Source organism: Cyanobium sp. NS01 (assembly GCF_014280235.1).
Lineage (GTDB): Bacteria > Cyanobacteriota > Cyanobacteriia > PCC-6307 > Cyanobiaceae > NIES-981.
The window spans coordinates 553153-665984 of the sequence record NZ_CP047940.1 but is presented as its reverse complement, the minus strand read 5'-3'; the positions used below and the strand labels follow the sequence as shown (position 1 = coordinate 665984).

The window sequence follows — 112832 nt, the reverse complement described above, 5'->3', positions numbered from 1 at the left end:
CACCGCCCGTGCCGTTCAGAGCACCCTGCAGCGCTACAAGGAGCTCCAGGACATCATTGCGATTCTTGGTCTAGACGAACTCTCGGAAGACGACCGTCGCACGGTGGATCGGGCCCGCAAGATCGAGAAGTTCCTCTCCCAGCCCTTCTTTGTGGCCGAAGTGTTCACCGGCATGCCCGGCCAGTACGTGAAGCTGGAAGAAACGATCAAGGGCTTCAACATGATCCTTGCTGGCGAGCTCGATGACCTGCCCGAGGCAGCCTTCTACCTGGTGGGCAACATCGATCAGGTGAAGGCCAAGGCTGAGAAGATCAAGGCGGATGCCAAGGGTTGATCCCGCTCCTTCAACCCTGAGGTTTTCATCATGTCCCTGACTCTCCGAGTTCTGGCGCCCGACCAGAGCGTTTTTGATGGCAGCGCCGAAGAGGTGATTCTGCCCAGCACCACAGGCCAGGTGGGCATCCTGCCCGGCCACGTCACCATGCTGGCGGCCCTGGACACAGGGGTGATGCGCCTGCGGGCGGGAGGCTCCTGGAGCTCGATCGCCCTGCTCGGTGGCTTTGCCGAAGTGGAAGCCGACGAGGTCACGGTGTTGGTGAACGGCGCCCAGTTGGGCGCCAGCATCGACGCCACCGCAGCCGAGGCTGAGTTCGAAGCGGCCCAGGCCGCCGCCGCCGGCTTTGAGGGCACAACTCCGAGCACGGAAAAGCTGAAAGCTCAGCAGGCCCTCGCCAAGGCCCGGGCCTGGCTCCAGGCCACCCGGGGCCAGTCCTGAGCCTCGGCGCTCAGCGAGGCTGAGGCCCCATGGAGTGATGGTTCCATGGGGCCGTCAAGCCACAGGCACCAGTTGGCGTGATCCCCCCGGCCATCAAAAAAGCGTCCCGACCGGGACGCTGATGACCTGACGGAGGCATCTGACGATGGTGACGGAAGCAGAAGAGCCGCCGCACCGCCTCAGGCGGTACCGCAGAAGGTGACATCGGGGAACTTGAGCTTGGCCTCATCAAGGCTCTTGCCCTTGCCCTCCTCCTGCCAGTAATTGATCACCTCGGTGGCCTTGTTGAGGATCTCAACACGCTCATTGTCTGTGATCCAGCTCTTGGCCTCGAGCTCGCTCTTGAGGGTTTCCCAGGCGTCTTCCCGGGGCCAGAAGAAATAGGCGGTGAGGGGGCTCGGCCCGCCGCCCACGATCTGATCGACCGCCAGGGCGACGTTGTCGGGAAGCCAGAGGATCTTCAGCAGGAAGCGGCCCTCATCGGCCTTGGGGGTGTATCCCGAGGGAACACCGTCCTCATCGATGGTGGCTGAGGCCAGGGCGGCGCTGCCACCACGCATCACCGGACGTCCCTGAGAGGCGGTGTCTTCAGTGGCGGTGGCCACCTCGGGCGCATCGCTCACGGCAGCGCCGGCGGCGCTTTCGGTGGCTGGCATGGTGTCGGCGCTCAAGGCAGAAAGTCAAACAACTAACCTATCAGCCGAGCTTCCGCAGCCCCCTGAGTCCTCGCGCTGTCCAGCTCTTCGACATCGACGGTGTGATCCGTGACGTGTCCGGCAGCTACCGCCGCGCCCTGGCCGAAACCGTGCAGCACTACGCCGGCTGGCGGCCGGATGCGACCACGATCGACGCCCTCAAGGGCGAGGGTCGCTGGAACAACGACTGGGATGCCTCCCTGGAGCTGCTGCGCCGCCACGGCCACACCCCCCTGCCCCAGCGGCAGGCCCTGGTGGAGGTGTTCAGCCGTCACTATTTCGGCGGCGACCCCCACGGAGATCCGGGCCTGTGGCAGGGGTTCATCGGCCAGGAGCCCTTGCTGGTGGACGCCTCCCTGTTCACGTGGCTCAGCCATGCCCAGGTGGCCTGGGGCTTCGTGAGCGGTGCCGAACCCCCCTCCGCCCGCTACGTGCTGGAGCAGCGGCTGGGCCTGGAGCAGCCTCCCCTGCTCGCCATGGGCGATGCTCCGGACAAACCCGATCCCACAGGCCTGCTGCGTCTGGCCGCCCAGCTGGCCGAAGCACCCCTGGGCCTGGCCTCCAGCCCACCGGTGCTCTACCTGGGCGACACCGTGGCGGACGTGCTCACCGTGGTGCGGGCCCGGCAGCAGCTGCCCGAGCAGCCCCTTCTCGCCCTCGGGGTGGCACCTCCCCACCTGCGCAGCGATCCAGCCGCACTCCGCCGCTACGAGGCTTCCCTGCTCCAGGCCGGGGCCGACGCCGTGATCCCCAGCACCCAGGCCCTGCCGGAGCGCCTGGAGCGCCTGCTGGCGTCGCTCAGCGCTCCATCGCGCTGAGGCTCTTGAGGGCTGTGGCCGTCAGCACCTCATGGCCCCGGCCGGTGACGGCCACGTCATCCTCGATGCGGATGCCGATGCCCTTCCAGCGCTCCGCGATGGCGGGCTGGCCCTCCGGCACGGCCAGCCGGTCGCTCACGTACAGCCCCGGCTCCACCGTGAGCACCATGCCCGGCTCCAGCTGCACCGGGTGCTCGCCGAGTCGGTAAGCCCCCACGTCATGGACGTCCAGGCCGAGCCAGTGCCCGGTGCGGTGCATGTACAGGTGCCGGAAGGCGCCCTGCTCGATGACGCCGTCGACGCTGCCGCTCAGCAGGCCCAGCTCGATCAGGCCCTCCACCAGCACGCGTACGGCGGTCATGTGGACGGCCTCGGCGGTGTGGCCCGGGGCCACGGCGGCCACTGCCGCCTCCTGGGCCGACAGCACCAGGGCATAGAGCTCGCGCTGTTCGGCGCTGAAGCGTCCGTTCACCGGGAAGGTGCGGGTGATGTCGCCGTTGTAGTAGTCGGCCAGGCTGCAGCCGGCATCGATCAGCAGCAGATCGCCGTCCCGCAGGAGAGCGCTGTTGGCGGTGTAGTGCAGCACGCAGGCGTTGTCGCCGCCCGCCACGATCGAGCCATAGGCGGGTCCCCGGGCCCCCTGCTCCAGGAAATGCTGCTCGATCACCGCCTGCACCTGCCGCTCATTCCGGCCGGGGCGGGCCACCTGCCGGGCCAGTTCATGGGCCTCTGCCGAGATACGGCCGGCCTCCCGCAGGCGCTCGAGTTCATCCTCCCCCTTGCGCAGCCTCAGGGCATGCAGCAGCGGGCAGGGGGCCACCAGGCCGAGGGCAGCGCCCCCCCGCCTCGGCGCCCGGTCCAGCTGCTGGCCCCAGGCCTGCAGCACCAGGGGCTCCACCGCCGGGTGGCGACCCACCCGGAAGGCAATGCCCTCGGCGCCCTCGAGGTAGTCGGCCAGTCGGGTCGGCAGCTCCGAGAGCGGATGGGCCGCCGAGGCCCCGAACTGGTCCACCGCGCCCTCGGTGCCCCAGCGCACGCCGGTCCACACTTCAGCGCTGGGCTGCTTGGGCTGCACGAACAGCACGAAGGGCGAGTCCGGGCGGTGGGGCAGGAACAAAGCCACCGCATCGGGTTCGTCGAAGCCGGTGAGATACCAGAAATCGCTGTTCTGCCGAAAGGGGTACTCGCAGTCGGCGTGGTGGGTCACCAGCGGGGCCGCCGGGATCACCGCCGCGGCACCGCCGAGCTGCTGCAGGAAGCGGGCGCGCCGCTCGGCATGAATCGACACATCGGGAAGAGCCGTTGCGGCCATGCTGACGAACCCTGCGCAGCGACCATGCTGACGGTCCGTGGGCGACAGCGGTGGCGCAGGCGGATTTAATGGAGCGATCCACCCCTTCGATGGCAACGGGCCTGCCCCCACCTGAATGAACGACCTGGTGGCTCTGGCCCTGCTGGTGCTGGTGGTGCTGGTGGGCTCGGCCCTCTGCTCCGGGGTGGAGGCCGCCCTGCTCACCGTGAACCCCCTGCGGGTGCACGAGCTGCAGGCGCGCAGCAGACCGGTGCGGGGCGCCCGACGCCTGGCCCAGCTGCGCCAGCGCCTCGGCCGCACCCTCTCGGTGCTGGTGATCGCCAACAACGGCTTCAACATCTTCGGCAGCCTGATGCTGGGGGGCTATGCCGCCCAGGTGTTCTCCCGGTACGGCGTGGAGGGCGTGGCCCTGCCCCTGTTCTCGGTGGGCCTGACGCTGCTGGTGATGTTGCTGGGGGAAATCCTGCCCAAGGCGCTGGGCAGCCGCATGGCCCTGCCGGTCGCCCTGGCCAGCGCCCCGGCCCTCTACCTGCTGGGCCGGCTGATGCTTCCCCTGGTGCTGCTGCTGGAGCTGGTCCTGCCGGCGATCACGGCGGAGAGCGAGATCAGCACGGATGAGGAGGAGATTCGCCTGCTCGCCAGACTCGGGTCCCAGAAGGGACAGATCGAAGCCGATGAGGCCGCGATGATCGCCAAGGTGTTTCAGCTCAACGACCTCACGGCCAGGGATCTGATGACCCCCAGGGTGGCCGCTCCCACCCTGCGCGGGGCGGCCACCCTCACCGAGGCCCGCGCGGAACTGCTGGCCACCAACGCCCCCTGGTGGGTGGTGCTCGGCGAGGAGGTGGATGAAATTCTCGGCGTGGCGAGCCGGGAACAGCTGCTCACGGCCCTGCTGCAGGGCCATGGCGAGCGCACGCCTGCCGACCTCAGCGAGGCGGTGGAGTACGTGCCGGAGATGATTCGCGCCGACCGCCTGCTCACCGGCTTTCGCCGCAACAGCGGCGGTGTGCGCGTGGTGGTGGATGAATTCGGCGGTTTCGTGGGGGTGATCGGCGCCGAGGCCGTGCTCGCCGTGCTGGCCGGCTGGTGGCGTCGCCCCCAGGGGAGTGCTGAGGCCTCGGCGCCATGAGCCCCACCCTTCCCGCCCAGCGGCAGCGGCCACCGGACTCCCCTGAGCGGGCAAGGCTGCTGCTGGACCAGTGGCGCCGATCGCTCAGCCTCAGTGGCCGCGAAGCGAGCGTGCTGCAGGGCCAGCTGGCCGCCCTCGACCGCCAGCTGCAGCGGCTGCGCCAGCGGCAACCGCGGCTGGCCGTCTACGGCCGGGTGGGCGTGGGGAAGTCGAGCCTGTTGAACGCGTTGCTGGGGCGCCAGGCCTTCGCCACCGACGTGGCCCACGGCTGCACGCGCCACCAGCAGGCGGCACTGTGGCCCCAGCCGCTGGCGGGCCTGACCGCTGCGGAACTGGTGGACACCCCAGGGCTCGACGAGATCGGAGCGCCCGCGCGGGCACGGCTGGCCCGCCGGGTGGCCCTGGGCTGCGATCTGGTGCTGATGGTGCTGGACGCCGATCTCAGCGCCATCGAGCGCCAGGCCCTGGACGTGCTGCTGGCCGCTGGAAAGCCCGTGCTGCTGGTGCTCAACAGGTGCGATTGCTGGCCCGCCGAGCAGCGCCAAGGCCTGCTGGAGAGCATCCGGCGGCGGCTGCCGCCCCAGGCGCGGCAGCTGGAGCTGGTGGCCGTGGCCGCGGCGCCGCGGCGGGCGCGGCTGCTGGCCGATGGGCGGGTGCGCAGCGAGCCCCTGGAGCCCTCCGTGGCCCCGCTGGAGCGGCTGCTGATCGCCCTGCTGGAGAGCCAGGGTGAGCTGCTGCTGGCCATCAACAGCCTCAGGGCCGCCGAGCGGTTCCACCGGGCTCTGCAGGCCGCGCGGCTGGGGCACAGCCGCCGGGCGGCCCAGGGGCTGATCGGCAGGTTCGCGGCCCTGAAGGCGGCGGGGGTGGCGGCCAATCCACTGGTGCTGCTCGATCTGGCCGGTGGCCTGGCCAGCGACACCGCCCTGGTGATGCAGCTCTGCCAGTTGTACGGCCTGCCGATGGAGGGGGCCCGGGCCCGGCAGCTGCTGACGCGGCTCAGTGGCCACAACGCCCTGCTGGGCGGCGCCCAGCTCGGCCTCCAGGCCCTGTTGGGGGGCCTGAAGCAGCTGTTGCTGGCGGCGGCGCCCCTGAGTGGCGGCCTGAGCCTTGCCCCTGCCGCGCCGGTGGCGGTGGCCCAGGCGGCCCTGGCGGTGCACACCACCCGCCGCACCGGCAGGCTGGCGGCGCTGGAACTGGTCCGGGCCGCCAGGGGCGGGGGCCGGCCTGGTTCGCTGCTGCGAAGGCTGGCCGCCAGTGACCCGGAGGTGCGCCTGTGGCTGGGCACCTGGCCGGAGCGCTCCCAGGCCGCCACGCCTGGGGATTCCAGCCCGCCCCCCTGGCAGGGCCTGCTGCCATGAGCCGGCCTGGCCTGAACGCTGGGGGCGACGCCATCGCCCTGTTCGGCACCAGTGCCGACCCCCCCACCCGGGGCCACCAGGCCCTGCTGGAGGGGCTGCTGCAGCACTTCCCACGGGTGGCCACCTGGGCCAGTGACAATCCGATGAAGCAGCATGGTGCCCCCTTGGCCCAGCGGGCCGCGCTGCTGGGGGCCCTGGTGCGGGGCCTCCATGAACCGCGGCTGGAGCAGCATCAGGAGCTGAGCAGTCCCTGGACGATCACCACCCTGGAGCGGGCCGCCGCCACCTGGCCTGGGGCTCAGCTGGTGTTTGTGGTTGGCAGTGACCTGGCCCCCCAGATCCCGCGCTGGAAAGAGGCGGAGAAGCTGCTGCAGCGCTGCCGGCTGGCAATCGTGCCGCGGGTGGGCTGGCCCGTGGCAGAGACCGATCTGCGCCCCCTGCACAGACTCGGCGCCCAGATTGAGGTGCTGCCTTTGGCGATTCCGGCCAGCGCCAGTTCGTCCCTGCGCCTCCAGCCGGATCGCGCCCAGGTGCCCGACAGCGTCTGGCCTGTGCTGCAGCAGCAGAATCTCTATGGCCATCCCCAGCCCTGATGCAGCTCGCCCTCGCCCAGCTCAATCCCCTCGTGGGAGATCTGCGGGGCAATGGCGAGCGCATCCTGCGGGCCTGCCGCGAAGCGGCCAGCGGCGGGGCTGAGCTGGTGCTCACCCCCGAGCTCTCGCTCTGGGGCTATCCGCCGCGGGACCTGCTGCTGCAAGGGTCGCGCCTGGCCAGCCAGGCCCGGGTGCTGGGGCAGCTGGCGGCAGACCTGGCTGCCCACTGCCCGGGGGTGGCTGTGCTGGTGGGCATCGCCGAGCCGAGTGGCAGCTCAGCCCTGCCCAGCCTGTTCAATGCCCTGGCCCTGGTGCAGGCGGGGAGCTGGCGGGTGGTGGCGCGCAAACAGCTGCTGCCCACCTACGACGTGTTCGATGAACAGCGCTACTTCCGCCCGGGGGCGGCGCCGGCCGTGCTGCAACTGAACGGCCAGGCTGGTCGCCTGCGGCTGGGGCTCACCATCTGCGAAGACCTGTGGGTCGAGGAGGAGCTCCAGGGTCACCGTCTGGCGGGACCGGATCCACTGGCGGCCCTGGAGCACCAGGAGCTCGACCTGCTGATCAACCTCTCGGCCTCCCCCTTCAACCCAGGCAAGGCCGCCCTGCGCCATGCCCTGGGGGCCCGGGCGGCCCGGCGGCTGGGCTGTCCGGTGGTGTACGTGAACCAGGTGGGAGGGAACGACGAGCTGGTCTTCGATGGGGCCAGCTTTGTGGTGGACCGGGCGGGGGCCGTGGTGTGTCAGCTGCCGAGCTGCCAGGAGGCCCTGGAGCCCTGGAACCCCCTGCACAGCACTGGCTTGGTCAGGGCTCTGCCTGAACCGATCGAGCAGCTGTTTCGGGCGCTGGTGCTGGGGGTGCGCGACTACGCGGCCAAGTGCGGCTTTGGGCGGGCGCTGCTCGGCCTCAGCGGCGGCATCGACTCCGCCCTGGTGGCGGTCCTGGCGGTGGCGGCCCTGGGGGGGGGCCAGGTGCGGGCCCTGTTGATGCCCTCCCCCTGGAGCTCCGAGGGTTCGCTGGCCGATGCTCTGGCCCTGGCCAGCCGCCTGGGCCTGGACACCGACACGGTGCCGATCGCCGAGCTGATGGGCGGCTTCGATGCAGCTCTGGCACCAGCCCTGGGGCAGGAGCCGGCGGGGCTGACAGCCGAGAATCTTCAGTCGCGCATCCGCGGCACCCTGCTGATGGCGGTGGCCAACCAGGACGGCCCGCTGCTGCTCTCCACGGGCAACAAATCCGAACTCGCCGTGGGCTACTGCACCCTCTACGGCGACATGAACGGGGGCCTGGCCGTGATCGGCGATCTCTACAAGAGCACCGTCTTTGCCCTGTGCGCCTGGCTCGACAGCCCGGAATCGTCCGCCTGCCGCGCGGCCCTGGGCTTGCCGGCCGAGGGGGAGCTGGTCGGGGCGGCCATCCGCCAGAAGCCCCCCAGCGCTGAACTGCGCCCCGACCAGCGCGACAGCGACTCGCTCCCCGACTACGGCCAGCTCGACCCCCTGCTCCAGGCCCTGGTGGAGGAGCACCGCAGCCCCGAGGAGCTGGTGGCCCAGGGCAGCGACCCCGCCCTGGCCGCCCGTGTGCATGGGCTGATGCAGCGGGCGGAGTTCAAGCGCCGCCAGGCGGCACCGGTGCTCAAAGTGAGCGGTCACGCCTTCGGCAGCGGCTGGCGGATGCCGATCGCCGCTGGCTGAGCCAGTCTGGGGACACGCCTACCGCGTCTGCATGGCTGCCCAGGCTTCGTCCCTTCCCCTCACAGCGCCGATGGCGAGCATCGGTGTGCCCACGGAAATCAAGCGCGACGAGCGGCGCGTGGCCCTCACCCCCGATGGGGTGCGGGAGCTGGTGGGCCAGGGCATGGAGGTGCGGGTGCAGCAGGGCGCCGGCCTCGGCGCCGGCATGGAGGATGCCGACTTCAGTGCCGCCGGCGCCCGGCTGGTGAGCTGCGAGGAGGCCTGGGCCGCCCACCTGGTGGTGAAGGTGAAGGAACCCCAGCCCGAGGAATTCGTCTACCTGCGCAGCGACCTGGTGCTGTTCACCTATCTGCACCTCGCCGCCTACCCGGCCGTGGGCCGGGCCCTGCTGGAGGCGGGCACCACCTCCGTGGCCTACGAGACGGTGCAGCTGGAAGACACCAGCCTGCCCCTGCTGGCGCCGATGAGCGAGATCGCCGGTCGGCTGGCGGCCCAGGTGGGCGCCCATCTGCTGGAGAAGCCCCACGGCGGCCGCGGCATCCTGATGGGCGGCTGCACCGGTGTGCGGCCGGCCCGGGTGGTGGTGCTGGGGGCCGGCACCGTGGGCTGGAACGCCGCTCGCATCGCCGCCGCCATGGACGCCGAAGTGTTCCTGCTTGACCGTTCGCCCCAGCGCCTGCGCCAGCTGGAGGCCGACCGCCGCGGCAGGCTGGTGAATCTGGTCAGCAGCCGCAGCCTGGTGGAGCGCCTGGTGCCCGGTGCCGACCTGGTGATCGGGGCTGTGCTCACCCCGGGGGGGCGGGCCCCCACCCTGGTGGACGAGGAGCTGGTGCAGCGGATGAAGCCGGGTTCGGTGATCGTGGATGTGGCCATCGACCAGGGGGGCTGCATCGCCACCAGCCGGGAGACCACCCACACCGAACCCGTGCATGCCGTGCACGGCGTGCAGCACTACGCCGTGGGCAACATGCCCGGGGCGGTGCCCTTCACCTCCACCGAGGCCCTGATGAGTGTCACCCTGCCCTACATCCTGGTGATGGCGGGCCGGGGGCTGGCGGAGGCCGTCACCGACCGGCCGGAGCTGCTCTCCGGGCTGAACACGGTGGATGGTGCGGTCTGCCATCCCGGCGTCGCCAGGGCCCTCGGCGTGTCGCCGCGACACCCGATGGCCTGTCTGCGCTGAGCGGCGAGCCCCCCGCATGCTGAATCCGAGCCGGATCCGGATCCTCGCAGTGGGCAAGCTGCGCAGGAGCTGGGTGCGGGATGGACTGGCGCACTATGCCAAGCGCCTGCCGGGTCTCACGATCGTGGAGCTCAAGGACAGCGATCCCCTGCGCGAGGCCGAGGCGATCCGCGCCCAGCTGCGGCGCGATGAGCAGCTGATCGCCCTCAGCGAGGAGGGCCAGGTCCTGCCGTCGCGCCAGCTCGCCGCTCAGCTGCTGCAGCGCGGCTCCCTCAGGCTGGCCTTCGCGATCGGCGGGGCCGATGGTCTGCACGCCCAGCTCAAGGCCGAGGCCAGCTGGCAGCTGAGCCTCTCAGCCCTCACCTTCCCCCATGAGCTGGCCCGGCTGCTGCTGGTGGAGCAGCTCTACAGGGCCCAGACCATCCTCCAGGGCGGGCCCTACCACCGGGAGTGAGGCCCCAGAGGTTCCCCCCCCCGGGTTGAGGGGCGGCAGGGGAGGGGCCGACTCAGGGCCGTGGGGCAGATCCCCTCCCGCAGGGCCAGCACCAGGCCGGCGGCCTCGCTGTAGCTGCGCGCCGGCAGCACCTCCAGCCCCAGGGCCGCCCCATCCACCTGCAGCACGCAGGGGTTCTCCACCGCGATCAGGGGCACACCGCGTTCGGCGCAGGCCAGCACCGCCGCTCCCCCCAGGGCACCGGCCGGAGCCACCACCGCTCCGATCTGCTCGGGCAGCAGCAGGCCCGGATTGGCCCAGGGCGGGCGGCCGTTGCAGAGCGGCACCAGGTCGGGGGCGCGGCTGAGGCCCACCAGCACACAGGGGAGAAAGGTGTGGCCGAGCTCTTCGGCGGCAGCCCTGGGGTCGAGGGCCGGGTCCAGGGGCAGGGCAGCCAAGGCGGGGGCATGGGCACAGGGCAGCCCCAGCTGATCGGTGAGCAGGTGGCTGATCACCGCCTCGGCACCGGCCAGGGCGTCGACGCCGGAGCCGCCCCGGTAGGCCGCCAGGGCCTCAGCATCGGCATCGTCCGGGAAGCGCGCCACCACGGCGATGGCCGTGGCTCCGGCGGCCCGCAGCCGTTCCGCCCCCAGTAGCAGCAGATCCGGCCGGCCCAGGCTGCCCCAGCTGGCCCCACTGGGGCCCCGCTCCAGGCGAACCTGCAGCGGCCCAGCGGTGCCCAGCACCGGGCCGATCGTGAGCCCCAGGGTGGCCCGACAGGCATCCACCACCTGGAGATGGCGCTGCAGCAGGGGCTGTTCAATGCCGTCGTCGAACAGGACCCCGAGCCGCTGGCTCCGCACCGGTCGCAGGGCCAGGCTGCCGCCAGCGAAGCGATCCAGGGCCGCCCCCTCCACATAGTGGATGCGGGGGTCCCGCCAATAGAGCGCCGCCCCGTTCATCACATTGGGATGGGTGATGAGACAGCCGCTGGCCACTGCCAGCAGTCGGGCGGCAGGCAGGGCATCGCCGGCATAGCCCCCGAGGGCGCAGCCGATGCCCGTGGGCACCACCAACAGGGTGGGCAGCGGTGGCGACAGCACCGCTTCAGGGGCGATCACGGCCGGCCGGACGGGCCGATCACCACAGCTTCAAGGGTGAGGCCATCGCCGCACACTCCAGTGATGGCCCAGCGCAGCGGCCGGCCGTGCAAGGCCAGGGCCGCCAGCACCTGGGGGAGCAGGGCCCCCGGACAGCGCTGCAACCGCAGCTCGACAGATCTGAGCTCAAGCGAGCCGGGGGTGAGGAACTCGGCGCTGGATGGGGCGCTCACTTCTGGTACTGGCCGAACTGGAGGTCGTACAGAGCGTCCTCCATGCAGGCCTTGAGGGTCAGGTCGCTGGTGGGGAAGGACACGCACAGCAGCGCATAGCCCTTCTCCTGCAGCTCCGGCTTCACCCCCATGGCGTCGGGCTGGCGCACCTGGCCCGAGCCGATCAGAGCCGCACAGGTGGTGCAGACCCCGGAACAGCAGGAACTGGGCAGGGGCACTCCGGCCAGCTCGGCCGCCGCCAGCACGGTCTGGTCGGCTCGGCAGGGGAAGGTGTGGCTGGTGCCGTCGATCTCAGCTGTGATCGTGAAAGTCTGGGGCGCGTCAGTCACGGAGGCGTCCGTCGTCGGGCTGGTGCTGTCCATCCTCCCAGCCGATCGGTCCGGAACCGAGATCCTGCCAGTGGCTTGGATGGGGTGCGAGGTATTCCGGTGGGGCGGTTCCGGCGGGAGCGCTGAGCACGAGGTCCAGGCTCAGGGAGCAGCGAAGGCTGTCGGGATCGCGGTTCGGCAGCACCGCATGATCGAGGCTGGCTGGGAACAGCAGCAGCAGGCCGGCGCGGGGAGCCACATCCACCCACGGCCGGGTCCAGGCCGAGGCCCGCAGGGGTCCGTCATGGCCCACGGCCATGCCCGGCACCAACTCATTGCCCGTGGTCGGCGCGAACAGGCGCAGGCTGCCCTGCTCGCCGCCGCCATCGCCGGTGAAGTAATAGACCGCGCTGAGATGGGCATTGGGGTGGTGGTGGCGGCCCACCACCTGGCCGAACTCGCTGAGCACCGGCCAGCAGCGCTGCACCTGCAGGGCCACCCGCTCTGGCGCGAAACCAAGTTGCTCCAGAAACTCTGCGGCATGGCCACACAGCTGTCGCACCAGGGGAGCAAAGGTGGCGTGGCGATGCAACTGCCACACCCCCTGCAGATCGCCGGTCCAGGCGCATCCGGGGTCAGGATTGCTGCAGGCCTCACCGCGCAGGGCCCGGAGATCCTGCAGCTGGATGGCCAGCTCAAGCGGATCAGGCCGTCGCTGCACCTCGGCGAGGGCCACCGGGAACAGCGGCCTGAGATGGAGCTCTGAACCTGGACAATCCAAGGGGAGGATTCAGCAGCTGAGGCCTGGCGGGCCTCAGGCCATGGCGGCAGAACCGCCCACAACCTCCAGGATCTCCTGGGTGATGGCAGCCTGGCGGGCCTTGTTGTAGTCCAGCGTCAGCGTTTTGGCGAGAGCCTTGGCGTTGTCGCTGGCATTGTTCATGGCCGTCATCCGACTGGCCAGTTCCGAGGCGGCCGCCTCCTGCAGGGAACGCAGCAACTGGTTCTGCATGTAGAGCGGCAGCAGGGCGTTCAGCAGCTGCTCCGGACTCTGGTCAAAGATGATGTCTGAAGGCAGAGCAGGGGCCACGTTGCTGGAGTTGCCGGCTTCCACCACCAGGCGACCTTCGCGGGTGGTGAGCCGGAAGATCTCATCCTCGGGGGTGGCGATGCCCTGGGGGTCCAGGGGCAGGAGTGTCTGGATGACAGGCCTGGAGCTCACCAGGTTGATGAACTTGGTGAAGATGATCTCCACGCGATCGGTGGAGGCGGAGAGGAATTCCGCCAGGATCTCATTGGAGATGGCCCTGGCCTCCTCCGCACTGGGCACCTGCTCAAGGCCTGTGAATGTGGCGCGGATGGTGTAGATGCTGGCGCGATTCTGGAAGTAGGTGATGGCCTTGCGGCCGATCAGCACCAGGTCCACCTTGAAGCCCTGGCCCACAAGCTCAGCGTGGCGCTGCTCTGTGCGCTTGATGATGTTGGCGTTGTAGCCGCCACAGAGACCACGATCACCCGTGACAGCGAGCAGGGTGATCTGATCGACCGGGCGGGACTCCAGCAGAGGAGCGTCCACATCTTCAAAGCCCATGCGCGACTGAAGGTTTTCCAGCACGCGAGCCAGGCGATCGGCAAAGGGGCGACTGCGCAGCACCTGATCCTGGGCGCGACGCACCTTGGCCGCAGCCACAAGGCGCATCGCCTCAGTGATCTTGCGGGTGTTCTTGACGGAGCTGATCCGGTCCCGGATTTCTTTGAGGTTGGCCATCGGTTCGTTCTCTCCTGCTCAGATCGAGGCGAGCATGGTGGACTTCACTTCAGCGATGGCCTCCTTGAGCATGGTTTCAGCTTCCTCGCTGAGCACCTTCTCGGTCTGCACTTTCGAGATGTAGTCAGGCTTGTTGGATTTCAGATACTCCCGCAGCTCACGGCAGAACTGGGCCACCGCATCGGCGGGAACCTCATCGATCAGGCCCTTGACGCCCGCATAGACAACGGCCACCTGCTCGGCAAGAATCAGGGGACTGAACTGGGGTTGCTTCAGGATTTCGCGAAGACGCTTGCCGCGTCCCAGCTGGGCCTGGGTTGCGGCATCGAGATCCGAGGCGAACTGCGAGAAGGCCGCCAGTTCATCGAACTGGGCCAGCTCCAGCTTCAGGGTGCCGGCGATCTTCTTGATCGCCTTGGTCTGGGCGGCACCACCCACCCTGCTCACCGAGATGCCCACATTGATGGCAGGCCGCAGGCCGGAGTTGAACAGGTCGGAGCTGAGGAACACCTGACCATCGGTGATCGAGATCACGTTGGTGGGGATGTAGGCCGACACGTCACCAGCCTGGGTTTCGATGATCGGCAGGGCCGTCATCGACCCCTTGCCCATGGCATCGGAGAGCTTGGCGGCACGCTCAAGCAGGCGGCTGTGGCAGTAGAAGACGTCGCCGGGATAGGCCTCCCGCCCGGGCGGACGACGCAGCAGCAAGGACATCTGGCGGTAGGCCTGGGCCTGCTTGGTGAGGTCGTCATAGATGACCAGGGTGGCCTTGCCCTTGTACATGAACGATTCAGCCAGGGCTGCGCCGGTGTAGGGGGCGAGGTACTGCAGGGCCGCCGATTCGGAGGCACTGGCCGCCACCACAATGGTGTAGTCGAGAGCGCCCTTTTCACGCAACACCTCCACCACGTTGGCCACCGAGGCGGCCTTCTGGCCCACCGCCACGTAGACGCAGACCACGTCTTCGCCACGCTGATTGATGATCGTGTCGATGGCGATGGCCGTCTTGCCGGTCTGCCGGTCACCAATGATCAGCTCCCGCTGTCCCCGGCCGATCGGGATCATGGCGTCGATGGCGGTGATACCCGTCTGCATCGGCTCGTGCACCGACTTGCGCTGAATGATGCCGGGCGCCATCGATTCGATCAGGCGCGTGTCGGTGGTGGCGATGTCGCCCTTGCCATCGATCGGCTGACCCAGGGAGTTCACCACCCGGCCGAGCATGGCATCGCCCACAGGCACGGAGGCGATCTTGCCGGTGGCCTTGACAGTGCTGCCCTCCTGGATGCCCCGGCCCTCACCCATCAGCACCACGCCGACGTTGTCGTCTTCGAGGTTGAGGGCGATCCCCTCGGTGCCGTCCTCGAATTCGACCAGTTCACCGGCCATGGCCTGCTGCAGGCCGTAGACACGGGCGATGCCGTCGCCGATCTGCAGCACGGTGCCGACGTTGCTGACGGCCACCGACTTGTCGTAGTCCTCAATCTGCTGCTTGAGGATGGCGCTGATCTCGTCAGGACGGATGGAAACCATGGGAGAAATCCCCGCAGGGGGAATGGAGGGAACTGGGGGGGGGGAGTGAAGGGAGCGGGAGGGGAGACTCCCGAAGCGCAGGTTCGGGGTTGTTAGCCGACCTTGGCCAGGGCCAGACCGAGGCGACGGACCTGGCCGGAGAGGCTGGCGTCTACCACCTGGGAGCCCACGCTGACGATGAAACCGCCGATCAGGGCGGGGTCGATCTGCAGATCAACCTCCACGGCCTCGGTGCCAGCCAGGCCTTGCACCTTGGCGGTGAGCTGCTGCTGCTGCTCCTCGCTCAGGGGCGTGGCTGAGGTGACGGTGGCCATGGCGATGTTGCGGAGCTCGCGGTAGAGCTCGAGAAAGCGCATCAGCACCGAATCAAGAGCAGCGATCCGCTGGCGATCAGCGAGAACCTTGAGCAGATTCTGGAGCGACGCGGCTGTCTGGTCCTGAAACAGGGCGTCAAGGGCAGCTTTCTTGGCCTCAGGCTCCAGCACCGGAGAGCCCATGGCCTCCCGCAGCTGGGGAGAGGACTTCCAGATGCCGAGCAGGTCACGGACCTGTTCGGCCACATCGTCAGTTTCCTGGCGAGCCTCGGTGACCTGAAGCAGGGCCTCGGCGTAGGGGCTGGCAAGACTGTTGAGCAGAGGCATCAGACGTTCCCCAGATTCTGGATGGACTGATCGATCAGACGGGCCTGGGCTGCAGCATCGAGCTTCCCAGAAAGGCTGGCGAGCACCTTGTCGATCGCCTGCCTGGCGGCTTCCCGGCGCAGGCCCTCGGTGACCCTTGCGGCCTCCGCATCGAGATCGGCCATGGCGCCCTGCTTGAGGCGGGCCATCTCATCGACGGTGCGGGCCTCGCTCTCAGCTCGGATGGCGGCGGCCCGGGCCTTGCCATCCACCCGGATCTGCTCGGCCTTCTGCTGGGCTGAGGCCAGGGCCGCCTGAGCCTCGGACAGACTGGCATTGGCCTGACTCAGGCGCTGCTCGGCATCGTCGAGATCGCTGAGGATGGCGGCCCTGCGGCGCTCCAGGATTCCGCCCAGAAAACTGGGAAGGAACTTCCAGAGGGCGGCGATCACGATCACCAGGTTGATGATGTTGGTCTCGAACAGATCGAGGTTCAGACCAAAGCTGCCGTGGCTGGCGAAAAGAGGGAACATGGGGATCATGGCGCTGGGGCCAGCAGACGGGAGACGATCAGATCGGCCAGGCCATCGGCCTCTCCGCTGAGGCGGACGAGGGCCTGATCCCGTTGGACATCGATCTGACGCCGGGCCTCTTCCCGCTGAGCGTTGGCCTCTGCGGACGCTGCAGCAAGCACAGAACGGTAGAGCTGATCCATTTCCTGCTCGGCTTCCACGATCAGCTTCTGGGCCTGCTGGCGGGCCTCCTTGAGCTGCTCGCGCAGGTCGCCCTCCAGCCGCTCCACCTGGGCCAGCTTCTGCTTGGCGTCGGCGCGACTGGTGCTGATGAAGCCCTCGCGCTCCTCAACGGCCCGGCCGACGGGACGGAAGAACAGCGAGTTGAGGATGAAGGTGAGGAGAACCACCTGCACAGCCATCAGCGGCAAGGTGGCGTCGAGGTCGAAGAGACCTCCCTCGGGTGCGCCTGCTTCGGCGAGCAGAAGCCAGCTGGTCATGGGAATCGATGCGCTGGAAGGATCGGGATGGAAAGGGGGGCCGAGCTGCCAGATGGCAGGGGCGTGATGCCCCCACCAACCGTCCACTCAGAAGCCGATCAACCAGCGAAGGGGTTGGCGAACAGCAACACCAGGGCGACCACGAGGCCGTAGATGGTGAGTGCCTCCATGAAGGCCAGCGAGAGCAGCAGGGTGCCGCGGATCTTGCCCTCGGCTTCGGGCTGGCGGGCGATGCCTTCAACGGCGCCGCCGGCAGCGGTGCCCTGACCGATGCCAGGGCCGATGGCGCCCAGGCCGACGGCCAGACCAGCGGCCACAACGGAAGCTGCGGAAGTGATGGAATCCATGGGGGAAGAAAAGATGGATGCGCTGGAACAGCGCTGAGTGGACGGAGGGATGAAAGTCTCCTGCGCCTGGGACGTTGCCTGGAGTTGGCAACGGGCCCGGTGGCTACCGGACCTGCGCGCAGTGAGTTTGCCAGACCGGCGGACCGGGCCAGCGGTGGAGCCTCAGTGGTGCTCCTCGTGGACCGCCTCACCGATGTAGTAAGCGGCAAGGGTGGCGAAAATCAGAGCCTGGATCGCGCTGGTGAACAGGCCCAGGAACATGGCCGGAAGTGGCACCAGCAGGGGCACAAGGAAAGCCAGCACGGCCACCACCAATTCATCGGCCAGGATATTGCCGAAAAGTCGGAAAGAGAGCGAAAGTGGCTTGGTGAAATCCTCAACGATCTTGAACGGGAGCATGATCGGCGTGGGCTCCACGTAATACTCGAAGTAACGCAGTCCTTTCCGACTCAGGCCAGCGTAGAAGTAAGCAAGCGATACCAACAGTGCCAGGGCAATGGTGGTGTTGATGTCGGCTGTCGGGGCGCCAAGCTCCCCACTGGGCAGGTGGATCAGCTTCCAGGGGACAAGCGCTCCACCCCAGTTGCTCACGAAGATGAACAGGAACAGCGTGCCGATGAAGGGCATCCAGTCTCGATAGGCCCGTTCACCGATCTGCTCCCGCGAGAGGTCGCGGATGTAATCCCACAGAAATTCGAGCAGGTTCTGGGTGCCGCGCGGGTCTCGCTCGAGCTTGCGGGTTCCGGCGATCACCAGAGCCAACAGGGCACCGATCACGACCCAGGAGCTCAGGAACACCTGGCCATGGATCTTGAAGTTGCCCAGCTGCCAGTAGAGGTGTTGACCCACCTCAAGCTCGGCGAAAGGAAGACTGGAGGGCAGCGCAAGCATCGGGAAGATCAGGGGAACGGGAAAGTCAGGCGTCGAGCACGGCCTGCAGGATCACTGCGGGCTTGTAGAGCAGGAACCCCAGGAAAGCAGGCAGCAGATCAAGCTGGGGCAGGCGGCAGGCTGCCAGCACGAGGAGAATGGGCACGAGCAGCTGGGCCTTGCCCATGCCGCGTCGCTCACCACCCAGCCGGCTGACGCTGCGCCCGAGCAGGCGCAGATAGAGCAGGGCCGCGGTAGCCCCCACCAGCACAGCGAACGCTGTGCTCCAGCTCAACAGCAGAGCGGTGACCAGAACGGCCATACCGCTGAGAACCAGGGTGAACTGCTGCAGCTTCCGTTGGAGCCGGTAGTACTCGGCCATGCCGTTGTCAGGCTCGGCAGCAGGGTCCACGTCCGCTGCCGGCTGGACGGCGTCGACCGGTCCTGTCACCTGATCAGCCAAGGGCTGCCCAGGCAGGCAAGGTGGAGAAACCGTCAACCGAGCCAACCCTAGAAGGCGCGCGGAATCTATCACGCAGCCCCAGAAGCCAGTGGCAGCAAGACCCGGGCGGCCAATAGCTCCCGGGCGGCGCACAGCCTGCGCTGGCTCGATGCGTCGATTGTGTCGTCAGTCGCGCTGGCTGTCGAGCTCTCAGCAGGCAGAGCGCCGATCGCCGTGCCCGGGGGGGCGGCCTCCAGGGCCTGCATCAGGGCCAGAGCCTCGCTGCTGAGGCTCAGGGGCATCAGATCCGGATCGAGCAGCTCCTTGGAGGGCCAGCCCCAGAGGCAGCGGTTGCGGATGCCGCCGGCCGCAAGCAGTGCACCATCGTGATCCCAGCCTCGCCGCTGCAGGGGCCCCCGGGAGAGAAAGAACTCGAAGTGGCTGATCTCAGGGTCCAGATCCTCCACCAGAGCCCAGCGCTCCCGGTCCGGCAGGGCCTGGGCCCTCTCCAGCAGCTCGCCGCCCAGCAACCGGGCCGGGTCCCAGACGCCCGGATTGGAAAAGCCGGCAAACGAGAGCTCCGCGCTCTGCACGAAGGCCATCAATCGCTCCAGGTTGTAGCTGGTCTCCTGGGGATGGAGGTACATGTCGGCGAAGTTGGCCTCGGCCGCGGTGTCGAGGGCCCAGCGCTGCTCGTGGTGCCGCCGCAGCCGGTTGGTCTCGGGCAGATCGGCGAAGAGCTGGCGCCCCAGCCGCATCCCCTCGCTGCCGCTACCCACCCCCAGACGGCCGAGGCTGCGCTGGATGCGGTGGACTTCCCACCGTCCCCCATCGGCATAGAGGAACAGGTGCAGGAGGCCGCCGGGCCTGAGCAGGCCCGCCAGGGCCTTCAGCCCGGCCTCCGGCTGACGCAGGTGATGGAGCACACCCACCGAGTTGATGTAGTCGAAGGGTCCCTCGCCGGCCAGGTCGAGCAGGCTGCGCTGCTCGATGCGCAGCTCCCCGACCTGCTGGGCAGCGCCGGAGCGGCGGGTGCGCTCCCGGGCCACGTCCAGGGCACCGGCACTGATGTCCACAGCCAGCACCGACGAGCCCGGGTTGAGATGGCAGAGGTAGTCGGTGCTCACCCCGGTGCCGCAGCCGGCGTCCAGGATCCGCCAGGCCCGCCTGCCTGAGGCGCCGGGGGGCGGCAGGGCACCGGTGGCCGCCACCCAGGCGCTGTCGACGCACCAGCGCCAGTTGTACCCAGGTGGAGGGCCGTCCTGGAGCGGGTCGGCGGGGTAGGGGAAGCGGTCGTAGAAGGCGCTCACCACAGGGGTGGCGGCATCAGTGGCGGACACGGCAGCAGGGCGATCTGGGGGCGAGCATTTCACGGCGGCCCCAGCCGAAGGGCCCACCGGGGGGACTGCGGGAGCTGCCGGGGCTGCAAACATTTGTTCAACAGCTCCCGTTGCTCCTGGCAACGAGCCGTAGGTTGGCGCGGCCCGGTTCGCTCTCGTCAATGACCGTGACCGCCAGCAGCGGCAGCACCAGGGTTGCTCCCCAGCGCTACGACACCCTGCCGCTGTCCAGCGTCCGTCAGGCGGAGCAGGAAGACCGCTTCCCGGATGGGGGTGAGCTGAACAACCTGGTCACGTTCTTTCAGAGCGGCCAGAGGCGGGTGGAGGCAGCCCGTCGCATTTCGGACAATGCCGACTTCATCGTGGCCAAGGCGGCCAACAGGATCTTCTCGGGTGGAACGCCGCTCTCCTACCTGGATGCGCCCCTCAGTCCTGCGGCCCGCTCGGGCAGCCAGACCGCCGTGCTGGCCGCTGATCAGGCCGCCTTTCGCCGTTCGGTCGAAACCTACGCAGGGGCCAGCGGCAGCACCGGCCGCGGCAACCTGATCAGCCGCCTGCTGGAGGGAGCCGGTGGCGACGCCGACGTGCGCGTGGTGCTGCCGACCGGCTTCTCGCCGATTGCGGTGGGCCTGTACGGCACCGCCAGGATGCGGAAATCGATCCGCGACCTGGCCTGGTTCCTGCGCTACGTGGGCTACGCCCTGGTGGCCGGCGACCCCAGCATCCTGGCCGTCAACACCCGCGGCCTCCGCGATGTGCTGGAGAAGGCCTGCTCCCTGACGGCCACCAACGTGGCCCTGCAGGAAATGCGGGCGGCCTCTGCCGGCCTGTTCAAGGCCGAGCCTGGCACCCGCCAGCTGGTGATCCAGTATTTCAATGTGCTTATCGCCGAGCTGGCGATTCCGACGCCCTCGGCTCGCCAACGGCTGGGCAGCTCCGTGACCCAGGGGCTGCAGCTCCCCGCCACCTACGCCCTCGGCGCCCAGGGCAAGGCCCTGCGCTTCGTGATGAAGCCGGCCATGACCGGTGCCCAGAAGGCCGAGGTGATCCGGGCGGCCTACCGCCAGGTCTTCGAGCGCGACATCGTCAAGGGCTACGGCCAGGAGGTGTGCTCCGTGGAGGCCACCCAGACGCGCCAGGGCCAGCTCTCGATGCGCGAGTTCATCCGCGCTCTCGGCCGCAGCCGCGACTACCAGAAGCAGTTTTACGGCCGCTTTTCCAACAGCCGGGCCGTGGAGCTGGCCTTCCGCCACTTCCTTGGCAGGGGCCTCAGCTCAAGAGAAGAGTTCACTGCCTACTTCGACATCGTCAGCGCCCAGGGCCTGCCCGGTCTGGTCGACTGCCTGGTGAACTCGATGGAGTACGCCCGGGTCTTCGGTGAAGAGACCGTTCCCTACCTGCGTGACCTCGGCGAGGAAGCCCAGGAAAGCGCCGGCTGGGGTTCGAACCGCAAGCTGTTCCGCTTCAGCGCACCCTTTGAGGGAGCCCCCCAATACGTCACCCTCTACGCCTCCTACAGCCAGCCCTATCCCGATCAGCACCCCTACGGCGGCAGCAACGATCCGCTGGGCCTCACCTACGGCGCCATCTTCCCCTCCAGCACCGCCAAGGTGGCCACCCGTCCAGCCCCGTTCGGCTATGACAGCCGACGCATCCTGATCGGCAACGGCCTGAACCAGCCCGGCCAGATGGACAGCCGCCAGTTCCGCAAGGCCGTTCCCCGGCGGGTCGGCCCCAAGGTGGTGCGCCTGCAGCAGATCGCCACCGGTGGCAACTCCGTGCCCCGCCGCGGCGGCCAGCCCAGTATCCGCGGCACCGAAGCCAGCACCCAGGCCGTGATCAATGCGGTGTATGTGCAGGTGCTCGGCAACAGCGGCTATGCCGGCGAGCGCAACAAGGTGGAAGAGATCAAGCTGGAGAACGGCGACATCAGCCTGAGGGAGTTCGTGCGCCAGGTGGCCCGCTCCAACGCCTTCCGCCGGCGCTACTGGAGCGGCCTCTACATCACCAAGGCCATTGAAGTGATGCATCGGCGCCTGTTGGGCCGCCCCAGCTTCGGCCGCTGGGAAATCGATGCCTACTTCGACACGGCAGCTCGCCAGGGCTTCTATGGCGTCATCGACGCCATGCTCAACAGCCGGGAGTACAACGACTGCTTCGGCGAGGACACGGTTCCCTTTGAGCGCTTCGTCACCCCGGCCGATCGCACCGCCCGCAAGGTGCCTGGTCTGAACCGGCCCTTCAACGCGGCCGCCTACCCGGACCTCACGCCCACCAAGCGCCCCGAGGTGGCTCCGCCCCTGGCCGTGCGCACCGTGGGCGACATCACCCCGCGCAACCTGCCGCAGCGCAGCGAGGTCATCCGCGGTGTCTGGACCGCCAAGCTTGTCGGTGGCGAGGTCAACCGGCCAGCCGGCCCCCAGACCTCCAGCGCCAGTGTCCGCCAGCAGCCTGCGCCGCAACGCACCTGGCGTGCCCCTGGAGTCAATGCCTTCTGGAGCACCCCCGGTGGCCAGGGCTTTGAGAGCCCCTCTGCGGCCCAGGCCCCGGTCGCCGGTGGCTGGAGCAAGGCCGTTGCTGACAACCTGGCGGCAGCGCCCGCCCTGCAACCTGGAGCGGCCATGCAACGGGCCCTGCGTCCCGGCCAGCCCCAGGGCTTCCGCCGGCGCCAGAGCCTCGGGCGTCCGGTGCGCGTGGGCCGCACCGCCAGCGAGGCCCAGGTGCAGGAAGCCGTCACCACCACCTACCGCCAACTGCTCAACCGCATTCCCCTGGGGGTCGAGCGCCTCAAGGATGCCGAGTCCCAGTTCCGCAACGTTCAGCTGACAGCTGCCGAATTCGTGGCCCAGGTGGCCACCGGTGAGTTGTTCCAGCAGCGGCTCAACCGCATGGCACCGCTGCGGGCGGCTTCAGCGGCCTACCTGGCGCTGCTGGGACGGGCGGCCCAGCCCCAGGAAGTGAGCCGTTATCTGGCCACGAGGGGCGCCGCCGGTCAGGTTGCTGCCGTGCAGGAGCTGCTGAACAGCCAGGAATACGCCGAGGCCTTTGGCCAGGACACGGTTCCCTACGTGCGCGGTCTGGACACAGCTGATGGCATTCCCCTCAGCACCGTGAACCGCACGGCGGCTCTCTATGGTGGCAACGGAGGGCTGAACCCAGCCCCGGGCGGAGCCATTTAGCGGAGGCCTCAGACCCTTCCTGAGCTGGGGCCAAGGCTCTGGAGGAGCCCGGACCCATGAGCACGCCTGGGCCAGATGCCCCAGGCTCCGGGCCACATCACCGCCACTGAGGCAGCCATTGATCAATCGGCTGAACGGTAGCCATCAGATTGCCGCAGCAAGCCTTGCGTCCCACATCCGTCGATCCTTGCTGGATGAGGGGCTGAGGCGATAACACCCATGAGCGCAACATCCTCTGCTGGTGAGAACTTCAAAGAGAGGTGATTGATCGCAGCAAAACTATGCTTGCACACCAATCCTTTGCTGGAGCCGATGGAGGCAACAGCCACCCCTGCAGACGACCCCAGCCAGGAGCGTCGCAGGGTTTATTCACTATTGGAAACATCCACCAAACCCCTTGCGCCCCAGTGCTTTTCCTTCAACGTCAAGCCATGAAGAACTGTTACCGGAGCAGGAGCCATGGCGGGGCCTTGGCGCAGAATGATTCGGCGATCGGCGCGAGTCGATCACTCCCTTACCCACCGGATACCGGTCTCCGTCAAGGCGGCCGCTTGTTTCGAGGCAGAACTGCATGAGCATCGTCTCCAACTCGATCATCAACGCGGACGCCGAAGCCCGCTATCTCAGCCCTGGCGAACTCGACCAGATCAAATCCTTCGTGACCGCAGGCCAGCGCCGTGTGCGCGTGGCCCAGGTCCTGAGCGAGAGCCGCGAACGCATCGTCAAAACGGCCGGGGGTGCGCTGTTCCAGCGGCGTCCCGACGTCATCTCCCCTGGCGGCAACGCCTACGGCGAGGAGATGACCGCGTCTTGCCTGCGGGACATGGACTATTACCTGCGCCTGGTCACCTACGGCGTTGTGGCCGGTGATGTGACACCCATTGAGGAAATCGGGATCATCGGTGCCAAGGAGATGTACCGCTCCCTGGGCACGCCTCTCGATGCCATGGCCGAGGCTGTGCGCGAGATGAAGAACGTGGCCACCGGCATGCTCACGGGTGGTGACGCCGAAGAAGCTGGTTTCTACTTCGATTACGTCATCGGCGCCCTCTCCTGAGGCTGCTCTTTCCCTTTTCCTCCTACGCCTTCAGCAGGATTCATGCAAGACGCCATCACCAACGTCATCAATCAGGCCGACGTTCAAGGCCTGTATCTCGACGGCTCCGCCATGGGTCGTCTGGAGCAGTACTTCGCCAGCGGTGAGCTGCGCGTCCGTGCCGCCGCCACGATCAGCGCCAATGCTTCCGGCATCATCAAAGAGGCTGTAGCCAAGTCGCTGCTGTATTCGGACATCACCCGTCCCGGCGGCAACATGTACACCTGCCGTCGTTATGCGGCCTGCATTCGCGACCTCGACTACTATCTACGCTACGCCACCTACGCCATGCTGGCGGGTGACACGTCCATCCTGGATGAGCGGGTTCTCAACGGCCTCAAGGAAACCTACAACTCCCTGGGTGTTCCCATCGGCGCCACCGTGCAGTCGATCCAAGCCATGAAGGAAGTCACCGCTTCCTTGGTGGGCCCCGATGCCGGCCGTGAAATGGCCGTCTACTTCGACTACATCTGCTCGGGTCTGGGCAACTGATCCAGAGTTTCCGTCTATCCCTGCGGATCACTCCATGCGCCTGTTCAAAATCACTGCCTGCATCCCTTGCCCAGAGAAGTCGCGCACCCAGCGCGAACTCCAAAACACCTACTTCACCAAGTGGGTGCCCTACGAGAGCTGGTTTGCTGAACAGCAGCGAATCATGAAGCAGGGCGGCAAGATTCTCAAAGTTGAACTGGCTACCGGCGGCCGTCAAGTGAACGTCGGCAACTGAGTGAATCCTGGTTCATTCTGTCTTCTCGATTCACCCAGCACCTCACCAGCCCGGCCATGTGCCGGGCTTTTTCATGCTCACCAACGCGCAGCGATCCATGACAGGACAGCTGCATGGGCGGCCTCAAGACTCGACAAGCAGGGGTGAGACACGTCTCAATAGGAGTCCTTCCTGGTCCTGCCAGGCACCGTTGCCCACTCCGTGACCTCCACTGCTGCGACCACAGCCGCACGGCCACGACGGCCGGGCCGCCGACCCCACACCGTTCAACCTGGGCGGCCCCTTCGGCCTTGGCCATGGGCCGAGTGGCCTGCGGAAGCGAGGCTGCTGCTGGCCCTGGTGGCCCTGTGGAGCCTGATGGGCTTGCTGGTGCTCGCCTCCGCCAGCTGGTGGGTGGCCGAGCGGGAGATGGGCGATGGCGCTTTCTATCTCAAGCGCCAACTGATCTGGACGGTGGCCAGCTGGGGACTGCTCTGGATGGCCGTGCGCACCAGTCTGCGGCGCTGGCTGCATCTGGCTCCCCTCGCCCTGTTGATCGGCACCCTGTTGGTGGCCGCCACCCTGGTGGTGGGCAGCACCGTGAATGGCGCCAGTCGCTGGTTGGTGCTCGGCCCCATCCAGATCCAGCCTTCCGAGCTGGTGAAGCCCTTCGTGGTGCTGCAGGGGGCCGCCCTGTTCGCCCACTGGCGCCGCATCAGCCTCGACCAGAAGCTCCTGTGGCTGGGCGTGTTCGGAACCCTGATCCTGCTGGTGCTCAAACAGCCCAACCTCAGCACCGCCGCCCTCACCGGACTCCTGCTCTGGCTGATGGCCCTGGCTGCCGGGGTGGGACTGCCCCTGCTGCTGGGGGCCGCCACCGCGGGGGGCCTGCTGGGCTCGGTCAGCATTCTGATCAACGACTACCAACGCCTGCGGGTGATCTCGTTCCTGGACCCCTGGCGGGACGCTCAGGGCGACGGCTACCAGCTTGTGCAGAGCCTGCTGGCCATCGGCTCCGGTGGGCTGCTCGGAGAGGGATTCGGCCTCTCAACCCAGAAGCTCCAGTACCTGCCGATCCAGACCACCGACTTCATCTTTGCCGTGTATGCCGAGGAATTCGGCTACGTGGGCTCGGTGGCATTGCTGTTGTTCCTGCTCCTGTTCGGCTTTGTGGGGGTGCGGGTGGCGCTCAGCTGCCGCAGCAACCAGCAGCGACTCGTGGCCATGGGCGCCACCACCCTGCTGGTGGGGCAGTCGATTCTCAACATTGCCGTGGCCAGCGGGGCCATGCCCACCACGGGGCTGCCGCTGCCCCTGATCAGCTATGGGGGCAATTCCCTGCTCGCCAGCCTGCTGATCTGCGGCCTGTTGATTCGCTGCTCGCTGGAATCAGGAGGCCTCGCCCCCGAACCCCGCCGGCGTCGCCCCCAGCCGGCCCGATAGGCTGAACCCATGATCGAAGCTGGCGCAGCACTGGCCGATTGGGCCCGCAACAGTGAGCTGCTGCTCCAGAACTCGCTCCAGCATCCCGGGCCCGCCACCCTGCTTGTGGTGTTCGGCGGCGGGGTTCTCACCAGCCTCGGCCCCTGCTCCCTCTCCCTGCTGCCGGTGACCCTGGCCTACCTGGCCGGGTTCAGCGACCAGAGCGAGGCAGGCCGGCCCTGGCTGCGCAGTGCCAGCTTCGCTGCCGGGATCGTTGCCGCCCTGGTGCTGCTGGGCCTGGCCAGCGGGCTGCTCGGCAGGATCTACGGCCAGATTCCCGGCCTGATTCCCACCGTCGTGGCCCTGATCGCCCTGGCCATGGGCCTCAATCTGCTGGGTTGGCTGCCTTTGCAGCTTCCTGCCGGCCCGGATCCCGAACGCTGGCGCCAGCATGCTCCAGCACCCCTGGCCCCCCTGGCCGCGGGCCTGGCCTTTGGCCTTGCCGCCACGCCCTGCACCACGCCCGTGCTGGCGGTGCTGCTGGCCTGGATGGCCCAGGTGGGCAAGCCCCTGGTGGGCATGCTCCTGCTCACCAGCTTCGGGGCCGGGCAGGTGGTGCCTCTGCTGCTGGCCGGCACCGTAGCCGCCAGCCTGCAGGGTCTGCTCAGACTGCGGCGCCTGGGCCAATGGGTGCCGCCCCTGAGCGGCGCCGTGCTGCTGGCCACGGGTCTGGTGATGCTGGTCGCCAACTGGACCTGACCCCATGAGTGCCCTGCAACGCCTGGCTGGCTGGATTGCCGATCTCCGTCTGGCCATCGGTCTGTTGATCGTGATCGCCATCGCCAGCGGTGTCGGCACGGCCATTCCGCAGAAGGAGCCGGAGGGCCTGTACCACCAGCTCTACGACCCCCAGCCCTGGCTGGGGGTACTCAATGCCGACAGGGTGCTCGCCCTGGAACTCGACCATGTGTATTCCAGCCACTGGTTCCTGGCCCTGCTGGCCTGGCTGGCCCTCTCGCTTCTGCTCTGCAGCTGGAGGCGCCAGTGGCCCGCCTTGCGGGCCTCGCTGCGCTGGGTCGACTACCGCAGCCCGCGTCAGCTCAGCAAGCTGAACGTGGCCGAAACACGGGCCTGCGACGACGCCAGCGCCGATCTGCAACGCCTGGAGGATCGGCTGCGGGCCGAGGGCTGGCAGGTGCAGCGCCAGCCCGATCGCCTCGCCGCCCGGCGGGGCGTGCTGGGGCGGGTGGGCCCCCTGCTGGTGCATGCCGGCATGGTGGTGCTGATGCTGGGGGCCGCCTGGGGAGCCCTCGGGGGCCAGCGGGCTGAACAATTCCTGGCACCTGGGCGCAGCCTGGAGCTGGTGGACAGCCGCGGCCACAGCACCCTCACCCTCGCCCTCGACAGCTTCGCCGTGGAGCGCGATCCCGCCGGGCGGCCGGAACAGTTCCGCTCCGACCTGCGGCTGCTGGAAGGCGACGGCGAGACCGGCACGCTGCTGAAGGCTTCCCAGATCAGCGTCAACCACCCCCTGCGCTTCCAGGGCGTCACCCTCTACCAGGCCGACTGGGGGCTGGCCGCCATCACTGTTCAACTGGGCCGCAGCCCGCTGCTGCAACTTCCACTGCAGAGCTTCCCTGAGCTGGGGGAGCAGGTGTGGGGCCTGGTGCTGCCCACCCGACCCGATGGCTCCGATCCTGTCCTGCTCAGCCTCAGCAGCGAGCAGGGTCCGGTGGAGGTGTTCGGGGCTGATGGCGCCAGGCTCGGGCAGCTGGGGATCGGCGCCTCCCCACTGGAGGTCAACGGCCTGCCGGTGCGGGTGGCTTCGGTGCTGCCGGCCAGCGGCATCCTGCTGAAGCGTGATCCGGGAGTGCCCCTGGTGTACGCGGGGTTTGCCATCGCCCTGGCCGGCGGTGGCCTGAGCCTGCTGGCCACGCGCCAGCTCTGGGCGATCAGCGAGGCCGGGAGGCTGCACGTGGCCGGCCTCTGCAACCGCAATCTCACGGCCTTCGCACGGGAGCTGCCTGAGTTGCTGAACCCGCCTCAGCAGGCCTGACGAATGCCGTGGCGAACCGTGACCACCGTGTGGACGTTGCCGCGCGGATTGAAATCAGCTTCCAGCTGCATCCATGTCGGCTCGCAGGCCACCACGAAGTCGTCCAGGATCCGGTTGGCCACCTCCTCATGGGAGATGCTGCGATTGCGGTAACTGTTCACGTAGAGCTTGATCGCCTTGAGCTCCATCACCCGGGGACCTGGCTGGTAGAGCAGGCGCAGAGTCGCGAAATCGGGATAGCCCGAAAAGGGGCAAAGGCAGGTGAATTCCGGCAGGGTGATGGCGATGTCGTAAGGACGCCCCGGCCGGGGATTGTCAAAGCAGATCAACCGGGATTCTGCGATGGCCCGTTCGCCGTAGAGGGGGGTCTGGGTGCGGCCCGGGGCGGAGCCGGCACTCGCCTCGGGCGTGGCAGATGGCGTGGACACGGCAGGGCACTGAGCGGGTCACGACCATGATGGCTGAAACCATCTGTGGGCCTGGGGCCCGCTCCGGCCCAGAAGCGGGGATCCTGTCGAGGCGCTGGCCAAGTAACATTGGCTACGACAACACCCCCTTGGCTCAGGCCTAATGGACCCGTCTCCGCCAAAAGCGGCGAGCCATGAGACCCTGATCGTCCAGCCCACCGGTATCCATGAAAAAAGTCGAGGCCATCATTCGGCCCTTCAAGCTTGAAGACGTCAAGATTGCGCTGGTCAATGCCGGCATCGTGGGCATGACCGTCAGCGAGGTTCGCGGCTTTGGTCGTCAGAAAGGTCAGGTGGAGCGCTATCGGGGTTCCGAATTCACGGTGGAATTCCTCCAGAAGCTCAAGCTCGAAATTGTGGTAGATGACGACAAGGTGGATACCGTGGTCAATGCCATCCAGGACGCTGCCCGCACCGGCGAAATCGGCGATGGCAAGATTTTTGTGGGCACCATCGACGGCGTGATCCGCATCCGCACCGGTGATCGCGACAGCGGCGCGATCTGAGTCCGTCGGGCTCTGACCGCTCTGCCCTGCCCCCTTCCCACGACACCGGCTCAGGGGGGGGCCAGGGCTAGGTCAACGCACGCTTTGATCGCTGCAATCCTGTCCTTCCGATCCTGCGGCAAACCCCAGTTCGCCAGCGCTGGAACCCTTTCCAATGCCGCCGAACGCAGCCAGAGCAGGTACTCGTGGTTGCCGGCAGGGCCTGTGATCGGAGAGGCCACAAGGCCTGAGGCCTGAAGGCCCAGCTGTTCAGCAGCCGCCAGCACCGACGTGATCGCCCCGACATGGGCCTGCGGACTGCGGACCACACCGCCTTTGCCCACCTGGCCCTTCCCCACCTCGAACTGGGGTTTGACCAGCAGGATCAGATCGCGCCCTGCAGTGGCTGATGATCCTCTCAGCAGCGCCAGCAAAGCCGGCAGCACCAGGGCCAGGGAGATGAACGACACGTCGGCGACGGCCAGATCCGGTCTGGGGTCGCTCGCGCCGAACAGCGCTTCAGGGGTGAGATGGCGCAGGTTCGTGCGCTCCTTGAGCACCACCCGCGGGTCACAGCGCAGCCGCCAGGCCGTCTGGCCGTAACCCACATCAATGCCGTACACCCGCGCAGCCCCGTGCTGCAGCAGGCAGTCGGTGAAGCCGCCCGTCGAGATGCCGCCATCAAGACACACCCGACCCCTCACACGGATCGGGAAGCTGGCCAGGGCCAGCTCCAGCTTCTCGCCACCGCGGGACACGTAACGGGGCAGCTGCAGCACGTTCAGCGGCAACGCAGGCGCCACCTCAGTGCCGGGTTTGTCGAGGATGCGCTCGCCGCTGCGCACGCGGCCGGCGCGGATCAGCACCTGGGCCTGTTGGCGTGTCTCAACCAAGCCGCGGGCCACCAGTTCCAGATCCAGGCGCTGTTTCGAGGCCACGACTGCGGGAGCGGACAGGTGTTGCCGTTCCCTGATCAAACCACAAGGCAAACCGAACAGATTGCGTGGATTGTCCACGGCGGCGCCCGCAGCCGCCTGAAGATGGCCCCAGCCCCTGAGCGGCAGTATGCAGTCCAGCGCAGCCAGCATTCCACCCACAGCCCAGGTGGCCGACCTGGAACGCCACCGTCAGTCGGCCCAGCTCATCGAGGCCCTGAGCCCTGGCAGCTTTGTCACGCTGCGCAACCAGCCCCCCGACCTCCCCCCCTTCCAGCTGATCCAGTGCCGGGGTGGGCGCTGCTGGGTACGCCAACAGAGCTGGGGGGCGATGGTGCAGTGGGAGGTGGCCCACCGTCAGCTCAGGGGCCTGGCCTGATCCCGGTGGGCCTTACAGCCGCGTCCTGGACGGCCCCATCCATACCGACCCATACATTGGATGGGCCGTTCCCACCCGCTGGGCCTTGATCGAGCGTTACACCCTGCCTGAGATGGGCGCCATCTGGAGCGAGCAGGCCAAGTTCCAGAGCTGGCTTGACGTGGAAATCGCCGCCACAGCCGCCAATAGCGAGCTGGGTCGGGTGCCCGCCGAGGCTCTGGCCCAGATCAGGGACAAGGCCAGCTTCAGCGTGGAGCGGATCCTCAGCATCGAGGCCGAGGTACGCCATGACGTGATCGCCTTCCTCACCAATCTGAATGAACACGTGGGCGATGCGGGGCGCTACATCCACGTGGGCATGACCAGCTCCGACGTGCTCGACACGGGCCTGGCGCTGCAGATGAAGGCCTCCGTGCAGGTGCTGCGCCAGGAACTGGATCAGCTGGCCAAGGCGCTGCGCAACCTGGCCCGACAGCACAAGGACACGGTGATGATCGGCCGCTCCCATGCGATTCACGGCGAACCGATCACCTTCGGCTTCAAGGTGGCCGGCTGGCTGGCCGAGACGCTGCGCAACCAGGAGCGGCTCGAGCGGCTCGAGCAGGTGGTGAGCGTGGGTCAGATCAGTGGCGCCATGGGCACCTACGCCAACACCGACCCTGAGGTGGAGGCCATCGCCTGCAGGCAGTTGGGCCTGGTGCCGGACACGGCCAGCACCCAGGTGATCGCCCGCGATCGCCATGCGGAATACGTTCAGACCCTGGCCCTGGTGGGAACCGCACTGGAGCGCTTCTCCACCGAGATCCGCAATCTGCAGCGCACTGACGTGCTGGAGGTGGAAGAGAACTTCGCCAAGGGCCAGAAGGGCAGCTCGGCCATGCCCCACAAGCGCAATCCAATCCGCAGCGAACGGATCAGCGGTCTGGCCAGGGTGCTGCGCAGCTACACCGTGGCGGCCCTGGAAAACTGCGCCCTCTGGCATGAACGCGACATCAGCCACAGCTCGGTAGAGCGCATGATGTTGCCCGATTGTTCAGCCACCCTGCAGTTCATGCTGAGGGAGATGACTGAGGTGGTAGGGGGTCTGGGGATCTACCCCGAAAACATGACCCGCAACATGAACATCTATGGCGGCGTTGTGTTCAGTCAGCGTGTGTTGCTTGCCTTAGTGGAATCGGGTCTCAGCCGCGAAGAGGCCTACCACATTGTTCAGACTCATGCCCACGCAGCCTGGAATTGCGAAACCGGTAACTTCCGACACAACCTCGAAGGCGACCCGGCGGTCACAGAGCTCCTGAAGGCAGAGGCTTTGGCGGACTGTTTCTCCACGGAACTGCACCGGGGGAATCTGAATGTGATCTGGCAGCGGCTGGGGATCTGAGCGATCCCAGCATTCAACACTACGCCTCAGCGAGTCAGAATGTTGTAAAGCGAGGCGGCATTCAACAGGGGACCGAGGGGCGCCACCGCTTGCGACAGAGTGTCATTGAAACGGGTCCAGTTGTTACGGGACACCACGATCACATCACCATTCCGCAGGGGGGGATTGGCCTCCGAACCCAGTTCGGCTGAAGGGTCAAAGGCCACCTCCTGGGAAAGGATCGAACCATCGGCCTCCAACCGCAGCAGGCGGACGTTGGAGACCCTGGCGCGCTGTGGATCAAGACCGCCGGCGGCCATCACCGCATTGGTCAGGGGGCTATTTGACTTCACCTGCTTGATACCAGGAACCTCTACTTCACCAACGACATTCACCGAGATGGCGTCGGGAGCGAAGTTGGAAGCACCAGTAGCAATCAAGGCTTCATTGGATCGAGCGCCTTCCAACTTGCCGACCCTGATCATGTCACCGTCATTAATCAGGGGATTAACCACCTGTACATTGTTCATCAGGACGCTGAGATAGTCGAAGTGATATTCACGCGGCGCCTCTCCAGGAACATTGCCCTGGCGCACAAGCACCAGATTGGAGAGATCCCCCATGGCCGTGATGCCGCCTGCCCGCTGGATCGCATCCACCATGGTGGGCCAACCAGAGGTTGCCACCACCGTGCCCTCCACACCGGGGCCTGCCGCTCGCAACGTTGACGTCGATGGATCACGGCTGAGGGTATAAAAGCCTGGCCGCTCCAGCTGACCCACCAACGACACCCGCACCGGCCTGGGCGCGATCAGGTCGATGTAGACCAGGGGTCGACGCAGGATCGTGGAGTAGAGACTTGTGATGCGCTGGTTGGATTCATCTAGGGTCAAGCCCCACACATTCACAGACCCGATCCGAGGCAGGTTCACCGTGCCATCACTGAGAACTTCAGTTTCGGCGCCATAACCCTCCACCTTGAACACCGAAATCCGCACCCGATCCCCAGGGGCCAGGCGATAGCGGAAATTGCTGGTCTCAGGGCTGAAGATGGCCCGGCGGGCCTGCTGGGTGGCGCGCGGCGGCTGCGCCGCTGGTTCGGACAGGATGCGGCTTTGAACGGGAGTGGCTGCCTGGGGGGAAAGGGGATCCCCGGACATCGGGTAAGCCTGACGCTGGGCCAACCAAGGACCTGAAGCCTCCTGGGTGGCTGTGGGGCGCAGCCGGCCTGCCAGCTGCTGCTGGCCTGCTTGAGCGGGGTTGCCCGGAACCATCAGGCCTGGGCTGGCGAGCAGCAGTCCTGCAGCCCCGATCCGCAGCGGAGCCTGCACGGCGGCCGTCAAATGAACACGGATGGAGGGCAGCATCGAAACCTCGACAGACACGCTGATCTCCAGCCGCTTCAGGCGGTTCAGCATTGGGCGCTCAGTGTAAGGGCAGAGTCTGGCCTGATCCAGGTGACAGCCTCACAACCGGCAGGGCTCTGGTGCCCCCAAGCCCTGGGCCTTGGTTCGGGGTCACCCCAGGTGGTTTCATGGGCTCCACGACTTCCACCGCGCTCAGCCCCAGCGACCGATGATCCCCCTGAGCCGTGCACTGATTGACGACATCAAGCCATTTTATTTCTTTTCCAACTACGGATTAACGCTTTTCCTAATTCCGGGAAATACTTTTGAAAACTTTTCAGATGAAGTTGGCCTGCTTCGAGAGCTAACCTACAGGCAGAAGCTTTCTGGCTCTGGAAACAACAAAGATCTGGATGGTAGAGATCCATTTTACGATCATTTTATCCTGGTTGACGATGCCACATTTGCCCTTGCCGGAACAGCTCGTCTGCAGTTCGTTCCAGCCCAGACCCTCTCATCAGCCCCCAGCAGCAGCAGCCTGACCCACAGCTCGGCGACGTCATACCTTGAGCATGTCTACCCAGGGATCAAGAACTATCTGATCACCCGCGGCAGCCATCTCGAAATCGGCAGAGTTGCGATTTCACCAGCATTCCAGCGGCAACCGGCGTCATTGATGACCCTGTTCCGGGGAGGTCTTCAAGCAGCTACTGCTTCAGGCTACACAGCGGTTTACGGATTAGTCTCTTACAACCACTTTCAATATCCAGGCAGTGTTAACGATTATTTCCTCCGTTCCCTGATGCTGCCTCCGTTCAGGGACGACAACACTGACCTCCCTCCAGCCCGCTATCCAAGGGGATTCCGTGGCGATGAACGTCATGCAGGCGGCAGCTGCCCATCGATTCAGAAGCTGGAAGGCGAAACCCAGAAGGAGCTGGAGAGCTTCAAGCTGCCGGTGTTGTTACGGCAATACATCAACCTCATGGGAGCTAAGACCCATGATATTTCTGTTGCCAAAGACTTTAACCAGATCACGGAGATTTTGATGACTGCCGACCTCACCAAGGTCCCCCGGCGCCGGCTGCAGCATTTCGTGGGCTTTGCCCACACGGCTGTGTACCGGCAGTTTCCCTGGTTCCGCGGACCTTCTGGAGCTGACTCCAGCGATGCAGCCCCAGCTGGCCAACCCTTGAGTCAGTGATAAAATACTGCATCCAGCACACTTGATCGGCTCCTCCCCAGCTCGTCATAGTCACAAACTCTTGACAGATTCAGTCACCCCCGAATCCAACGAAGGACTGCCGCCCTCCGAAGGCCACCTGCAATCCAAGGCAAGTTTTCCTCTCACCGAGGCTGAGATCCTGGCTGGCCTGAAAGACATTCTGGCGCGCATCGCCGGTGCCGATCCCGAGGGCATTGAGCTCGATTCCCTCATCATTGATGATGTAGGGGTTGATTCGCTTGGTTTCTACGAGATTTTGATCGAAGCCGACGAAACGTTGGGCATCAAGATAGAGGAAAAGGATCTTCTCACTTTCAAAACCGTACGCGATATCGTTGATTACGTCACGTCCCGAACCGGGACCCTGACCCAGCCCACCACACGGTGAGAGTTCCGCAGCCAATCAACGGTGTCTGATCAGCGACTGTAACGCCGTAGGCCCCGCCGCGTAGGTTTGGCCATGCTTCGCGCAGAGCGCTCAAACCAGCCGTGGCCAAGGAGAGGATCGCCATCACGGGCATGGGAGCCCTCTCTCCCCTGGGTATCGGGGTGGAGAGCGGCTGGCAGGCCTACCTAGGGGGTCGCTCGGGGATCAGTCCCTTACTGGATGACTGGGCCCAGGCTCTCCCATCCCGGCTGGCGGGGGTCGTGCCAAATGAGCCCACGGCCCAGTTGGAAGCCCTGCTCAGGCGCCGCCTTGATCGCTGCTCCCAGTTGGCCTTGCTCGCGGCCAGGGAGGCCTGGCAGGGGGCGGGCCTCGACGCTCCTGGTGGGCTGCCCGAGCCCCGGGTTGCTGTGGTGGTGGGCTGCGGCATCGGCGGTCTGGAGACCATGGGACAGCAGTACCGGATCCTGCTGGAACGGGGCCCCTCGCGGGTGAATCCGGTGACGGTGCCGATGCTGATTCCCAATGCGGGGGCAGGGCAGATCAGCATTGCCCTCGGTGCCCACGGCGGCGCCCACACTCCCGTTTCGGCCTGTGCTTCCTCCGCCGAAGCCCTGCTCTGGGCCCTGATGCTGTTGCGCGATGACCGCGCCGATGTGGTGGTGGCGGGGGGGTCGGAGGCCCCCGTGAACCAACTGGGCCTGGCGGGCTTCAGTGCCATGCGCGCCCTCTCCACCCGGAACCGCACTCCGGAGCTGGCCTCCAGCCCCTATGGCCTGGATCGGGATGGCTTCGTGATCGCTGAGGGGGCCGGCATTCTGGTTCTGGAGCGCGAGGCCGATGCCAACGCCCGCGGCGCCCGCTGTGAGGCGTACCTCCTGGATGCGGGAAGCACCGCCGATGCCCATCACATGGTGTCGCCCGAACCCCATGGCGCCCAGGCCCGGGCAGCCATGCAGCAGGCCCTGCAGCGCAGCGGTCTGGCCGTGGCCGATCTGAGTTTCATCCAGGCCCATGCCACGGGTACCGCCATGGGTGATCTGGCGGAAGCCCAGGCGATCGGTGGGCTTCTGGGAGAAGCCAACGCGGCCCTAGCGGTGACGGCACCGAAAGGACAGTTCGGCCACATGCTCGGCGGGGCCGGCGCGGTGGAAACCATCATGGCCATCAGGTCCCTGGCCAGCGGGCAGGTTCCTGTGAGCGCCAACAGTCAGCCCCAGGATCCCGCCGTTCAGCTCCACCTGGTCAAGGGGAAACCCACCCGGCTCACCCAGCCGGTTCAGCAACGCTATGTGCTCAAAAATGCGTTTGGCTTTGGTGGGCACAACATTTCCCTGGTGCTGCAGGGGGCCTGATCAGCTGGCCCGATGGTGATGGCGCTCAGCCCAGCCGGCCGCATCCTGGGAGTAGTACGCCATCACGCGGCGGGAGAAACCCTCCCGATGGTTCTCCTCAACCGGCAAGCCGAGATCCTCGGGACGACCCTGGCGACAGTGGAGCACAACCCGTGGGGCCGTGAGTCGCTGGGCCAGCAGGCGCAGTGGTCTGTAGAGCGCCCCAGCCTCGATGCCCTCCAGCCCTCTGTACTCAAACCACCAGGGCACCACCGTGGCCCGATGGCGGCGGGCCAGCAGATAGGCACTGGCGGAAGCGCGCTGCAGGATCGACGTCTTCAGGGAACCGTTGGGCGCAATCATCAACTGGCCGTGGCGCTCCAGCACCTGCGACGACTTCCAGAGCGTGCTGCGTCGCTGATCGGGTTGACGATGATCCAGGAGCACATGGCCGGCATTGGTGGCGGAACGATCAAAGAACGGCAGCAACCGGTTCAGATGCAACCCGGAGGTGGTGACAGCGGGAATCTGCAGATAGCCCTGGATGGCGAACACATCAAAGGGGCTGTTGTGATTCCAGATATGGATGCGTCGGCACTGATCATCCTGCAGCAACAGGCTGTCGTCCACAATCACATCGATGCCCACGGCGCGCAGGCCGAAGCGGGCGACCGCGGTGAGCAAATGTCGGGCCAGTCGCCGCAGCCTCAGGGTGAGAGCGATCAGCTCCAAGGCATAGGCCACATACATGGCCCCGAAGCAGAACAGGCGATAGATCACCCTCAGCGGCACCACCCAGCCCAGGCTGGTGGCCTGAGCCCGCCCCAGCTGCGCTGGACTGGAGCGCGCCGACAGGGCTACCGGCAAGGTCTCGCGGAAAGGGAATTCACCATCAAAGTTGCCGTTGATCTGGGTGGTGGTGACGAGGTGGTTGTAGAAGCGGTAAAACAAAGGCCGACTGCTGGTTTGGGGCGCGGCCCAAAACCCATCCAATGGCTGTTGATCCGTCAGGCCCGGCAGGTTATAGAACGTCTGCCCCATCACTTTGGTGGCTGCCGCATGGAAAAGAGACTGCAGCCCCACGGTGCTGTTCACGGTGACCACGCCGCGACAGGTTCGAATAAAGGCGCTGAGGGGACCATCGTGGAAGTAATGAACCCGGCCAGCGACACCTTCCCGCTCGGCCAGCAGGTGAATCAGTGATTTATAGTTGTTGTAACCACGATCGCGGGGATGGTGCTTGAAAGCCAGATGATCTGAGGGATGGGCATGGGCTGCAAATGACACGATCACCGTTTCAATGAAATCGTGCATGCCGCGGAATCCTGACCCTGTGGTGATCTGGGAGTCACTGGAGACCTGAAGAATCGCCAGGAAGAACGACAGGTTTTCGACCAACAGGTGCTTGAGCTTGCGTTCCTGCAGCCGATACATCCAGTAGCGCACGGAGCCCCGCACCTGGCACCAGAGAAAGGCTGGCGAGGGCTGCAACTTGTGCTCCCCTTCAATGATCCTGTAGCGCGTGAAGGCGTGCTGGAAGAAGGTGGGTGCTTTCCAGATCTTGCGCCAGCGCCAACCAGGATCCAGGCGTGCCTGGGGCAGATGAGCCACCGCTGGCAGGGCCTCATAGAAGCTCACCGGCTGGTTGAGATTGGAGCGGCAGTTGACGCGATCACGCTCCAGAGTGACATAGTTCGGCCTGACGTAACCCAGCTCAAACACATAGGCATCAACGTTCAGACTATGGGCCACTTCAATGGCCAGGCGATGCGGATCAATGAAGTCGCCATACATGAACAGGTGGCGGATCCCCTTGTCCTGGATCACCTCCCGCAGGAATGCTGGCCATTCCTCCATGGAACCTGAAAACGGAATCCTGGCCTGCCGAGGAAATCCGAATTCATGCAGCGGATAGGAAATCTTGTAGGCCGGCACGCCACAGTCGTGCAGATACCGCCAGAGGCGCGAGAAGAACAGACCGATCGGGCCCATCAGGAGCAGCACCGGGCCTTCGATCCGAATCTGAACGCTGGCCAATGCCACCCCTGCGGCCGGACGAGCCGATTCTCCCATGCTGCAGCGGCTAGGTCGGGCTGAAACCCAGTGCTGACAGGCACTGAGACAGGTGATGGATCCAGGGACCAAGGCGTAAGATTGCCTCACCAACCTCCGGCACAAAGGATGGCGACCAGCCCGCAGCCGGCCGCTTTCCCGCTCCTGCCCAGCCCCAGTCCCGCCCCTGCAGGAGGCACCTCCGCAACCACTGCCGCCCTGGGCGGGCCGGAACCTCTGATCGGCCTTCCCGATCCCCTTGTGCTGGCCCACACCACTCTGGAGGCGCTGCTGGCTCCAGCGCAGGTTGTGGTTGGACGCCGTGCCTGCAGGCGCCTTGACCCCGACGCGTTGCTGGTGTGGGGACGGCGCCGCAGCGGGCTCTGGGGCGAACGGGAGGCCGTGCGCAAGGGCCTGCCCCTGTGGCGGGTCGAGGACGCCTTCCTGCGCTCGGTGGATCCAGGACCGGGCACACCGCCGCTTGGCATCCTGCTGGACGATCGGGGGATCCATTACGACGCCTCCCGGCCGAGCAGGCTGGAGGGGCTGATCGCCTCGGGCCTGGATCCCGCCCAGCAGCAGCGGGCCCGGCAGCTGGCGGCGGCCTGGCGGGAGCACCGGGTCAGCAAGCTGAACGGGGCCCGGGAGTCGCCGCCCCCCGATGGCCCGTTCGTGCTGGTGGTGGATCAGGTGGCGGGCGATGTCTCCATCCGCCACGGCGCCGCCTCCGCAGCCAGCTTCCTGGCGATGCTCGAGGCCGCGCTGCAGGACTTCCCCGGGCACCAGGTCGTGCTGAAGACCCACCCCGACGTGGTGAGCGGGCAGCGCCGGGGGCATGTCCCGGCGGAGGTCTTCCAGCACCCCAGGGTGCTGGCCTGTGCGGATGGCGGCCATCCTGCGGCCCTGCTGGAAGCCGCCAGCGCCGTTTATGTGGTGACCTCCCAGATGGGTTTCGAGGCCCTGATCTGGGGCAGGCCCGTGCACTGCTTCGGCATGCCCTTCTATGCCGGCTGGGGGCTCACCCACGACCGGCTGCCAGCCACGGATCACCCGGCCCGGGCAAGGGAAGCCCGCGCAGGAGGTGCACAGCTGGAGGATCTGGTGCATGCCTGCCTGGTGGGGTACGCCCGCTACCTCAATCCCGAAACCCGCCAGCTCACCAGTCCCGAGGCACTGATCGCCCATGTCGGACTGCAGCGGCGCCAGCGGGCCGCGGTGCCGCCGGCCCTGGAGGTGTTTGGGATCGCCGGCTGGAAACGCCAGGCCGTGCGGCGCTTTCAGCGCTCCCTCAGCCCCGGACGGCTGCGCTTTCGCCCCTTCCATGCCAGGCCGACCCGGGAGGCAGGTTGGAGATCCCTGGTGTGGGGCAACCGGGTGGGGCTGGGTCTGCGGAAGGCCGGCAGCCCCCTGATCCACGCCGAAGACGGCTTTCTGCGGTCGGTGGGGCAGGGATGGTGGCTGCGCTGGGTGCCGCCGGTGTCCTGGGTGGTGGACCACTCCGGCATCTACTACGACGCCTCCTGCGCCTGCGACCTGGAGACCTTCCTGGCCCAACACCGCTTCACGGCTGCCCAGCGACAGCGGGCCGCGGCCCTGCGGCAGCGGATCGTGGCTGCGGGGGTGACGAAATACAACCTGCGCGCGCCCCTGTGGAGCCGTCCCTCAGACCTGGGGCGCAGGCAGGTGCGCCTGGTGCCCGGCCAGGTGGAGGTGGACCTCTCGATCCGCTATGGCGTGCCGGAGCAGGCCAGCGTGCGCAGCAATCTGCAGCTGCTGCAGGCGGTGCGCGCGGCCTATCCGGACGATTTCCTGATTTACAAGCCCCATCCGGATGTGGTTTCCGGGCGTCAGAAACCCGGCCCAGGGGAAGCGGAGGCTCACCGCCACTGCGATCTGGTGCTTGCCGAGGCGCCGATGGACCATCTGCTCCAGGAGGTGGACAGCGTGCACGTGCGCACCTCAATCACCGGCTTCGAAGCCCTGCTGCGGGGCATCCCGGTGGAGACCTGGGGCCTGCCCTTCTATGCCGGCTGGGGGCTCAGCCGCGACCAGCTGCAGTGCGAGCGGCGGGGCCGGGATCTGGAGCTCGATGAGCTTGTCTACGGCGCCCTGATCCACTACCCGATCTATCTGAGCCAGGCTTCAGGCGCCTTCACCACACCGGAGCGGGTCGTGGAGGAGCTGGGGCTGCTGCGCCGCGATCCCGGCACCTTCCCCACCCCCTTGCCCCGCTGGCTGGAGCTGCTGGGGCTGAATCCACCGCCGAAGCTGCACTTCCGGCTGGCCCAGATCCGAGCGCGGCTGCGTGCCTGGAGCCCCGATGGGCGCTGCTAGGTTCGGGCTCAGTGCGGACCCCGGAGTCCTGGGGATGGAACTGCCGATCCCGCGCCACGACTGGTCCGAACCGCTGATCGATCCCGCTCTCCCGCCCCTGGCCCTGATTCCGGCAAGGGGCGGGTCCAAGGGCATACCCCACAAGAACCTCCAGCCCCTGGGTGGGCTACCCCTGGTGGGTCGCACGGTTCAGTGCGCCCTCGCCGCCACGTGCATCGGCAGGGTGGTGGTCAGCACCGACGATGGGGCGATCGCTGAGGCCGCCGCCGCAGCAGGCGCCGAGCTGGTGAGCCGGCCTGCGGAGCTGGCAGGCGACGGGGCGTCGTCGGAGTCGGCCCTGGTGCACGCATTGCGCGACCTGGGCCAGCAGGGGGCCCTCCCCCCCGTGTTCGTCTTTCTGCAGTGCACCTCACCATTCACCACCGGCGAGCAGATTGACCAGGTGGTGCGGAGTCTGCAGGGGTCGGAGGCCAACCTGGCCTTTGCCGTGACGCCGTGGCACGGCTTCCTGTGGGGCCGCGATCCTGACGGCTGGGGGGTGGGCCTTAACCACGACGCCAGCCGCCCCCGCCAGAGGCGCCAGGATCTGGAGCCCTGCTTTCTCGAGACAGGCTCCATCTATGCCCTGCGTACCCAGGCCTTCCTGAGTGCCGGCAGCCGCTTCGTGCCACCTCTGCTGCCGGTACAGATCGAGGCGCTCTCCCCGGAGATTGACACCCCGGCCGATCTCGCCCTCTGCCGCCAGCTGGCCCCGCTGCTGGAGGGCGCCGTTCCCGGAGGATTGGGCGGATGAGCCGCCTGCAGGACCGACAGATCGCCGCCATCGCGAGCTTCGACTCCTTTGGCAAGACCGCCATGGCGATGTTGTCGGTGTGCCGCAAGCAGGGGGCAACGACCACCCTGTTCCTGCTGGAAATCCAGGGCCGCCGTCTGTCGCGGCGGCAGCTGATTGAAATCCAGCGGATCGACGCCAAGGTGACAATCGTGCGCCAGGACTGGCAGACCCTCCGCCAGATCCGCGCCACCCTCGCCGAGCTCGATGCCCTGGTGCTGGGCCTGGACGGCCAGCGCACCCGTGAGCTGCAGATGCTGCTGCGATCGGAGATGCCTGATGGGCGCTGGCCCCTGACGGTGAGCGCCTACCCCGGCATCCTCTTCCGCCACCAGATCGAGGGGATGATGGATCGCTCCGGTGCCGATCTGCTCTGCCTCAACTCCCCGGTGGACCTGGCGCTCTACAGCCACGCCTGCCAGGCCCTGGGAATCTCGGCCAGCAACGCCGTGGTGACGGGCCTGCCGATCCTCTGGAGCCTGCACCCAGGCCGCCGCGGCCCCGTGGAGAAGCCGAGCATCGTCTTCTTTGAACAGCCTTCGGTGCCCGGCAATCCTCTGCAGCGCCACTACGTCTGCAACCGGCTCAACGACCTCGCCAAGCGCTGGCCAGACCACACGGTGATCTTCAAGCCGCGCACCTCCGGAGTGGAGCGCACCCTGCACAGGCGCCACGGGGAGATGGCCAGCCGCATCGAGAAGCTGATGCGCAAATCACCGAACCTGCAGATCAACTACAAGCCGAGCCTTGCCCTGCTGCGCCAGTGCGGCTGCGCCATCACCGTGTCGTCAACGGCGGCCATGGAGGCGATGGCCCTGGGCATCAGCACCCGCATCGTGGCCGACCTGGGGGTGAACGAAACGCTTGGCAACCACTACTTCGTGGCCTCGAACACGGTGCGCAGCTTCGAGGCGATCATCGCCGATCCGTTCACGCCGATCCACGACGAGGCCTGGCTCGACAGCCACGGCCGCTGTCAGGACGGCCGCGAACGCTTCATCGAGGCCATGGCCCAGCTGCTCGAACGGGGCAGGGAGGCCTCCCAGCCCAGCAGGCCCTCCAGCTCCCCGGGCCCGCCGGGCTGGGGGGCCGAGCCCTGGCAGCAGTACGCCCTCCGCCACGGCGGCCGGCGGATGCTGAGCAGCGCTGGCAACCGTTCACGCCTCAAGACCAGCCACCGCGGCAAAAATGTGATGCGCTATCTGCGCGACCTCGTGCTCGGTCTCCACTGGGTTGAGGACTTCGTCCGCGGCCGATGAGGGTGCTGCTGGTGAGCGACAGCCCGGCGACCCGCTCCGCCTGCGGGGCCCTCGCCACCGCGCTGGAGTCGGCAGGAGCGGAGGTGCTGCTGGATGCGCCCCTGGGGCTGGAGGCCCTGAGCTGCAGCGATCTGCTGCTCGGTCTGGACGGCGTGGGGCTGTTCATCAACCCCCTGCAGGTGCCCCCCTTCCTGCAACGGCTGCGGCAGGCTGCCGCCCTGAGGGGCCGTACGCCGGTGGCCGTGTTCAGTGGACCGTCCACGCCCCTGGTGGGCGATGACCTGGCCATGGATCTGCTGCCACGGCTCGGAGTCGACCTGCTCTGCCTGCAGGGCCCGCGTCAGCAGGAGGAGCTGGCAGACCTGGTGCGCACGTGCGGGCAATCGCCCCCACCCACGGCCTTGCTGGGGTTGTGGGGGCTGGCGCCGAAGCTCCCTGCCGCAGCCCCAGGATCCCGGCCGCGGCGCCTGGTGTTCCTGGAGCAGGCGATGCTGCCGCCCGCCCCGGGGGCGCGTCTGCGGCTGCTGGAGGTGCTGGAGCGCCTCTGCTCCAGCTCTCCGGACTGGGAGGTGATCCTTCAGAGCGATCCCTTACAGGATGGGCTGGGCCATGCAGGGAACCATGCCGGTTCCGCCGCGGTCGAAGACAGCGAACCCAGCCTGGCCGCGTTGCTGGAGCAGCGCCCGCCCCTGGCCAACCTGCGCCTGGCCCCGCCTTCGGACTGGGCCCGCAGCCTCGATCGGGCCGGCGTCTGCGCCACCATCAGCAGCCCCTTGCTGTGGGAGGCCCTGGGCCGGGAGCTGCCGCTGCTGCTGCTGGGCGACTACGGCATCCGCTCCGACATGCAGGGGCCCCTGCTGTTCGGCTCCGGGCTGATGGGCCGGATCACCAGCTGCGAGAACCTCGAGGAGCTGCTGCATCTGCCGTCCCCCAATCCCGGCTGGCTGCGGGAGCTGGGCTGGGAGATCGGTCCCGATGCCGCTGCCCTGATCCAGTGGCTGGCGGACAGGCCAGCGCAGGCCACCGACCTGGCGGAGCAGCGATGAGCGCCGTTCTGCTGGTCGCCGACTCAGACAGCCAGATGCTGTACTGCGAGGCCCTGGCCCGGGGGCACCGCGCCGCCGGCCTTGAGCTCACCATCCACCTGATCCCCCGGGACGGCACCCCGGAGGCGGTGAAGGGGCGGATGGCACAGCTGGGCACGGTGCAACAGGGCAGCTGGACCACGCTGCTGCAGGACCCGGGTCTCAGCCGCTACGCGGCGATCGGGGTGTTCCTCACTGGCAGCAAGATCGCCGGCTTCCGCAGCGCCTACCTCCGCTCACGTCAGCACGATCTCCAACCCAGGGCCCTGCTCTTCTGCGGGTTCAACGGCGTGGTGCTGGAGCGCTTCGAGGAGGCCGTCACCTGGCGCCTGGGCTACGACCTGATCTGTCTCAACGGCCCGCGCGACCAGGCCCGCTTCGAGCGCTTCCTGCGTCACACGCCCTTCAGAGGCCAGCGCACGGTGCTCACCGGACTACAGCGGGCCATGGTGGCGGAGGTGAGGCCCCTGGCCGATCGCCCACGGCAGCTGGTGTTCGCCGAACAGGTGGCCATGCCCGCGAGCCTGGAGGAGCGGCGCCAGCTGGCCAGGCTGGTGGTGGACCTGGCCCAGCGGTTCAGCGACTGGCAGGTGGTGCTGAAGCCCCGGGTGGCTCCCCATGAGGCCACCTTCCATGAGATCGGCGAGCACATCACCACCACCCTCGAGCAGGTGTGCCGTCGTCGTCCGGCCAACCTGACGGTCTCCTACGCCCCCCTGGCCGCACTGCTGGCGGAGAGCCGCCTGTTCGCCACGCTGTCCTCCACGGCGTTGTTCGACGCCCTCGACCATGGCTGCTCAGCGCTGGTGATGGGCGACTTCGGCCTGCGCGGCGACCTGGGCAGCGACTTCTTCGGGGGCTCGGGACTGGTGCGCAGCCTGGCAGCCATCGGCGACCTCGACGCCCTGGTGGGACTCCAGGGGGATTCGGCCTGGCTCCACTGGGTGGGCTACGACGAGGGCTGCAGCCCGAGCCGGCTGTTCGACGCCATCAAGCGCCACCGGCTCCAACAGGCTGGCGCCCCTGCTCAAGACCCGGTGGAACTGGAGCATCGGGGCTATGTGGTGAATTCCGCCGACCTCTCCAGCAACCAGCTGCGGCGCGCAGCAGAGACGGCCATCGCGGCCCACGACTACGCCAAGGCGGGGAAACTGCTGGAGATGGCCGCCCTGCAGCGGCCTGACAATGGCAACATCCAGCGCAGACTGAAGGCGGTGCGTTGCCCCAGTCGCCTCGGGCGGCGCTTGCTGCTGCTGGCCAGCCCCAGGTTCAGCCTGTAAGCTGGCCACTGCTATGAGGATTAAACACTGTTCTCTCGCAAAGCGGACGAGAGTACAGCAGCTGAGTTGGCCCGCTTGGATGACAAACTGGTCTGAGCAACTGGGTCAGCAGACTGGGATTCCAAAACGCTTGAATCGTCGATGCTGTTGTTAGAGGGGTAAGGCCATGCAGATCGAGCAGAATTTTACTCAGTTTGTGGTCTTCGCAGAAGACACTGTTCTGTCGGCCCTAGCCAAAATCACGGCCAATAAGTCACGGCTGATTTTTGTCGTCTCGGAAAGTGGCATCCTTCAGGGCGTGCTCAGCGACGGTGACTTTCGCCGCTGGGTGGCGAACTGCAGCCCAATCGATCTGAACGCGCCGGTGACGCGGGCCATGAATCCCCAGTGCCGCTCCGGACTGGTCGGCATGAGCCCAGCCGATCTGGCACCGCTGTTCAGCCCCCAGATCCAGTTGGTGCCACTGCTCGACAGCCACGGACGCATCACCGCCGTGGCCATTGAAGGAGCCCGTGAACTGCGACTCGCAGGTCGTGTGATCGGGGATGGCAGTGCAAGCTTCCTGATTGCGGAAATCGGCAATAACCACAATGGCTGCTTCGAGCTGGCCCTGAAGCTGATCGATGCGGCGGCCGCAGCAGGCGTGGACTGTGCCAAGTTCCAGATGCGGGAAATGAGGAATCTCTATGTCAATGCTGGCGACAGCAATGACATGGCCTCTGATCTGGGTACCCAGTACACCCTCGATCTGCTGGAGCGATTCCAGCTGAAAGACGACGAGCTCTACCGCTGCTTTGACTACACGGCCCGCAAGGGCATGATTCCCCTGTGCACACCGTGGGATGTCAGCAGCCTCGAAAAGTTGCAGCGCTGGGGTATGGAGGCCTTCAAGGTGGCCTCGGCGGACTTCACCAATCACGACCTGCTCACGGCCATCGCCGCCACGGGCAAGCCCCTGATCTGCTCCACCGGCATGGCCACGGAGCTGGAGATCAGCAGCGGCATTCGACACCTGCGCCAGCAAGGCGCCCCGTTTGCCCTGCTCCACTGCAATTCCACCTATCCCACTCCCTACAAGGATGTGAATCTGCGCTATCTCGCGCGCTTGCGCGAACTCTCCGGCGGGCCGGTGGGCTATTCGGGCCACGAACGTGGCATTGAGGTGCCCATCGCCGCAGTGGCTCTGGGAGCCACCGTGGTGGAAAAACACATCACCCTTGATCCGGGCATGGAGGGCAACGATCACAAAGTGAGCCTGCTGCCAGATGAGTTTCGTCGGATGGTGGAGGCTATTCGAGCTGTGGAAGACTCCATGGGCAGCGATGCCGAGCGCGCCATCAGCCAGGGAGAGCTGATGAACCGCGAAGTGTTGGCCAAAAGCCTGGTGGCAGCCTGCCCGATCCCCCGTGGCACCGTGATCGAGGCTTCCATGGTGCGGGTTCAGAGCCCTGGCCAAGGCCTGCAGCCCTACCGGCTCAATGATCTGCTGGGGCACACGCTCAGTAGCGACAAGAATCCCGGCGACTTCTTCTTCGAGTCTGACCTAGGGCAGGATGCCGTCCAGGCACGTCACTATCAGTTCGGCAATCGATTTGGAGTGCCTGTTCGCTATCACGATCTCGATCTATTCAGCAAGGCTAGCAATCTAGACCTGGTGGAGATTCACCTCAGCTACAAAGACCTCGAAATCCCTATTACCAAAGCCATTCCGAACCACATCCCCTTGGGCCTCGTGGTTCATGCCCCTGAATTGTTCGCTGGGGATCACACATTGGATCTTTGCAACATCGACAGCGACTACAGGCAGCATTCGATCCAGCAATTGCAACGGGTGCTGGATCTGGCGAAGGACTTGCGCGAACGCTTCAACTGTCCAGAAGACGTGTTGCTGGTGACCAACATGGGAGGGTTTTCAGCTCATCAGCACCTGCTGCCAGAAGCCAGGCTGCCGATGCTGGATGCGCTTGAGGCGAGTCTGTCAGCCCTGCGCTGTGATGGTGTGGAAATCATCCCACAGACCATGCCTCCTTTCCCCTGGCATTTCGGCGGGCAACGATTCCACAATTTGTTTGTTGACCCTGACTTTATTGAGTCGTTCTGCAAAGAGCATCACTATCGGGTTTGCCTGGATGCCTCCCACTCGAAACTGGCCTGCAACCACCTTGGCCAGTCATTTCATGGCTTTCTGGAACGGATTCTGCCGTTCACGGCCCACCTGCATCTGGCCGATGCCAGTGGCGTGGACGGGGAAGGCCTTCAAATCGACGAAGGCGAAATCGACTGGCCTTTGTTGTTTCGAATGCTACGGCACCACGCCCCCGCAGCCTCGTTCATCCCCGAGATCTGGCAAGGCCACAAGAACCAGGGGGAGGGAGCCTGGACTGCACTCGAGCGTCTTGAACGTCATGACCAACCCAAGAGCTCCGCGGTGCCCTCCGGCTTGGCCGCAGCGGAACGCACGCTTGGTGCCCAAGCTTCCCTGCTGAACTGATGCCGCAACCATCCGCACTGTGGGCTGGATCTAGCGCAGCCGCTGAACCTGACATGGAGGAGCTGCTCGCGTCGATCGCGCGCGGGCTGGATGGCGCCGACCATGACACTGTGGCCCGGATTCCAGTCAACACACTTCCCAACTTCATCGTGATTGGGGCAGCCAAGTCAGCCACCACCACGCTGACCAGAGTGCTAGGCAGACATCCCGACATTTTCATGGCCAAGCCAAAGGAACCGAAGTTCTTCGGTAGACGTTATGACAAAGGCTGGAACTGGTACGCGAAGCTCTTCGAGGACGGCAGCCAGGCCAGGTTACGCGGAGAAGGCAGCACAATGTACAGCAGCACCCTGCCCAGCTTTGAGCACACAGCCGCCTTGATGCACACCTATCTACCGGCCACCAAGATCATTTACATGACCAGACACCCTCTAGATCGTCTGGTATCGCAATGGCGTCACATCAAAGGGAAGCATCCTGCTACCAGGGAGTTTTACCAACTACTTGAAACCTCGAGGTTGCAACATTTTCTGATCGGATGCTCGCTTTACTATCAGCGCATCAGCAGTTTCAGAAGATACTTTCCTGATGAACAGATTTTGTGTCTGACCTTTGAAGATCTGCTGACATCACCCCAACATACCCTCCAGACTGTGCTTGATTTTTTAGCCATTCCAGGTGAAGCAGGGCAACTTCTCAATGATGGCACCCACTTGCCCCTGGTCAATGAAGCGGGCCAGCAGGGTCGTCGCTACGTTGACAAGCCTGAGTGGCCATGGCTAATGAAATGGCGTGTAGCCCGTCGCCTCAAAGCGGACACTAGGAAATTCCTGGGCTACATCGACAAACCAGCCGACTACTGGAAATTATGATGATGTGCTGCCCACCTGGCTAGCTGGCCTCTCTGACTTGAATCATGCAACCAGCCCTTAACCTGATTGGCACCGTTACGAAACGCCATCCCTCATGGTGGGGAAGGGCTTCAGTCGGGCAACCAAGTCAGATGATCGTTGAAAGTGATGCTTTGGTTCTCGACATTAGTCGTCACCAGCATTATTCAAAACGTTGGTGGCTCAATATGAGTCATGGCGTGGTGAACAAAGATGGGGCACTCATTGAAGCCTTGAACGACAAACGCGGTGCACGACACTTTAATTACCCCCAAGAAGACCGGCTTCGGGAGATCAGCCAAGGCCGGGGTATCGGCGCCCAACCCATGGATAAAGAATTGGTACTTTATGGTGGCACTCTATTTGATCATTTCGGTCACTTACTTCTGGATCTAACCCGAACCTATCAGTTATTACGGTTGTTTCGAGATCTTGATGCTCCTATCTGGTTTCACTATCACCGACTGCGTAAGGGAAAAACCCTTGCGAATGAGCCTTTGCTCACCCAGTGGCTGGAGTGCCTGGGCATCCGGGAGAGGGCAAGGCTTGTCCGCAGACCGATCAGAGCTAAAACACTGGTATCAAGCAGCGTGCTTTACAGGGATCGCTGCTTTGTCACCAGCGACTTTCACCACGCTTGCCTTGCTGCCTTGTGCCCCCAGCTGCGCGAAAAGCTAATCCATACTAAGCACAAACAGAAGATTGCTTATCTTTCCCGCCACAAACTGAGCGCAGGAACAACCAAGTTTCCAGGAGAAGCTGATGTGGTAGACCGCATCGGGAGACTACGTCAAGTTGATGTGATTTGTCCCGAAGAGTTGAGCTTTGAGCAGAAGCTTGCCGTCTATCGCGAGTACGAGTGGGTGATCGGTTTTCCCCAAGCTTGCATGAATCTCAAGGTCTTTGTGCCCCAAACAGAAGGCCATCCTCCTGCTAGGCAGGTCATGTTCCTAGCAGGGGCGAAAACCCTCAGCACCAACTGGGTGAATATTGATGCAGCTTGCAAGTTCGAAGATTTTTATGTGGACTGCCATCCGGACATCTCCATGCGTCTCAATGCCGACGAAGGCTTTCAACGCAGCAACAATTTTAATATAAATACTGTGGTTCAGTCCATAGAAAAGCTAGCTGCCGACTAGAAGACCCTATTCAACCTATGATCTCCCATGAACATCGTTGTATTTTTATTCATATTCCACGCACCGCAGGGACCAGCATCGAATCATAGCTTGAGACTAATCCACAATTCCTTTGTAGTCCCAACGAGAAACGTCTAACGACCATCCAAGCAAAAACAATCTATTCCGAGTTCTGGAGAGACTATTTTGAATTTACAATTGTCCGCGATCCATACTGTAGGTCGTTCTCATTTCTCTCCAAATTCAGTCGACATTACGGAGTGGGCGCCAAGAACCATTGCATTAACTTTTGCCGGTACAAGCAGAAGTTTGGATTTCCTATCACGCTGGAGCATGACACTCGCTTTCATGCGGTTTCGGACCTACTAGCTCTCGAATCAAAGTGTACACGTGGTTACCGTCCCAATTGCGTTTACGGGAATATCCTAACTGAGGAGCTCAATGCGATCTATAAGTTCGAAGACCTCGACGCTGCCGTGGAAGACATTGCCTACAGGCTTTCGCTTCCAGTTCCTCAGCTGCAACATGCAATGGCTGCAAAGTATGGAGTAGATCCTGCTTTACGCGTTGATCGGCGCTCAGTAGAGCGCATCAACAAACTCTATGGGCTTGATTTTCATGGCTATGGCTATGGCTATGGCTATGCCATGACAACATAGCCTTGGGCTCAACTCCAAACCCTCACCCTCTCTCACCAGTTGCCTGACAGATTTGTCAGGGGGCCGGTGACTCTGCATTCTAGAGTCTACAGATGGTTTTGGATGCGAGTCATGCTGGTCGTGGTTTGTGGGATGCACCGATCTGGCTCAACCTTGGTAGCTCAGTTGGCCAAGGGCCTGCTGAGCGCTAGTTGTGAGCTGACCGTCAGCAGTAATGGTCTCGGCAGCTCAGTGGAGCAGATGCATGCCAGAGCCAGTGATCCTGCTCACACTTGGCTCGCAAAGGTTCATATCCCGCGGCGGGAGCTGCGCCGTGCGCTTCCCGATCAAGGTGCTCTCTACCTCTACACCTACCGCGATGTCCGGGATGCCTTGGCCTCAGCCTGGCGCAAGAATCGCTTCCTGTTTGGCAGCGAAGATCGTGGTCCAACGATTGCAGCCAAGTTCGTTCGCGAGGAGATCGAGATCGGGGCGGTATTCGAAGATCGTCGTCACTGCTGGATAGGGCGTTACGAAACCATCGTTAATGACATCCCCAGCCTCGTGAATGATCTGGAAAGTTTTCTGGACTTATCCGTCTCCACTGCCCTCAAACAGGAATTGGTGGAAGAGGCTGCGCCAGATAAGCAGCGACAGCGTTCCCAGCTGGTGAGCACAGGCGATCAATTGGTGCGGTTGGAAACATTCATCACCACCAATCACATCACCGATGGCCGCTTTGGCGCCTGGAAGGAAACCCTCTCAGTGGAGGAAGCCATCGCCTCCGAACATGCTGCCCGCGACTGGCTGCGCCAGAAGAAGTATCCCCTGTGCTTTCGCAAGGCCATGTACACCGATCCCCCCCAGGAATGAACACTGTCACGAGAAAACTGGCTCTCATGAGAACTGGCTTGAGGTCTCGGAGCTTCAGAGGCTTTCCAGGGTAGGGATTGCCCGGTAGAACAGCATCTCCGGGTTGGCCTGAAAACTGGCCTTGACCTCAGCCGCCAGGTTCCAGGGCAGCACCAGCACCTGGCTCGGCTGCAGAGCCAGCCACTGTTCTGGCGAGAGCACCGGAATGTGGCTGCCTGGCAGAAAGCGACCGATCTTGCTGGTTGCCTTATCCGCCACCACGGGCAGGAGATCGGCACGCACGCCGGCGTAGTTCAGCAGGGTATTGCCCTTGGCCGCCGCTCCATAGCCCAGCACCGTCTCGCCCCGCTGCCGGGCCTCCAGCAGGAACCTCAGCAGGGCATGCTTGGTCGCTTCGGCTCGCTGCTGGAAACCTCGAAAGGCCTGCACAGACCAGAGTCCTGCGGCGGCCTCGGCCGCGAGCACGGTGTCGATCCTGGCCTGAGCCTGGGTTGACGGCTGTTGGTCCGCGTCGCGGCGAGCCAGCCAGACCCTGAGGCTGCCGCCATGGGTGGGAAGTCTCTCCACGTCCATCAGCTGGAGGCCGGCCTGGCCTGCGATCAGCTGCAGGGTGGCCAGGCCGATGTAGCTGTAGTGCTCGTGATAGATGGTGTCGAACTGGTTGCCCAGCAGCAACTCCAGCAGATGGGGAAACTCGATTGACACCTGGCCGCTGGGTTTCAGCAGGATGGCCATGCCGGCCAGAAAGTCATTGATGTCAGGCACGTGAGCCAACACGTTGTTGGCCACGATCAGATCGGCCCGACGCCCCTCGGAGGCCAGTTCCTCGGCCAGGCTGACACCGAAAAAACGTTCGATCGTGGCGATGCCCTTCTGCCGCGCCGCCTCTGCGGTGGCCGCCGTGGGCTCGATCCCGAGGCAGGGGATGCCGCGCTCCTGCACGTACTGGAGAAGGTAGCCGTCGTTGCTGGCCAGCTCCACCACCAGTGTCTCAACCCCAAGACCAAGGCGCTCGCAGGCAGCTGCCACAAAGCGCTCGGCATGAGCGCACCAACTCGTTGAGGTGCTGGAGAAATAGGCGTAGTCAGCGGTGAACAGCTGCGTGGCCGCCGCGTGGGCCGGCAACTGCACAAGCCAGCAGCTGGTGCACACCGACACCTTCAGGGGATAGGTGATCTCAGGCTGCAGCAGTTGCTCGGCGGTGAGGTAGGCGTTGCTGGGGGGCTGATGGCCCAGATCGATCACCTCCTGCTCCAGCGGCGCTTGGCAGTGGCGGCAGCGGTGCTGGATCACGGGACGGGAACAAACGATTCAGAGGAGGCTCAAAGGTCGGCCAGGCGCGGAAGCTGCTGGTCGCGTGGGCTGAGATCCACCACTGGCAGAGGCCAGGCGATGCCGAGGTCTGGATCATTCCACACCACACCCACCTGGTCAGCAGGCCGGTAGGGAGCGGAATGCACGTAGAGGAGCTCGCTGCCAGCCTCCAACACTTGAAAGCCGTGCAGGCAACCCTCGGGGATCAACCAGGCATTGCCCGCCTCAGCACTCAGTTCCAGGGCCAGCCACTGCCCCCGGGTGGGGGAACCCTGTCGACCGTCCAGGGCGACGTCAAACACCCTGCCCCGCAGGCAGCGGACGAGCTTGGCTTCCGGAGTCACTCCCCGCTGCACGTGCAGACCACGCAGGGCGCCGATCCGCTCCGTGCGGCTCACGTTGATCTGGTGCACAGGCCGATCCCCCCACCAGGGCGCCAGGTCTTCACGGCGGAAGGCATTCAGGAAACTGCCGCGGTCATCGAGAAACGGCGATGAAGCCAGCTCCACCAGCCCCTCGATGGCCGTGGGGTGGGCCTGGGCCAATCGCTGCGCCATGGAGAAGGTGCCGCTGCGGCGGTGACAGCCTGCCAGAGACCCTCACCCGTAGGGTGCAGGGGCCTGGGTGGTGCACATGGTGAAGTCCGGGGCAGGACGTGACTACAAGGCTCCCCGCGAGCTGCTGCTTCACACCGGTCTGGATGGCGGCCTGATGGCCGAGCTGGCCGCGGATGTCGCGGCCAACCGCCGGCAGCTGCGGCAGCACGGCATCTGGGCCCACCCGGGCGAGGCGCTGCTGCCGGCGGTGCTGCGGAACGACTGGAGCGCCTGGAACCGCCTCGAGCGAGGGCGCCTGTGGAAGCCCTGGCGGCGCCATGAACACCTGTGGGCTGTAGCCTCCGGCCTGGTGCCGTCGCTGCTTCAGGAACGCCGCTTCGGCCGCCTGCGGCAGCAGGTGGACGAACGGGGCTTCCAGCTGGCCATCGTGGTGCATCTCTTTGACGGCCGCGAACAACTGGCGCGCGACTTCGCCCGTTGTCTGATGGCCTTCCGCTGTGCAGGCTCCTATGACGCCTTCGCCGCACGCCAACTGGAGCGCCATCCCCAGCGCTACCGGCTGGATCGCCTGTTCGAACCGCTGCTGGAATGGTGCGGCGCCCGAGGGCTGCGCTTTGTCCTGCACCCGCCTGGCGGGGGTCACCGCCTGGCCAGCACCTGGACCACCCTGAGCCTGTTTGGAGGTGCCGGCTGCTCCGACCTGCCTGCATCCGGCGGTGAGTCCATGACAGCCCCGCCGCCATGGCAGGCCGGACTGCCGATCTCCCCAGATCTCTCGCCGCGCGCTGTGGCACTCGCTCAGCAATGCCTCCAGGGCCTCAATCAACCCCCCCGAGGCGAACGGCGTCAGCAGTTGCGCCGGAAGCTCAAGGCCCAGCTCGCGGGATCGAGCCTGGATGAGGCGCCGAAGACCAGCTGGGCCGACCTGTTCGACGCGCCCTCCCTCGCCGCCGAGTTCGCCGAGGCCCAGCAACGGTTTGGGCTGAGGGTCTGGGGCATGGATTGGCCGGCCCAGGGGCCGATCACGCCGGCGGCTCTCCCCCTGGCCCTCTCACGGCACCGCTTCTGCAAGCCTCCAGGCCGTGCTTCCCTCCAGGCCCTGCGTCGTCGAGAGGAGGCGGTCGATCAATCTGTCGTCGGCTGAGCCAGCCCGCTGATCAGGTCCGCTGATCAGGCCGTTCGCTGATCCAGCAGACGCTCGGGGTAAGCCAGCATGAAGGCCCGCTGCAGGCGGGAGTTGCGCCATGGCCGCACCTTGCGCAGGTAGCGACCCTTGCGGTCTTCGATCAGCACATTGGTCACGCCGTCGAGTCCCCAGCCGTGGTCGGGATCGAAGGGCCAGAAGCTGTAGACGGTTCGCGCATGGGGGGAGAGGGCGACCACCCCCTGCATGAAGGTCCCCCGTCCCGCGACGAAATGCCGCCCGCGCACCAGAAAGGCGATGTCACGCTCCAGGCCCCAGCTGTGCAGGGTCACCTCCAGGCCCAGGGAGCGGCAGTGCTGTTGCAGAGCCAGCACCACGGGATTGCCGAAGTCTTCAAACACCAGATGCACATGGGCCCAGGCCCGCTGCTGCAGCACCAGGGTGTAGAAGGCCAGCGGTGGCTGGTAGTAGCCCGGATGGGGGTGGCGATCGAAGATGTCACCGCAGCGGATGTGCACCACCAGGTGGTCGTCCGGCAGAGCCTGCCCTTCCAGCGCCAGGGTCATGGCGGGGCGTAACTGCTGCAGCAGGCTGCGGAAGCCGGGCATCGGATGGGCCAGGGCGCCGAGGGTATGGCAGTAGAAGAAGCGCCCCTCCAGCCGGGTGTGCTCGGGGGGGAAATGGCTGAGGCCATTGATCACCTCCAGGCCATTGGCCAGACGCGTGGAGCCTCGGCGGAGGTACCAGGCATCCGGAACCTCCAGCACCCTGGCACCGATCCTACGGGCGAGGTGAGAGGCATGGCAGAGCTGGGCGAGGCTGTTGGAGAAGCGCTCCAGGCGGTGGATGCGCAGGGCGTCGACCCTGCCATCGAACGCCTCCGGGGTGGCTCCCGTGCCCAGATGAACCCCATAGGGATCGCTGCGCCGGCGATGGGCGGTGGGGGAGGGAATCCTGTTCCCACGCATCATCAGCAGGTCGAGCTGATGGCGTTCGGCAAAGACACTCTGAACGTGGTCATTCATGGCTCAGCCCGCCCCATAGGCCTCCAGGTCGGCCTGGCAGCACGCCAGGGGTGACGCCCCTTCATACACCTGTCGGTACCAGCCGGCCGTGCGGGCCACGGTGGTGGCGAAGTCCCAGCGGGGCTGCCAGAGCAGCCGGCTGACGGCCTTGTCGATAGCCAGGTGCAGCAGGCCGGCTTCATGGGGAGCCCCAGGGCCGCTGCAATCGCGCCAGCGGCCAGGCCAGTGGGACTGCAGGGCCAGCACCAGCTCCTGCACCGTGCGGTTCGACTCCAGCCCCGGTCCGAAGTTCCAGGCCTCGGCGAAAGCCGCCGGATCCCGGCTCAGCGCTTGCGCCAGCTGCAGGTAGCCGCCCAGGGGTTCGAGCACGTGCTGCCATGGGCGGGTGGCCCGGGGGTGGCGCAGGTCAAGGGTCTCCGCTGCCGCCCAGGCGCGCATCGCATCGGGCACGATCCGATCGGGAGCCGAGTCGCCCCCGCCGATCACGTTGCCAGCCCTGGCCGTGGCGATCGCGAGATGGGGGGTCTGGTGGGCGCCCGACCCGCAGAAACTGCTGCGCCAGGAGGCAATGGCCAGCTCGGCGGCCGCCTTGCTGGCGCTGTAGGGGTCATGGCCTCCGAGCCGGTCGGGCTCCCGGTAGCCGTGCAGCCACTCCCGGTTCTCATACACCTTGTCGGTGGTCACCATGACCACAGCGCAGGGATGGGGCAGGCACCTGAGGGCTTCCAGCAGATGCAGGCTGCCCTGCACGTTTGTGGCCCAGGTGCCGAGGGGATCGGCGTAGCCCCGCCGCACCAGGGCCTGGGCCGCCAGATGGAGCACCACCTGGGGGCGGGCGTGCCGCACCGCTGCAGCCACGGCCTCGGCATCGCGCAGGTCGAGCAGGTGGGATTGGAGCTGCTCCGGGAAGCGGTGCTCGAGTTCCAGGGCGCCATAGAGGCTGGTGGTGGCTTCAGGCGGCAGGGCCAGCCCTTCGACCCTCGCCCCGAGCCGCAGCAGCCAGAGGGCCAGCCAGGCCCCCTTGAAACCGGTGTGGCCGGTGAGCAGCACCCGCCGGCCGGCCCAGAAGGCCGGATCGATGCTCATGGCCAGCGCTTCCAGGGAGCCTGCCCGCCCTGCCAGAGCGCTTCGAGACGGTTGCGCTCCCTGAGGGTGTCCATCGGCTGCCAGAAGCCGCTGTGGCGGAAGGCCGAGAGCTGGCCAGCCGCCGCCAGACGCGGCAGCACGTCGGCCTCGAAAACGCTGGCGTCATCGCGGATCAGATCACACACCGAGGGCTCCAGCACAAAGAAACCACCGTTGATCCAGGCATTGTCGCCATCAGGCTTCTCCTGGAACTGGCGCACCCGCTGGTCTTCGAGATGGAGGGCGCCATAGCGCCCTGGTGGCTGAACGGCCGTGAGCGTGGCCTGCAGGCCCTGGCTGGCGTGGTGCTGCACCAGGGCCTCCACATCCACATCGGCGAGACCATCGCCATAGGTGAAGCAGAACGACTGATCCCCCAGATAGGGACGCACCCTGGCCAGCCGCCCGCCGGTCTGGGTGCTCTCTCCCGTATCCACCAGGGTCACTTTCCAGGGCTCGGTCTTCTGGTGGTGCACCTCCATGCGATTGCCCTCATCCATGTGGAACGTGACATCGCTGGTGTGAAGAAAATAATTCGCGAAGTATTCCTTGATCATGTAGCCCTTGTAGCCACAACACACGACAAAGTCGTTGATGCCAAAGGCGCTGTAGATCTTGAGGATGTGCCACAGGATCGGCCGTCCGCCCACCTCCACCATGGGCTTAGGACGCACCTGGGTCTCCTCGGAGAGGCGGGTGCCCAAACCGCCTGCGAGGATGACAGCTTTCATGCGGCAACCCAGGCGTGGTGGCACTTTAAGCCGTGGTGGCCACGGCTCCGATGCCCGCGGCTGAACACCTCTGCCCCCCGCCGCGCCTGAAGCCATGGCTGCTGCTCCTCCCGATCTCGTCTGGCTGCCCGAGGCCAGCCGCCGGTTGCTGCAGGCCTCGCGGCTGATGGGCTCAGGTGAGCCGGGCAGGGCCCTGCAGCAGCTCTTGCAGGTGGCCGAAGCGTCGCCGGGGTTGCGGCCCCTGTGCACCCGGAAGGCCCGCCAGGCCCTCATCGCCCAGCTTGAGCGTGACGGCGTGGAACGGCTGCGCACCCAGGGGCCCCTGCCGGAAACCCCCGAGGCCCTGCTGGCCTGGGTGCTGGCCCATCCGGCCCACCAGCTGGAGCTCTCGGCGGCCAGCCCGTCGACCCTGCGGCTGGGCCTGCTGCATCTGCTGGTCTGGGACAGCCGCGTGGTGGCGGTGCTCGATGGCGAGGCCCCTGGGGAAGACCCGCATCCCGCCCTGCTCTGGCTCGATGGCCAGCTGATCGCCGATGGCCATGGCCGATACCACCCCCTCAATGGCCGCGAGGAACCCCAGGCCCGCCTGGAGCGGGGGATTCGCCTGGCCCTGGGGCGCGACTGGCTGCTCGGCTGGCACCGCTGGCCATGGCTGCCCGGCCTGGCCATCGAGCTCGAGGCCCCCCTGGAGCCCACCGAGCATCCCCGCCACTGGCAGGAGGCCCGGCGCCGCTGCCACGAGAACCTGCTGCAGGAAAGGCGGCGGCTCTGCTGGAGCTCAGTCCACGAGCAGAGCCGAGATGACGAGCTGGTGTCCGTGGTGATTCCCGTGTGGGGCGCGGGGACGGAACTAGGCCACTGCCTGAAGCACCTGGGGCAAATGCAGGGCTCCCAGAAGCTGGAGATCCTGCTGGTGGACAACGGCAACGGCGATGCAGGCACCTGCGCCGTTCTGGATGAGGCACCCAGGCTCGATCGCCGCGTGCGGGTGCTGCGGCAGCCCAGCAATTTCGGCTTCGCGCTGGGATGCAACCTCGGCTTCGCGTCCAGCCGCGGCAGCAGGGTGCTGTTCCTGAACAGCGATGCCCGCATGGCAGCTGGGGCCCTGCCCCCGCTGCTGAGTGCCCTGGAGGATCCACGGTGCCGCGGCGCCCAACCGGCCCTGCTCACCCCCGCAGGCCAGGTGCAGTGCCTGGGCGTCGTCTTCGGCCAGGCCAGCCCCCTGGGCCTGGCCCTGCATGCAGGCGCCGCCGCAGCGCCCCTCTTGCAGCGTCGCCGCACCCCAGCCGCCACAGCAGCCTGTCTGCTGCTGCGCGCCCGGGAGTTCGCCGCTGTGCAGGGCTTTGATGTGGGCTATCTCAACGGCCAGGAAGACACCGATCTCTGCCACCGGCTGAGGCAGCGCTTCGGCGGGGACTTCAGCGTGGAACCGGACAGCCTCGTCATTCACCCGGAAGGGTCGAGTCCGGGCCGCTATCGCTTCATCGAGGCCAACCGCAGCCGGCTGATCGCCCGCTGGCCCCACCCCGAGCAGGACTCCCTGGCCAGTGCTGCTGCCGCCGATGCTCTGGAACTGGTGGGCTATCTGGACAACGACCGGCCGGGCCGGCCCGCTTGGCTGCGCTCGCCGCGTCCGGTGGTCAGGCCCTGCCGAGCAAGCTCTGCTGACGCTGCAACCCCCTGATCACCTTCAGGGCCGAGTCATGCAGGGCATTCTGGCTGCGGGAGAACTGAACCGCCTGCTCCAGGGTGGCCTGGATCTGCTGCTGGTTGGCCAGCAGCTCCGCCTGGTTGAGCTGCTCGGCCTCCAACTGTTGCCTGAGGTGGAGACGGTCGCTTTGGCACGTCGCCAGATCTGCCAGGGCGGCCTCCATCTGTTGCAGCTGCTCCGCCAGTTGCTCCCGGATCCAGGCGGCATCAATCAGCTCGGCTCGAGCTGCTCCGAGCTCCAGGCCGAGATCGTGCAGGTCAGCCTCAAAGCGGGCCAACCGTTGGCACTGCTCCAGCAACCGCTCTGGCTGGGCCGACGCCTCCAGGCGCGAGAGGCAGTCATGGTCGGGTGGGCGCCGTTCAGCACCAGCAGCGAGGGAATGGCCGTCCAGCCTGAGGTAGGTCGGCAGGATCTGCGGCTGGCTCTGGAGCAGGTCCAGAGCAATCACGGCGTTGAGGGCTTCGGGCTGAGCGCGAAGCCAGAGATCCTGGTCGGCAAGGTCGGCCCCTGAGCCATCGCCAGCCACCGGCAAAGAGTCCGCAAGCGCTCCACCTTGCAGCGCCGCCACCGCCCAGCCCACCAGCTGGGGCACGGAGCTGAGGCCCAGGTTGACCAGACGCAGCTGGGGCTGCGGCTCTGTCGCCGCCCAGGCCGAGGCCAGATCGGCCAGACGGGTGTAGTGGCCGGCCAGGCCGCCCTCGGACTGCAACAGATCAGCGCAGAGGGCCTGATCGGGGGTGGGGAAGAGCACGGCCACCGGCCCGAGGCCGAACTCCACGGCCTCCCAGGACTCCAGCTGTTCCAGCGGCAGGTCTGCGGCAAGCAGCACGTTCAGCAGCCGATGCAGGATCGGAACCATCACGGGATCCGCGGCCCCGGGAGGGAGGGCAATCCGAAGTGCGCTCACAGACCATCCAGGCTCTCCTGCCCATCTTGCTCCCCACTGCAGCCATGAGCCGATGCGAAGGACAGACGGGACACACGGTCACTGATCCCAAGACAGGTCACAATGACGCGCACGCCCCCAGCAACTGCAGCAGCGGTATGAGCAAGACAGCGTTGATCACCGGAATCACAGGTCAAGACGGAAGTTACCTGGCCGAATTACTGCTCGAGAAGGGCTATGAAGTGCATGGGATCAAGCGCCGCTCCAGCAGCTTCAACACCAGCCGCATCGACCATCTCTACCAGGATCCCCATGTCAGTGATCCGCGCCTGGTGCTGCACTATGGCGATCTCACAGACAGCACCAACCTGATTAGGATCGTACAGCAGGTTCAACCTGATGAGATCTACAACCTGGGGGCACAGAGCCATGTTCAGGTGAGCTTTGAAGCGCCTGAGTACACTGCCAACAGCGATGGTCTTGGCACGCTCAGAATTCTCGAAGCCGTGAGGATTCTTGGACTCTCTGAACGCACCCGGATCTACCAGGCCAGCACCAGCGAACTCTACGGGCTGGTGCAGGAGACCCCACAGAAGGAGAGTACTCCATTCTACCCCAGGAGCCCCTATGGAGTCGCCAAACTGTATGCCTACTGGATCACAGTCAATTATCGAGAGGCCTATGGCATGTACGCCTGTAACGGCATTCTGTTCAACCATGAGTCGCCGCGCAGGGGTGAGACCTTTGTAACACGCAAGATTACGCGGGGGCTAGCAAGAATCGATGCAGGCCTGGATCAATGTCTTTACATGGGCAATCTCGACTCCCTGCGCGACTGGGGACATGCCCGGGACTATGTCGAGATGCAATGGCGGATGCTGCAACAGGAAGGCTCACCAGAAGACTTCGTGATCGCCACAGGGCGCCAGGAGAGTGTGCGGCGCTTCATTGAGCTGGCCGCTGAAGCCGTTGGCTGGAAGGATTCAACGGGTGGTGCTGCCATCGAGTGGCATGGGGAAGGCCTGGAAGAAGTTGGCCGCCGCACCGACACCGGTGCCGCCGTGGTGCGCATCGACCCCCGATACTTCAGGCCAGCGGAAGTGGAAACCCTGCTGGGAGATCCAAGCCGTGCCCATGAGAAGCTCGGCTGGACTCCGACCACTACACTTGAGGAGTTGGTGGAGGAAATGGTCACCTGCGACAAGCTGGAGGCCTCCAAGGAAGCCACCCTACGCCGGGAGGGTTTCACCGTGGTGGGGTCGATGGAGAACCCCCCAACCAACCCCAATGCCGTGAGCCCGAAGGTGAAGGCATGAGCACCAGCACCGCCCAGGCATCCGGTGGGTTGCTCCATCACCAGGACAGAATTTTTGTAGCTGGACATCGAGGCATGGCTGGCAGCGCCGTCTGCCGATCCTTTGAGCGGCAGGGTTTCACCAATCTGCTCACGGCTGATCGCTCCAACCTCGACCTCAGCGACGACGGAGCCGTCAAGACATGGTTTCAGCAGCAGAAGCCAGATGTGGTGGTAGTGGCAGCCGCCAAGGTTGGCGGCATTGTGGCCAACTCCACCTATCCCGCAGACTTCCTTCTTGATAACCTCAAGATTCAGCTCAATGTGATTGAGGCTGCCTGGCAACAGGGTGTGCGTCGCCTGCTATTTCTCGGCAGTAGTTGCATCTATCCAAAGTTTGCCGCCCAGCCCATCCGAGAGGAGGAATTGCTGAATGGCCCACTTGAACCCACTAATGAGTGGTATGCCATCGCCAAGATCACCGGCATCAAGCTATGCGAAGCCCTGCGACTTCAGCATGGCTTCGATGCCATCAGCTTGATGCCTACCAATCTCTATGGCCCAGGGGATAATTATCACCCTCAGAACAGTCATGTTCTGCCAGCCCTGATTCGTCGATTCCATGAGGCCCGCATGAACCGTGCCAGCTCAGTGACCTGCTGGGGCACAGGCCAACCACGCCGGGAATTTTTGCATGTGGACGATCTTGCGGATGCCTGCGTGTACTGCCTTCAGCGTTGGGATCCTTCAGCTGAAAATGCCCCTCAGCAGCAAGACGGACAACATCTCAACTTCCTGAACGTAGGCACAGGTCAAGATCTTCCGATCAAGGAATTGGCCCAAATGGTGGCTGATGCCGTGGGCTTTCAAGGGGACATTGAGTGGGACAAGACCAAGCCAGATGGCACCCCACGGAAACGACTGGATGTGACTCGGCTTCAAAGCCTTGGTTGGAAGGCCAAGGTGGCACTATCCTTAGGAATCCAAGAGGTTGCTAGGGAGTTTTCCCAGGGACAATCCACGCGTCTTTGAGGCTGTCGCGCTCCTTACGATCGGCGGCTGTATTGGAACGGGGAAACGGCACAGAGGGTATTGGATAGCCTAGAAAGTTGCAGAGTTCGGGCCAGCCAGCCCCGGCCGTAAGATCAAGCACAAGCAAGTCCCTTGGGCGATCTCGAAAATAGTCAATCACCTCAGCATTGTGCTCATTGTAGCGCTTAAGATAGACGCCCTCATTCCCCTTGGAACATCCCTTTCCATAGATCCATTGTCGCATAGTTGACACTTTTGAACCAAAGTGCTTCACCTGGCTTTGCAACCAGGCCTCGGGGGGACGCACAGTGAGAATGAATTTACTACCTGGAAATCTGGCATCCAATTCTCGGTAGAACAGTGGCCACGGATTATCCTGGAAGGCATTATAGCGAGGCACAAGATTACAGCACGCCTCCAGAAGTTCGTGGTGGCTGTGAAGCCCCTTGAGCCGTCTTCGACCAATCACTCGGTAGCCCAGATATTCAAGGGCTCGCTCCAGGCTGGTTGTGCCAGTTTTATGAAAACCTATACAGAAGAGCTTGGATCTGGAGCGGCGGCGGCGCTGTTGCCTCAGACGCCTTGCGGCCCGGCTCTGGGAGAGCACAACCACCGGATCAGGGTCCGGCAGCCCCAGAAACTGTTTCAATGCTGCCTTCGCCTCAGGGCTCGGCAGCGCAACAGCAAGCAGCCTTCCAGGCTGGGCCGCAAAAAAACACTCAACCTCCTCGCAAAAAGCAGTGATGCCCTGGGTGGCGGTAGGGCTCTGCCCATCGCTGCCACGGCTGCGGAGAAGAATGAAACGACTGGAGGGGTAACGTTGTGCGAGATCTTGATACTGCCCAGCCAGCCCTACACCCATGAACGTGTCGTAACCCGCCGCCCCCTCTACCTCCGGGGAGGCCTCGCTGACGGCCAACCCAAAACCCTTCAGAATGCGACGCGTGACCTTCTGGCCCTGCCGTGAAGGACGCAGCACAAAGATTGTCATCGTAGTGGCACGAACAGCTGGGAGACTAGTACTGTACAGGCGCTAGTATGCCTAACTCTTGCCAAGCCGTGAGCTGGATTCAGACGATGCACAGGCATGCGCAGCCCAACACAGAAGAGCCAAGCCCTAGGAAGCTCAGCAATACAAAGCAGAGACTGCATTACCAAAGCCAAGACGATGGTAAAGACTGGTCGCCAGGATGAATCAGAAACGACCACCACAGACTTCAGCATAGTACAGTAAAGTTGCCATTATGGCACGCAGAACTACAAACATTGATTCCGTGAGTAAACAACAGGAACGTAGGGCCATTATCCATATTGGGGCCCCAAAAGCCGGATCGTCTGCCATCCAGACGTTTCTGAAAGCCCACTACGAGCAGTGGCAATCTGGCGGGATCCTGAGCCTGGGGATGACAGGCGCCAAGACCGGCCTCAATCACCGCAGCCTTTATTTCGCTTTTCATCAGGGCAGCATCAGTCGCGTGGACCGCATGCGCTTCAAATCAGATGATGCCTATGCTCAGCATCGCGAGCTCCAACGGCAGCTCCTGAAACAAGAAATCGCCAGTCACGACTCTTGTCGCACCCTGATTTTCAGTGATGAATATCTCACACGCCTCGATCTCGAAAGCGTGCGTGACTTACGGCTATTCCTGGAATCCCAAGCCTTCACAGAGTTTCTGATTCTTGCCTATGTTAGAGATCCGGGGTCCCTGTTCCTTTCCAGTGCCCAGCAATCCATCAAAGCCCATCATGAATTGCCATCGCCCATAGGCTGGCAGCAGACGTTTTCCCACGTGCTGCGGACATGGGATTCGGTCTTTCCTGGATGCACCCTGTTCCGCGCCTATGAACGGAGCACCTTGGCAGAGGGGTCTGTGGTGGACGATTTCCTGCAATCCATTCGCAACCCCAATACAGACGCTGCCCATGCAAACACCGCGGCATCCACCAAGGGCAACCGAAATCTCTCCATGACGGCTGAAGGCATGGCTCTTTTGCTGAACTACCGTCGAATGTTTCATCGGGATAAGGCCAACACCTTCACCCCGGATACCCGTCAACTGATCCTGACGCTACAAGAGTTCAGTGGGATGGAACGATTCGAGCCCCCTCGCCTGCGAGAGGAATGGCGAAACTACATTGAGGGCTGCCACGCCGAGGAGCTACTTCAACTCAAAACAGAGTTTGGGTTGAGCTATCAACGCGTAAACTATGAGCATTTGAAGGAAGCCCTTGAATCGCCCCCAACTGTCCCCGAAATCCCACCTAGTGACCTCAGTGGAGGGCTCATGGACGTTGCGTATCTTGTGGAAAACATCTCAACCGAATCCTATGGCATCCTGAGCTTGCTTGTGTTGAACAAGATGGCACAGCGGTCAGCGGAGAATAGCAAGCTCAAAAAAGCACTTCAAGACGCTGGGCCACAGATAACCAGCACAAGCTGAAGAGGTGGCGCAATCAGTGCCTAGCGAAAATTTCATCACTCCATGGAATACCCGAGGCTTCTCTCAAGCAGCTCGGTCTGGACCGACGAACCTTCGCTAACTCCTGGCATCCCTGCCCTGAGGCTGCTGATGTCGGTCCCACGACAGCAGACAGGTCACCACATCGGCGGCCCACACATGTTTGGCGGCTGTGTAGCTTTGAAAACATCCATTCCATCGGCGGGATCCATGGCCACTCCAGCTGTCTCGCTCCCACGCCGTCTTGCTGGGCCGCTGAAGAAGATCGCTCGGCGGCTCAGGCTCTTGCCCCCCCCTACGCCCCACCAAAGGCTGGCGATCCTTCTGGAGCATCCTGAGCGGCGTGCGCCTGAAGCCTGGCGCAGCTGGCGCAAGGCCAAGCTGACCCGCGTCCAGGAGCTTCTGGCCAACAGAAAGGGCGTGGTCGCGGCTAGAGAGCTCAGCAGAGCCCTGCTTCAGGACCCGGACTTCCCCAGGTTTGATGAGCTCATGGCCGAGGCCGCCAGCCTCAAACTGCGTCGGGACGCCAAGGCTGGCCTGCCGGATCCGATCGTCGAATTCCCCGAAGAGCTACGGGCCCAGGCCCTGCAGCTGGAGGGGTTTCAGCTCTACATCGCCGAAGTGGAGCAGCTGCTCCAACAGGCCGGCTTCCCCTCAGGGTCCGAGGTCGGCGGGGGCAGCCAGGGCAGCCCCTCGCGTCCAACCGCCAGCGTCAGCCAATCCTGAGCCAAGGCCGCAGGCCGCCAGCAACGCCTCGGCCCGGGCCTGAAAACTGTGCTCACGGGCCACGACCCCGCTGACCCATTGCAGCAGTCCAGGCTTGGAGCGGCGGCGCATCACCTCAGCCAGCGTGGCCTGGGGGTCGTCATCGGGGCCATGCACGACGATCCCCGGCAGCAGCGCTTCAGGGCAGCCTGGCGCCACGTCGGTGATCACCGGCACCCCGCAGGCCAGCACATCGAAGACCCGGTTGTTGAGATAGCCGAAATCACGCATGGCGCCGTGGTGGTCGTTGAGCACCGCCAGGCACTCGCCGTAGAGAGCCGGCAGGGCGTGGTTGCTGATGCTCTGCCGCTCCGCCCTCAGGCCGTAGGCCTCCCAGCCGCTGCCGATCAGGGTGAGCGGCAGCCCGCTGCGGCCGAAGCCCAGCACCAGGGGCCGGACCAAGCCACGGGTGTTGCCCACGAACAGCAGCCCCCGGCTGGGCTGCCGCGGGGAACCGGCCATCCGGAAGTCCGTGGCCTGGGGCAGCACATGGGTGGGCTTGCCGCTCAGGTAGGCCAGGCGCTGCCGGTCCTGGGCAGAAGCCACTAACACCCGATCGTAACTGGCTAGTTCCGCGGCGCTGATGTCCAGCGGCCAGCTGATCTGCCAGAGCAGACGGGTGCAGTAGGTGGCCTGGCTGAGCCACTCGGGGCGGGGACGGAACTTGCCCCGCAGCAGCAGCAGCCCGGTGCCGGCGGGAGGGGGGGTGGCGCTTTCGTAGGTGTCGCGAAACAGCAGGCGTGTGGCAAGGCCACAGCCGCGCAGGGCCCGCTGCAGGCTCTGGGCAAAGGCCACATCCCCCCAGCCCGCCAGGCCGGCGGGGTCGCTCGGGGCGGCGATCAGCAGATCCAGGGACCTCAATCGGGGCGCGAAGATGGATCGCCATCCTCCCCCGCCCCCGTTCTGGACGTTCACACACGCCTGAACCTGCAAGGACTGATCCAGCGGCTCCATGCCTTGCCTGGGGTGAGCAGGTACCGCTTCTGCTCAGGCCTCGACGCGGTGCTGTTGCTCCCAGGGGAAGCCCTGGGGCCGGAGCGGCCTGGCCGCAGCCTGGAGCTGACCCTGCCGCCTGGCCCCGGGGCTGACGCCGGCCCCTCCTCCCCCTCTGTGATCGCCCTGCTGCCCCTGAACTGGGCTCGTGGGCTGGTGGAGGCCGAGCTGGTCCCCAGCCTGGAAGAGCTTCTGGAGGCTGCCGGTGGAACCTGCCTGACCCTGAACGCGCTGAGCTGGTCTGCCGCAACAGCCACCGCCGAGCCACGGTCCCATCTGGAGGAGGAGCTCCTGGCCTACCGCGCCCAGCTGGATCTCTGGCTGCACCTGCTGGGGCCCCTGCAGCACGAGCCCGAGGGCCCCTTGGCGTCAGCCGCGGCCGGGGTGATCCCCACCGCCCTGGCCCTGCTGCAGAGCGAGCGTCGCCTGCTGCGCCAGATCGATCCGCGCAGCTGGCCCACGCCGCCCTGGCGCCCGCCGCTGGACGCCACTGGCTGGATCCGGGCCGACGTTCCCCTCAGCCCGGAGCAGGCCGATCAGCTGGCAGCCCTGGTGCACCTGCTCCCCCAGGACGAGCAGGTGGCCTTCACGGCCGCGCTCGCCTCAGACCTGGAGGCGCTGCTGGGGCAGGCTGCCCCCGGAGCGGCGGCACCAGAGCCTGCCTCCGGGCTCGACTGGGCCTGGGATCTGGCCGAAACGCTGGTCGGGGCCCTCAACAGCCGCGACCCCGAGCTGAGCGCCATCGCCCGGCAACTGCGGGGGCAGATGCTGGAGCGCGCCCTGCAGCTGCCGGACCCGGTTCAGCGGACTGCCCGGTTGATCCGCTGCATCGACAGTGAGGCCTGCAGCAGTGAGACCTGCAGCGGCGAAGGCCCCACCGCCGTGGCGGTGCTGGCCGCAGCCATCGACAGCGTGGTGCAGGAGATCGATCTGGCCTCAAGCCGCGGCGATGGCAAGCAGCGACGCCTGCTGCAACGTCAACTGGCCGAAGCAGTAAGGGGCGCCGGCAGCAACCTGCAGCTGCTGCGCGAGCTGGTGCTGCAACTCAGTCTGGAGAGTTGCAGTCAACTGCCCCAGCGCCAGCCACCCTCAGCCTGTCTGCTGTTGCTCAAGGGCCTGCTGCTGCTGGACGGCGCCGCTGTGACCCTGCTGCCGCTGGAGCGGCAGCAGGCCCTGGTGCAGCTGTTCGAGCGACTGCTGCCGCGCGTGTGGTGGCAGGCCGATCTGCTGGAAGCCCTGCTTCGAGACCTGCGCCGGTTTCGACTCGATGTCAGCTGGCTCTCCAGCCATGGCGGTGCCGTGCTGGCCGGCACCATGCGCCTGCATCGTTACCTCGTGCCACCGACCGAGACGGCCGGTCAGCCAGGCGCGGATTCGGAAGCGCAGGGCAAGGAACTGCTGCGGCTGCAGCTTCTGGCCTTGCTGCGCCTCACCAGCGGAGTCAGGGACCGCACGAATCTGCTGCGACGGGTGCAGGAGATGAACCCCGGCGACACGAGCCGCTGCTGGCTGGCTGGGGCTGAGGAGCCGCTTCTGGCGGCGGCCTGCTCGGGCTTCGGCACGTACACCACCTCGTTGCTGCGCCTCTATGGCGAGGCCTGCGGGGTGCCCGATCTGATGCCGCTGCTCCCCCCAGGCGAGGGGGTGGCTCAGGCCTTTGATCGGATCCTGGAGCACTGGCGGCGCCACGGCCCCCAACCCGGATCCGCCGCGCCCGGAGCCGTGCGGATTGCCGTGGTGATCACCACCTTCCGCCCGGATCTGGGTCGGCTGAGGCAAGCCCTGGAGGCCCTGCGCCTCCAGACCCTTCCCCCAGCCGAGGTGCTGGTGGTGGATGACGGCTCGCCGGCGGCGGAGGGTGAAGCCCTGGAGCAGCTCCTGGATCTCTTCCGCTACGGCCACGGGCTGCCGGTGCTCCTGCTGCGGCAGGAACGTAACCAGGGCCAGTACGCCTGCCGCAACCTGGCCCTTGCCGCCTGCCGCTCGGAGGTGCTCGCCATTCAGGACGACGACGACCTCTCTCACCCCCTGCGCCTGGACCACCAGGCGAGGGCCCTGGCACAGGGGTCCCTGGCTTGCTATAGCCAGCATGTGCGCTTTGAGGAGCTCAGTGGCCAGCCCCAACCCGATGGTGACGGCTTCCGTGCCATCGGCGATGGCATCACCTCCCTGATGGTGCGACGGGACACGGCGGTGGCCCTGGGGGGGTTCTACCCCGTGCGCTCCCGCGGCGATGTGGAGTTCCGCAGCAGGTTGCAACGCCAGTTCGGCAAGGGGGCCATCGCCCGGCTGCGCCAACCGCTCTATCTGATGCGCGGTGGAGCCGACACAATCTCCTCTGGCTTTGAATACGGCTGCAGCCTGCGGATGTCCACCTGGCGTCGGCTGATCAGACGGGAGCACCTGGTGTGACACCCTCAGCAGCAGCGATGCGGAACGCCGCAGCCAGGGGCGATTCCGCAGGGAGCCGCAGCACCGCACCCGTGCTGATCGGACTCACCTCGATCCGGGGCCGGGAAAGGGCGCTGAAACGCACCTTGGACAGCTTGCTGCGGCAGTCCCTGCCCCCTGACGCCAGGCCCGTCTCCCTGCATCTGTTCCTCTCCCATGACCCCTACCTGCTGGATCTGGGCTTCACAGCGCTTCCACGCTTCCTCCAAGACCGCCAACGCCAGTCGCGCCAGCGCGGGATCCAGCTGCACTGCCACTTTGTGGAGAACACCGGCTCCTATCGCAAACTGCTGCCCCTGATCGGACTGCTCGACGATCGGACACAAGCCCTGGATCCCTACCTGATCACGGCCGACGATGACACCCTGTATCCCCGGAACTGGCTGCGCCGGCTGCTGAATGCCCAGGACAGGCTGAACTGCGTGGTGGGCTTCCGGGGCCGCCGCATGGTGGTGGAGGAGGGGAGGATTGCCCCGTACCACCGCTGGATCAAACACGATCCCTCGCTCACCGAGCCTCACCCGCTCACCGTGCCCACGGGCAAGGACGGCATCTGCTATCGACTGAGCCAGCTGCATCGCGACGTGCTGAACTGGCGCCAGGCCCTGCAGTTGGCGGGCCATGCCGACGACCTCTGGTTCAAGCACCACACCCTGTTGCTGGGGGTGCCGAGCGCCTTGTTGAATGCCTCCCTCAGCCTCGAATTTCCTGAACTCACCGCTGCCGGTCGGCGCATCCGCCCTCACCGCAACAGCCAGGCGCCCCACAGCCTGTTTCTGACGATCAACAAACGGGGCGGCAATGACGCCGTGCTCGCGCGACTGATGGATGCGAGCATCTACCCCCTCAGCGGCGAGCAGGGCCAGCCCAGCGCGTCGTCCCTCAAACCAGCCAGTGCAGGTTCGAGGCGCCCAGCTGTTGGCTGACAGCACGGCGCATGGAAGCTTCGGCTGAGCCCGACCAGGGAGCAAAGCCTGGCTGCGCTGACGCGGTGAGGTCGACAGCGCTGAAGGGCAACTCCATCAGGATGAAGCGGCACTCGGCGCCAGCAGGCATCCCTGCAACCTGGAGCAGGTGGCGAAGACTAAACGGCGCCCAGAGCGTCAGCGGCTGCAGTTGCGCCAGGCTGTTCAGGCCAGGCATCCAGTCCGCTGGCCACCGGGGCTGGCCGCCACAGGCAGGGCAGAGCTGCTCCGCACTGTGGATCACAAGGTGCCAAGAGGCGGCTTGCTGACCCGAATCAAGCAGAGCCTGCGGGTGGAAAGCAGCCACAGCGGGGCGGGTCGTGCCCTTCCAGTCGCCTGACTCAGCCCAGTCAGTCAGCCCTCCGCTGCAGGCCTGAAACTGGCGCAGGCGCCAGGCCCACGTGAGCCGACGGGTGGTTCTGATCCACAGCCAGTGATCGGTGACCGACTTGGAACGGCCGCGGAGCTGCTCATGCCGCAGCCAGGGCTTGGGCCCGGCAAAGTGCACCAGCGCCAGGCCTTCAATGCAGCCTTCGAGAAACTGAACAACATATTTGATGTTGCAGTTGAAATTGAGCGGGAGCAGCTCAACCGGCTGATCCATCAGCAGCTGATTCCACACTTTCTGGTCGGCAAACAAATCCAGATGAGGGCAGACGGAATCAGCACTCGATCGAATCAGGGCCTGCATGCGGGTGAACATGGTGTCGGTCAGAGCAGATCCCGGAATCGAGATCAGCCCCGAATTGATCACAGGCCGGCCGGTATGACCACTGACAACGCCATATGGGTTGGCACCACAATCAATCACTACCCGGAAGGCCGAGCCAGGAGCCCAGAGGCGATCCAGCGATCCGAACACCAGAACATCGGAATCGAGCACAACGACGCGCTCATAACCGCGCAGGCTCAGGGCATAGGTATTGAGATAGCCCAGGACACCAATCCGCTCGCGGTTTGCGGAGTCTCGCGGCAGGACGGAGACCCAGCTCGGATCCGGAGCCTCAAAGCTGATACGGGGATAAAGCTCAAGCAGTTCAGCCTGATCCAGCTGATTCAGTGAGCCATCGTGAAACACCACAAATGGACTGGACAGATCCGGATAGACCGACAGCAAGGACAACAGCAAACCGCGCAGGCCTGGCAGGAAGCGGTCATTGGCTACTGTGGCAAAGGCCACGTGGGAACCGGGGTCTACAGCAAGGGTCCGAACCGAGTCTCTCTGCGGCCAATACCGCTGCGGGCCATCATCGCGGTAGGTGAGCAGATCCAGGCGTGAGTAGGGAGGGAGAAGGGCTTTCGCCTTTTCCTCTGACAGTTGCTCGGAGACACGCTTAAGACGTTGCGCCAGACGGTCCCTCTGGCGACGTGCCAGATCCCTCTGATCGCGCAGACGATCAAAATCCTGCTGGCTGCGGCGGCGACCAAACAAGCGCTGTTACTGACGCCGGGAGATACCAAGCACAAAGCTGGCCACACCCCAACCCACGAGCAGCAGACCCACAAGGGAGAGCAATCCCTTCCACCGCCAATCAAGGGACTGCCCCGATGGGGTTTCCGGATTACTGAGCAGGACCAGGAACTTCAGCTGGCGCTGACTTTCAAGACGACTGTTGTCAGCAGCAAGCTGGGCTGCCTTGACAGAAGCCTCTGCAAACTGAACCTCGGTGGTGAGATTTCTAGACTCGACCAACTTCTGGTTGAAGTTCTTCGCATCAGAGCCAACAAGCTTGGAGCGCTCTACATCTATTTGTTGCCTCAGCTCAGCAATCTGGTCAGTAACAAAGGATACTTCGGGGCCATTTGGATCAAGAAACTGTCGCTTCAGGCGACCTTCTTCCACCTGAAGATCAATCAACCTGGCTTCCATGGCAGCAATGAAGCGGCTGGTGGCTTCAGCAGCAGCCTCGGGATTGATCTCTCCTTGACGGTCATTGAAAGCAGCAAGAGCCTGCTGGGCCTTGGCAAGCCGCTCACGGGCATTTTCAAGTTCCTGTTCAGCAAACGTCTGCTGATTCCGGCTGATGTTCTGGTTGGAGGTGTTGAGAAAGTTTTCCGCCTCATCCAGAAGTAAGCGGTTAAGCTTGAAGGCCGTCGTTGGGTTCAAGCCAGTGGTCGTCATCTGTATGACGCCCGTCAGATCCTGCGGCACCACACTCACTTGACGACGGAAGAATGCCAGCTGCTGGTCAAAGGCTGCGTTCTTGGGAAGGCCTGCAAAAGGATCAGTGCCATTTCTGGCATAAGTCTGCTCAGGCTCCAAGCGCAGGAAGACTCTCTCCATCACCTCTGGCGATGTGAGATAGACAGAGAGGAATCGGCCATCCTCGAGGGATCCCAGCATCGTGGGACCGGCAAGAACAGTGCCCAGCAGGGAAGGAGTGACGTTGTTAGGGGCTTGGGGCAATCGGACAATGAAATCCGACGTGACCTGATAGCGATTGCGGCCAACCACTCCAAAGTAGAGAACCCCACCAGCAAGAACCAGGGCGGCAATACGCTTCGGCCCAGGGATCAACCAACGACGCTGCTCGGGGGTCAGCCCTTTCCAGCGACGCCCTTCATCCTGGGCAGAATCGACGGGAGACCCGGACGGTTCATGGAGTGGCGGGCGGCCCACATTGGGAAGCTCGTCTTCGGCAAAACCGATGGCACGCAGGACACCTGAAAGGGAGTGGCCCACCCGGCTGGCCAGACCTCCCGCCACCATGCCGATCTCCATGGCACGCATCTCGGTTCGATCGCGCCGGCTCAGCCGACGCTCTCGCCTGGCGCGCACCGGCCTGGGGAGAGGTGCAGAATTGGGAGAGCGATCGTAAATCATTCTAAATACTGTATCACAAAAGAATCAGCAGCAAAGCTTGGCATGTTCATCCCTCTGGCGGTTAAACCGGAGGGCAAGGACATAGGCCACAGGCAAAAGGGAAGAGAGAGGCTCAAGGTAAAATGAAGTGCAGAATACTTAGAAGAACTGGACACAGAATCTACTCCTCGTCTGCCAGCAAAAGAGTTTCATTGTTGCCATAGATAAAGAATCCAAGCCCCAGCAAAAACAATGTAGAGCCTATCAAATAAACAGCTGAAACGCCAGGTATGGGATAGTCACTATTGAACGAATGTCGCAGTAGTTCAATGCCATGGGCCAACGGATTCCAGAGGATCCAACCTCGGAAGATGTTGGGGATGGTGCTGATCGAAAAGAAGATGCAAGACGTGAATAGGAGTAGACGCCTCACCGCCGTCCTGGCAATACTGGCAACAAATGGCAAACGATGTCCGATGATCAGTGTGACCAAGCCAACGCCAAAGGCAAGTAACGAGAGCATGATGAAGTAAAATACGGCAATTCCTGGCTCCTCAACGATTGGCTTCCATTCGTACACAAATGAAGAAAATATAAATGCAAGCAACAAAAGCGAGAAGACCTGGGTATCAAGAACGGCAGAGCCAAGTAGGTAGTCGATAGGGCGAATTCGGCTGTAATAAGTGAGTTTTGTGCTCTTTTTGACTCCTCCAAGCGCCTTCAGTGCCACTTCTGAAAACATAAAGAATCCGACAAACCCAATGGCCATCCATAGCACGGGATTAATATAGTCTGGCTGGAGACTCGCTTGACTACCAAATAGGCGGAATGACATAAAGATAGCGATAAAGAGAAGCGGCTCTACAAACACTCCCAGTACACCCATCGGTCCTTTTGCCGCTCTCATTTGCAGTTCGCGCTTGGCAATCGCGTTGACAATACGAACTTGAAGAAGCAGTTTTTCAATAATCATCAGTCAGCCAACCTCCCGAGCAGGTTGCCGCACTGTCTGACGCGGCCGCGGAGCTTGTGGCCCATCAAAGATCGGTGCCTCAAGCAGATCATCCATGGTCCCCTGAAGATCCTCTTCAACATCTGAATGCTGCCTTAAATGCCGAGACAGTGATCTCTCCTTACGCGCTGCCTGGGCTTCTTTTGCCAAGACAGCACAATCATCAAGTGATCCCCTGTAAATGATGGCTCCATCCTTCAGTACAATGCCTTCATTGCAGTAGTCCAATGCAAAGTTTTGAGAATTTGATGCCTCTGCAACCAATGTTCTCCCCTCCAAGCGGCGATCAACCAGTCGCCTGACTTGATTCATGAAGGGGACATCAGCCCGACAATTCCAACCATCCCATCGCATCACGGGATAGACATCAAACTGAAAAGCCAAAGACAACGCCAGCTTCAACCTATCTTTCATGCCCGAAGTATACTTTTCAAGGGGCTCATCAAAAGAACTACCCAAGCCACAAAGCTTTCTTATGAAATCAACCTCTCGCTCATCGTCTTCATAGACCCCATAAACAGAAACGAGAAATTCTGCATTAGCCCGGCCCGTGAGTACAGGCATCAGAGGCATTCTGGAGCCGATCAACCAGGACGACGAACCACCCACCAAAAGGTCGCCGCTGTTGACCATTTCATGCCCCGCCAGGCAGTTCAGAAAGGCACGACTGGTCTCCACTGAGGCCGCGAAAAGGGCGATTTTGCTTCCTGCCTCAATCGTGAGGGAGAGATCATCCAGCACTGTCAGCGTGCGGCTACCGCCCAGAGAAACCCGCTTGCTGACCTGGTCAAAGACGACAGTGCCCTGTTCGAGATCAGAAGGGCTCCTGGTGGGCAGGAGCCGCAATGCCTTGAGCTGCGAGCTCGCCACGGTCCATCCAGGCAAGGGCGTTTAATGGTAGCCGCCTCTGGCAGCGGGATTCAAGCCTTGACAGGCAGGCCAGCAGGGCCTGCCTGCCCAACAGCGCGAACAGCGGCCTGGGCAGCCAGCCGGTGAGCGGCCCCGGTTGCAACTCGAGGGCCGCCGTGGCTGAGGCCACCAGCATGGCGTTCTCAGCCCGCAGGCAAGCCTCAAGTTCGAGGCGTACTCCCTGCCCGGGGCCCGAATCGGGAAGGCCTTGGAGCTGACAGTCCACGAGTTGGATCTGCACGCTGTCACCGCTCCAACTGGCGTTAAACCAGAACTGGGGCTGCAGCTGCCATGGACCCGCCACAATGGCTCTGGAGGAGTAGTGGAAACGCCCCGCGGCCAGCCGCTTCAATCGCTGACGGCTGAGCAGGGCCGCCAACACCCGTCCAGGGTGGCGCAGGTAGGCACGCAGGAGGGCATCGCTTACCTGAGGGCGTTGCTGGGCCAACGGCGCCGCACCGAACAGGTCGACCAGACAGTGACGCGACTCACTCAGCCGGAGCAGTTCACGGCTCATGGCAGCGTAGGGAGCAGGTCTTCAAGCTCACAGACCGGGAAGCGATTGATGGCCTTCAGGGCGGAGCGGGAATTGTCACGGAGCTGCTGGCTGACGGCGACCCCATAGGGAATCTGGGCCAACAGGTCCACCGTGCGGCGCAACACCCTCACCACATCGCCCTCATCCAGTGACGTGTTGGCCATCAAGTCGGCCCAGGGGGTTCCAGACGCCCAGGCATGGACAAGTCCGGTGAGCTCAGGTTCCCACCAGATCGGAACCACGACCCCGGCCTGCTCCTGCAGTCGACCGAGCTCACGGCGCATCCCACGCAGGCTGTGGAGGGCCTCCTCCACCGCAGGCGGTGGCCCCCAGGAGCACCACAGATCAGGCCGGTTGACCTCGGTGGAAATGGCCTCAAGCGTGGCGGCCAGCTCGGCTGGATCGAGCTCGTCACAATGGCCGCTGATCAGGGCCAGGCCCAGCCAGAGCTCATTGTCGCCCCGCAATGCAGCCACGGTGAGCCCCACCTCCGTAGGTTGCAACCCGTCTGAACCGGCCAGCGCACCGAAAAAGCGAAGAATCTCAATCAGTGCCAGGAACGTGTCCCAATGGCGGTTGGAGCGGAAGTGCAAAAGCCTCTGGCGCTCCGCGATCTCCTCGTTCAGCTCCTCCATGCGACGGCGATGGCGCTTGAGTTGCTTGCGATCCCCCCAACGGTGGGCGGCGTGGGTCGTCAGGGAACGCTCCAAAGCCTCAACACACTCAGCCTGATTGCGCACCTCGGCCGCCAGGTCGTAGTGGGGAGTGGTCATGTCGTGCCGGCGCGCCATGGAGGCCACGGCCAAGGCAAGCCCCCCACTCTGCTGATCACCATGGCGAATCTCGCCGGTATGGACGAGTTGCGGGGTCTCAAGGTCGCTCACCTGAAGGCAGCTCAGTTCGGCATGAAGGCTGACAACGGCACTGCAAGGCACCAGAATCCAGACGTTGTCGTCCGTCAGACAAAGCAACAAGGGGAACTGGCCAGGCCCGGGTGGCTTGCGCACAATCACCGCCGGGGTGATTCCACCCCGAAGCGGCGGTGCCTTGAGGCTGACCAGCGTGCCCACGCTGGCAAACTGCAGCGCTGCCGTGAGCTCATGGACCAGGGTCTCCTCGGCCTGATGTTGCAAGGTACGCAGCAGGCGCCTCTCCTCTCTGAGCCTGCCCCGCTGCTTTTCGTAGTCCTCAAAAGCCTCCCACGGCACATCGTCAGCATTGGTTTCAAGGGCGCTGAGCTGGAGCATCAACTCGTTGATGCAAGCCTCATCCTCCACCAGATCGAGCGTGGCGAGATAGCGGCCAAAGCTACGTTCAACCAACTCCTTCGCCTTGGCGAGGTCATAGCGCTGCAACAGGTTCAGGACCATGCCGTAGCTGGGCGTGAACTGGCTCACCAGTGGATCGGCTGGTGCGGTGGCCAGCTGACCAGCCTCGCGCACGCCCTCATAGCGGCTCTGCACTGTCACCACGTACCCCTGCACGTCGAGACCTCGGCGACCTGCCCGTCCTGCCATCTGCAGAAACTCGCTGCCCGTCAGTGAGCGATGGCCACGCTCCGTGCGCTTGGAGAGTGAAGACACCACTGTGGTTCGGGCCGGCATGTTGATGCCTGCAGCCAAGGTTTCCGTGGCAAAGACAACCTTGATAAGTCCCTGCTGGAACAGAGCCTCAATCAATTCCTTCCAGGCCGGCAGCACTCCAGCATGGTGAGAGGCAATGCCCCGCAAGAGGGGCTCGGCGTAGCCATCCCGAACAGCCTCTGGGCTGGAGGCAGCGAAGGAATCCAATTGCTGCTGAAGACGCAAGCGCTCTTCATCTGACACAAGATTCAGCCTGGCCAGATCACGCACTCCCTTATCGCAGCCGCGTCGGCTGAAAATAAAGTAGATCGCGGGCAACATGTCCCGCTCAGCCAACTTCTGAACCACAAAAGCCAGCGGTGCAGGCTCCGGCTGCGGAGACCTGGCAGCGCCAGGGCCCTTGCGGCGAGAACCCTTGGGGGCCCGCCAAACTTTGCTGTTCGGGTGCAGATCCGTACCTGCATCATTGAGCAGAGGATGCAGGCCTTTGGCGCTGCAGAAGCTGAAGTGCAATGGCACAGGACGGTGGGTGCTGATGACCAATTGGGTAGGACCATGCACGCGGCAGAGCCAATCAGTGAGTTGATCAGCGTTGGCGACTGTGGCGGAGAGGGCCACAAGTTGAATGGATGGGGGGCAATGAATGATCGACTCTTCCCAGACGGTGCCCCGCTGGGTGTCATTCATGTAGTGACATTCATCCAGAACAACAGCTTCTACATCCCGCAACGGGTCATCATCAGGATGATCAATTTCAGCATAGAGCATATTACGAAAGATCTCGGTTGTCATCACGACAATTGGCGCATCTCGATTGAGACTGAGATCACCTGTGAGCAGACCAACTCGATCATTACCAAATTGTTCCTTGAAATCCCGAAGCTTCTGATTTGATAGGGCCTTCAGGGGGGTGGTGTAGAACACGCGATGACTATGGGAGAGTGCCCGATGAATGGCGTATTCCCCAATCAGGGTTTTGCCGCTTCCAGTGGGAGCACTGACAACAACGGAAAGGCCATTATTCAAGGCTTCAACTGCAGCCATCTGGAAGTCATCCAGAACAAGACCATCGCTGAATGCGCCTAAAGGTCCTGCGTTCAAAGCAAACCGCAATCGATGCTCACCTATCCTAACCGATTCGTTGCTGCCTCCCAGCATTGCCATTGGGTTTGAGGAGGGCCTAATGCATTACCAACCAAAGCCCAGGTTACTTCAATCCAAAATGGATCAATCCACCCAAGCCACGGCCTGACTGCCATCTACCTGACTAGCGAAATAGTAGATAGTTCGCTCAATGGCATGGCCAACATAGCGCCCGCAGAATTTTGTTCCGCCGGCAGACTCCTGCTTATAATCAACTTGGCCAAGCCTTGAGAAGTAGCGATGGAGAAAGCCTGCATCCGCCGCGAACATGGAGCCCATGCAGAAAGAATCATTGCGGGCCGCATCCACAGACAAGTCAAGTTGCTCCAAATAGTCATAAAGCATGTTCTTATTGGCTCCAAAACCTGTTTGCCTGCAAAGGGAACTCGCGACAATGGACCGCATACCATGTGTCAGCAGCTCAGTTGTATCAAATACATTTGAATACGAGCCACAGATTGGCTGAAGGGCTTCGTCTGTCCATGCAACACCGCCATCTGGGCCAAGATTGGCAGACTTCTTAGTCTGAATCTTGTAAATTACGCCAGACTTGATGAGCAGGCCTTGCTGGAATGCCAAATGAAATGACGACCAGTCCTCGCCATAATTCGTCATGCGAAACCACTCATGATTAGACCCCCCCGTACAGAGAGAGCCGAGGAAGTCATCCATAACTGAATCTTGAATACGATCATTCACAACCAAGACAAGAATCTTCGCTCCAAGCCGAGCCAGCGTTCGGAGATAGAGATGCAAACCGCAAAGAATGTCATAATAATAGCAGTGAACGACGACTTGGATGGAAACATCAGGGGCAACTCGATCTAACTTTGCTTGCACTGCAAATCGCCGATCCAACAATCTTGCCGAGCTTAGGATTTGCCTTGGCTCATAGATTCCATTTGCGAGATAATGCTTGACAACCTCAAGAGGGCTCAAGGAGCGCAAGTCTTCATTCAGATCTCGATAGTCTCTCCAGTTAAATGATACACAGATTCTTTTTGCATCTCCTGGAAACTTTGAATCCGAAAGCTTATCCTTAAGGAATGCTGAAGCCGATGGGAAGACGTTTTGATCGCCACGGCGCGATCGAAAGTGCTGATAGGCCGCATCTGGATCCAACGACTGCAAATCCTTGGAGCACGTCGAAAGATAGAACTGAGCATCAAACTCAGATGGCAACAATGGATGGCTCTTGCTTGGCTCAGATCTCATGTCTTGATCATCGCTTACTCGATCTTACGGGTGGAGCATAGATTATCTCTGGAAGTTGATTCAAGTCTGACCATTCGGGAATATCAATGGTCAATAAACTCAGCAATGGCATGAGCAGTGCACACACTGAAGGAGCATGGATAGAGCGGGTTTCACTGAGCTCTAAAACCTCACGCTTGAGAAAAAGAAAGCCTCGCGACATCAATAAAGCCCAGCAGGCCTGGGATGGATTGTATTGCAGACCTGCCTTGGGAATCCACTCAGATGAAAAATCATTAATCAATGATTTAATATTATTCGCACAGACCAGCCCATCTTCATCTTCAAGAATGTCCACCATTTTACGTGATAGTACCTTCATCTCTTCAAAAGCAGCCACATCGGGAAGGCCATGATGAAATAGCAAGGATCTGGCTAGCAAACCTTGTGAAAGGGCAAATCTCGTTAGCTTCAATTCTCCGTTTTTGATTGCATATGTGCGAGACGCTTCTTTCGTTGAGCTCAGGCCACGAAGATAGTCACCAAGGAACCTGCCAAAGGTTTTTGCCTCAAACATGCGTTGCGACATGCTGAAGAAGAACGTCTGAATGTGAAAGGTGCGATCCTCATAGGAGCTTGTGATTCCTACTAGATCAGCCTCATCCGGTGGATCCACCAAGGCGTCAAGGAAAGGATCGCCATGGAAGCCATGGCTGGCGATATTCAGCATACTGCTATTGATCACAACATATCGCTTGGAGCCAAAAAGACCGTGCTCCATCAAAATCTTTCGAGCCGCTTGAAGAGAGCCAAAGTCATAACCACTATTTCCTCTTTGAATGACAGCTACCGACATCGATACAAGCTTTTCACACCAAAGGTCCGATAGCTTTGTGGAGACTAACACCACTCGGTAGCCACATTCGATGGCGGAGGAAATGACTTTCAGGTATCCTGCAGAGATCAATCCCCTGTGATGAAAGTGAATAAATAGTACCGTCACCGTTGACAAGGATGTGGCAAGCTTGTCAAGACCAATGATCTTTGATTCAGTGGCCAGTTCACCACGCCGCAAATTTTTGCTTTCGCTGTGGCCACGAACACTCAATCGTAGCACCATTCCCCTATAGAGCTTTTGAATGATCTTGAATAGTCTACGCATTGAGCCTAGGGGATTAGGTCTAGAAAGGCGGAGGCTTGACCCATCCCGTCCTTAATCTCATCTATTTTACCACTCATCTCGCCACTGCCCACTTGCTTCAGCTTTACTGGAGCTGCGAGATCATCCAAATGATTATCATTGCCCTGATGGCCATCTCGTTGATGATCAAGCCGTTACTTTAGTTGTGTGGATTTCTGTCAGGAGATTGCCCTACATTGCTACAGCTGCGTGTGATGGACTGAGCATCATCGGCACATCTCCCTGCCCTGCAGCGCGTCTTGCGCCAGATCACGGCCAGCACACTGCCCAGCACCGCATGAACCACGGCAGAAATCGCACCGGGCAGGGCGGCGAGCGGTGAGAGGGCGAAGCCGGAGCGGGCCAGAACCACAGCCAATCCAGAGTTCTGCATCCCCACCTCAAGGCTGACCGTGCGCCTGACAGCTTGCGGCTGCCGCAGCAACGCCGGGATCAGCCAGCCCAGCAGAAAACCACCGGCGTGGAGCAGGAGGGTGGCCAGCAGCAACAGGCGGCCCTGCTCCACCAGTGCATCGCGCTGGCTGCCGACGATGCTGGCCACGATCAACACGATGGCCAGCACCGCCAGAGGGGGCATCGCCGGTGCGATCCGCCTGGCCAGCGGTGGGCTGATCCGCTTGAGCAGCACCCCCAGAACCACCGGCAGCAAGACCACCTGCAGCACATCCAGCAGCAGCCTCCAGCCGTCCACCGGTACGTAGCGGCCGGCCAATCCGCTGGTGAGCAGCGGCGTGAGCAGCACGGCCAGCAGGGTGCTCACCGTGGTCATCACCACCGAGAGGGCCACATCGGCCCGGGCGATCAGGGCCACCACATTGCTGGCCGTGCCGCCGGGGCAGCACCCCACCAGGATCAATCCCACGGCGAGGGGGGGCTGGAGCTGCAACCACCAGGCCACCAGGGCGGCCAGCAGGGGCATCACCAGGAACTGGGCGGCCACGCCGATCAGCGCCGAAAGCGGCCTCAGCAGCACCCGACGGAAATCAGCCGGCTCCAGATCGAGGCCCATGCCGAGCATGATCAGGGCCAGGGCGGCCACGATCCAGCCCCCCTGCAGCCAGCTGAACAGCCCCGGGAACGGCAGGGCCAGCAGCACAGCCAGCAGGGTCCAGACGGGAAAGAGAACGGTGAAGCGCTCCAGGGGAATGCCGGAACAGTGGGGTCGGAACCTTAATCTGCAGTGATGGCCAATCAGGTTGAGGGGGCGCTTCAGGCCGGCGCGTCGAGCTGGCAGGAGGAGCTCCACCAGGCGTTGGCCGCCATCCCTGCTGACGGCCTGCGTCGTTTGCGCAGCCTCTCGGCACGGGGTGCAGCCCGCCTGACGCCAGACCAGGGCCCACCCCTGCTGGACCTGGCCAGCAACGACTACCTGGGCCTGGCCCAGCATGACGCGGTCGTGGCAGCGGCAAGGCAGGTCATGGACGAGCAGGGTGTCGGTGCAGGCGGCTCGCGCCTGGTGAGTGGCACCCGGCCCGTGCACACGGCCCTCGAACAGCAGCTGGCCACCTGGCTCGGTCGTGAGCGGGCGCTGCTCTTCCCGAGTGGCTTCCAGGCCAACCTGGCCGCGGTGACGGCCCTGGCCGATCGGCACAGCCTGGTGCTGGCCGATCGGCTGATCCACCACTCGCTGCTGATGGGCGTCAGGGCCAGCGGAGCCCAGCTGAGACGCTTCCGCCACAACGACCTCAGCGATCTGGAGCGACGGTTGGCCGGAGCGCGTCGGATCGATCCCGCTCAACGCCTGGTGGTGCTCAGTGAGAGCCTGTACTCGATGCAGGGCACCAGCCCAGCCGTGGCGGACCTGGCCGCGCTCTGCGCCGCCCACGGCGCAGCCTTGGTGCTGGATGAGGCCCACGCCCTGGGGGTGCTGGGGCAGACAGGACGGGGTCTGGGCCATGGCCTGCCATCCATCGCCCTGATCAGCGGCACCTTGGGCAAGGCCTTCGGCAGCGGCGGGGCCTTCCTGGCCGGCGACGAGCTCACGATCGAATGGCTGCTGCAGAGCAGTGGCGCCTTTCGCTACACCACCGCCCTGGCCCCGCCGCTGGCCGCTGCGGCGCTGGCCGCCCTGGACGAGATCCAGCAGCGGGATCGAGGGCCAGCCCTGCTGGCTCGCGCCCAGCGCTGGCGGCAGGCTCTGGAGGCGGCGGGCTGGCCCCGGCCGGCTGGGGAGGGGCCGATCCTCTCGCTGCTGGTGGGTGAGGACGGCGCTGCCCTGGCCCTGCAGACCCGGCTGGAGGCGGCCGGCCTGCTCACGGTGGCGATCCGCCCCCCCACGGTGCCCCGGGGCACCGCCAGGCTGCGGCTGGTGCTGCGCCACGATCTTCCCCGCGGCAGCCTGCCGCGGCTGCTCCAGGCCCTTGGTCCTCCATCCCCCGACGGTCCATGCAAGTGATCGCCATGCACGGCTGGCTGGGGGACAGCCGCGGCTGGGCCCCCCTGGCAGCAGCGGCCCGTCGCGAGGGCTGGCCGTGGCAGAGCGCTGATCGGGGCTACGGCCCCAGCGCACCCGTGCAGCCGCAGTGGCTGGACGCGGAGGGGCCGCGGGTGGTGGTGGGACATTCGCTCGGGCCCCACCTGCTGCCGGCGGACCTGCTGCGCCAGGCCGATGCCGTGGTGCTGCTGGCCAGCTTCGGGCGCTTCGTGCCCTCCGGTGCCGCCGGACGGCCCCTGATCAGCGCCCTCAGGGCCATGGCCCAGCAGCTGCAAGGGCCGGAGGCCCAAGCCATGCTGCGCCGCTTTCTGGAGAAGGCGGCGGCACCGCAGCCGCTCAGCGCTCTGCCGGTGTCGATCCTCGACAGCCCGCTGAGCGCCGAGGGGCGCGAGCGGCTGCTGCACGATCTGATCCTGCTCCAGCACTGCGAGGCGCTGCCCGAGGGGTTCCCCACCCAGGCCCGCTGCCTCGTGGTGGAGGCTGAACAGGATCAGATCGTGGTCCCCGAGGCCAGGGCCTGGCTGCAGCGTTCCCTGCCCGCAGCCGAGCGGATCAGCGTGGAGGGGGCAGGCCATGCCCTGCTGGTGCCGTCCTGGTTGGAGATGGTGATCGGCTGGCTCCGGGAGCTCTGAGCATGGGAGATGAGAGCGTGGCGGACGCCAGGGCAGCGCAGGGCTTCGCCCGCCAGGCCTCGAGCTACGACCGGCATGCCCAGCTGCAGCGGGCGGTCGCCTGGCGGCTGGCCAGGCACTGCCTGAGCCTGGCCCTGCCCCCGGGCCCGATGGCTGATCTGGGGGCAGGCAGCGGACTGCTGGGGCGGGCTCTCGAACAGCAGGGCTTCCGGGGCAGCCTGCAACAGCTGGATGGCTGCCGCGCCCTGCTGGCGCACAACCCCCTGGCAGCCAGCCATGGCCAGCTCATCTGGAACCTTGACCAAGGGCTGCCCCGGAATCTGAACGGGTGCGGCCTGCTCACCTCCAGCTTTGCGCTGCAGTGGCTGCAGGACCCGCCGGGGCAGCTCGAACTGTGGTGCCGGAGCCTGGCGCCCGGGGGCTGGCTGGCCCTGGCGGTGCCAACGGCAGGCAGCTTCCCCCAGTGGGAACAGGCCGCCACCAGAGCAGCGGTGCCCCACAGCCGCTGGCCCCTGCCCGATGCCGCGGTGCTGGAGGCTGCGGCAGCGCGGCACCTGCAGCTGGAGCGGCGCGACCAGCTGCGCTTCAGCCGCTCCTACGGCAGTGGTCTGGGCTTTCTGCGCCACCTGCAGCAGCTGGGCGCCGGCCTGGTCAGCGGCACGCCGCTGGCCACCGGTCAGCTGCGACGGCTGCTGCGGCAGTGGCCCGACCAAGGCGTGGTGACGTGGAATGTGCTGATCCTGGTGGGTCAGAGACCATGACCGAAGCTCTGCAGCTCGTGGTGTGCGGCACCGACACCGACGTGGGCAAGACGGTGGTGAGTGCCTGGCTGATGCAGGGCCTGGGCGCCCGCTACTGGAAGCCCATTCAGAGCGGCCTGGAGGGGGGCGGCGACCGCGGCCGGGTGCAGGCCCTGCTGCAGCTGCCCGACAGTCGCTTCCTGCCGGAGGCCTACCGCCTGGACGCGCCGGTGTCTCCCCACTGGGCCGCCGAGCAGCAGGCTGTGCAGATCGATCCGCAGCGCCTTGCCCTGCCTGCGGTGGCGGGGGCGCTGGTGGTGGAAACCGCGGGGGGGCTGCTGGTGCCGCTGCGGCGCGACTGGCTCCAGATCGAGCAGCTGCTGCAGTGGCAACTGCCGGTGGTGCTGGTGGCCCGCAGCGGCCTGGGCACCCTCAACCACACCCTGCTGTCGCTGGAGGCCCTGGGCCGGCGCCGGATTCCGGTGCTGGGACTGATCCTCAACGGCCCGGAGCACCAGGACAACCCCCGCACCCTCGAACAGCTGGGCGGCATCCCGGTGATCGCTCAACTGCCCGCTCTCACGCAACTGACCCGGGAGGCCCTGGCAGCCGAATGGCACCGCCAGCAGGTGGGCCATAGATTGCGCAGCCATACCCCAGCCATCCCACCGGAGGGGCCGTGATGCCGCGGACGAACACCAGGATCCGCCGCGATGCCCTGGTGAGCCTGGCCCTGGTGGTGGTGTGCGGCGCCATCCTGGCCCTGTTCACCGACGTGGAGCTGACGCTGGTGCGCTGGGTCAACTGCGGGCCGCTGGCCGCTGAGGAGAGCCGTCGCAGCGACCGCTGCCAGTGAGCGCCGGGAAGCGGCCAGCCTGGCTCGGCCCCGGCTCGCTTCAGGGGCCGGCCAGGATCGCCGCCTCCACGTCGGCGCGCGAGAGCCCATAGGGGAACTGGCGCACGCAGTCGCGGCCATCGGCCTGCCAGCTCACCTTGAGATCCTCCACCTCCAATTCGATCTGGGCACTCCAGGCGGGCCGGTGCAGATCCCAGAGGCAGGTGTTGGAGGGGCTCTGTACGGCACCGAGATGGCGGAGCCAGGCCTCCAGATCCGGCAGCGGATGGTGGTACAGGGGGGTGTGGTCGGCAGGGAGCTCGGGCATGCGAAGCGGGGATGGAAACGGCAACAGGTGGTGGAGCAACCCTCAGGCCGGAGGCCACCAGCTGGGGAGGCGAGCCAGCTCCACTCCCCGGGCCAGGGCCAGGCCGACCCCCAGCAGGAGGCTCAGCGCCAGGGCCAGCGCCAACAGCAGCAGGGCCAGCCATTCACCGCCGGAGAGGGCGCGTCGCACGGGCAGGGGCCGTCCGGGCTGCTGCAGCCGCAATGCGGGGGGAGCGACGCTGCGGCTTGCCAGCAGCAGCTCCTGACGCAGCTCGGCGTCGTACTGGCGACGGCTCTCGGGGTTGCTGAGGACCGCATAGGCCTGGCGCAGCTGCAGAAAGGACTCAGCGGCCTGATCCTTGGGCAGGGCGGTGGTATCCGGGTGGTACAGCTTGCTCAGGCTGCGGAAGGCCTGCCGCAGCTGCTCCGGCGTGGCTGTGGAGGGCAGCTGCAGCAGGGCGTAATGGCTGGAACGCGAGCCGGAGGGCGGCAACGACAGGAAACCCAGGATGGGAGATCCTAGGAATCTTGCACCCGTTGATCGCCCATGCCCACTGCCCCCGGACTCCAGGCTGCCGGGAGCCTGCAGCCTGAGGCCCTCTGGAGCCGGCTGGGCTGGCGGCCCGACCCTGACCAGCTCAGGGGTTTTGAGCACCTCCAGGACGAGCTGCGGCTCTGGAACGGGCGCCGCAACCTCACCCGGCTGGTGGAGGGTGACGACTACTGGATCTCGCAGGTGTTCGACAGCCTCTGGCCCCTGCGAGCCCTGCTGCAGAGCCCTCACGCCGCTGAGCCCCTGGAGATGATCGACGTGGGCACCGGCTGCGGCTTTCCCGGCCTGGCCATCGCCCTGGCCCTGCCCCGGGCCCGTCTCACCCTGGTGGACTCCGTGGGACGCAAGCTGGAGGCCGTGACAGCCATGGCTGCGGCCCTGGGACTGGATTCCAGGGTGTCCGTACGTCTGGAGCGGGTCGAGCTCAGCGGCCGGGCCGTGGAGTGCCGCGGCCGCTTTGCCCTGGCCATGGCCAGGGCGGTGGCGGCAGCCCCGGTGGTGGCGGAATACCTGGTGCCATTGCTGGCTCCGGGGGGCCAGGCCCTGCTGTACCGCGGCCAGTGGAGCGGGACCGACCAGGAGCCACTGGAACGGGCCGCTAGAGCCCTCAAGGCGGAAGTCAGCGCCGTGACGTCCTGCGATCTGCCCGCTGGGCGGGGCATCCGCCATGCGGTGTGGCTCAGCCCTGCGGCCCCATGCCCGCAGGCCTATCCCAGGGCCGTGGGGGTACCCAGCCGGCACCCCCTGGGCAGCAGCTGAACCAGCGGGAGCTTCGGGCCTCAGGCGGCCGAGCTGAGCCGCTGCACCGGGGCGCCGCCGAGGCGTTGCCGCAGGCGGCGCAGCAGCGGCGGGATCTCCTCTCTCCAGGGGCTGCCGGCCAGGGCCCTATCCAGGGCCTGTGCGCTGACGGTGGTGTCGAGAGCATCGGCATTGGCGCCAGGAAACCAGTGGCCACCGCTGCCCAGCAGGCCGTAGCGGGCCCTGGCGAAGCCTTCGAGATCCCAGGCCTCCAGCAGGTTGTGGAGCCACAGGAGCACCGGCAGGTTGATCGCTCCGGGTGCCTCAGACCAGTCCGGCAGTCCCTCCTGCCAACTCTCCAACCAGCGCGGCCCAAGCGCCTCGCGGCGGGCCTGCTCAAGCCGATCCAGCACAGGCGGCAGCAGGCGCTCGGCCTGATCCAGCAGACCCACGGCCTCCAGATGCAGCTCCAGGTCTGCCGGGCAGGAGGCCCCAACGCTGATCGTGTGGATCCCGGCGGCCGAGAGGCAGAACAGGTCGTTGAACACGATCGGATGCAGGGGCGCGCACAGCTCCTGCAGCCGCGGGGAGGGGGTGTGCAGATGGCCTCCCTTGTCCGTGGGGCTGATCACGAACACGCCCATGTCGTGGCGGGTGGCCAGCTCCAGCGCGGGCTGGTTGTCCTGGCGGATGAAATACCAGTGCAGATTGATGTAGTCGAAGGCGTCGCTGGCGATGGCCTCGAGAATCAGCTCCAGGCTGGCGTGGGTGGAGAAGCCCACATGGCCGATGCGCCCCTGGCGCTGCCAGCGCCGCGCCACCTCCATGCAGCCGCCCGGGCGCAGGGTGTGGTGCAGATGCTCCGGCAGGTTGACGCCATGGATGGCCAGCAGATCGACCCGCTCCACCGCGAGCCGCTCAAAGCTGAGGCTGAGCTCGGCCTCGAAGGCGGCCGGATCCTCCTGGGGGGGCACCTTGGTCTGGAGGATGCGGCAGGGATCGGGCCGCTGGCTCAGCAACCAGCCCAGCTGGCGCTCGGAGCTGCCGTAATGGCGGGCGGTCTCGATGTGGTGCAACCCCCTCGACCTGGCCTGATCCAGGGTCGCGGCCAGATTGGCCTGGCTCTCAGCGCTGATCTGCTCGGCGGGAAGGTCTGTCCAGCTCTGCTGGAAACGCATGCCCCCCAGGGAGAGCACCGGCATGGCCAGCTCGGTGCGGCCGAAGCGACGGGTGGGAATCATCGGGGAAGCGGCTTGAAGGGCGAGCCCTAGGCCGATGGACGGGCTTCCCGACGGGGCAGGGTGCGCCGGACCCGGGAAGGGTTGGGGAAACCGAGGGGCTGGATGTCCTGCTGGGAGAGCTGCTCGGCAAGCGAGGGGAGCGCCTCATAGGCCACCCAGTGGATGCAGTCCACGGGGCAGGTGTCGATGGCCTCCTGGATCCTGTCGGTGCTGTCACCGTCCTGGCGAATCGCCCTGGAGCGTCCCCAGGTTTCCTCCACCAGAAAGGTGTTGCCGGCCACGTGGGCGCAGTAGCGGCAGCCGATGCAGACGGCCTCATCCACCCACACGGCCTGCTGGCGCAGGGCACCGCCGAGAACGGGCTCATGCCCCGTGGCGGCTGGCTGCTCGCGCTGACTCGGGGCCGTGAAGGCCAGGGCTGGATCGATGCCGGTGGTCATGGTCAGCTCCAGCGGGTCACCACCAGTTCGATGCTGCCATCGGCCTGGTTGGCCTGTTCGCTCACCTGGAAGCCCTCGTCGAGGCTGGCAGAGAGCACGGTGCGAAGGGCGTAGCGCTGGGTGAGCTGGGCCAGGAAGCGCTCCACGGGAACCTGCTGCTTCCAGAGGTCGAGGTCGGTGACCAGTTCGTAGCGCCCCTGGCTGGCATTGAAGCGGAAACCGATGTCGGCGCCATTGGACTGGCTGATCGCCACCTGGGCCAGTTCGCTCTGGCCGCGGTAACCCCTCACCGACAACTCCCCTTCGCGGGGATCGTGGCCCAGGTCGCTGAGGGCTTCGAGCAGGGCGCCGCGGTCACGGAGCTCGGTCTTGACGGTGCTGAAGTGGGACATGGCCTCAGGTGAGCTGGGTGGTCTGGGATTCGTTCTGGAGCTGCCGGGACGGCTGGTAGGCCTCCGCGGTGCTGCTTCGCTGCTGGACGCTGCCCAACCGGGCTTCGATGCGCTCGGTGAGCTGCTCGCAGCCCTGACCCTGAACGCCCTCCACCAGCTCTTCGACCCGGCCGTCAGGCCGGATGCGGAAGCGGATGGTGTGTTGCGCCATCCCGTGACGGTTCGGAATGGGGCGATGTTAACCGTGATCTGAGGCTGGCTGGGATCAGGCCAGCAGCCCCTCATCCACCAGGGTCTGGAGCCGCTCCAGCACCTCGGGCTGCTCCAGTTGCTCGAGGGCGAGCCGCGCTTCATCGCGCACGCCCGACTCGGCGTCGTGAAGCATGGTGTGGAGCAGACACTCCACCAGCTCCTGCTGGCGCGGCTGCACCAGATCCGGGAAGAGGCGGCCCAGGCCCCAGGCACTGTTGCTGCGCACCGCCGGCTCACTGTCAATGCGCAGACTCAGCAGCAGCTGGGCGGCCGCCGGATCCGCCTTGGCCGGCCCGGTGCTGCCGGCATCCGCCAGGGAACTGGCGGCCCAGAGGCGCACCGCCGCAATGTCCACCTGCAGGGCCCGGATCAGGGGGTTGAGCACCGGGGCCTCGGGGTAGTTGCCGAGGCTCCAGGCCACGGCCTTGCGCACATAGCCGTTGTCGTCGCTGGCCAGCAGGGCCAGCAGCGGAGCCACGGCCTGGGGGCTGGGGTTACGGCCCAGGGCGTAGACCGCGCTCATCCTCAGGATCGGGCAGGAGGCCTCCAGCAAGGGCAGCAGCAGGGGCACCGAGCGGGGGTCGCGGTGCTCGCAGAAGATACGCAGGCCCTGCATGCGCTGCTCGTGGGCCCCGGCGAGCAGGGTCAGGCCCAGCTGGCATTCGGCCACCACGTCCACCGTGCTGTCCTCGGCGCCATCGAGCTCATCGAGGGGATCGCCGAGCAACTCCTGGGCCAGTTCCTGGGCCAGCACGTCAGGGTCGAGATACAGCTCCTGGGGGCTCTCCGGATAGGGGCCCGGCGTGGCTGGCAGCTCGGGCCAGGGATCGGACGGGGACACACTCACGGATCTCGCTCAACCCACCGGAGCGGGGGCGGCCATGTCGCCCGGCAGCCAGATGCGGGCGCTGACGGCAAACAGCGCCAGGCCGAACAGCACCACGATGGCGGCGGGCAGCAGGGTGGAGCGGAGGAATTGCACTGGGATCCGGCAGGGACTGGGGGCAGAAGGCCCACCACCGAGGCCATCATCACCCCTGTGGGGTCTGCCCCAGCAGTCCGCGCAGCTGGCCCTGAAGCCGACGTCCCTGCTGCAGCGCCAGGGCCCCCAGCACCGCCACCGCCAGGCCACCCCAGCCCCAGAGGGGCAGCTTGAGCAGGAAGCCGCCGATGCCGAGCAGGGCGCCGAACAGCACCGCACAGCTGCTGACCAGCTGGGTGAGCAGCTGCAGCAGCGTTTCTTCGGGTTCAACGCCGGTGCGCTGCCTCCAGCCTCGCCAGCCGGGCCCCGCCGGCCGCACCTGGCGCACGAAGTGCTCCAGCACCTCTGCAGACTCCGGCGGCGTGGAGACCATCACCCCGATCCACACCACTCCAGTTACGGCGGTGGTGACCAGCAGACGCTCGCCATAGTCGTCGATGCGCAGCAACGGCACCACTGACGTGGCGAAGCCCACCAGAAAGCCTCCCACCATCGCCGCCAGCTCGGCGGCGGCATTGACCCGCCACCAGAACCAGCGCAGCACCAGCACCACCCCGGGACCGGTGCCGATGGCGATCACCAACCGGAACACCGTGCCGATGTTGTTGCTGAGCAGGGCCGTGATCACCCCCAGCACCACCAGCAACACCGAGGCCAGCTGGGCGATCAGCAACAGCTCGCGCTCGCTGGCACGGGGGCGCATGAAGCGCTGGTAGAGGTCGTGGGTGAGGTAGCTGGCCCCCCAGTTCACCGCTGTGCTCACCGTGCTCATGAACGCCGCCACCAGGGACACCACCACCAGCCCCAGAGCCACGGGTGGCAGCAGCCGCACCGCCAGCAGGGGATAGCTCTGTTCCCAGTCGGTCTGGTCGGGCAGGAGCACCACCGCCGCCAGGGCCACCAGGATCCAGGGCCAGCTGCGCAGGAGATAGTTGACCCCCAGGAACACCCATCCCGCCACCCGGGCTTCGCGCTCGTTGCGGGTGGCCAGGAGCCGCTGGATGAACTCGCCGCCACCGTCGCTGCGGCGGAAGCTCCACCACTGCAGGGCGATGTAGGCCGTGAAGGTGGGCACAGAGATGCCTGCCCCCTCCAGCCACCGGATGCGGCCGCCCTCGACCTGCCAGGGCACCATCGACAGCAACTCAGGGCGTTCGAGGGCCCGCAGGCTGGCCAGCAGGGCATCCATGCCCCCGGCGGCGTGCACGGCCGCCACGGCCACCGCCGTGGCACCGGCCAGGGCCAGCACCAGCTGCACCATGTCCGTCACCACCACGGCCCAGAGGCCGCCTGCCGCCGTATAGATCAGCACCAGCACCCCCACGATCGCCAGCAGGGTGAGACGGGCCTCAGGCGTAGGGGCCAGCCCGAGAGCCTCACTCACCTTGGCCATGGCCAGAAAGGCGTAGCCGATGCCGATGCAATTGATCGGCAGGGCGAACAGGAAGGCCTTGATGCCTCGCAGCCAGGCGGCCGTGGCTCCGCCATAGCGCAATTCCGTGAAGGCAGCATCGGTGAGCACGCCGCTGCGGCGCCAGAGGGGCGCGAACACCACGGCCATCGCCACGTGCGCCACTCCGAAGCTCCACCACTCCCAGTTGCCGGCCAGACCGCGCACCCCCACGAGCCCGGCCACGTAGAGGGGGGTGTCCACCGAGAAGGTGGTGGCGGCCATGGAGGCGCCGGCCAGCCAGCCCTTGAGGCTGCGTCCGGCCACGAAGTAATCCGACTGGTCGCGGTTGCGACGGGCCAGCCAGAGGCCCAGCAGCAGACTGGACACCAGATAGCCGATCAGGATCAGCCAGTCGATCGTGTGCACGGCGAGCGGCGCTGGTGGGCGCAGTATGAAGGCGTGATCTCTGCCGGCCGCTGCGACCTGCCCGATGCTGAACAGCTTCTTTGCCGACTCGCTCGACCAGGACACCGTGCGCAGGCGGATCCTGGATCTGGAGGACGGCCGGGTGGGCTTTTACAGCATCGGGCTCTACCCGGCATCACTGGCCTACAACAGCGCCATGCACGGCGGCGGCGACCGCCTGCTGCTGGCCCCCCGGCCGGGCCGCTCCCTGTTCGGAGCCTTCACGCCGCGGGATCTCTCCGGCATGGACCCTCACCATGTGGCCACGATGGAGAAGATGCTCCAGCACGAGCACCATGGCCAGCTGCGGCCCAACAGCCTGCGCACCCTGATCGAGCGCTGCGATCTGGTGGTGCTCACCGCCAACAGCAACCACATCGAGCAGGACCTGCACGAGGCCTGTGAACTGCGCCGGGAGCTGGGGCGTGAACAGGTGGTGATGGCCTGCCTGGCGGGTTCCTTCAGCCACGACCCGCTCCGCAACGATTCCTACGTGCTGTGTGAACGGCAGCCCAACCTGGCCTTCTTCTCAGGCTTCCACCGGCACGGTGCCCTGCGCGATCCCGTGGACAGCTTCACAGCCAACTTCTGCCATCCCAACGGCATCACCGCGATGATCGGCGCGCGGCTGATGGACCGGCTCTCCCCCAACATTCAGGTCTCACCTGGAGTCCATAACGTCGAGGCTCAGTACATCAAGGCCGCCAAGAACATTTCCTCGATTTTTGCCGGATTCGGCTACACCTTCCACGCCGAGAACACCGGAATCCTGCCCACCCTGCTGACGCTGTTGCTCGACCAGTGCCTGGACCAGGCCTCCTCGGTATCCATGCGGCGCCGCGACCGGCAGCGCCTCTACGGCAGGCAGCCCTTTCCGCTCACCGAACTGGGCTACGGGGTGCAGCGGATCGAAGCCACCCTCAGCCGCGGAGGCGAAATGGAGAAGGTGCGCGATCACACCTTCACCCAGCTCACGGCGATGGTGGCGGATGTGCGCGGCAGCATGATGCTGCCAGTCTGCGGCAAGCCCACGCGGAACTTTCAGGCTGGGCAGATCCTGGCTGAGGGCATGCGCAAACTGGGCCGTTGTCCCGTGGATGTGGACGAGTTCGAGCAGTGGTGTGAGCAATCGGGCGTCAAGAAAGGCGGCCTCGAGGGTCTGAAGGCGCTGCGCTACTGGCCTCAGATCCTGGTGAACTACGGCATACAGGTGCACGACGCATCGATGGTGAACCTCCTTTACATGGCCATCTTCGGCAAGAGCGACACCAAGGCCATTGCCTTTCGGGTGATGACTGAAAGCCGCGAACTCTCCAACTATTGTCAGGAGTCGGTGCGCCCTTCCCACAGCCGGCGCTACTCGGAGGCACTGCAGAGCCTGGAGCGCCCCGAAAGCCTCGATCTGCTCGCGAATGCCGTGGTGGCCGACAACGCCCGGCGGGCCATTCCCGACGACGGCAACGCCGATGACGGCAGCTCCAGCGAGGAGATTCCGGCCTATCTCCGCGCCATGAATGTGATTGAAAACGTGTGGTGATGCTGATCTCCGAGGGCGAGAAAAACCCTGATCAGATCTGGCGGATCGCCCGAGCGATCAGCTGCCGCAGAGCGCCCAGCAGCGCCAGGGCGTGATCTCGCTGATGCCGCAGCTGCCTGATCAGCTGCCGCTTGCGATCGAGCTTCAGCTGGAGAGCGGCGTTGCGCTCCCGTCGGGCCGCAAGCCGCTCCTGGGTGTGCTCTTGCTGCTGAGACAGGGCGCTGTGCCGCCCCTCCAGGGCATCCCGTTCCTGTTGCAGCCTGGTTTGGGCGGCGTTGAGCTCGCTGAGCACCTGGGTCTGGCTTCTGAGGCTTGACCTTGCGGCCTCCAGTTCGAGTTCACGTTGCCTGCACTCGGCGCGCAGGGCGCCCAGCTGATCGGTACCCGAACGCCAGCCCGGAATCGCCCCTGGGCAGGCAAGCACCCGCGCGACCAGAGGACCGAGCAGGGCCTGGGCCACCCCTGGGGCAGGGCTGATTCAAAGTCTTAACTCGAGCTTGGTTCTGGCTTTCTCGTCGCCATCGCCAGTAGCGCTTTGATGTCGTGAGTTACGGCCTGCATCCCGGCACGAATCGACTCAAAACCCGCCAGTCGCAACAGGTTCAGCGCTGCCGTTCGCAGCGTGGCCATGGCTCCAGCGCCATTGCCCCGGTACCGGTGGGCGTCTTCATGGAGCTGGGTGTCGCGGATCCAGTGCCAGCCCTCAATGCTCCAGCGGTCTCGCACCAGTTGCAGCAGAGCTTCTGGAGTGGTCCGCAGGCTGGTGAGGAATCGGTGCGTGGCATGGAAAGGCTTGTCCCCGCGGGTGCCGGTGGCTGTCACCTCCACGATCCAGCTGGTGCCGCTCCACTCTGTTCTGATGTGCTCCGGGGCCTGTTTGGCGCGGAGCGTCCAGGTGATTGCACGACCATGACCCTCCTCGAAAACACTTGCCTCGACAGGGATGCGGCGTTTCCCCTGGAACTGGCTCCTGATCTGGCGATGCAGTGTCTTCTGATTCCCCTTGACGGTCAGGAGGAAGTCGGCCCCCTGCTCCTGGAGCTGTTGAAAAACGGTTTCTGGGTGTGGAGGGCATCCGCCTGGATCAGCACCCCTTCGAGATCCAGCTCCCCGAGCAGTTGCCGGAGCACTGCCCGTTCGTGGTTCTCACCGGTGGCGTAGCAGGCCTGAGAGATCGCCACACCCAAGGCAGCCGAGTACAGCGTCACCTGGGCAATGAACGCTGAGCCGCCACCAAGTGTCGGCTCGATCGAGCCTCGCAGGGTCTTGCCGTCACACACCAGCTGATCGAGATCCGCTGCACCACCAGGGATCTGGGCGATTGTCCAGTCACGGATGGCCGCGCACAAGACCTCGACATCCACCTGCAGGAAGAAGTAGCGGAACGCAGAATCCGATGGGGGCCGCCGCAGTTCAAGACCAACCGACTTGGTGAGCGTGGCGTGATGACGGCGAGCAAACCGCTCCAGATCTCGCAAGCTTTCACAGCCGCTCAAGATGCCCAGCACCGCCACGAGCAGCAGGTACCAGGCCGGAATGCGCACCCCACGCCGCATTCGCGCATCAGGAATCGCCTTGAGGAAGCTGATCAGATCAAGATCAGTTGCGGCAGAGGCGGTTTCGGGCACAAGGAAGCGGCGATACCACCGACCAAACCCCATGCAGGCAGCTCAGGCAAGAGCGACTGTGACACACTTTGAATCAGTCCTGACCCCTGGGGTGAGGTCGCCCGCGAGCAGCCGTTTCTGCAACCCTTGCCAGGCCTCCACGGCTGTCTCGGCCAGGAGCACCCCAGGTGGCAGGGTCAGTCGGGTCTGCAGCACAGCTCGCTGACGGACCTGGCCGTCCGCATAGGAACGGCCGATCACCTGCTCGACCAGAGCGGGGGAAAGCCGCTCCAGCTGGGCCGGCTCCAGCCATTCGTCCCAGAGCGCGGACAGGGCACTGCTGAGTCGCTGCAGCGGCCAGGTGGCCGGAGAGGCGAAACTCTCGAAGGACAGACACAGCCGAGGAGCTCCGCTCTCCTGGCCGAGCAGGGCCAGATTGTAAGCGGCCCAGAGGGCAAGGCCACGGTCGGGGGGGATGCCATCCCGGGCCTGCAGCGAGGCGGCCACCTCAATGGGGTGCCGCACGATGGCGATCAGGGGAATCTGCCGTAACAGCACATGACGGTAGGCCTCGCTGGTGAGGCAGAGACGTGGGTCCTTGTCGATCCAGAAGTGATCACGGGTATGAATCGGCAGATCGGCACGCAGTTCGGCCAGGAAGGCACGGCTCTGGGCCGCGGCGAAATCAGGCTGACCTAACCAGGGAAAATCCCAGGAGCATTCAAAAAACGAAAGAATGCGATCGTTCGCCTGCAGCAGAGAACGGGATTCAAAATATCCCTTGGAGTTCTCGAACGTGGCAGGCAGGGCAGCAGAGTCGGCAAACAGGGGGTTGACAAGGCCTAGCTGATTGGCCATCTCATGCAGAAGGCCAGACAGAAAGGATGTGCCTGAGCGGTGACAACCAGCAACAAACAGCAAGGCAACCGCCTAATCAGCCAAGCCTGACTTTACAGCCAATGAAGACAGCCAATCCACGCAGCCAACAGCAGGACCGTGGCACCCCTTGGCGGCAGCGGATCAAGTCCAGGAGGCTGGGGCCGCTCCAGATTCAGGCGTGGGCCGTGATGCCGGGCGACAGGCGCCGCCGCAACTGACCGCAGGCCGCATCGGCATCCAGTCCTCGACTGGCCCTCACGCTCACCGCACCATGGCGGGCCTCGAGGATGCGGCGGAAGGCCTCCACTGCTGCCGGGGCAGGGCGCTGAAACTCCTCTTCCTCAATCGGGTTGTAGGGAATCAGGTTCACATGGCTCTGGAAGCCCCTGATCAGCCGTGCCAGGGCCTCGGCGTGGTGGGGCTGGTCGTTGAGCCCACCCAGCAGGATGTACTCGAAGCTCACCCGCCGGCCCGTGATCGCCACGTAGCAGCGGCAGTCGTCGAGCAGTGCCTCAATCGGATAGGCGTGGGCCGTGGGGATCAGCTCCTCCCTCAGCCGCTGATCCGGCGCGTGCAGGCTCACGGCCAGGGTGAACTGGGCGCGGCCCAGCTCCGCCAGGGCCCGCTCCGCCAGGGTGGGCAGGGTGCGCGGCACACCCACCGTGCTGACCGTGATCTGACGCTGGGCCATGCCGAGATCAGCGCAGAGGCAGCGGATGGCGGCCAGCACCGCATCACGATTGAGCAGCGGCTCACCCATCCCCATGAACACCACGTGGCTGGGGCGCTCATCCATGGCCTCGCGCACGGCCAGCACCTGATCCACGATTTCGTGCACTGCCAGGGAGCGCTGCAGCCCTCCCTTGCCGGTGGCGCAGAAGCGGCAGGCCATCGAACAGCCCACCTGGCTGCTGACGCAGGCCGTGAGGCGTCCCTTGGCCGGGATGCCCACGGTTTCCAGGCTGAGGCCATCGGCCGTGGCCAGCAACAGCTTGGTGGTGCCATCACGGGCGATGCTGCGATGCAACTCCTGGGAGCGGCCGATCCAGTCGGGGGATCCGGCCGGAGGCGAGCTCAGCAGGCGCTGGCGCCAGGCCTTGGGCAGCACGGTGATGCCATCAAGGCTGCGGGCCCCCTTCGCATAGATCCAGTCATGGAGCTGGCGGCCGCGGAATGGTTTCTCACCCTGTTGCTCTGCCCAGGCTTCCAGCTCGCTCAGGCTGCGGCCCAGAAGGTGGGCAGGGGAGGCGGGGGGGGCCGTCATCAGGGGGTCAAGGCCAGATCAACAGGCCATGGCCCAGCCACCACTCCACCGCCAGCAGGGCCATGAAGCCCAGCATTGCGGCCCTGCCATTGAGCCGCTCGGTATGGGTATGGAAGCCGAAGCGGGGCAGCCTGCGCTGGGGCACCGGTGTGCCCAGGGCGGTCAGCGGCCGCTCTGCGGCAGCACCGTTGCCCCCGGCCCGAGGGCTGGTGGCACTGGCTGTGATCGGGACTGGTGTGGGCATCGGGCCATCATGGCGGGGGAAGGTGACATGCCAGGAGCCCCAGGACTCCTGGCCAGGGCTCACTCCTCACTGAGCAGCCCTTCTTCCTGCAGCCCTTCGAGGGCAGCGGGATCGGCAACCAGTTCCTCTTCGAGCCCCTCCTCCACTGCCGGCCGGGTGAAGGCCGCCGTGGTGCTGGCGGTGGCCTCCAGGCCATGGCGGCTGCGGGTGGCCTCCAGGTCTTCCTCGGAAGGGTCGTCGAGCACGGCGGTGGCAGCCGGCGGAGCGGGGGTCTCCACCGTGTAGTCCGGACGAAGATTCTGCATGCGGCGGTAGCCCATGCCGTCCTCCTCAAGGATGTCGGGATGGGGGCCGGCCTCCGACCTCAGCTCCTCTTCGAAGCCACTGAAGCCTGTGCCGGCCGGAATCAGGCGGCCGATGATCACGTTCTCCTTGAGGCCCCGCAGCCAATCGCTCTTGCCCTCGATCGCCGCCTCGGTGAGCACCCGGGTGGTCTCCTGGAAGGAGGCCGCCGAGATGAAGCTGTCGGTGTTCAGCGAGGCCTTGGTGATGCCGAGCAACACCGGGGTGAACTCCGCAGGGGCACCGCCAGTGATGGCCATGGCGCCATTCACCTGCTCAACCTGGCGCAGCTCGATCAGCTCACCGGGCAGGAAGGTGGTGTCGCCGGCATCTTCAATGCGGACCTTGCTGGTCATCTGACGGACGATCACTTCGATGTGCTTGTCGTCGATGGAGACGCCCTGACTCTTGTAGACGTTCTGCACCTCCTGCACCATGCGGAACTGGAGCTTGGAAATCGATTCCTGGGCAGCCTCCAGGGTGGGCTTGCGGCTGCGCAGATCCTCGAAGTAGCACTCCAGCAGCTCGTGGGGATTGATCGGGCCATCGGTGAGCGATTCACCGGCCTTGACCTGCTGGGAATTGCTGACCATCACAGTGCGGCCGAGCAGGATCGGGTACTCAGTGATCGCGTCATCAGACTCGATCACGGTGACGGTGATCGAGTCGTCGTCATCACCTTGCTTGATGTCCACGGTGCCGGCCTTGCGGCAGAGCACAGCGGAATCGCGGGGGCGCCGGGCCTCCAGGAGCTCCTCGATTCGAGGCAGACCCTGCACGATATCGCCGGTCTTCTGGCGCTCGAACACCAGCAGGGCCAGACCATCGCCGCGCTGCACGAGTTCACCGTCCCGGACATGCAGCACAGAATCGGGGGACACCATGTAGGGGCGGCCCAGGCGCATGATCAGGTTGGAGCCCTCGATCGCTTCCACCTCACCACAGCAGGGGGAGGGCATGCCCTCGGCCAGCAGATCGCCATCCACCAGGCGCTGATCCACTCGAACAAGCGGGGTTGCCGAACCGAGATCAATGCTGCGGGTATCGATGTCCCGCTCCACGATCAGGCGCCGGATCGGCTCCCCATCGATCGGAGTCGGGAGCTGAACCACACCGTCCTCCTTGCAGAGAATCTGGGTGGTGGCGACGACCTCGCCCTTCTTGACCGAGGTGCCGTCCTGCACCTGCAGGTCCGTGTGGGTGGAGCCATGGCTGGCGTCGGAGAGGGTGTCGCGCCTGACCAGGAGCGTTTCAAGGATGGTGAGTTGAAGGCGCTCGATCGTCTTGGCCCGCTTGTCCGGCAGGGCCTCCACATCCACGGTCATCTGGGGCGTGGTATCGAAGGTTTCAAGAATCAACTGCGTGCGCAGCAGCTCGACGCCCTCGACACTCTTGATCAGCTCGCCATCCTTGAAGGCCAGCCTCTGGGTGGCCTTGAGGCCCATGTACGGGCCACCGGACTGTTTCACCGTGGTGAGCTCCGGCAGGTGAGCCGCATCGGGAATGGCGTATTCCTCCACCGGCCGCAGCAGCAGGGCGCTGCCCTCAGGGGTCTCGGCCGTTTCCACATAGACCATCGCCTCAGCCTTGAGGCCCTTGCTGATCTCTTCGCCGGGCATGACCATGCGGCCATCGGCAAACTTGCTGATCACCTTGCTGTCGGGCACCAGGTGCAGCACACCTGAGCGCACAATGATCTCCCGAAGGATGTCATTTTTCTGGGTGACCGTCACGATCCCAGCCGTCTGGCTGAAGATATCCTTGACCACCTCAGTGCCGGCTTCAATCCACTGGCCATCCTCAATCATCAACAGGGAGATGTCCTTGTTGATCTCGTGGGTTTCCTGGGGGATCCACAGCAGGGTGCCGCCCTTGCTCACCTCATAACCATTCTTGGCACTGCGCGCCTTCTTGATCGCCAGGCCGGGGGCGAACTTGACGAGGCCACCTGTCTGGGTGCGGAAGCGGTCATCGGCGAGCTCAGCGATCACCTCGCCGTTACCGATCTTGCTGCCCGGAGCTGTGTTGAGGCGGTAGCGGTTTCCCTCCTTGCCCTCCAGGTGCCAAAGCTCACCTGAATGGGTGGATTCACCCAGGAGCTTGCAGTCCTTGAGCGTGAGGCTGGTGGTGACAATCTGAACCTCCCGGGAGTCTCCGGCGCTCTCGCGCAGGCGCACGGCGCCGCCGTACTCCGAGACCAGGCGACTCTCGGCCAGCACCTCACCGGTGGTGACGGCCTTGTTTCCTTCAACCACAGGGAGGGCGTTGGGGGGGAGGTTGTAGACATCCCCCGCAAACACCCAGAGGCGGCCCAGGCGAGTGGCCTTGTGGGTGATGTTGCCCTGGCGGTCAGTGACCTCCTTGGGTTGAATGCCATCCTCGTAGCGCACCTGGCCCGCCAGGTCGCAGATCACATCCTTCGTGGCCTTTTCAACGCTCTTCTTGACCGTGGCACCAGCCGAGATCTGGGCAAGGATGATGTCTCCAGGCACGATGTCACCGTCGGCGACAAACAGGATCGAACCGGTGGTGATGTCCAGCTTCTGGATCTTGCCCTTTCCGGTGGGCTTGAGGGTGAGCAGGAAGTCGGTCTCCGCGATCTGGGCATTCACGCCGTGGGAGGTGCGGAATGCCCTGACCCGTGACTTCGGACCGAACTCGACCGTGCCATCCACAAGGGAGCGCACCACGCCGGTTTCGGCGGTGGACACACCGCCGGTGTGGAAGGTGCGCATGGTGAGCTGGGTTCCAGGCTCACCGATCGACTGGGCCGCCACGATGCCGACGGCCTCGCCGAGATCCACCAGCTGGTTGTGGGCCAGGGCCCAGCCGTAGCACTTACGGCAGACCGAACGGGAGGCCTCACAGGTGAGGGGCGAGCGCACATTCACCGTGCGCACACCAGCGGCTTCGATCCGGCGTGAGAGAGGCAGGTCGATTTCGCCATCGCGGTCGACCAGCACAACGCCATCGGCGTCGACCACGGGCTGGGCGGCCAGGCGACCCACCAGCTTGCTGGCAAAGCGACCGCGCTCGTCAGCATCAATCGGGATGAAGCGGGTGGTGCCGCAATCGTCCTCGCGGACGATCACATCCTGGGCAACGTCCACCAGGCGCCGGGTGAGGTAGCCGGAGTCCGCCGTGCGCAGGGCGGTGTCCACCAGGCCCTTGCGGGCGCCGTAGGACGAAATCACGTACTCGGTGACAGTCAGCCCCTCACGGAAGTTGGTGCGGATCGGCAGGTCGATGATCTCCCCCTGGGGGTTGGCCATCAGGCCGCGCATGCCCACCAGCTGGCGCACCTGAGACATGTTGCCCCGGGCGCCTGAGTTGGCCATCATCCAGACGGAATTGAGTGGATCGTTCTCGTTGAAGTTGCGGCGCACAGCAGCAACGAGGCGTTCGTTGGTTTCCGTCCAGGTATCGATCACCTTGGTGTGGCGTTCCACTTCGGTGATCTCACCGAGGCGATAGCGCTCTTCGGTTTGAGTGATCTGCTCCTCGGCCTCTGCCAGCAGGGCGGCCTTGTCCCCGGGGATGCGCAGGTCGTCGACGGAGATCGACACAGCCGCCTGGGTGGCGTAGTGGAAGCCGAGATCCTTGAGATCATCCGCCATGGCGGCCGTGGCCGCCGTGCCGTGATGCTTGTAGGCCCAGGCCACCAGGTTGCGGAGCGCTTTCTTGTCGATCACGCGGTTGCGGAACAGCGGCGCCTCGCGGCTGAGGGGCGGGGTGACCACGGCAGCCGTGGTGTCCACGCTTGGCTCAGCGGCTTTCTTGGACGACTTGGACTTCTTGGCGGGAGTGGCGGTCATGGGGCGGCTGGGCGCTGGTGAGAAGGCGAAACGAAGGTGGAGACGTTGGACCGGTCAGAAGCCAGTTCAGACCGCAGCCACGGCGTCGATGATGGTGTGGTTGATCACGACCCGACCCACAGTGGTGAGCAGGTAGCGGCTGATCAGGGCGCCGTCCTCATCGAAGCGGTCACGGCGGTAGTTCCACTGCTCGATGCGGGTGCCATCACTGAGCGTCTTCTGCTCCAGCGGCGTGCTCTCCTCGTCATCACAGTCCACATCGCCGGAGAACCGCACCCAGACCCAGTGGTGCAGGCCGATGTGCTTCTCCTCAAAAGCGGCGATCACATCCTCAAGGCCGGCGAAGGTGCGGGAGCGGTCACCGAAATCGGGCTTGCTGGCCCCAGGCTGCTCGGCACTGAGGTAGTAGGCGCCGAGCACCATGTCCTGGGAGGGGGTGATGATTGGCTCGCCTGTAGCCGGCGAGAGAATGTTGTTGCTGGCCAGCATGAGCATGCGGGCTTCCGTCTGAGCTTCAATCGCCAGGGGCACATGCACGGCCATCTGGTCGCCGTCGAAGTCAGCGTTGAAGGCTGGGCAGACGAGCGGGTGGAGCTGAATGGCACGACCATCGACCAACTTAGGCTCGAAGGCCTGAATGCCAAGGCGGTGCAGTGTCGGAGCCCGGTTGAGCATGATCGGGTGTCCCTCGATGACCTCCTGCAACACCTGCATCACCTCGTCATCGGCCCGCTGAATCAACTTCTTGGCGGCCTTGATGTTGTTGACGATGTTCTGGCGAATCAGCCGGTTGATCACAAAGGGCTGAAACAGCTCAATGGCCATCTCCTTGGGGAGCCCGCACTGGTGCATTTTCAGCTTGGGGCCCACCACGATCACTGAACGACCGGAGTAGTCGACGCGCTTGCCGAGCAGGTTCTGACGGAAACGCCCCTGCTTACCCTCAATGATGTCGCTGAGCGACTTGAGGGCCCTGTTGTTGGCTCCCACCACCGTGCGGCCGCGGCGGCCGTTGTCGATCAAGGCATCGACAGCCTCCTGCAGCATCCGCTTCTCGTTGCGGACGATGATCTCCGGCGCCAGGATCTCCTGCAGTCTGGCCAGGCGGTTGTTGCGGTTGATCACCCGGCGGTAGAGGTCGTTGAGATCGCTCGTGGCGAAACGGCCGCCATCGAGCTGAACCATGGGACGCAGATCAGGCGGGATCACCGGAATCACATCCAGCACCATCCAATCCGGACTTGCACCGGTGGCCACGAAGTTGTCGATCACCCGCAGACGCTTGATGAGTTTGGCCCGCTTCTGACCCTTGCTGGCGGCGATGTCCTCACGCAACTGCTCGGCAGTTTCGCTGAGGTTGATGTCCTGCAGCAGGCTCTTGAGCGCCTCGGCACCGATACCGACGATGGGCTCATTCTCGATCTCGGAATCTTCGGCGTAGATTTCATCCTCAATCTCAAGCCATTCGTCTTCCGTGAGCAGCTGCTTGTAGGAGAGGGTTTTGTGGTCGCCCGGATCGAGAACCACGTAGCAGTTGAAGTAAACGATCTGCTCCACATCCCGCAGGGGCATGTCGAGCAGGATCGCCACGTAGCTGGGAATCCCCTTCAGGTACCAGACGTGGCTCACCGGGGCGGCCAGCTTGATGAAGCCCATGCGGTGACGGCGCACCCTGCTCTCGGTGACCTCCACGCCACAGCGCTCGCAGACGATGCCGCGGTGCCGCACCCGTTTGTACTTACCGCAATGGCACTCCCAGTCCTTGGACGGTCCGAAGATCTTCTCGCAGAACAGGCCGTCCATCTCCGGCTTGAGCGTGCGGTAGTTGATGGTTTCGGGCTTGGTGACCTCACCCACAACCTGACCGTTGGGCAACGTGCGCTGCCCCCACTGCATGATCCGATCCGGCGAAGCCAGCGTGATCTTGACGTAGTCGAAGTGGTTTTCGGTGCGGAGATTGCTGTTGGACATGGGGGTGACTAACGCGCGGAGATCGAAAGGGGTGGCTTCAACGGGGAGGCATCGACTGGGGAGCAGCGACACAGGGTCGATTCAGTCGTCGTCGTAATCCGCAACGCCGAGGGACTCGTAGGTGGGCCGGCTTGGCGTGCTGCGACGGGGGTTGACGTCCTGCATCAGATCCACCTCTTCGCCCGCATCGGTGTACACAGCGATGTCGAGGCCCAGGGACTGCAGCTCGCGCATCAGCACCTTGAACGACTCCGGCGTGCCGGGGCGGGGGATGGGCTTGCCCTTGACGATGGCGTTGAGGGCTTCGTTGCGGCCCTGCATGTCGTCGGACTTGACGGTGAGCAGCTCCTGCAGCGTGTAGGCCGCGCCATAGGCCTCCAGGGCCCAGACTTCCATCTCGCCGAGGCGCTGACCACCCTGCTGGGCCTTGCCGCCCAGGGGCTGCTGGGTGACCAGGGAGTAGGGACCGGTGGAGCGGGCGTGGATCTTGTCGTCCACCAGGTGCACCAGCTTGAGAATGTGGGCATAGCCCACGGTGACTGGCTGGTCGAAAGCCTCGCCACTGCGGCCATCGATCAGCTGGATCTTGCCGGGGTTCCCAGGGTCATAGACCCAGTCCTTGCCGGGCTGGCTGGCGGCTTCCTCCAGGAAGGCCTGCACGGTTTGCTTCGATTTCTCGGCGCCGTGCATCTCATCGAAGGGCACCACCTTGACGCGGCAGTCCAGGTGGGACGAAGCCCAGCCCATCAGGCACTCGAACACCTGGCCCACATTCATCCGGCTGGGCACGCCCAGCGGATTGAGCACGATGTCGATGGGTGTGCCGTCCGGGAGATAGGGCATGTCCTCACGGGGGAGGATGCGGCTGATGATGCCCTTGTTGCCGTGGCGACCGGCCATCTTGTCGCCAACCTGAATCTTCAGGCGCTTGGCCACATACACCCGCACCACCATGTTGGCGCCCGGCGGCAGCTCGTCACCCTGTTCGCGGGTGTAGATGCGCACATCCACCACGCGGCCACGCTCTGTGCTGGGAACCCGCAGGGAGTTATCACGCACGTCGCGGGCCTTCTCGCCGAAGATGGCACGCAGGAGCTTTTCCTCAGGCGGCTGATCGGACTCCCCCTTGGGGGTCACCTTGCCCACCAGGATGTCACCACTTTCCACAAAGGCACCGACACGGATGATGCCCATCTCATCGAGATTACCCAGGCTTTCTTCAGCCACGTTAGGGATCTCACGAGTGATCTCCTCAGGGCCGAGCTTGGTCTGCCGGGCCTCAATCTCGTACTTCTCGATGTGAACGGAGGTGTAGAGATCGTCGGTGACGAGCCGCTCGCTAACGAGGATGGCGTCCTCGTAGTTGTATCCCTCCCAAGGCATGTAGGCGATCAGTACATTCTGACCCAGGGCGATTTCACCGCCTTCACAGGCCGATCCATTCGCCAGCACCTGGCCGGCGATCACCGGGTCTCCCTGGCGCACGATCGGGCGCTGGTTCAGGCAGGTGTCCTGGTTGGAGCGCTGATACTTCTGCAGGTAGTGGGTGTGGTCCTGGCCGTCTTCATCGCGGATCACGATCGCCGTGGCGTCCACATAGGTGACCGTGCCATTGACCCGGGTGATCGGCACCATGCCGGAGTCGCGGGCGACCTGGGTCTCGAGGCCCGTGCCCACCAGGGGCCGCTCCGGACGCAACAGCGGCACGGCCTGGCGCTGCATGTTGGAGCCCATCAGGGCGCGGTTGGCGTCGTCGTGCTCCAGGAAGGGGATCAGAGAGGTGGCCACGGAGATCACCTGCACCGGCGAGAGCTGCACGTAATCCACCTGCTCGGGTGGCACCTTTTCAAAATCCTGGCGGTAGCGCACGGGCACCAGGTCAGCCGTGATGCGGCCGTCGGAGTCGGTCGGCACGTCGCCGGGGGCGACGCGGCACTCGTCTTCCAGATCGGCGGAGAGGTAGATGGGGTCGCCCTGCTTGATCACGATCCCCTCCTCCACCTTCCAGAAGGGGGTCTCGATGAAGCCGTATTCGTTCACCCGGGCGTGGGTGGCGAGCGAACCGATCAGGCCGGCGTTAGGGCCTTCCGGGGTTTCGATCGGGCAGATGCGGCCGTAGTGGGAGGGGTGGATGTCGCGCACGGCGAAACCGGCCCGTTCCCGGGTGAGGCCGCCAGGGCCGAGCGCGCTGATGCGGCGCTTGTGGGTGAGCTCAGCCAGGGGGTTGGTCTGATCCATGAACTGGCTCAGCTGGCTGGAGCCGAAGAACTCCTTGATCGCCGCCACCAGGGGCTTGGGGTTCACCAACTGGGCCGGGGTGAGTGACTCGGTCTCGCCGACGGTCATCCGTTCCCTGATGATCCGCTCGAGCCGGTTGAGACCCACGCGCACCTGGTTCTGCAGCAGCTCACCCACGGAGCGGACGCGACGGTTACCCAGGTGATCGATGTCGTCGATCTCATAGCCGGGCTGGCCGAGCTGCAGGCCGATCAGGTAATCGAGAGTGGCGAGCAGCTCCTCCTTGGTGAGCACCCGCGTCTCATCCGGCACGGTGAGCCGCAGTTTCTTGTTGATCTTGTAGCGGCCGACGCGACCGAGGTCGTAGCGCTTCGCGTCGAAGAAGCGGGAATCCAGCAAGCTCTGGCCGCCGCTCACTGAGGGCGGTTCACCCGGACGCAGCTTCTTGTAGAGCTCCAGCAGAGCCTGATCCTGGGAGGTGATTCCATCCACACTGGTGGCGGACTCGATCGTCTTGGAGTAGTACTCGGGGTGGCGCAGCTTGTCGAGCACGTCCACATCGGAGAGGCCCATGGCGCGCATCAGCACGTGGGCATTGATCTTGCGGGTCTTGTCGACCCGCACGTGCATCAGCTCGTGCTTATCGGTTTCGAACTTCAGCCATGCTCCCCGGTTGGGGATCACACTGGCGTTGTAGGTCTTGCGGCCGGTCTTGGGATCGGGCTCCTCCTTGAAATAGACACCCGGGGAGCGAACGATCTGATTCACGATCACACGCTCTGCACCATTGATGATGAAGGTGCCGCGCTCGGTCATCAAAGGCAGTTCGCCGATGAAAACTTCCTGTTCCTTGATCTCACCGGTTTCCTTGTTGACCAGTCTGCAGGTGACATACATCTGTGAAGCGAAGGTGGCATCACGCCGCTTCGCTTCCTCCACGTCGTGGCGTGGCCGCTTCAGCCGGTACTCACTGCCGATGAAGTGCAGCTCAAGCTTGCCCGTGTAATCGGTGATCGGCGAAAAGCTCTCCAGCTCTTCGATCAGGCCCTTCTCCAGGAACCATTTGAAGCTCGCCCTCTGTACCTCCACGAGATCGGGCAGGTAAGTGACGGTCTTGGCGACCTGGATCGCGCTGCTCATGCGGTGAACCTGCAGGATCGATAATTGACGGGGTGGCCTGTCGGTCCATCAGCCTGCTGATCGCTCGCGGCCGCCCACGCGAACAGCCGCTCCCCAGAGGGGAACGGCTGCCCAGGAGGAGGCATCTAACGAGATCGCATCAAGGCTGAAGACGTCGACAACAAGGAGAGCTTTCGCATCCAGGCCAATGAAGGATCATACACCGTCACCCAGAAGCCTGAACAGGGTTCGGGCATTGGCCGTGCTGGTGCGGGCCACCATGTCGAGGCTCTCGCCGCGCAGGAGCGCCACCCGCTCCGCCACAGCGGCCACATAGGACGGCTCATTGCGCTTGCCCCGGCGCGGCACCGGAGCCAGGAAGGGACAGTCTGTCTCCACCAGGTAGCGATCGGCAGGCACGGCCCGGGCGCAGGCGTGGGTGGCCTCGGCCTTGGCGAAGGTGACCACTCCGCTGAAACTGATGTAGAACCCGAGCTCGAGGAACGCCTCCATCTCCTCGGGCGTGCCGCCCCAGCAGTGCATCACCCCCCGGGGGCAGAGGCCCTCGCTGCGACGCTGACGCAGCTCGGCGAGCATCGGCTCGGCGGCATCACGGCAGTGCACGATCACCGGCAGATCCAGCCGGCAGGCCAGGTCGAGCTGGGGACGCAGCACGGCCAGCTGCGCCTGCAGGTTCTGCTCCCGGAACAGGTCCAGGCCCAGTTCGCCGATGGCCACAACCCTGGGGTCATCCACGGCCGCCTGCTCGAGCACGGCGGCGGTGTCGCTGCTCCAGTGCTCAGTATCGAGCGGGTGAACCCCCACCGAGTAACGCAACTCGGGCAGGCGATCGGCGAGGGCCCGAATCGCCGGGATTTCGGCAGGCTCCACGCAGGCATGCACCAGGGCCACCACCCCGGCCTGCCGCCAGCGCGCAATCACCTCATCGAGATCCTCGTCAAACTGGCGAAAGACGATGTGGCAATGGGAGTCGACCAGCCCGCCATGGGCCAGGGGCTCGGCTGGATGGCCAGTCTGGACAGTGGCGGCCTTCTGGACGGCAGACGGCGGCGTCATGGCGATGGGGCTTCAGGGCCGTGGGCATGCTGGCTCAGAGGCGGCCAGGCTGAAGGCTTGGCTCAGCAGCCGCCCGATCCTGGCTGGGAGACTCAGCTGCTGGCGGTTTCAGGCTCCACGGCTTGGCGCACCGCGGTGCTCAGGCGAGATTTCTGGTGGGCACCGGTGTTGCGATGCAGCACACCCACCTTCACGGCCTTGTCGATCTTGCTGAAGGCAGCCCGCATGGACAGCTGCACCGCCTCCTTGGCGGTGGCATCGGGACCCTGGCTGTAGGCCGTGCAAGCCGTGAAACAGCGCTTCATCAGGGTGCGCAGGGACGACTTGTAGGTGCGGTTGCGCAGCCGGTTGCGCTCGGCGATCTCGATGCGCTTCTTCGAAGACTTGTTATTGGCCACAGGCGGTGGAGGACTGATTCAGCGATCGATGATCTTACCTCGGTGCCATCCAGGCTCGCCCAAGGCCCGGGCCGGGGAGCCCTGCTCTGGCCCTCTAGGTTGAGGTTCTGCCTCGCGTGACTTCCGTGGCCGCCCCCTCCACAGCGTTGCTCCTCCCCTGCCTGCGGGATCCGGCTGCCGCAGCCGAACGGCTTGAGGCCATCGCCGCGCGGACCCAGGGCGGGGCCAGCGAGCAGGCTGCAGCCCTGGTGGGCGACATCCTCCAGCAGGTACGGCGCGAGGGCGATACCGCCCTGCTCCGCCTCACGGAGCGCTTTGATGGGGTGCGCCCCGATCCGCTGCGGATTCCGCCGGAGCGGCTGGCCAGCTCCTGGGAGCAGTGCCCGCCTCCCCTGCAGCAGGCCCTGCGCCTGGCCCACAGCCGGATCCTGGATTTTCATCGGCGCCAGCTGCCAGCCGACCTGAGCGTCACCGGTCCCCATGGCGAAAGCCTGGGCCGGCGCTGGCGGCCGGTGCAACGCGCCGGGCTGTACGTGCCTGGCGGCAGGGCCTCCTACCCGAGCACGGTGCTGATGAACGCCGTGCCTGCCGTGGTGGCGGGGGTGGAGCGGCTGGTGATGGTGACGCCGCCTGGCCCCGGCGGTGAGCCGAACCCCACCGTGCTGGCCGCGGCCCATCTGGCCGGCATCAACGAGGTCTACCGGGTGGGCGGCGCCCAGGCGATCGCTGCCCTCGCCTACGGCACCGCATCCATTCCCCGCGTGGATGTGATCAGCGGCCCCGGAAACCTCTACGTGACTCTGGCCAAGAAGGCGGTGTACGGCCAGGTGGCGATCGATTCCCTGGCCGGGCCGAGCGAGGTGCTGGTGATCGCCGACCACACCGCCCGGGTGGAGCAGGTGGCCGCCGACCTGCTGGCCCAGGCCGAACATGACCCCCTGGCGGCGGCCATCCTGCTCACCACCAGCGAGGAGCTGGCCAGCGCGCTGCCCCAGGCTCTGGAAGCCCAGCTGCAGGGACACCCGCGCGCCGCCATCACCCGCTCGGCCCTGCAGGACTGGGGCCTGGTGGTGATCTGCCGCGATCTCAGCAGTGCCGCCGCCCTCAGCGATCGCTTTGCCCCGGAACACCTCGAGCTGCTGGTGGAAGAGCCGCAGGCGCTGGCGGAGCAGATCCAGAACGCCGGCGCGATCTTCATGGGCCCCCACAGCCCAGAGGCGGTGGGCGACTACCTGGCCGGCCCCAACCACACCCTGCCCACTTCCGGCACGGCCCGCTTCGCCGGTGCCCTGAGCGTCGAGACGTTCCTGCGCCACACCTCGCTGATCCACTTCAACCGGGCCGCTCTCGAGGCCACGGGTCAGGCCGTGATCACCCTGGCCGAGAGTGAGGGTCTGCACAGCCACGCCGAGTCTGTGCGGCGGCGACTCAGCTGAAAAGCCCCCGAAGTCGATGTGTCTGGCGGGGGCTCAGCGTTTGTCGAGATCTCGGACGCCCGGGATGTCCGCCTCGATCTGGCCCACCAGCACCTGATCGGCCAGGTTCACGAACAGGCCGTTCTCCAGCACCCCGGGAAGGTTGTTGATCTGCCGTTCCAGCCCTTCGGGATCGGCGATGCCGCCGGCAAAGCGCACATCCAGCACCAGGTTGCCCTGATCCGTGACCACCGGTCCGGCCTTGCGCACGGCCATGCGCAGCTGGGCTGCGCCGCCCAGGGCCTGGAGCTCCGCCTGCACCTGGCGCCAGGCGCCCGACAGCACCTCCACCGGCAGCAGGAAATCGAGGTTGAGGGTGTCCACCAGCTTGGTGCTGTCCACCACCACCACAAAGCGGTCGGCGCGGCGGGCCACCAGCTTTTCCTGCACATGGCAGGCGCCACCCCCCTTGATCAGCTGGAACGAGGGATCCACCTCATCGGCTCCGTCAATGGCCAGGTCGATGCGGCTGATGGCATTGAGGCTGGCGAGGGGGATGCCCAGCTCAGCCGCCAGCACCTCGCCCTGGAAGGAGGTGGTCACGCCGGTGATGTCGCTGAGCTCGCCGCTTTGCAGCCGCGCGCCCAGGGCCTGGATCATCAGCGCGGCCGTGGAGCCCGATCCCAGCCCCACCACCATGCCACTGCGGATCTGGTCGGTGGCCGCCAGGGCCACCGCCTGCTTCATCCGGTCCTGCAGCTCGGCCATCGGCACCAACCCCTCACGCGGGCCGCGACCGTAGCAGCGGCCTCAGCCGGCGCTGGGCAGGGCCGCCGGACGGATCGAGAGGCTCAGCTCGCGGCGGCCGCGCACCACGGTGATGGCCAGGGGTTCGCCCACCGCAGCGTGCTCCACCTGGCGCAGCAGGCTGGCGGGATCAGCCACCAGCTGATCGGCCGCGGCCACCACCAGGTCGCCGCGGCGCATGCCGGCCTGCTCGGCGGGACTCTCCGGCAGCACCCGCTGCACCAGGGCACCGTCGCGCTCGGGCAGCTGCAGCACCGCATCGGGATCACGGTTGTTGTCCCGGGCGCGGCGGGCGGTGAGCGGCACCAGCTGCAGGCCGAGATAGGGGTGCACCACCTGGCCGCCTTCGGCCAGCTGGCTGGCCACCTGCCTGGCCAGGTTGATCGGGATGGCGAAGCCGAGCCCCGCTCCCGGACCGGAGCGCACCAGGGTGTTGATGCCGATCACGTCACCGGCGGCGTTGATGAGCGGTCCGCCGGAGTTACCGGGGTTGATCGCGGCATCGGTCTGGATCAGATCGAGGCGCTTGTCGGAGAAGCCGAGGCTGTTGATGTCGCGGTGCAGGCTGCTGACGATGCCCAGGGTGACCGTGCGCTGCAGGCCATAGGGGCTGCCCAGGGCGATGGCCCAGTCGCCCACCTCAAGAGCCTCGGAATCGCCGAGGGAGGCCGCCTGCAGATCGTCGACACCGCGAATCCGCACCAGGGCCAGATCGGTAACGGAATCACTGCCCACCACGGTGGCATCGCGCTGGCGACCATCGGCCAGGGTGACTTCCACCCGATCCACCTGATCCACCACGTGGGCATTGGTGAGCACCAGCCCCCTGCGGGCATCGATCACCACCCCCGAGCCCTGGCCGCGCTCACGCCTGCTGCCGGAAGGGTCGCCGAACAGATCGCGCAGCAGCGGATCCAGCAGGGCCGGATCGAAGGCCTGCCGCTCCACGTCCCGTTCGATGTCGATCCGCACCACGGCCGGGGCCACCGAGCGGGCCGCCTCAGCCACAAAACTGTGGGCCGCCTGGTCAGGGGAGGTCGCTTCAAGGGCCCAGGCGGTGGGGGCACCAACCAGGTGGATCGCCACCAGGGAGAGGGCCAGCAGCCCGGCAGCGGCAGGGCGGCACCGGCGGAGCCAGCGGCGCAGCATGACCAGAAAATCAGCGGAAGAGGGCTTCAGCTCAGGGGGCACGGGCGGGCCAGCACTTCTGTGCTGACGCTAGGGAGGGGACCAGCGCAGCAGGGACTCCTGAAAACCGCCCGGCGCGCCGATCTCCAGCCAGCGGCCGCCGGGGTCGTCAGGGCGGCCCAAGGGGCAGGGCTGCACCGGTCCGAAGCCGCAGAGGGTGGAAGGGCAACCGAGTAGGGGCACCTGGGGGCGGCCGGGCAGGCTGCCGCTCCAGTGCTGGTGGATGTGGCCGAACACCACGGCCTCCAGGTCCCTGGCTTGTCCCAGCAGCTGCAGCAGGGCCGCCCCATCGAGCAGCCCGATGGCATCCATTTCGAGGTCGCCGATCGCCACGGGGGGATGGTGCACGGCCACCAGCAGGGGTCGGGGCAAGGCCTGCTCCAGCTGCTGGAGAACGCCCGCCAGCCAGGCGAGCTGGCTGGCTCCGAGCCAACCGGCGGTAGCTCCGGCCTTGTGGCTGTCGAGCAGGAGCAGCCTGGCCCCAGGCCCCTCCACCAACGCCGGCGCGATCGGGCCGTGGCGACCCAGAACGGAGCGCAGCAGCTGGGGATGGTCGTGGTTGCCTGGCAGCAGGGCCAGGGGGAGGCCCAGGAACTGCAACGATGTGTGGAGATGGACATAGCCCGCCAGGCTTTCGTCCTGGCAGAGGTCGCCGCTGAGCAGCAGCAGGTCCGGCGGGGCCGGGGCCGCCGCCAGGGCTTGCCGCAGCGCATGGGTCAGGCAGGCGAGGGGCGGGCGACCGCGATAGACGCCGCCAGGCTCGGCGAGCAGATGCAGATCGCTCAGCTGCAACACGCGCATTCACACCTCCAGCACCTAGGCCTAAGTTGCCCCCTGAACAGCGAGGCCGCCATGGCAGCAATCCCCCCCGGCACCCGGCAGCGTTGCAGCCTCTGTCAGGTGGAGATCCAGGGCATGGCCGGTGGTGCCGACCTGGTGCACTTCAGCCAGGGAGCGCCGGGCACCCGCGCCAAGCTCTGGGCAAGGGTCTGCCAGTACCTGCGCAGCGATGAGCAGAAAGCCCAATGCATGAACCTCGACGCGGAGCGGCGCGGCAGCGTTCAGCGCAGTGACTATTACGCCGAGGCCCCCGTGATCGATCTGGGGGCCCTGTCTGCCCCTTCTGATGGCGGCAGGGATCCCCTAGGGTGAAAAGTAGGCCTTGAGGTCTTTGGGCCAGGCCTGGTTCCGGTCTCCCACGGTCTCCCCTTCGGTGCCCCATCCCCTGCTGCCCAAACTGGAAGCCGTGGCGCGGCAGACGTGTGCCGCCCATGGCTGTGAGCTCATGGGGGTGGCACTGCTCAGCCATCGGATTCCGATGACGTTGCAGGTGCTGGTGCAGCGGGCTTCAGGCGGCGAGATCACGCTCGACAACTGTGCAGCGCTGTCCCCACCGCTTGTGGAGGCGCTTGAATCCGAGGGGTTGCTGACCGACGAGGCCTATGTTCTGGAGGTCAGCAGCCCCGGCATCGGCGAGGAACTGCGCGACGACCGGGACTTCCGCAGCTTTCGCGGCTTCCCTGTGGCCGTGCACTTCCGCGACGCCAAGGGATCGGCAAGCCGCTGCGAGGGCCTTCTTCTGGAGCGCACCGCGAGCGAGCTTCAGATCAACCAGCGCGGCCGCACCAGGCGGATCCCCCGCGAAGCCGTGACCCAGGTGCTCCTGGTCACGCCGGCCATTGAGAGCTGAGCCCCAACAACTGAATCACCCACAACCGAAAAACCATGGCCCTGGTCTTACTTCCCGGCCTGAACAATCTGATCGAGGACATCAGCGAAGAAAAGAAGCTGGCTGCCTCGGTGGTCGACGCGGCGCTCAGAGAGGCCCTGCTGAAGGGCTATGAGCGCTATCGCCGCA

At 65.1% G+C, this 112832-nt stretch carries 109 protein-coding genes and 1 pseudogene (2 of these 110 only partly in view); 51 read left to right on the top strand and 59 right to left on the bottom strand.

Going from position 1 to position 112832, the window contains the following annotated elements; genetic code table 11:
* Together atpD and atpC are read left to right on the top strand one after the other, a co-directional pair.
* On the top strand, positions 1–334 hold the end of the coding sequence (atpD, locus tag CyaNS01_RS03335; RefSeq protein ID WP_186698840.1) for a F0F1 ATP synthase subunit beta. Its footprint begins 1127 nt before the window's first position; 334 of the gene's 1461 nt are visible here — the last part of the coding sequence; the start codon falls outside the window, past its left edge; it ends in the stop codon at positions 332–334.
* Between the two features lie 30 nt (positions 335–364).
* Positions 365–775 carry an ATP synthase F1 subunit epsilon gene (gene atpC, locus CyaNS01_RS03330; protein WP_186698837.1) on the top strand — a complete coding sequence of 137 codons (411 nt, stop codon included), beginning with the start codon at positions 365–367 and terminating at the stop codon, positions 773–775.
* Between the two features lie 179 nt (positions 776–954).
* Here atpC and CyaNS01_RS03325 read toward each other — a convergent pair whose 3' ends face one another.
* Positions 955–1446 (bottom strand): 30S ribosomal protein PSRP-3, encoded by a 492-nt coding sequence (locus CyaNS01_RS03325; RefSeq protein ID WP_186698835.1) that lies wholly within the window; start codon positions 1444–1446, stop codon positions 955–957.
* 86 nt (positions 1447–1532) lie between these two features.
* Between CyaNS01_RS03325 and CyaNS01_RS03320 the strand changes: the two genes are divergently transcribed.
* The gene (locus tag CyaNS01_RS03320; protein ID WP_255460124.1) at positions 1533–2288 is read left to right on the top strand and encodes a TIGR01548 family HAD-type hydrolase; all 756 of its coding nucleotides are present in this window, start codon (positions 1533–1535) and stop codon (positions 2286–2288) included.
* On the opposite strand, the gene CyaNS01_RS03315 is transcribed toward CyaNS01_RS03320, so the two are convergent.
* Complete coding sequence (locus CyaNS01_RS03315) at positions 2269–3600, bottom strand: aminopeptidase P N-terminal domain-containing protein (RefSeq protein ID WP_186698834.1); 1332 nt, start codon at positions 3598–3600, stop codon at positions 2269–2271. The genes CyaNS01_RS03320 and CyaNS01_RS03315 overlap by 20 nt on opposite strands.
* A gap of 115 nt (positions 3601–3715) precedes the next feature.
* Here CyaNS01_RS03315 and CyaNS01_RS03310 point away from each other — a divergent pair, with 115 nt between their 5' ends.
* The 6 genes from CyaNS01_RS03310 to CyaNS01_RS03285 all read left to right on the top strand — a co-directional run bounded on the left by CyaNS01_RS03310 (position 3716) and on the right by CyaNS01_RS03285 (position 10011).
* A complete protein-coding gene (locus tag CyaNS01_RS03310; RefSeq protein ID WP_186698832.1) occupies positions 3716–4732 on the top strand; it encodes a CNNM domain-containing protein in 1017 nt (338 codons plus the stop codon).
* Entirely contained in the window at positions 4729–6090 is a 1362-nt protein-coding gene (locus CyaNS01_RS03305) for a DUF697 domain-containing protein (RefSeq protein WP_186698830.1), read from the top strand. Before CyaNS01_RS03310 ends, CyaNS01_RS03305 begins: the two co-directional genes overlap by 4 nt.
* The gene (locus CyaNS01_RS03300; RefSeq protein WP_186698828.1) at positions 6087–6683 is read left to right on the top strand and encodes a nicotinate-nucleotide adenylyltransferase; all 597 of its coding nucleotides are present in this window, start codon (positions 6087–6089) and stop codon (positions 6681–6683) included. Before CyaNS01_RS03305 ends, CyaNS01_RS03300 begins: the two co-directional genes overlap by 4 nt.
* Positions 6683–8374, top strand: coding sequence for an NAD+ synthase (locus CyaNS01_RS03295; RefSeq protein WP_186698826.1), 1692 nt, complete (start codon positions 6683–6685; stop codon positions 8372–8374). The genes CyaNS01_RS03300 and CyaNS01_RS03295 overlap by 1 nt, the downstream gene beginning before the upstream one ends.
* 70 nt (positions 8375–8444) lie before the next feature.
* Entirely contained in the window at positions 8445–9557 is a 1113-nt protein-coding gene (gene ald / locus CyaNS01_RS03290) for an alanine dehydrogenase (RefSeq protein ID WP_186698824.1), read from the top strand.
* Positions 9558–9576: 19 nt separating this feature from the next.
* On the top strand, positions 9577–10011 hold the full coding sequence (locus CyaNS01_RS03285) for a 23S rRNA (pseudouridine(1915)-N(3))-methyltransferase RlmH (protein WP_186700168.1): 435 nt from the start codon (positions 9577–9579) through the stop codon (positions 10009–10011).
* On the opposite strand, the gene CyaNS01_RS03280 is transcribed toward CyaNS01_RS03285, so the two are convergent.
* The 13 genes from CyaNS01_RS03280 to CyaNS01_RS03220 all read right to left on the bottom strand — a co-directional run bounded on the left by CyaNS01_RS03280 (position 9996) and on the right by CyaNS01_RS03220 (position 19566).
* Positions 9996–11111: a DUF3326 domain-containing protein gene (locus CyaNS01_RS03280; RefSeq protein WP_370561657.1), complete on the bottom strand. Its 1116-nt coding sequence runs from the start codon at positions 11109–11111 to the stop codon at positions 9996–9998. The two genes, CyaNS01_RS03285 and CyaNS01_RS03280, sit on opposite strands and share 16 nt — an antisense overlap.
* On the bottom strand, positions 11108–11323 hold the full coding sequence (locus CyaNS01_RS03275; RefSeq protein WP_186698821.1) for a hypothetical protein: 216 nt from the start codon (positions 11321–11323) through the stop codon (positions 11108–11110). Before CyaNS01_RS03275 ends, CyaNS01_RS03280 begins: the two co-directional genes overlap by 4 nt.
* Positions 11320–11685 (bottom strand): 2Fe-2S iron-sulfur cluster binding domain-containing protein, encoded by a 366-nt coding sequence (locus CyaNS01_RS03270; RefSeq protein ID WP_186698819.1) that lies wholly within the window; start codon positions 11683–11685, stop codon positions 11320–11322. The genes CyaNS01_RS03275 and CyaNS01_RS03270 overlap by 4 nt, the downstream gene beginning before the upstream one ends.
* Positions 11645–12421, bottom strand: coding sequence for a TIGR02466 family protein (locus tag CyaNS01_RS03265; protein ID WP_370561759.1), 777 nt, complete (start codon positions 12419–12421; stop codon positions 11645–11647). Before CyaNS01_RS03265 ends, CyaNS01_RS03270 begins: the two co-directional genes overlap by 41 nt.
* Before the next feature lie 24 nt (positions 12422–12445).
* Entirely contained in the window at positions 12446–13399 is a 954-nt protein-coding gene (locus CyaNS01_RS03260; protein ID WP_186698815.1) for a F0F1 ATP synthase subunit gamma, read from the bottom strand.
* An 18-nt stretch (positions 13400–13417) separates the two neighbouring features.
* Positions 13418–14935, bottom strand: a complete 1518-nt coding sequence (gene atpA, locus CyaNS01_RS03255) for a F0F1 ATP synthase subunit alpha (RefSeq protein WP_186698813.1) — start codon at positions 14933–14935, stop codon at positions 13418–13420.
* Between the two features lie 92 nt (positions 14936–15027).
* Positions 15028–15576, bottom strand: coding sequence for an ATP synthase F1 subunit delta (gene atpH / locus CyaNS01_RS03250; RefSeq protein WP_186698811.1), 549 nt, complete (start codon positions 15574–15576; stop codon positions 15028–15030).
* Positions 15576–16097, bottom strand: a complete 522-nt coding sequence (locus CyaNS01_RS03245; RefSeq protein ID WP_186698810.1) for a F0F1 ATP synthase subunit B — start codon at positions 16095–16097, stop codon at positions 15576–15578. The genes atpH and CyaNS01_RS03245 overlap by 1 nt, the downstream gene beginning before the upstream one ends.
* The gene (locus CyaNS01_RS03240; RefSeq protein ID WP_186698808.1) at positions 16094–16567 is read right to left on the bottom strand and encodes a F0F1 ATP synthase subunit B'; all 474 of its coding nucleotides are present in this window, start codon (positions 16565–16567) and stop codon (positions 16094–16096) included. Before CyaNS01_RS03240 ends, CyaNS01_RS03245 begins: the two co-directional genes overlap by 4 nt.
* A gap of 98 nt (positions 16568–16665) precedes the next feature.
* Positions 16666–16914, bottom strand: a complete 249-nt coding sequence (gene atpE / locus CyaNS01_RS03235) for an ATP synthase F0 subunit C (RefSeq protein WP_010315318.1) — start codon at positions 16912–16914, stop codon at positions 16666–16668.
* Between the two features lie 162 nt (positions 16915–17076).
* Entirely contained in the window at positions 17077–17805 is a 729-nt protein-coding gene (gene atpB / locus CyaNS01_RS03230) for a F0F1 ATP synthase subunit A (RefSeq protein WP_186698806.1), read from the bottom strand.
* 25 nt (positions 17806–17830) lie between these two features.
* Complete coding sequence (locus tag CyaNS01_RS03225; RefSeq protein WP_370561655.1) at positions 17831–18235, bottom strand: hypothetical protein; 405 nt, start codon at positions 18233–18235, stop codon at positions 17831–17833.
* Positions 18236–18315: 80 nt separating this feature from the next.
* Positions 18316–19566, bottom strand: a complete 1251-nt coding sequence (locus CyaNS01_RS03220; protein ID WP_225875779.1) for a class I SAM-dependent methyltransferase — start codon at positions 19564–19566, stop codon at positions 18316–18318.
* Between the two features lie 161 nt (positions 19567–19727).
* Here CyaNS01_RS03220 and CyaNS01_RS03215 point away from each other — a divergent pair, with 161 nt between their 5' ends.
* Positions 19728–22745, top strand: a complete 3018-nt coding sequence (locus tag CyaNS01_RS03215; protein ID WP_186698802.1) for a phycobilisome rod-core linker polypeptide — start codon at positions 19728–19730, stop codon at positions 22743–22745.
* 122 nt (positions 22746–22867) lie between these two features.
* Here the strand turns inward: CyaNS01_RS03215 and CyaNS01_RS03210 are convergent, their stop codons facing one another.
* Complete coding sequence (locus CyaNS01_RS03210) at positions 22868–23074, bottom strand: hypothetical protein (protein ID WP_186698800.1); 207 nt, start codon at positions 23072–23074, stop codon at positions 22868–22870.
* Between the two features lie 242 nt (positions 23075–23316).
* Here CyaNS01_RS03210 and CyaNS01_RS03205 point away from each other — a divergent pair, with 242 nt between their 5' ends.
* The 6 genes from CyaNS01_RS03205 (at position 23317) to CyaNS01_RS03180 (ending at position 28025) form a co-directional block, all read left to right on the top strand.
* Positions 23317–23802, top strand: coding sequence for an allophycocyanin (locus CyaNS01_RS03205; RefSeq protein WP_186698798.1), 486 nt, complete (start codon positions 23317–23319; stop codon positions 23800–23802).
* A gap of 42 nt (positions 23803–23844) precedes the next feature.
* Complete coding sequence (gene apcB, locus CyaNS01_RS03200) at positions 23845–24333, top strand: allophycocyanin subunit beta (RefSeq protein WP_186698796.1); 489 nt, start codon at positions 23845–23847, stop codon at positions 24331–24333.
* Positions 24334–24367: 34 nt separating this feature from the next.
* Positions 24368–24568, top strand: a complete 201-nt coding sequence (locus tag CyaNS01_RS03195; protein WP_186698794.1) for a phycobilisome linker polypeptide — start codon at positions 24368–24370, stop codon at positions 24566–24568.
* Positions 24569–24892: 324 nt separating this feature from the next.
* Complete coding sequence (locus CyaNS01_RS03190) at positions 24893–25990, top strand: FtsW/RodA/SpoVE family cell cycle protein (protein WP_225875894.1); 1098 nt, start codon at positions 24893–24895, stop codon at positions 25988–25990.
* A gap of 9 nt (positions 25991–25999) precedes the next feature.
* The gene (locus CyaNS01_RS03185; RefSeq protein ID WP_186698790.1) at positions 26000–26728 is read left to right on the top strand and encodes a cytochrome c biogenesis CcdA family protein; all 729 of its coding nucleotides are present in this window, start codon (positions 26000–26002) and stop codon (positions 26726–26728) included.
* 4 nt (positions 26729–26732) lie between these two features.
* On the top strand, positions 26733–28025 hold the full coding sequence (locus CyaNS01_RS03180; protein ID WP_186698788.1) for a cytochrome c biogenesis protein ResB: 1293 nt from the start codon (positions 26733–26735) through the stop codon (positions 28023–28025).
* Here the strand turns inward: CyaNS01_RS03180 and queF are convergent.
* Complete coding sequence (gene queF, locus CyaNS01_RS03175) at positions 28013–28453, bottom strand: preQ(1) synthase (protein WP_186698786.1); 441 nt, start codon at positions 28451–28453, stop codon at positions 28013–28015. The two genes, CyaNS01_RS03180 and queF, sit on opposite strands and share 13 nt — an antisense overlap.
* 206 nt (positions 28454–28659) lie before the next feature.
* Here queF and CyaNS01_RS03170 point away from each other — a divergent pair, with 206 nt between their 5' ends.
* Complete coding sequence (locus CyaNS01_RS03170) at positions 28660–28998, top strand: P-II family nitrogen regulator (RefSeq protein WP_186698784.1); 339 nt, start codon at positions 28660–28662, stop codon at positions 28996–28998.
* Between the two features lie 50 nt (positions 28999–29048).
* Here the strand turns inward: CyaNS01_RS03170 and CyaNS01_RS03165 are convergent, their stop codons facing one another.
* A complete protein-coding gene (locus CyaNS01_RS03165) occupies positions 29049–29915 on the bottom strand; it encodes a TlyA family RNA methyltransferase (RefSeq protein ID WP_225875778.1) in 867 nt (288 codons plus the stop codon).
* A gap of 127 nt (positions 29916–30042) precedes the next feature.
* Here CyaNS01_RS03165 and CyaNS01_RS03160 point away from each other — a divergent pair, with 127 nt between their 5' ends.
* The gene (locus CyaNS01_RS03160) at positions 30043–30291 is read left to right on the top strand and encodes a hypothetical protein (RefSeq protein WP_225875777.1); all 249 of its coding nucleotides are present in this window, start codon (positions 30043–30045) and stop codon (positions 30289–30291) included.
* A gap of 85 nt (positions 30292–30376) precedes the next feature.
* The gene (gene purB / locus CyaNS01_RS03155) at positions 30377–31672 is read left to right on the top strand and encodes an adenylosuccinate lyase (protein ID WP_186698780.1); all 1296 of its coding nucleotides are present in this window, start codon (positions 30377–30379) and stop codon (positions 31670–31672) included.
* Positions 31673–31698: 26 nt separating this feature from the next.
* On the opposite strand, the gene CyaNS01_RS03150 is transcribed toward purB, so the two are convergent.
* Entirely contained in the window at positions 31699–32811 is a 1113-nt protein-coding gene (locus CyaNS01_RS03150; RefSeq protein ID WP_186698778.1) for a polysaccharide biosynthesis/export family protein, read from the bottom strand.
* 415 nt (positions 32812–33226) lie between these two features.
* On the opposite strand from CyaNS01_RS03150, the gene CyaNS01_RS03145 reads away from it, so the two are divergent.
* From CyaNS01_RS03145 to CyaNS01_RS03135, 3 genes are all read left to right on the top strand, one after another.
* Positions 33227–34201, top strand: a complete 975-nt coding sequence (locus tag CyaNS01_RS03145; protein WP_186698776.1) for a GNAT family N-acyltransferase — start codon at positions 33227–33229, stop codon at positions 34199–34201.
* A 22-nt stretch (positions 34202–34223) separates the two neighbouring features.
* Complete coding sequence (locus CyaNS01_RS03140) at positions 34224–34610, top strand: acyl carrier protein (RefSeq protein WP_225875776.1); 387 nt, start codon at positions 34224–34226, stop codon at positions 34608–34610.
* A 101-nt stretch (positions 34611–34711) separates the two neighbouring features.
* Entirely contained in the window at positions 34712–35962 is a 1251-nt protein-coding gene (locus CyaNS01_RS03135) for a beta-ketoacyl synthase (protein WP_186698774.1), read from the top strand.
* Here CyaNS01_RS03135 and CyaNS01_RS03130 read toward each other — a convergent pair whose 3' ends face one another.
* Positions 35963–38014 (bottom strand): 1-acyl-sn-glycerol-3-phosphate acyltransferase, encoded by a 2052-nt coding sequence (locus CyaNS01_RS03130; protein ID WP_225875775.1) that lies wholly within the window; start codon positions 38012–38014, stop codon positions 35963–35965.
* A 108-nt stretch (positions 38015–38122) separates the two neighbouring features.
* On the opposite strand from CyaNS01_RS03130, the gene CyaNS01_RS03125 reads away from it, so the two are divergent.
* The 10 genes from CyaNS01_RS03125 to CyaNS01_RS03080 all read left to right on the top strand — a co-directional run bounded on the left by CyaNS01_RS03125 (position 38123) and on the right by CyaNS01_RS03080 (position 50814).
* On the top strand, positions 38123–40327 hold the full coding sequence (locus tag CyaNS01_RS03125) for a capsular polysaccharide biosynthesis protein (RefSeq protein WP_186698772.1): 2205 nt from the start codon (positions 38123–38125) through the stop codon (positions 40325–40327).
* A 34-nt stretch (positions 40328–40361) separates the two neighbouring features.
* Entirely contained in the window at positions 40362–41120 is a 759-nt protein-coding gene (locus CyaNS01_RS03120) for a cytidylyltransferase domain-containing protein (protein WP_186698770.1), read from the top strand.
* Positions 41117–42418, top strand: a complete 1302-nt coding sequence (locus CyaNS01_RS03115; RefSeq protein WP_186698769.1) for a DUF6716 putative glycosyltransferase — start codon at positions 41117–41119, stop codon at positions 42416–42418. Before CyaNS01_RS03120 ends, CyaNS01_RS03115 begins: the two co-directional genes overlap by 4 nt.
* Positions 42415–43464 (top strand): DUF6716 putative glycosyltransferase, encoded by a 1050-nt coding sequence (locus CyaNS01_RS03110; protein ID WP_186698767.1) that lies wholly within the window; start codon positions 42415–42417, stop codon positions 43462–43464. The genes CyaNS01_RS03115 and CyaNS01_RS03110 overlap by 4 nt, the downstream gene beginning before the upstream one ends.
* Complete coding sequence (locus CyaNS01_RS03105; RefSeq protein WP_186698765.1) at positions 43461–44783, top strand: DUF6716 putative glycosyltransferase; 1323 nt, start codon at positions 43461–43463, stop codon at positions 44781–44783. Before CyaNS01_RS03110 ends, CyaNS01_RS03105 begins: the two co-directional genes overlap by 4 nt.
* Before the next feature lie 166 nt (positions 44784–44949).
* A complete protein-coding gene (locus tag CyaNS01_RS03100; RefSeq protein WP_186698763.1) occupies positions 44950–47274 on the top strand; it encodes an N-acetylneuraminate synthase family protein in 2325 nt (774 codons plus the stop codon).
* 53 nt (positions 47275–47327) lie between these two features.
* Positions 47328–48146, top strand: coding sequence for a sulfotransferase (locus CyaNS01_RS03095; RefSeq protein ID WP_225875774.1), 819 nt, complete (start codon positions 47328–47330; stop codon positions 48144–48146).
* A gap of 44 nt (positions 48147–48190) precedes the next feature.
* A complete protein-coding gene (locus tag CyaNS01_RS03090; RefSeq protein WP_186698760.1) occupies positions 48191–49303 on the top strand; it encodes a glycosyltransferase 61 family protein in 1113 nt (370 codons plus the stop codon).
* A 476-nt stretch (positions 49304–49779) separates the two neighbouring features.
* The gene (locus CyaNS01_RS14310; RefSeq protein ID WP_222934195.1) at positions 49780–49962 is read left to right on the top strand and encodes a hypothetical protein; all 183 of its coding nucleotides are present in this window, start codon (positions 49780–49782) and stop codon (positions 49960–49962) included.
* 102 nt (positions 49963–50064) lie between these two features.
* Complete coding sequence (locus CyaNS01_RS03080; protein WP_370561652.1) at positions 50065–50814, top strand: sulfotransferase domain-containing protein; 750 nt, start codon at positions 50065–50067, stop codon at positions 50812–50814.
* 54 nt (positions 50815–50868) lie between these two features.
* On the opposite strand, the gene CyaNS01_RS03075 is transcribed toward CyaNS01_RS03080, so the two are convergent.
* Positions 50869–52107 carry a class I SAM-dependent methyltransferase gene (locus tag CyaNS01_RS03075; RefSeq protein ID WP_225875773.1) on the bottom strand — a complete coding sequence of 413 codons (1239 nt, stop codon included), beginning with the start codon at positions 52105–52107 and terminating at the stop codon, positions 50869–50871.
* Between the two features lie 29 nt (positions 52108–52136).
* Positions 52137–52685, bottom strand: a complete 549-nt coding sequence (locus tag CyaNS01_RS03070) for a dTDP-4-dehydrorhamnose 3,5-epimerase family protein (RefSeq protein ID WP_186698755.1) — start codon at positions 52683–52685, stop codon at positions 52137–52139.
* A 76-nt stretch (positions 52686–52761) separates the two neighbouring features.
* On the opposite strand from CyaNS01_RS03070, the gene CyaNS01_RS03065 reads away from it, so the two are divergent.
* Positions 52762–53829: a hypothetical protein gene (locus CyaNS01_RS03065; protein ID WP_186698753.1), complete on the top strand. Its 1068-nt coding sequence runs from the start codon at positions 52762–52764 to the stop codon at positions 53827–53829.
* Between the two features lie 26 nt (positions 53830–53855).
* Here the strand turns inward: CyaNS01_RS03065 and CyaNS01_RS03060 are convergent, their stop codons facing one another.
* From CyaNS01_RS03060 to rfbF, 3 genes are read right to left on the bottom strand one after another with little or no spacing between them, the layout of a single operon-like run.
* A complete protein-coding gene (locus CyaNS01_RS03060; RefSeq protein ID WP_186698751.1) occupies positions 53856–54854 on the bottom strand; it encodes a hypothetical protein in 999 nt (332 codons plus the stop codon).
* A 3-nt stretch (positions 54855–54857) separates the two neighbouring features.
* A complete protein-coding gene (gene rfbG / locus CyaNS01_RS03055) occupies positions 54858–55940 on the bottom strand; it encodes a CDP-glucose 4,6-dehydratase (protein ID WP_186698750.1) in 1083 nt (360 codons plus the stop codon).
* Positions 55937–56710, bottom strand: coding sequence for a glucose-1-phosphate cytidylyltransferase (gene rfbF, locus CyaNS01_RS03050; RefSeq protein WP_186698748.1), 774 nt, complete (start codon positions 56708–56710; stop codon positions 55937–55939). The genes rfbG and rfbF overlap by 4 nt, the downstream gene beginning before the upstream one ends.
* 94 nt (positions 56711–56804) lie before the next feature.
* On the opposite strand from rfbF, the gene CyaNS01_RS03045 reads away from it, so the two are divergent.
* Complete coding sequence (locus tag CyaNS01_RS03045; protein WP_186698746.1) at positions 56805–58394, top strand: glycosyltransferase family 2 protein; 1590 nt, start codon at positions 56805–56807, stop codon at positions 58392–58394.
* Here the strand turns inward: CyaNS01_RS03045 and CyaNS01_RS03040 are convergent.
* The gene (locus CyaNS01_RS03040) at positions 58351–59280 is read right to left on the bottom strand and encodes a hypothetical protein (protein ID WP_186698744.1); all 930 of its coding nucleotides are present in this window, start codon (positions 59278–59280) and stop codon (positions 58351–58353) included. The two genes, CyaNS01_RS03045 and CyaNS01_RS03040, sit on opposite strands and share 44 nt — an antisense overlap.
* Before the next feature lie 185 nt (positions 59281–59465).
* On the opposite strand from CyaNS01_RS03040, the gene gmd reads away from it, so the two are divergent.
* Complete coding sequence (gene gmd / locus CyaNS01_RS03035; RefSeq protein WP_186698742.1) at positions 59466–60623, top strand: GDP-mannose 4,6-dehydratase; 1158 nt, start codon at positions 59466–59468, stop codon at positions 60621–60623.
* Complete coding sequence (locus CyaNS01_RS03030; protein WP_186698740.1) at positions 60620–61633, top strand: GDP-L-fucose synthase; 1014 nt, start codon at positions 60620–60622, stop codon at positions 61631–61633. Before gmd ends, CyaNS01_RS03030 begins: the two co-directional genes overlap by 4 nt.
* On the opposite strand, the gene CyaNS01_RS03025 is transcribed toward CyaNS01_RS03030, so the two are convergent.
* Positions 61596–62624 (bottom strand): sulfotransferase family protein, encoded by a 1029-nt coding sequence (locus tag CyaNS01_RS03025; RefSeq protein ID WP_222934194.1) that lies wholly within the window; start codon positions 62622–62624, stop codon positions 61596–61598. The genes CyaNS01_RS03030 and CyaNS01_RS03025 overlap by 38 nt on opposite strands.
* A 283-nt stretch (positions 62625–62907) precedes the next feature.
* On the opposite strand from CyaNS01_RS03025, the gene CyaNS01_RS03020 reads away from it, so the two are divergent.
* The gene (locus tag CyaNS01_RS03020; protein ID WP_186698739.1) at positions 62908–64074 is read left to right on the top strand and encodes a hypothetical protein; all 1167 of its coding nucleotides are present in this window, start codon (positions 62908–62910) and stop codon (positions 64072–64074) included.
* Between the two features lie 303 nt (positions 64075–64377).
* A complete protein-coding gene (locus CyaNS01_RS03015) occupies positions 64378–64818 on the top strand; it encodes a hypothetical protein (RefSeq protein ID WP_186698737.1) in 441 nt (146 codons plus the stop codon).
* Here CyaNS01_RS03015 and CyaNS01_RS03010 read toward each other — a convergent pair.
* A complete protein-coding gene (locus CyaNS01_RS03010; RefSeq protein WP_186698735.1) occupies positions 64747–65718 on the bottom strand; it encodes a glycosyltransferase in 972 nt (323 codons plus the stop codon). The two genes, CyaNS01_RS03015 and CyaNS01_RS03010, sit on opposite strands and share 72 nt — an antisense overlap.
* A 105-nt stretch (positions 65719–65823) precedes the next feature.
* On the opposite strand from CyaNS01_RS03010, the gene CyaNS01_RS03005 reads away from it, so the two are divergent.
* Positions 65824–68262, top strand: a complete 2439-nt coding sequence (locus CyaNS01_RS03005) for a glycosyltransferase family A protein (RefSeq protein ID WP_186698733.1) — start codon at positions 65824–65826, stop codon at positions 68260–68262.
* A 125-nt stretch (positions 68263–68387) separates the two neighbouring features.
* On the top strand, positions 68388–69227 hold the full coding sequence (locus CyaNS01_RS03000) for a hypothetical protein (RefSeq protein WP_186698731.1): 840 nt from the start codon (positions 68388–68390) through the stop codon (positions 69225–69227).
* Here CyaNS01_RS03000 and CyaNS01_RS02995 read toward each other — a convergent pair.
* The 9 genes from CyaNS01_RS02995 to CyaNS01_RS02955 form a co-directional block, all read right to left on the bottom strand.
* A complete protein-coding gene (locus CyaNS01_RS02995) occupies positions 69184–70698 on the bottom strand; it encodes a glycosyltransferase (protein ID WP_186698729.1) in 1515 nt (504 codons plus the stop codon). The two genes, CyaNS01_RS03000 and CyaNS01_RS02995, sit on opposite strands and share 44 nt — an antisense overlap.
* A gap of 6 nt (positions 70699–70704) precedes the next feature.
* Positions 70705–71988 carry a sugar ABC transporter gene (locus tag CyaNS01_RS02990; protein ID WP_186698727.1) on the bottom strand — a complete coding sequence of 428 codons (1284 nt, stop codon included), beginning with the start codon at positions 71986–71988 and terminating at the stop codon, positions 70705–70707.
* A gap of 262 nt (positions 71989–72250) precedes the next feature.
* On the bottom strand, positions 72251–73042 hold the full coding sequence (locus tag CyaNS01_RS02985) for an ABC transporter permease (RefSeq protein ID WP_186698725.1): 792 nt from the start codon (positions 73040–73042) through the stop codon (positions 72251–72253).
* Positions 73043–73045: 3 nt separating this feature from the next.
* Positions 73046–73951 (bottom strand): hypothetical protein, encoded by a 906-nt coding sequence (locus tag CyaNS01_RS02980; RefSeq protein ID WP_186698723.1) that lies wholly within the window; start codon positions 73949–73951, stop codon positions 73046–73048.
* Positions 73896–74507 (bottom strand): DUF1997 domain-containing protein, encoded by a 612-nt coding sequence (locus tag CyaNS01_RS02975; protein WP_186698721.1) that lies wholly within the window; start codon positions 74505–74507, stop codon positions 73896–73898. The genes CyaNS01_RS02980 and CyaNS01_RS02975 overlap by 56 nt, the downstream gene beginning before the upstream one ends.
* The gene (locus CyaNS01_RS02970) at positions 74504–77275 is read right to left on the bottom strand and encodes a DEAD/DEAH box helicase (RefSeq protein WP_370561650.1); all 2772 of its coding nucleotides are present in this window, start codon (positions 77273–77275) and stop codon (positions 74504–74506) included. The genes CyaNS01_RS02975 and CyaNS01_RS02970 overlap by 4 nt, the downstream gene beginning before the upstream one ends.
* A 63-nt stretch (positions 77276–77338) precedes the next feature.
* The gene (locus CyaNS01_RS02965; protein ID WP_186698719.1) at positions 77339–78469 is read right to left on the bottom strand and encodes a rhamnan synthesis F family protein; all 1131 of its coding nucleotides are present in this window, start codon (positions 78467–78469) and stop codon (positions 77339–77341) included.
* A 7-nt stretch (positions 78470–78476) separates the two neighbouring features.
* Complete coding sequence (locus CyaNS01_RS02960) at positions 78477–79568, bottom strand: hypothetical protein (protein WP_186698717.1); 1092 nt, start codon at positions 79566–79568, stop codon at positions 78477–78479.
* 220 nt (positions 79569–79788) lie between these two features.
* Positions 79789–80796, bottom strand: a complete 1008-nt coding sequence (locus CyaNS01_RS02955; RefSeq protein WP_186700146.1) for a bile acid:sodium symporter family protein — start codon at positions 80794–80796, stop codon at positions 79789–79791.
* Between the two features lie 36 nt (positions 80797–80832).
* Here CyaNS01_RS02955 and CyaNS01_RS02950 point away from each other — a divergent pair, with 36 nt between their 5' ends.
* From CyaNS01_RS02950 to CyaNS01_RS02930, 5 genes are read left to right on the top strand one after another with little or no spacing between them, the layout of a single operon-like run.
* Positions 80833–82044: an aminotransferase class I/II-fold pyridoxal phosphate-dependent enzyme gene (locus CyaNS01_RS02950; protein ID WP_186698715.1), complete on the top strand. Its 1212-nt coding sequence runs from the start codon at positions 80833–80835 to the stop codon at positions 82042–82044.
* A complete protein-coding gene (locus CyaNS01_RS02945; RefSeq protein WP_225875772.1) occupies positions 82035–82715 on the top strand; it encodes an alpha/beta fold hydrolase in 681 nt (226 codons plus the stop codon). Before CyaNS01_RS02950 ends, CyaNS01_RS02945 begins: the two co-directional genes overlap by 10 nt.
* 2 nt (positions 82716–82717) lie before the next feature.
* Positions 82718–83476 (top strand): methyltransferase domain-containing protein, encoded by a 759-nt coding sequence (locus CyaNS01_RS02940; RefSeq protein WP_186698713.1) that lies wholly within the window; start codon positions 82718–82720, stop codon positions 83474–83476.
* On the top strand, positions 83473–84138 hold the full coding sequence (gene bioD, locus CyaNS01_RS02935) for a dethiobiotin synthase (protein WP_186698711.1): 666 nt from the start codon (positions 83473–83475) through the stop codon (positions 84136–84138). The genes CyaNS01_RS02940 and bioD overlap by 4 nt, the downstream gene beginning before the upstream one ends.
* Positions 84138–84311: a hypothetical protein gene (locus CyaNS01_RS02930; protein ID WP_186698709.1), complete on the top strand. Its 174-nt coding sequence runs from the start codon at positions 84138–84140 to the stop codon at positions 84309–84311. The genes bioD and CyaNS01_RS02930 overlap by 1 nt, the downstream gene beginning before the upstream one ends.
* A gap of 40 nt (positions 84312–84351) precedes the next feature.
* Here CyaNS01_RS02930 and CyaNS01_RS02925 read toward each other — a convergent pair whose 3' ends face one another.
* Both CyaNS01_RS02925 and CyaNS01_RS02920 read right to left on the bottom strand, forming a co-directional pair.
* The gene (locus CyaNS01_RS02925) at positions 84352–84618 is read right to left on the bottom strand and encodes a DUF3143 domain-containing protein (protein ID WP_186698707.1); all 267 of its coding nucleotides are present in this window, start codon (positions 84616–84618) and stop codon (positions 84352–84354) included.
* 42 nt (positions 84619–84660) lie between these two features.
* Positions 84661–85110, bottom strand: a complete 450-nt coding sequence (locus tag CyaNS01_RS02920; RefSeq protein ID WP_225875771.1) for a J domain-containing protein — start codon at positions 85108–85110, stop codon at positions 84661–84663.
* A 54-nt stretch (positions 85111–85164) separates the two neighbouring features.
* Between CyaNS01_RS02920 and CyaNS01_RS02915 the strand changes: the two genes are divergently transcribed.
* Positions 85165–85929 carry a 16S rRNA (guanine(527)-N(7))-methyltransferase RsmG gene (locus CyaNS01_RS02915; RefSeq protein ID WP_186698705.1) on the top strand — a complete coding sequence of 255 codons (765 nt, stop codon included), beginning with the start codon at positions 85165–85167 and terminating at the stop codon, positions 85927–85929.
* A 20-nt stretch (positions 85930–85949) separates the two neighbouring features.
* On the opposite strand, the gene CyaNS01_RS02910 is transcribed toward CyaNS01_RS02915, so the two are convergent.
* Genes CyaNS01_RS02910 through CyaNS01_RS02885 form a run of 7 tightly spaced genes read right to left on the bottom strand, consistent with a single transcriptional unit; the run spans position 85950 to position 91034 of the window.
* Positions 85950–87149: an aldo/keto reductase gene (locus CyaNS01_RS02910; protein WP_186698703.1), complete on the bottom strand. Its 1200-nt coding sequence runs from the start codon at positions 87147–87149 to the stop codon at positions 85950–85952.
* A gap of 26 nt (positions 87150–87175) precedes the next feature.
* Positions 87176–87589 carry a ferredoxin gene (locus CyaNS01_RS02905; RefSeq protein ID WP_186698702.1) on the bottom strand — a complete coding sequence of 138 codons (414 nt, stop codon included), beginning with the start codon at positions 87587–87589 and terminating at the stop codon, positions 87176–87178.
* A 2-nt stretch (positions 87590–87591) separates the two neighbouring features.
* Positions 87592–87981, bottom strand: a complete 390-nt coding sequence (locus CyaNS01_RS02900; protein WP_186698700.1) for a DUF1257 domain-containing protein — start codon at positions 87979–87981, stop codon at positions 87592–87594.
* A 4-nt stretch (positions 87982–87985) separates the two neighbouring features.
* Positions 87986–88192: a DUF2997 domain-containing protein gene (locus CyaNS01_RS02895; protein ID WP_186698698.1), complete on the bottom strand. Its 207-nt coding sequence runs from the start codon at positions 88190–88192 to the stop codon at positions 87986–87988.
* A 54-nt stretch (positions 88193–88246) separates the two neighbouring features.
* Complete coding sequence (locus tag CyaNS01_RS02890; RefSeq protein ID WP_225875893.1) at positions 88247–89047, bottom strand: HEAT repeat domain-containing protein; 801 nt, start codon at positions 89045–89047, stop codon at positions 88247–88249.
* A 42-nt stretch (positions 89048–89089) separates the two neighbouring features.
* Positions 89090–89215 carry a hypothetical protein gene (locus tag CyaNS01_RS14725; RefSeq protein ID WP_255460123.1) on the bottom strand — a complete coding sequence of 42 codons (126 nt, stop codon included), beginning with the start codon at positions 89213–89215 and terminating at the stop codon, positions 89090–89092.
* 49 nt (positions 89216–89264) lie between these two features.
* Entirely contained in the window at positions 89265–91034 is a 1770-nt protein-coding gene (locus CyaNS01_RS02885; protein WP_186698695.1) for a sodium:solute symporter family protein, read from the bottom strand.
* A gap of 64 nt (positions 91035–91098) precedes the next feature.
* On the opposite strand from CyaNS01_RS02885, the gene CyaNS01_RS02880 reads away from it, so the two are divergent.
* A complete protein-coding gene (locus CyaNS01_RS02880; RefSeq protein WP_186698693.1) occupies positions 91099–92610 on the top strand; it encodes a hypothetical protein in 1512 nt (503 codons plus the stop codon).
* Positions 92611–92641: 31 nt separating this feature from the next.
* Here CyaNS01_RS02880 and CyaNS01_RS02875 read toward each other — a convergent pair whose 3' ends face one another.
* The 10 genes and pseudogenes from CyaNS01_RS02875 to rpsT form a co-directional block, all read right to left on the bottom strand.
* On the bottom strand, positions 92642–93070 hold the full coding sequence (locus CyaNS01_RS02875; RefSeq protein ID WP_186698691.1) for a hypothetical protein: 429 nt from the start codon (positions 93068–93070) through the stop codon (positions 92642–92644).
* Positions 93071–93096: 26 nt separating this feature from the next.
* A pseudogene (locus CyaNS01_RS14450) lies at positions 93097–94271 on the bottom strand (ISAs1 family transposase).
* A 9-nt stretch (positions 94272–94280) separates the two neighbouring features.
* Positions 94281–95075 carry a hypothetical protein gene (locus CyaNS01_RS02860; RefSeq protein WP_186698689.1) on the bottom strand — a complete coding sequence of 265 codons (795 nt, stop codon included), beginning with the start codon at positions 95073–95075 and terminating at the stop codon, positions 94281–94283.
* A gap of 193 nt (positions 95076–95268) precedes the next feature.
* Positions 95269–96360 carry a 23S rRNA (adenine(2503)-C(2))-methyltransferase RlmN gene (rlmN, locus tag CyaNS01_RS02855; protein WP_186698687.1) on the bottom strand — a complete coding sequence of 364 codons (1092 nt, stop codon included), beginning with the start codon at positions 96358–96360 and terminating at the stop codon, positions 95269–95271.
* 7 nt (positions 96361–96367) lie between these two features.
* A complete protein-coding gene (locus tag CyaNS01_RS02850) occupies positions 96368–96517 on the bottom strand; it encodes a high light inducible protein (protein ID WP_186700139.1) in 150 nt (49 codons plus the stop codon).
* A 146-nt stretch (positions 96518–96663) separates the two neighbouring features.
* The gene (locus tag CyaNS01_RS02845) at positions 96664–100761 is read right to left on the bottom strand and encodes a DNA-directed RNA polymerase subunit beta' (protein WP_186698685.1); all 4098 of its coding nucleotides are present in this window, start codon (positions 100759–100761) and stop codon (positions 96664–96666) included.
* Between the two features lie 66 nt (positions 100762–100827).
* Positions 100828–102732, bottom strand: coding sequence for a DNA-directed RNA polymerase subunit gamma (locus tag CyaNS01_RS02840; RefSeq protein ID WP_186698683.1), 1905 nt, complete (start codon positions 102730–102732; stop codon positions 100828–100830).
* Positions 102733–102813: 81 nt separating this feature from the next.
* Entirely contained in the window at positions 102814–106110 is a 3297-nt protein-coding gene (gene rpoB / locus CyaNS01_RS02835) for a DNA-directed RNA polymerase subunit beta (protein WP_186698681.1), read from the bottom strand.
* Positions 106111–106305: 195 nt separating this feature from the next.
* Positions 106306–107166, bottom strand: a complete 861-nt coding sequence (locus tag CyaNS01_RS02830) for a TatD family hydrolase (protein WP_186698679.1) — start codon at positions 107164–107166, stop codon at positions 106306–106308.
* Between the two features lie 92 nt (positions 107167–107258).
* Positions 107259–107564 (bottom strand): 30S ribosomal protein S20, encoded by a 306-nt coding sequence (gene rpsT, locus CyaNS01_RS02825; protein ID WP_186698677.1) that lies wholly within the window; start codon positions 107562–107564, stop codon positions 107259–107261.
* Between the two features lie 125 nt (positions 107565–107689).
* Here rpsT and hisD point away from each other — a divergent pair, with 125 nt between their 5' ends.
* Positions 107690–109000 (top strand): histidinol dehydrogenase, encoded by a 1311-nt coding sequence (hisD, locus tag CyaNS01_RS02820; protein ID WP_186698675.1) that lies wholly within the window; start codon positions 107690–107692, stop codon positions 108998–109000.
* A gap of 33 nt (positions 109001–109033) precedes the next feature.
* Here the strand turns inward: hisD and rpiA are convergent, their stop codons facing one another.
* The 3 genes from rpiA to CyaNS01_RS02805 form a co-directional block, all read right to left on the bottom strand.
* The gene (rpiA, locus tag CyaNS01_RS02815; protein ID WP_186698673.1) at positions 109034–109747 is read right to left on the bottom strand and encodes a ribose-5-phosphate isomerase RpiA; all 714 of its coding nucleotides are present in this window, start codon (positions 109745–109747) and stop codon (positions 109034–109036) included.
* A gap of 42 nt (positions 109748–109789) precedes the next feature.
* Positions 109790–110935: a trypsin-like peptidase domain-containing protein gene (locus tag CyaNS01_RS02810; protein ID WP_186700137.1), complete on the bottom strand. Its 1146-nt coding sequence runs from the start codon at positions 110933–110935 to the stop codon at positions 109790–109792.
* A gap of 69 nt (positions 110936–111004) precedes the next feature.
* Entirely contained in the window at positions 111005–111775 is a 771-nt protein-coding gene (locus tag CyaNS01_RS02805) for a metallophosphoesterase (RefSeq protein WP_186698672.1), read from the bottom strand.
* A gap of 51 nt (positions 111776–111826) precedes the next feature.
* On the opposite strand from CyaNS01_RS02805, the gene CyaNS01_RS02800 reads away from it, so the two are divergent.
* The 3 genes from CyaNS01_RS02800 to nusA form a co-directional block, all read left to right on the top strand.
* Positions 111827–112126 (top strand): hypothetical protein, encoded by a 300-nt coding sequence (locus tag CyaNS01_RS02800; protein ID WP_186698670.1) that lies wholly within the window; start codon positions 111827–111829, stop codon positions 112124–112126.
* Between the two features lie 61 nt (positions 112127–112187).
* Complete coding sequence (locus tag CyaNS01_RS02795) at positions 112188–112664, top strand: ribosome assembly cofactor RimP (protein ID WP_186698668.1); 477 nt, start codon at positions 112188–112190, stop codon at positions 112662–112664.
* 35 nt (positions 112665–112699) lie between these two features.
* Positions 112700–112832, top strand: the beginning of a protein-coding gene (nusA, locus tag CyaNS01_RS02790; protein WP_186698666.1) for a transcription termination factor NusA. It continues 1295 nt past the right edge of the window; 133 of the gene's 1428 nt are visible here — the first part of the coding sequence; it begins with the start codon at positions 112700–112702; the stop codon falls past the right edge of the window.

Excerpts from the sequence above, each read along its gene's own strand:
- atpC (WP_186698837.1), top strand. The coding sequence starts at position 365 with ATGTCCCTGACTCTCCGAGTTCTGGCGCCCGACCAGAGCGTTTTTGAT.
- CyaNS01_RS03315 (WP_186698834.1), bottom strand. The coding sequence starts at position 3,600 with ATGGCCGCAACGGCTCTTCCCGATGTGTCGATTCATGCCGAGCGGCGC.
- CyaNS01_RS03310 (WP_186698832.1), top strand. The coding sequence starts at position 3,716 with ATGAACGACCTGGTGGCTCTGGCCCTGCTGGTGCTGGTGGTGCTGGTG.
- CyaNS01_RS03305 (WP_186698830.1), top strand. The coding sequence starts at position 4,729 with ATGAGCCCCACCCTTCCCGCCCAGCGGCAGCGGCCACCGGACTCCCCT.
- CyaNS01_RS03300 (WP_186698828.1), top strand. The coding sequence starts at position 6,087 with ATGAGCCGGCCTGGCCTGAACGCTGGGGGCGACGCCATCGCCCTGTTC.
- CyaNS01_RS03295 (WP_186698826.1), top strand. The coding sequence starts at position 6,683 with ATGCAGCTCGCCCTCGCCCAGCTCAATCCCCTCGTGGGAGATCTGCGG.
- ald (WP_186698824.1), top strand. The coding sequence starts at position 8,445 with ATGGCGAGCATCGGTGTGCCCACGGAAATCAAGCGCGACGAGCGGCGC.
- CyaNS01_RS03270 (WP_186698819.1), bottom strand. The coding sequence starts at position 11,685 with ATGGACAGCACCAGCCCGACGACGGACGCCTCCGTGACTGACGCGCCC.
- CyaNS01_RS03260 (WP_186698815.1), bottom strand. The coding sequence starts at position 13,399 with ATGGCCAACCTCAAAGAAATCCGGGACCGGATCAGCTCCGTCAAGAAC.
- atpA (WP_186698813.1), bottom strand. The coding sequence starts at position 14,935 with ATGGTTTCCATCCGTCCTGACGAGATCAGCGCCATCCTCAAGCAGCAG.
- atpH (WP_186698811.1), bottom strand. The coding sequence starts at position 15,576 with ATGCCTCTGCTCAACAGTCTTGCCAGCCCCTACGCCGAGGCCCTGCTT.
- CyaNS01_RS03245 (WP_186698810.1), bottom strand. The coding sequence starts at position 16,097 with ATGATCCCCATGTTCCCTCTTTTCGCCAGCCACGGCAGCTTTGGTCTG.
- CyaNS01_RS03240 (WP_186698808.1), bottom strand. The coding sequence starts at position 16,567 with ATGACCAGCTGGCTTCTGCTCGCCGAAGCAGGCGCACCCGAGGGAGGT.
- atpE (WP_010315318.1), bottom strand. The coding sequence starts at position 16,914 with ATGGATTCCATCACTTCCGCAGCTTCCGTTGTGGCCGCTGGTCTGGCC.
- atpB (WP_186698806.1), bottom strand. The coding sequence starts at position 17,805 with ATGCTTGCGCTGCCCTCCAGTCTTCCTTTCGCCGAGCTTGAGGTGGGT.
- CyaNS01_RS03215 (WP_186698802.1), top strand. The coding sequence starts at position 19,728 with ATGACCGTGACCGCCAGCAGCGGCAGCACCAGGGTTGCTCCCCAGCGC.
- CyaNS01_RS03205 (WP_186698798.1), top strand. The coding sequence starts at position 23,317 with ATGAGCATCGTCTCCAACTCGATCATCAACGCGGACGCCGAAGCCCGC.
- apcB (WP_186698796.1), top strand. The coding sequence starts at position 23,845 with ATGCAAGACGCCATCACCAACGTCATCAATCAGGCCGACGTTCAAGGC.
- CyaNS01_RS03195 (WP_186698794.1), top strand. The coding sequence starts at position 24,368 with ATGCGCCTGTTCAAAATCACTGCCTGCATCCCTTGCCCAGAGAAGTCG.
- CyaNS01_RS03185 (WP_186698790.1), top strand. The coding sequence starts at position 26,000 with ATGATCGAAGCTGGCGCAGCACTGGCCGATTGGGCCCGCAACAGTGAG.
- CyaNS01_RS03180 (WP_186698788.1), top strand. The coding sequence starts at position 26,733 with ATGAGTGCCCTGCAACGCCTGGCTGGCTGGATTGCCGATCTCCGTCTG.
- CyaNS01_RS03170 (WP_186698784.1), top strand. The coding sequence starts at position 28,660 with ATGAAAAAAGTCGAGGCCATCATTCGGCCCTTCAAGCTTGAAGACGTC.
- CyaNS01_RS03160 (WP_225875777.1), top strand. The coding sequence starts at position 30,043 with ATGCAGTCCAGCGCAGCCAGCATTCCACCCACAGCCCAGGTGGCCGAC.
- CyaNS01_RS03150 (WP_186698778.1), bottom strand. The coding sequence starts at position 32,811 with ATGTCCGGGGATCCCCTTTCCCCCCAGGCAGCCACTCCCGTTCAAAGC.
- CyaNS01_RS03145 (WP_186698776.1), top strand. The coding sequence starts at position 33,227 with ATGATCCCCCTGAGCCGTGCACTGATTGACGACATCAAGCCATTTTAT.
- CyaNS01_RS03130 (WP_225875775.1), bottom strand. The coding sequence starts at position 38,014 with ATGGGAGAATCGGCTCGTCCGGCCGCAGGGGTGGCATTGGCCAGCGTT.
- CyaNS01_RS03125 (WP_186698772.1), top strand. The coding sequence starts at position 38,123 with ATGGCGACCAGCCCGCAGCCGGCCGCTTTCCCGCTCCTGCCCAGCCCC.
- CyaNS01_RS03120 (WP_186698770.1), top strand. The coding sequence starts at position 40,362 with ATGGAACTGCCGATCCCGCGCCACGACTGGTCCGAACCGCTGATCGAT.
- CyaNS01_RS03115 (WP_186698769.1), top strand. The coding sequence starts at position 41,117 with ATGAGCCGCCTGCAGGACCGACAGATCGCCGCCATCGCGAGCTTCGAC.
- CyaNS01_RS03110 (WP_186698767.1), top strand. The coding sequence starts at position 42,415 with ATGAGGGTGCTGCTGGTGAGCGACAGCCCGGCGACCCGCTCCGCCTGC.
- CyaNS01_RS03105 (WP_186698765.1), top strand. The coding sequence starts at position 43,461 with ATGAGCGCCGTTCTGCTGGTCGCCGACTCAGACAGCCAGATGCTGTAC.
- CyaNS01_RS03100 (WP_186698763.1), top strand. The coding sequence starts at position 44,950 with ATGCAGATCGAGCAGAATTTTACTCAGTTTGTGGTCTTCGCAGAAGAC.
- CyaNS01_RS03095 (WP_225875774.1), top strand. The coding sequence starts at position 47,328 with ATGGAGGAGCTGCTCGCGTCGATCGCGCGCGGGCTGGATGGCGCCGAC.
- CyaNS01_RS03090 (WP_186698760.1), top strand. The coding sequence starts at position 48,191 with ATGCAACCAGCCCTTAACCTGATTGGCACCGTTACGAAACGCCATCCC.
- CyaNS01_RS03080 (WP_370561652.1), top strand. The coding sequence starts at position 50,065 with ATGCGAGTCATGCTGGTCGTGGTTTGTGGGATGCACCGATCTGGCTCA.
- CyaNS01_RS03070 (WP_186698755.1), bottom strand. The coding sequence starts at position 52,685 with ATGGCGCAGCGATTGGCCCAGGCCCACCCCACGGCCATCGAGGGGCTG.
- CyaNS01_RS03065 (WP_186698753.1), top strand. The coding sequence starts at position 52,762 with ATGGTGAAGTCCGGGGCAGGACGTGACTACAAGGCTCCCCGCGAGCTG.
- CyaNS01_RS03060 (WP_186698751.1), bottom strand. The coding sequence starts at position 54,854 with ATGAATGACCACGTTCAGAGTGTCTTTGCCGAACGCCATCAGCTCGAC.
- rfbG (WP_186698750.1), bottom strand. The coding sequence starts at position 55,940 with ATGAGCATCGATCCGGCCTTCTGGGCCGGCCGGCGGGTGCTGCTCACC.
- rfbF (WP_186698748.1), bottom strand. The coding sequence starts at position 56,710 with ATGAAAGCTGTCATCCTCGCAGGCGGTTTGGGCACCCGCCTCTCCGAG.
- CyaNS01_RS03045 (WP_186698746.1), top strand. The coding sequence starts at position 56,805 with ATGGCTGCTGCTCCTCCCGATCTCGTCTGGCTGCCCGAGGCCAGCCGC.
- CyaNS01_RS03040 (WP_186698744.1), bottom strand. The coding sequence starts at position 59,280 with ATGGTTCCGATCCTGCATCGGCTGCTGAACGTGCTGCTTGCCGCAGAC.
- gmd (WP_186698742.1), top strand. The coding sequence starts at position 59,466 with ATGAGCAAGACAGCGTTGATCACCGGAATCACAGGTCAAGACGGAAGT.
- CyaNS01_RS03030 (WP_186698740.1), top strand. The coding sequence starts at position 60,620 with ATGAGCACCAGCACCGCCCAGGCATCCGGTGGGTTGCTCCATCACCAG.
- CyaNS01_RS03025 (WP_222934194.1), bottom strand. The coding sequence starts at position 62,624 with ATGACAATCTTTGTGCTGCGTCCTTCACGGCAGGGCCAGAAGGTCACG.
- CyaNS01_RS02990 (WP_186698727.1), bottom strand. The coding sequence starts at position 71,988 with ATGGAGATCGGCATGGTGGCGGGAGGTCTGGCCAGCCGGGTGGGCCAC.
- CyaNS01_RS02985 (WP_186698725.1), bottom strand. The coding sequence starts at position 73,042 with ATGATTATTGAAAAACTGCTTCTTCAAGTTCGTATTGTCAACGCGATT.
- CyaNS01_RS02975 (WP_186698721.1), bottom strand. The coding sequence starts at position 74,507 with ATGAGCCGTGAACTGCTCCGGCTGAGTGAGTCGCGTCACTGTCTGGTC.
- CyaNS01_RS02970 (WP_370561650.1), bottom strand. The coding sequence starts at position 77,275 with ATGGCAATGCTGGGAGGCAGCAACGAATCGGTTAGGATAGGTGAGCAT.
- CyaNS01_RS02965 (WP_186698719.1), bottom strand. The coding sequence starts at position 78,469 with ATGAGATCTGAGCCAAGCAAGAGCCATCCATTGTTGCCATCTGAGTTT.
- CyaNS01_RS02960 (WP_186698717.1), bottom strand. The coding sequence starts at position 79,568 with ATGGTGCTACGATTGAGTGTTCGTGGCCACAGCGAAAGCAAAAATTTG.
- CyaNS01_RS02950 (WP_186698715.1), top strand. The coding sequence starts at position 80,833 with ATGGCCAATCAGGTTGAGGGGGCGCTTCAGGCCGGCGCGTCGAGCTGG.
- CyaNS01_RS02945 (WP_225875772.1), top strand. The coding sequence starts at position 82,035 with ATGCAAGTGATCGCCATGCACGGCTGGCTGGGGGACAGCCGCGGCTGG.
- CyaNS01_RS02940 (WP_186698713.1), top strand. The coding sequence starts at position 82,718 with ATGGGAGATGAGAGCGTGGCGGACGCCAGGGCAGCGCAGGGCTTCGCC.
- bioD (WP_186698711.1), top strand. The coding sequence starts at position 83,473 with ATGACCGAAGCTCTGCAGCTCGTGGTGTGCGGCACCGACACCGACGTG.
- CyaNS01_RS02930 (WP_186698709.1), top strand. The coding sequence starts at position 84,138 with ATGCCGCGGACGAACACCAGGATCCGCCGCGATGCCCTGGTGAGCCTG.
- CyaNS01_RS02925 (WP_186698707.1), bottom strand. The coding sequence starts at position 84,618 with ATGCCCGAGCTCCCTGCCGACCACACCCCCCTGTACCACCATCCGCTG.
- CyaNS01_RS02915 (WP_186698705.1), top strand. The coding sequence starts at position 85,165 with ATGCCCACTGCCCCCGGACTCCAGGCTGCCGGGAGCCTGCAGCCTGAG.
- CyaNS01_RS02910 (WP_186698703.1), bottom strand. The coding sequence starts at position 87,149 with ATGATTCCCACCCGTCGCTTCGGCCGCACCGAGCTGGCCATGCCGGTG.
- CyaNS01_RS02905 (WP_186698702.1), bottom strand. The coding sequence starts at position 87,589 with ATGACCACCGGCATCGATCCAGCCCTGGCCTTCACGGCCCCGAGTCAG.
- CyaNS01_RS02900 (WP_186698700.1), bottom strand. The coding sequence starts at position 87,981 with ATGTCCCACTTCAGCACCGTCAAGACCGAGCTCCGTGACCGCGGCGCC.
- CyaNS01_RS02895 (WP_186698698.1), bottom strand. The coding sequence starts at position 88,192 with ATGGCGCAACACACCATCCGCTTCCGCATCCGGCCTGACGGCCGGGTC.
- CyaNS01_RS02880 (WP_186698693.1), top strand. The coding sequence starts at position 91,099 with ATGCTGAACAGCTTCTTTGCCGACTCGCTCGACCAGGACACCGTGCGC.
- CyaNS01_RS02860 (WP_186698689.1), bottom strand. The coding sequence starts at position 95,075 with ATGGCCAATCAGCTAGGCCTTGTCAACCCCCTGTTTGCCGACTCTGCT.
- rlmN (WP_186698687.1), bottom strand. The coding sequence starts at position 96,360 with ATGACGGCCCCCCCCGCCTCCCCTGCCCACCTTCTGGGCCGCAGCCTG.
- CyaNS01_RS02845 (WP_186698685.1), bottom strand. The coding sequence starts at position 100,761 with ATGACCGCCACTCCCGCCAAGAAGTCCAAGTCGTCCAAGAAAGCCGCT.
- CyaNS01_RS02840 (WP_186698683.1), bottom strand. The coding sequence starts at position 102,732 with ATGTCCAACAGCAATCTCCGCACCGAAAACCACTTCGACTACGTCAAG.
- rpoB (WP_186698681.1), bottom strand. The coding sequence starts at position 106,110 with ATGAGCAGCGCGATCCAGGTCGCCAAGACCGTCACTTACCTGCCCGAT.
- CyaNS01_RS02830 (WP_186698679.1), bottom strand. The coding sequence starts at position 107,166 with ATGACGCCGCCGTCTGCCGTCCAGAAGGCCGCCACTGTCCAGACTGGC.
- rpiA (WP_186698673.1), bottom strand. The coding sequence starts at position 109,747 with ATGGCCGAGCTGCAGGACCGGATGAAGCAGGCGGTGGCCCTGGCGGCC.
- CyaNS01_RS02810 (WP_186700137.1), bottom strand. The coding sequence starts at position 110,935 with ATGCTGCGCCGCTGGCTCCGCCGGTGCCGCCCTGCCGCTGCCGGGCTG.
- CyaNS01_RS02805 (WP_186698672.1), bottom strand. The coding sequence starts at position 111,775 with ATGCGCGTGTTGCAGCTGAGCGATCTGCATCTGCTCGCCGAGCCTGGC.
- CyaNS01_RS02800 (WP_186698670.1), top strand. The coding sequence starts at position 111,827 with ATGGCAGCAATCCCCCCCGGCACCCGGCAGCGTTGCAGCCTCTGTCAG.